We start from the raw sequence: 115,343 nt of genomic DNA, 5'->3' as shown, positions 1-115,343 counted from the left end.
TCCTCCACTCCCACCGTGCGCACCGGCACATCGTGGTCGGCGGTGCTCCACCGCGCAGGACGGAGGACGGCGATCCGCCCGAAAGGGGCCTTGCGGGTAACTGGTCCTCTTGCGCCGTAGGCGCAACTGGTAAAATGACGTGAATGTTAGGGATAACGGGTATGGTGGGCACATGAGCCGGAGCTGGCAGCACCCCCTTCCGGAGATGCCGTCCCCGCCGGCGGCGCGGGCCTGGCAGCGGCTGGTGCCGCCGGAGGGCTACGCCGTCCAGTGGCGCCGGCTGATCGACGCCGCCCTGGAGCTGGGCCTGGGTCCGGAGGAGCTCGCGGCCGGGGGCATGGACGACGTCGCCGCGGCGCGGGGCTGGAAGCCGGCCACCGTCACGCTCTACAGCAAGGTCGCCCGCTACGGGGGCGTGCCGCTGCCCGTACCGCCCACCCCGGAGCCCGATCCCCGCACGCTGGACCTGCGGCCGCTGACCGAGGTCCGCAGCGAGCAGCCCGAACACCTGCGCACCGTCGTCTGGTGCGCGATCGCGCTGCGCTGGCCGGCCCCGGTGGGTGCCTTCCGCGACCTGCGCCGCGAGCAGGTCCACCCGACGACCCGCCGGCTGCTGGTGCGCACCGACGACGGCGAGTGGTCGGTGCCCGGCGCCCTGTCCGCCTGGCACGCCTGGGAAGCCGTGCGCAACCGCTTCCCGGCGCTGGCCGAGAGCCCCTGGGTGCTGCCGGCGCTGCGGCGGGGCCCCGGATACACCTCACACGTGGGTGGCCGGCTGTCCAGCCAGGCGCTGCAGGTCACCTTCACCAAGCACGCCGTCCGCACCGCGCTGCACCTGCGCGCGACCAGCGCCGGCGCGCGGCGGGCCCGGGCCGAGGCGCTGGCCGCCGTCTACGAGACGCTGTCCTACGACTCCTACCGCCGCCTGGCCCTGGCCGCGGGCGCCGAGCCGGTGGCCGAGCGCGGCGCGGTCCGGGCCGAGCGCGCCGCCCGGGCCAACCGCGCCGCCGGCGCGCCGGCGGGCTGAGCCCCTCCCCTCCCCCACCGGCTCACAGCAGGCGCAGCTGCCCGGCGAGGTCACCCTCCCCCACCGCCGAGGCGCGGGTGCGCGGGCGCCGGGCCGGTGTCGCTCCCCCCTCGCGGACCGGCGGCAGGGCGCCGGCGGGGAACGCCGCCTCGTCGTCGCCGGGCACCCCGGAGGCCGCCGTCCCGCCGGCGCCCCGCACCTGCCCCGCGGAGGAGCCGTCCAGGCCGTGGCGGCGCAGCAGCGGCGTGACCCGCTCGGCCAGCCACGCCCGGTACTCGGCGGGCACGTGGGCGCCACCCCGGTACAGCTGGCGGTAGCGGCCCACGAGCGCGGGGTGCTCCCGGGCCAGCCACGCGGAGAACCACTCCCGCGCGCCGGGACGCAGGTGCAGCGGGACGACCGTCACCCCGGTCGCCCCCGCCGCAGCGACGGCGCCCAGGGCGGCGTCGAGGTCGCTGCGCCGGTCGGTGAGGCCGGGCAGGACCGGAGCGAGGAAGACGCCGCACGGCAGGCCGGCGTCGGTGACCGCGCGGACCAGGTCCAGCCGGGCCCGCGGCAAGGGTACGCCCGGCTCGAGGCTCGCGTGCAGCTGCTCGTCCCAGATGGCCAGGGAGACACCGAAGCCCACCGGGACGTCCCGGACCGCCGAGGCCAGCAGGGGGACGTCGCGGCGCGCCAGCGTGCCCTTGGTGAGGACGGAGAACGGCGTGCCGGAGTCGGCCAGCGCCCGGATCACCCCGGGCATGAGCCGGTAGCGACCTTCGGCGCGCTGGTAGGGGTCGGTGTTGGTGCCCAGCGCCACGTGCTCGCGCCGCCAGGAGGGCTTCGCCAGCTCGCGCCGCAGCACCTCGACGAGGTTGGTCTTGACCACGATCTGGGTGTCGAAGTCCCGCCCGGCGTCCAGGTCCAGCCACTCGTGCGTCGACCGGGCGTAGCAGTAAACGCACTGGTGGAGGCAGCCCCGGTAGGGGTTGATCGTGTAGCGGAAGGGCACCCGGGAGCCGTCGGGCACCGCGTTGAGCGCCGACCGGCACAGGACCTCGTGCAGCGTCGCACCCGGGAACTCGGGCACCTCGACGCTGCGCAGCAGTCCCCGTGTGCTGGGCATGCCGGGCAGCAGCGTCGCGTCCCCGTCGTCGAGGCGCTGGGCGTCCCATCGCATGCCTCATGCGAACACACGTTCGAGAGCCTGTCCAGGCGGCTCGTCGTTGCGTCACCGCCTTCCCGTCAAATGTAGTGATTAGTTGGGGATAACGGTCGAGGTGACGAGGGGCGCTGCTCGATGGCGGCGGGCGGGCTCAGAGCGGCGGCCGGTCCTCGTAGAAGGTGGAGAGGACGACGGTGGTGCGCGTGTTGACGTTCGCCGTCGCCCGGATCTCCCGCAGCAGCGCCTCGAGGGCCTCCGGGGAGGCCACCCGGACCTTGAGCAGGTAGCTCTCCACCCCCGCCACCGAGTGGCAGGCCTCGATCGCGGACAGGTGGGCCAGCTTGGCCGGGGCGTCGTCGGCCTCGGCGAGGTCGAGCGGGGTGATCGAGACGAACGCGGTCATCCCGAGCCCGAGCTGCCGCGCGTCGATGCCGGCCCGGTAGCCGGTGATCAGCCCGCGCTGCTCCAGGCGCCGCACCCGCTGGTGCACCGCCGACACCGACAGGCCGACCCGCTCGGCCAGCTCGGTGTAGCTGGCCCGCCCGTCGCGGGCGAGGGCCGCGAGCAGGGCCCGGTCGACGTCCGGGGCGGTCGGCGCCCCGGGCTCAGCCGGGGAGGACGACGAGCTCACGGGGACCCCGGTTCAGTGCGCGCACGCCCTCGTCGGTGCACACGACGATGTCCTCGATCCGCGCGCCGCACCGGCCGGCGAGGTAGATGCCCGGCTCCACCGAGAAGGCCATGCCGGCCTCGAGCGGCAGGTCGTTGCCCGCCACGATGTAGGGCGCCTCGTGGGTGTCCAGGCCGATGCCGTGGCCGGTGCGGTGGATGAAGTGCTCGCCCCAGCCGGCCGCGGTGATCCGGTCGCGGGCCACGGCATCGACCTGCTCGGCGGTCACCCCGGGCCGGACGGCGGCCACCGCGGCCTGCTGCGCGTCCTGCAGGACGGCGTACCACTCGGCCACCTCGGCGTCGGGCTCGCCGCCGACGACGTAACTGCGGGTGCAGTCGGAGCGGTAGCCGGTCGCGGTCTCCCCGCCGATGTCGACGACGACGAGGTCACCGGCCCGCACCACCCGGTCGGAGAGCTCGTGGTGCGGGCTGGCGCCGTTGGGCCCGGACCCGACGATGGTGAAGTCCACCCCGACGTGGCCCTCGGCCAGGATCGCCGCGGCGATGTCGGCACCCACCTCGGCCTCGCTGCGGCCCACCCGCAGCCACTCGCCCATCCGCGCGTGCACGCGGTCGATGGCCGCACCGGCCGCGGCGAGCTCCTCGACCTCGGCGCCGGTCTTCACCATCCGCAGCCGGTCGACGACCGGCGTCGCCAGCTCCAGCGCGGAGCCGGGCAGCGCCCGGTGCACGCCCAGGGCGTGCTCGGCCCAGGTGCGGGCGCCGACGGCCACCCGGGCCGGCGCGGTCCCGAGCCGGGCGGTGACCTCGCGGGCGACCACGGCGAAGGGGTCGTTGGTCTCGTCCCAGGCGTGCAGGTCCAGGTCGAGCGCGCCGGCGGGGCTCGCGGCGACCATCGGGGCCTCCAGCCGCGGGACGACCAGCAGCGGCTCGCCGCTGCGCGGGACGACGAGGGCGGTCAGCCGCTCCATCGCGTGCGCGTCGTAGCCGGTGAGGTAGCGCAGGTCCGACCCCGGGGTGAGCACGAGGACGTCGACGCCGAGCTCCGCGGCGACGGCGCGCGCGGCGTACACGCGGTCGATGGTGACGAGGGCCCCCGCGGTCGTTGCCACGCCCGGACACTAACCCCGGGCACCGACCCCGCCCGCCCGGGTTCGCCGGACCGTTACCGTCCCCGCCCGTGACGACGATGCTGCTCGACGCCGCGAGCCTCTACTTCCGGGCCTTCTACGGCGTCCCGACCAGCGTGACCTCCCCCGACGGGCGGCCGGTGAACGCCGTCCGCGGGTTCCTGGACATGACCGCCCGGCTGCTCACCGCGCACTCCCCCGACCGGCTGGTGGCCTGCTGGGACGACGACTGGCGCCCGGCTTTCCGCGTCGAGGCGCTGCCCTCCTACAAGGCACACCGGCTCTCCCCCGACGGCGGGGAGGAGACCCCCGACGAGCTGGCGCCGCAGGTGCCGGTCCTCGTCGACGTGCTGGCCGCGGCCGGCATCGCCCGGGTCGGGGCGCCAGGCTACGAGGCCGACGACGTCATCGGCACGCTGGCCACCCGGGCACGCGGCCCGGTCGACGTCGTCACCGGCGACCGCGACCTGTTCCAGCTCGTCGACGACGCCCGCGGGATCCGGGTGCTCTACACCAACCGGGGCATCGCCGACATCGAGGTGGTCGACGAGGCGGCGGTGAGCGCGAGGTACGGGATCCCGGGGCGGGCGTACGCCGACTTCGCCGTCCTGCGCGGCGACCCCAGCGACGGGCTGCCCGGCGTGGCCGGGATCGGCGCGAAGACCGCGGCGGCGCTGGTCGCCGAGTTCGGCGACCTGGCCGGCATCCGGGCGGCCGCGGCGCGCACCGTGGTGCCGAGGGCGCCGCTCACCGCCGCCGTCCTGAAGAAGCTGCACGCCGGCGGCGCGTACCTCGACGCCGCCCCGGTCGTGGTGGCCGTGGCGCGGGACGTCGACCTGCCCGCCGTGGAGGGGCAGCTCCCCCGCCGGCCGGCCGACCCCGCCGCGCTGGCGGCGCTCGCCGACGCGCACGGCCTGCGCTCCTCGCTCGGGCGGCTGGGCGCGGCCCTGGGGTGGCCGGCCGACGTCCTGGACCGGTGACGCCGGCCGGCCCGGGTCAGACGACCTGCCAGGTGTAGGCCGCCGAGTCCTCGTCGGTGATCGCGACCCGGATGGTCACGTCCTCGCCGTCCTCGGTGGTGCCCGAGCACGCGTAGGTGGCGCCGTCGCGCACGATCATCTCGTCGTCGCAGTCGACGTCGATGCCGACGCCGAAGGTCTCCTGGTACTGCTGGGCGATGTCCTCCTCGGCCCGGTCGCCGTCCAGGACGTCGCGGCCGAGGAGCAGCGCCAGGAGGATCCCGACGCCGATGAGGACCACGGCCGTCGCCGTGCCGATGAGGGGGCGGGTGCGCGACTTCTTCGGGGGCGGGCCGAAGCCGCCGGGCGGCCCGGAGCCGGGCTGGCCGTAGGGCCCGAACGGCTGGCCGGGCGCGCCGGGCGCGCCGGGCTGCCCGTAGGGGCCGGGCTGCCCGTAGGGGCCAGGTTGTCCGTACGGGCCGGGCTGCCCGTAGGGTCCCGGCTGCTGGTAGCCGCCCGGCGGCCCCCACGGACCCGGCTGGCCGTACTGCCCCGGCTGCCCACCCGGCTGCTCACCCGGCTGGCCGTACTGACCCGGTGGGCCGTACGGGCCGGGCTGCTGCCCGTACTGCTCCGGGTGCCCGTACTGCCCCGGCTGGCCACCCTGCGGTGGGTTGCTCATCGTCGCTCCTCTTCCTCCGACCCCGCGGGGGCCGTCCCACGACACCGCGCCACGGGCGCCAGGTGATCGTGCCCCACGGGGACGCTCGCCCCGTGCCTGCGCGCCCGTGCGTCAGCCGCTGACCGCGACGGCGACCACGCCGCGCCGGACCCGGCCCACCGCGGCCCGCGCCACCCCGGCCACCGACTCGTCGGCCACCTTCGCCAGCTGGTCGAGCACGTCGATGAGCTGGCGGGCCCACCGGACGAAGTCCCCACCGGAGAGCTCGGTGCCGGCCTGCTCGGCGCCGGCGAGCACCCGGTCGAGGCTCTGCCCGTCGGCCCAGCGGTAGGCCGCCCACGCGAAGCCCAGGTCCAGGTCGCGGGTGGCCGGCAATCCGCGGTCGAGCTCGACGTCCTGCAGCCGTGCCCGGATGCGGCGCATCTCGGCGATCGCCGCGGCGACCGCGCCCCCCGGCACCGCCGGCTGCCCCGGCAACTCGCGGCGCGCCTCGAACACCAGCGTGGAGACCGCGGCGGCGAGCTCGGCCGGCCCCAGCCCGCGCCAGGCACCGGCGCGCAGGCACTCGGCGATCAGCAGGTCGCCGTCGGACCAGATGCGGGCCAGCCGCCGGCCCTCGCCGGTCACCCGGGGGACGTCGTCGACGGGCACCGGCTCGTCGGTGTCGGCCGGCACCAGCGGCGCGGCCTCGGGCACCAGGTAGCCCAGCTCCTCGAGGACGTCGCAGGTGCGGTCGAACTGCCGGGTCAGGGAGCCGGTGCGCTCGGCCATCCTGCGGTGCGTGGCCTCGGCCTCGGCGACCGCGCGCAGGTACCGCTCCGCCGCGCGCACCCGGTCCTCCCGGTCGGGCAGCGCGTGCACCGGATGGTGGCGCAGCGCGCGCCGCAGGTCGGCCAGCACCGGGTCGTCGGCCGCCGCCGACCGCTGCTTGACCCGCCGCGCCCCGAGGTCGTTCTCCACCCGGGCGGCCCGCAGCGTGGAGGCCAGGTCGCGGCGGGCGTGCGGGCTGCGGTGGTTGAAGTTCTTGGGCACCCGGACGCGGGCGAGCGCGGCCACCGGCGTCGGGAAGTCCACGCTGCCCAGCCGGCCGGCCCACTTGTCCTCGGTGAGCACCAGCGGCCGCGGGTCGGCCAGGTCGGTGATCCCCGGGTCGAGGACCACCGCCAGCCCCTGCCGCCGTCCCGACGGCACCCGGATCACGTCGCCCGGGCGCAGCGCGGCCAGCGCGTCGGCGGCCTCGATCCGGCGCTTGGCCGCCGAGTCGCGGGAGAGCTCCCTCTCCCGGTCGGCGATCTCCCGGCGCAGCCGCGCGTACCCGGCGACGTCGCCGCCCTCGGAGGTCATCTCGGCGGCGGCCCGCTCGGCCTCGCGCTCGTGCCGCGCCGCCGACCGCGCCAGGCCGACCACCGAGCGGTCGGCCTGGAACTGGGCGAAGGAGGAGGCCAGCAGCTCGCGGGCGCGCGCCCGGCCGAAGCTGCCGACCAGGTTGACCGCCATGTTGTAGCTGGGCCGGAAACTCGACCGCAGCGGATAGGTGCGGGTGCTGGCCAGCCCGGCGACCACCGAGGGGTCCATGCCCGGCGCCCACACCACGACGGCGTGCCCCTCGACGTCGATCCCGCGGCGCCCGGCCCGCCCGGTGAGCTGGGTGTACTCCCCCGGCGTGACGTCGACGTGCGCCTCGCCGTTCCACTTGACCAGCCGCTCGAGGACGACGGTGCGGGCGGGCATGTTGATGCCCAGCGCCAGGGTCTCGGTGGCGAACACGGCCTTGACCAGGCCGCGCACGAAGCACTCCTCCACGGTCTCCTTGAACGCCGGCACCAGCCCGGCGTGGTGGGCGGCCAGCCCCGCCAACAGGCCCTCACGCCACTCCCAGAACCCCAGGACGTGCAGGTCCTCGTCGGGCAGCGAGCCGGTGCGCTCGTCGATGATCCGCGCGATCTCGGCCCGCTCGGCCTCGTCGGTCAGCCGCAGGCCCGACTGCAGGCACTGGGCGACGGCGGCGTCGCAGCCGTTGCGGCTGAAGATGAACGTGATCGCCGGGAGCAGCCCGGCGCGGTCGAGGCGCTCCACCACCTCGGTGCGCGACGGCGGCCGGTGGCGCGGCTTGTGCCAGTCGCGGTCGCGACGGGACCCGCCGTTGCCGCCGCCCCAGCTGTCCAGGCGCCGCTCGTGCTCCCGCACGTACCGCACGAGCTCGGGGTCGACGACGCTGGCACCACGGTCGCGGGTGGACTGTCCCCGCGGCGTCTCCCCCAGCTCGGCGGCGTGCGCGGCCGGCCGCAGGCTGAACAGGTCGAACACCCGGCCGCCGACCAGCATGTGCTGCCACAGCGGGATCGGCCGGACCTCGCTGACCACGACCCTGGTGTGGCCGCGGACGGTGACCAGCCAGTCGGCGAACTCCTCGGCGTTGCTGACCGTCGCCGACAGCGACACCAGCGTCACCGATGCCGGCAGGTGGATGATCACCTCCTCCCACACGGCGCCGCGGAAGCGGTCGGCGAGGTAGTGCACCTCGTCCATCACCACGTAGCCGAGGCCGTCGATGGCCGGCGACTCGGCGTAGAGCATGTTGCGCAGCACCTCGGTGGTCATCACCACCACCGGGGCGTCGCCGTTGACGGCGTTGTCGCCGGTGAGCAGGCCGACCCGGTCCTCGCCGTAGCGCGCGACCAGGTCGTTGTACTTCTGGTTGGACAGCGCCTTGATCGGCGTCGTGTAGAAGGCCTTGCGCCCCTCGGCCAGCGCCTTGTGCACCGCGAACTCGCCGACGACGGTCTTGCCGGCGCCGGTCGGCGCGCACACCAGCACGCCGGCGCCCTCGTCGAGCGCCTCGCACGCCTCCACCTGGAACGGGTCGAGGGAGAACCCGAGGTCGGCGGTGAAGTCGGCGAGGGTCGGGTGCGCACTGCGCCGCCGGGCAGCCGCGTACCGCTCGGCGGGGCTGGACATGCTCCCCACGTTAGGCGCTCCGCCGGGAGGTCGCCGGTCCCGAAGACGTTCGTCGCGTTTGTTGGGGATAACGGTCGAGGTGGTGGTCGGGTGTCGACCGTCCTCCCTCACGGCAGCGCGTCCTCCCGCACCGCCCACCGTGAGGGAGGACGCGCCACGATCAGGTCACCTGATCGTGGCCACACCCCGCCCGGTGCCCACCACGTGCAGGGCGCCGGGCACGGCCTCGGCCACGACCGGCAGCGCCGCGACCGGCTCCCCGTCGGCGTGGGTGGTCAGCCCGGCACCGGCGAGCCCGACCCGCGCGGCCCGGTGCACGGTGACGGCGGGGTGCCCGACGTGGCTGCCGTCGGCCAGCCGCGGCCGGGTGCGCACCAGCTCCTGGCGCGACACCGGCCCCACCACGGTGACGTCGAGCAGCCCGTCGGCGGGGTCGGCGGCCGGGCACACCCGCAGGCCCCCGCCGTAGCACGCGGTGTTGCCGACGGCGACCAGCGTGACCGGCAGCGTGCGGGCCGCGCCGTCGAGGACGAGCGTCACCTCCCGGGGCCGCAGCCGGGCCAGCTCGGCGAGGACCGCGACGTCGTAGCGGCGCCGACCGCGCGGCCAGCGCAGCCGGTCGGCCCGGTCGGTGACGGCGGAGTCGAAGCCGCAGCACAGCACGGTGGCCCACCACCGCCCGGCGGTGCGCCCGGCGTCGACCGCGCGGACGTCGCCGTCGCGCAGGTCCGCGGCCGCGGCCACCGCGGCGGTCACCGGCTCGGGCGGCACGCCGAGGGCCAGGGCGAGGTCGTTGCCCGTGCCGGCGGGCACGACCGCCAGCGGCGTCGCGGTCCCGGCGACGGCCTGCAGCGCCGCGTGCGCGACCCCGTCGCCCCCGACCGCCACGACGGCCGCAGCCCCTCCGGCCACGGCGGCGGCCGCGGCGCGCTCGGCCTCCGCCCGGCTGGCGGCCGGGAGCAGCCGCGGCGTCAGGCCGCCCCGGCGCAGCACGTCCAGGACGGCGCCGGAGACCGTCCGCGCGCGTCCCCGTCCGGCGGCGGGACCGACGAGGACGGCGACGTCGACACCGGCGCTCACCCGGCCCCCTCCCCTGCGCCCCGCGATCCGGGACCGGCGCATCGTCGCAGGGACCGGGCCGCGCGGGATGGGGAGGGCACGCGGTCCGGAGCACCGCGGCGCGGCGCCCGACGGAGCGGTCAGCCGCGGGAGGACGCGCCGGGACGCGGGTGCGGAGCAGCGCCGTCGCGGTGCAGCTCCTCGTAGGGGGTCGGGGCGGCGTCGACGGCGGAGGGCCGGGCGTCGAGCGGGGAGGCCTCGTCGTCGCCGACGTCGTGGAAGTGTTCGAGCGCGTCGCGCCGGGCGCGCCGCTTGTCCACCACCCGGGCGACCTGGATGGCCAGCTCGAAGAGCAGCACCATCGGCACGGCCATGGCCAGCATGGTGAAGGGGTCCTGCGTGGGGGTGACGAACGCGGCGAACACGATGGTCAGGAAGAAGATCCAGCGCCGACTGCGGGCCAGCGCCGCGTGGGACAAGACGCCGACGAGGTTGAGCGCGACGAGGACCAGCGGCAGTTCGAAGCTCAGCCCGAAGGCCACCAGCAGGCTGATGACGAAACCCAGGTAGTCCGGGGCGGTGAGCTGGAAGGCCACCTCGTCGCCGGCCAGGCCGAGCAGCAGCTCCAGGCCCTTGTAGAGGGTGACGTAGGCCAGGACCGCGCCGAGGGCGAACAGCGTGCTCGAGGCCGCGACGAAGGCGACCGTGTAGCGCTTCTCGTTGCGCTTGAGGCCTGGGGTGATGAACGCCCACAGCTGGTAGAGCCAGAACGGCGAGGACAGCACCGCGCCGGCGATCACACCGACCTTGAGCCGCAGCAGCAGGCCGCCGAAGACGTCGAGCACCACCAGCTGGCAGTCCTGCGAGCCCTGGAAGCGCAGCTGCGGCGGCACCGAGCAGTAGGGCTCGGTGAGGAACGCCAGCAGCCCGTGGTCGTACCAGAGGAAGCCGACGACGGTGCCCAGCGCCAGCGCCAGCAGCGCCTTGGCGATCCGGTTGCGCAGCTCGGTGAGGTGCGCGACGAGGGTCATCGTCGCCTCGGGGTCGCGCGGGGGCCGACGGCGCCGGCGTCCCCGGGTGCCGGACGCGCTCACGTTCCTGCGCCGCGGAGCGGTCAGCGGGGCTCGGCGGCGCCGGGCTGGGCGGCGCGCGCCCGCAGCTCGGCCGCGCGCGCCTCGGCGGCGGCCGCCTCGGCCTCGAGCTGGGCTCGGCGGTCGGCGTCGGAGGCCTCGAGCTGGGCCGGACGGCTGCGGTCGTCGTCCTTCATGCCCTTCATCTCGCCCTTGAAGATGCGCAGCGAGCGACCCAGGGAGCGCGAGGCGTCGGGCAGCTTCTTGTAGCCGAAGAGCAGCAGGATCGCGAGGATGATCAGGATGATCTCCGGCGCACCGAGGTTCATGCGTCCTCCAGGTCGAGGGAACGGGGGCGATGCTACGCCGCAGGGTGTTCGTCGCCGGGTCCCTCGGCGGACGCCGCGTCCCGCCGGTGGGTGCGCCGCCGGGTGCGCGAGCCGCCGGCGGTCAGCCGGCGTGCGCTCCCCGGCGCGCCGGCGTCCGCTCGTCGGCCGACTGCAGCGCGGCCGCCCGGGCAGCGGCTGCCTGCGCCTGCTCCAGCAGCGGCGCCACGTCCCGCTCGGCGGCCTGCAGCTCCCGGCCCAGCCGCCCGAACGCGCCGAGGACGCCGTGGGCCAGGGCGCCGAGGACGACCAGGGACAGCACGACGACGGCGATCCAGACCACGAGCAGCAGCACGCCCACGACCCTAGGCCCCGGGTGCCGGGCCGGCGCCGGGCGCGTACCGGTCCAGCGCGGCGCGGGCGTCGGCGGCGACGGCGGCGGCCAGCTCGGCCGGCGCCTCGACGGTGGCCGCGCCGCCGAGGGAGGCCACCAGGCGGCGGGCCCAGGCCAGGTCGGCGGTGCGCAGCGCGACGGCCAGCCCCCCGGGCGGGTCGCCGACCTCCCGGACGTCCTCGACCGGGTAGTACTCGGCCACCCAGCGCGCGGTGCGGGCCAGCCGCAGCCGCACCACCGGCGACCCGGGCTCGGGCTGGTAGAGGCCGGACTCCACGTCGCGCGGCGCGGCCTGCGGCGGCGGGGCGGCCGGCTCGTCGAGGACCCGGACGTCGTCGATGCGGTCGAGCCGGAACAGCCGGACGCCGCCGACCTCCCGGGACCAGGCCTCCAGGTACCAGCGGCCGTCGACGAGCAGCAGCCGCATCGGGTCGACGGTGCGCTCGGTGCGCTCGTCGCGGGTGGGCACGTAGTAGTGCAGGTGCAGCGCCCGCCTGCGCTCCAGCCCGTCGCGGACGACGGCGAGCGCCTGCTCGCGGGCGTCGACCGACAGCGCCACCGGGGTGACCCGCTCGGCGGCGTGCCCGGCGGCGGCCGACACCTTGGCCAGCGCCCGGCTGACCGCCTCCTGCTCGGCGAGACCGGGCAGGTCGAGCAGCGTGCGCAGCGCCACCACCAGGGCCACCGCCTCGTCGGTGGTCAGCCGCAGCGGGCGGACCATGCCGGCGGTGAAGGTGACCCGCACCCGGTCGCCCTCGAAGGCCAGGTCGATGAGGTCGCCGGGGCCGTAGCCGGGCAGGCCGCACATCCACAGCAGGTCCAGGTCGCGGCGCAGCTGCCGCTCGGGGACGCCGAAGTCGCGGGCGGCCTCGGCCAGCGGCACACCCTCCGGCCGGGCGGTGAGGTAGGGGACCAGGGAGAGCAGCCGGGTCATCCGCTCGTTGGTGGCCGGGCCGGTCACGCCCGCTCCCCCATCGCCGCGAGCCGGGTCAGCCGCTCGACGACGGCGGCGCGCACCGACTGCGGTGACTCGACGACGACGTCGGGTCCGTAGGCGGCCAGCTGGTCGGCCAGCCGCCAGGGCTCGGTGGTGCGCAGCTGCAGCCGGTCGTCCCCGTCGTCGGCGGCACCCAGCGGCGTGCCCCAGCGGCGCAGGCCCACCGCGGCGCCGGGACGGGCGCGGACCACCACCAGGTGCTCCTCCCCCCCGGCCTGCCGCGCGACCAGGGCGGCGAGGTCGACGTCCGGCGGCGGCTCGAAGGCACCCTCCGGGCCGGTGGCCCGCGGCACCCCGACCACCCGGGACAGGCGGAACACCCGCGGCGCCTGCCGGTCGAGGTCCTGGCCGACGAGGTACCAGCGGCCGTGCCAGGCGACGACGCCCCAGGGCTGCACGTGCCGGCGCGCGGGGGTGTCCTCGTCGGGCCGGCGGTAGTCGAACTGCAGCACCCGGCGGTCGCGGGCGGCGGCGTAGCAGGGCTCGAAGGCCGGCTCGCCGGAGTCCAGCCGCGGCTGCACGGGCAGCGCGCGGGTCGGGTCGACGTCGACCCCCGCGGCGCGCAGCTTGACCAGGGCGCTGTGCGCGGCCCCGGCCAGCTGGGCGGACTCCCACAGCCGCAGCGCCAGGCCGACGGCGGCGGCCTCCTCGCCGGTCAGCGTGATCTCGGGCAGCTCGTAGTCGGCCCGGGCGATGCGGTAGCCGTCCTCGGTGTCGAAGACGCTGGTGCGGCCGGTCTCCAGCGGGACGCCCATCTCCCGCAGCTCGGCCTTGTCCCGCTCGAACATCCGCTTGAACGCCTCGTCGGCGCGGGCGGTGCCGTCGTCGGGCTCGTAGCCGGGCACGATCGCCCGGATCCGGGCCGCGGTCACGTACTGCCGGGTGCCGAGCAGGGCGATGACCAGGTTGACCAGCCGCTCCGCCCGCTTCGCCGACACGCTCCCCAGAGTAGGGACCCCGCCGCCCCCCACGCCTCGCAGGCTCACGCCTCGCAGGCTCAGGCGGAGGGCCCCTGCAGCGGGGCCACGCCGGGCCGCGGGCGCCGGGGTCCCTACGCTCCCCCCGTGGGGGAGCAGACGAGCGTGCACCGGATCCGCTGGCGGCGCGGGCGGGTGACCGCCCTGGGACGCAGTTGGCGCGACGCCCAGGAGCTCACCGTCGCCGTCGACGGGGACGGCGAGGTGCGGTCGCTGGCCCACCCGTCGCTGGTCGGCGTCCCCGAGGTCGGTGACGAGGTGCTGCTCAACACCACCGCCTGGGCGCAGCGCCTGGGCACCGGCGGCTACGCGCTCGTCGTCGCCGTCCCCGACCGGCTGCCGCCGGACCCCACCGGCCCCGGCCACCTGGTCAAGGCCCGGTACACGCCGCTGCAGGTGAGCGTGCAGGGCGTCGACGAGCAGGACACCGAGCACCACGCCGCGATCGCCGAGGCCGAGGACCTCGGCGGCATGCCGGTGGTCGTCGCCGACCTGCACTCGGCGCTGCCGGCGGCGCTGATCGGCGTCTTCGCCACCGACCCCGACCTCAAGGTCGCCTACGTCATGACCGACGGCGGCGCGCTGGTGGCCGGGTTCTCCCGCACGCTGCACACGCTGGCGCCCTCGCTGACCGGGGTGGTGACCGTGGGGCAGGCCTTCGGCGGCGACCTGGAGGCGGTCACGCTGCACACCGGGCTGCTGGCGGCCAGGCACGTGCTCGGCGCCGACGTCACGGTCGTCACGCAGGGGCCGGGCAACCTGGGCACCGGGACGTCGTGGGGCTTCTCCGGGGTGGCCGCCGGGGAGGCGTGCAACGCCGTGTCGGTGCTCGGCGGGGAGCCGGTCGGGGCGCTGCGGATCTCCGACGCCGACCCGCGCCCCCGCCACCGCGGGGTCTCACACCACTCGCTGACCGCCTTCGGCCGGGTGGCGCTGGCCGGGGTGACCCTGGTGGCGCCGCGCGGACTGGGCTCCGAGCTCGGCCAGCAGGTCGAGGAGGACCTCGCCGGCCAGCCCGAGCGCAACGAGGTCGTGTGGGTCGACACCGACGGCCTCGACGAGGCGCTGCAGCTCTCGCCGGTGACGCTGTCGACCATGGGCCGCGGCTGGCCCGAGGAGCGCGCCTACTTCCTGGCCGCCGCGGCCGCCGGCCGCTACGCCGCCCTGCAGGTCCCGATCGACTGAGGGCACCCACTCGACCGGGGCCGGCGCGGTCTCACCCGCGGCGGCCCTCACCCCGCGGCGGCCCTCACATCGAGGCGATGAGCTTGTCCACCCGCTCGTCGACGCTCTTGAACGGGTCCTTGCACAGCACGGTCCGCTGGGCCTGGTCGTTGAGCTTGAGGTGCACCCAGTCGACGGTGAAGTCGCGCCGCTTCTCCTGGGCCTTGCGGATGAACTCCCCGCGCAGCTTGGCGCGGGTGGTCTGCGGCGGCACGTTCTTCGCCTCGAACACCCGCGGCTCGTGCGCCACCCGCTCGACCTGGCCGGCGCGCTCGAGCAGGTAGTACAGGCCCCGCCGGCGGCTGATGTCGTGGTAGGCGAGGTCCATCTGCGCCACCCGCGGGGAGGACAGCGTCAGGTCCCGCTTGCTGCGGTAGCGCTCGATCAGCGACAGCTTGGTGGCCCAGTCGATCTCGCGGTCGATCAGCGAGAGGTCCTCGGTGTCGACGGCCTTGAGCACCCGCCCCCACAGCTCGAGCATCTGCCGGTGCACCGGGCCGAAACCCTCCCGGTCGACGAACTCCGCGGCGCGGGAGTGGTACTCGGCCTGGATCTCCAGCGCCGACATCTCCTTGCCGTTGGCCAGGCGGACCCGGCGCCGGCCGGTGATGTCGTGGCTGATCTCGCGGATGGCGCGGATCGGGTTCTCCAGCGCCATGTCCCGGATCGGGACCCCGGCCTCGATCATCCGCAGCACCAGGTCGGTGATGGTGACCTTGAGCAGCGTCGTCGTCTCGTTCATGTTCGAGTCGCCGACGATGACGTGCAGCCGCCGGTAGCGCTCGGCGTCGGCGTGCGGCTCGTCGCGGGTGTTGATGATCGGCCGGGAGCGCGTGGTCGCCGAGGACACGCCCTCCCAGATGTGTTCGGCCCGCTGGCTCACGCAGTAGATCGCCCCGCGCGGGGTCTGCAGCACCTTGCCCGCGCCGACGATCAGCTGCCGGCTGACCAGGAACGGGATGAGGACGTCGGCCAGCCGGCTGAACTCCCCGTGCCGGCCGACGCAGTAGTTCTCGTGGCAGCCGTAGCTGTTGCCGGCCGAGTCGGTGTTGTTCTTGAACAGGTAGATGTCGCCGGTGACACCCTCCTCGGCCAGCCGCTGCTCGGCGTCGACCAGCAGGCCCTCGAGGATCCGCTCGCCGGCCTTGTCGTGGACGACGAGCTCGGTGAGGTCGTCGCACTCGGCGGTGGCGTACTCGGGGTGACTGCCGACGTCGAGGTAGAGGCGCGAGCCGTTGCGGAGGAACACGTTGGAGCTGCGCCCCCACGAGACCACGCGCCGGAACAGGTAGCGGGCGACCTCGTCCGGGGACAGCCGCCGCTGCCCGCGGAAGGTGCACGTGACGCCGTACTCGGTCTCGATCCCGAAGATCCGTCGGTCCACGGACCGACTCTAGGCGCCGGATGCGACTCCGGCCGGTTCCCGGCGCGGCCCGCCGCTCAGGACGCCGGAGCCCCGCCGTCCGTGCCGCCGTCCGTGCCGCCGTCCGTGCCGCCGTCCGTGCCGCCGTCCGTGCCGCCGCCGGCGCCGTCGGCCGGGCCGGGCTGGGGGCCGCTGCCCTCCCCCGAGCCGCCGGTGCCGCCGGCGGTGTCGGGGGCGGCCGGGTCACCCAGGCCGGCCGGGGTGCCCGGCTGGGGGGCGCTGGGGGCGTGCGCGTGCGTGGTGCCCTCGGCGACGACGTCGCCGGCCGACCGGTCGCCGAGCAGGCCGGCCAGGGCGGCGCCGACCACCCGGCGGAACGCCCGCTTGGGCCGGCGGCGGTCCAGGACGGCGACCTCGAGCTGGGCGGCCTGGAGCAGACCCCCGTCCCCGTTGCCCCCCGACATCGCCGGGCTGACCGCCGACAGGGCCCGGACGCCGACCATCAGCGCCTCGCCCAGCGGCAGCCCGGGGCGGAAGGCCTCCCGCAGGTGGTTGCTCACCGCGTCAGCCTGCCCGCCCATGACGACGAAGTCCGGCTCGTCGACGATCGACCCGTCGAAGGTGAGCCGGAACAGCTGGTCGCCCTCGGAGCTGTCGCCGACCTCGGCCACGCACAGCTCCACCTCGTAGGGCTTCATCTGCTGGGTGAAGATCTCGCCGAGGGTCTGCGCGTAGGCGTTGGCGATCACCCGGCCGGTGACGTCGCGCCGGTTGTAGGAGTACCCGCGGACGTCGGCCAGCCGGACGCCGGCCACCCGCAGGCTCTCGAACTCGCTGTAGCGGCCCACGGCGGCGAAGCCGATGCGGTCGTAGAGCTCGCCGACCTTGTGCAGCGTCGAGCTGGGGTTCTCGGCGATGAACAGCACGCCGTCGGCGTAGGTGAGGACGGCGACGCTGCGACCGCGGGAGATGCCCTTGCGGGCGTACTCCGAGCGGTCGCGCATCAGCTGCTCGGGCGAGGCGTAGTACGGCATGGTCATGGCGGTCAGCCCTGTCCCTCGGCGGCGGCCCGCTCGTCGATGACGGTCCGCGCGACGTCGGCGACCTCGTCGTCGGCCAGGCGGACGGCGCCCTCGGCGTCGACCCGGTAGACGATCGGGTAGAGGCGGCGCACCGGGTCGGGGCCGCCGGTGGCCGAGTCGTCGTCGGCGGCGTCGTAGAGCGCCTCGACCAGGGTGCGGGTGGCCGCGGCGCCGTCGAGCCCCTGGCGCCAGGTCTTCTTCAGCGAGTTCTTGGCGAACAGCGAGCCCGAGCCGACCGCGGCATAGCCGCGCTCCTCGTAGTTCCCGCCGGTGACGTCGTAGCTGAAGATCCGGCCCGGGATCGCGCCGGGGGCGGCGTCGAGGTCGTAGCCGGCGAACAGCGGGACGACGGCCAGGCCCTGCAGGGCGGCCCCGAGGTTGCCGCGGATCATCTGGGCCAGGCGGTTGGCCTTGCCGTCGAGACTGAGGGTGAGCCCCTCGATCTTCTCGTAGTGCTCGAGCTCGACCTGGTAGAGCTTCACCATCTCGATGGCGATGCCCGCGGCACCGGCGATGCCGATGACCGACCAGGAGTCGGCCGGGTAGACCTTCTCGATGTCGCGGGAGCTGATCAGGTTGCCCATCGTGGCGCGGCGGTCGCCGCCCATCAGCACGCCGCCGGCGTAGGTGACCGCCACGATCGTGGTGCCGTGCGGGGTGAGGTCACCGGCGGGGATCTGCGGCACCGGGCGCCGCCCGGGCAGCAGGTCCGGGGCCGCGGAGGCCAGGAAGTCGGTGAACGAGGAACCCACCCGGTCCAGGTAGGCGGGCGGGAAGCCGCTCCGACCGGTGTGCGACTGGGTCAACCCGTCCACCTCTCCGCCCCGCTGGGGGTGCTGATCGACGCGCCGTGGGGACCCCGCGGCACCTGCCGTCGACCCTACCGGCGCGCCCGACCGCCCACCCGGGGCGGCAGAGGACCCGGCTCCGGGCGCGGCCGGCCGGGATCACCGGGGAGGAGGCCGGTCCAGGGAGGCGGTCAGGGCCGCGACCCGGGCGCGCACCACGTCGCGGTGGGAGCACCCGGCGGCCCGGCCTCGGACGGCGAGCCCACCGGGGTCGCGGGACCGGCGCGGTGCCCGCGGGCACCGCCCACCGACTCCCGGCTCGTCCGCACCGGTCGGCCCGACGCGGTGGCGCTCCACGTACCGAGCGGCGGCGCGCAGCGTGGCAGGGTCGTCCTTGAACTGGCCGAGACCACCGTTGCACCTGAAGCAGAGGAGTGCGCGCACCTCCCCGCTGCGGTGGTCGTGGTCGACGTGCAGAGCCGGTGCCCGACGACAGATGGCACAGCGTCCACCCTGTTCCGCGAACATCGCGTCGACTTCCTCCGCGGTGATCCCGTACCGCCGCCTCAGGTGGTAAGTCCTCGATCCGCCGACCTTCTCCTTGGACGCCCTGCCGCGGGCGTTGTGACATGGTCTGCAGTAGGAGTTCAGGCCGCTGCTGGCAGCGGCGTTCCGTCCGAAAGACGACAGTGGGAGGACCGTCCCGCAGTCGGGGCACCGCTTGTGCCCTTCCGGTACGACGACGTCCCGCGAGTGGCGGCGTACCGGCGTCCCGACGCGCTCGTCACGGCTCCTGCGGTGGCGGCGCCGCGCGTGCTCACGGCAGTAGAAGGCGAGACCGTCGCGGGAGTTCCGGTTCCTCGTGAACTCCGCGACCGGTCTCTCCTCACCGCAGTCGCGACAGTACTTGCGATCCATTCTTGCGCCCCGAAGAATGAGGTGTTCTCAACGGTTTGGTCGCTCGGCGTTGGTCAGGATGAGTGCGGCGGCGACGACCGCACCGATCCGCTGCGGGCACAGCCGAATCCGGCGCAGTGCTTTCCACCGGTTCTTGAGCAGTGCGATGCCGCGCTCACCCTCGGCGCGCAGCCGGGTCAGCAGTCGGTTGCGGGTCGCGGTGCTGGGTGCCAGGTGGGCACCCTTGGCCGGCGTATGGATGCCGACGCCCGCGCCGTCATAGCCCTTGTCGGCCAGGGCGGGCAGGCCCAGCAGCGCGGCCGCGGCGTGCAGCGCACCGAGGAACCCGGTGGCCCGGGCGGCGGCGAGGTCGTGCATCGAGCCCGGCTCGACGGGGGAGACGGCCACCGGGAAACCGTCCGGGTCGCAGACGACCTGCACGTTGCCGCCGTGAGCGCGGTGCTTGCCGGAGTACCACAGGTCGTGACCGGACTCGGGGTTGGTGGTCCGGCAGCGGTCGGTGCGGATGAGCGTGCCGTCGAGGACGACGTGGCTCCAGCCGGCGGCACTTCCGGCCTCGAGCACTCGGTGCAGGTCGGGGGCTTGGTCGGCGAGCACGTCGATGCCCTCGTGCAGGTAGCGGTAGCCGGTGGCGACCGAGACGCCGGTGTCGCGGGCCAGGGTGGGCATGTCGGCGTCCTGGCGGAACCAGCGCAGCACCAAGATGGCCTGGTCGCGGGCGGAGGCGGCGCGGGCGCCTATGCCGGTGCCGCGGCGGCGGCGTTCGGCGATCAGCAGGTCGGTGAGCAGGACGGCGGTGGCCTCGGGCACGTCGAGCGTGGCAGAGTAAGTGATCACGTGGGGTCCGTGCGGATGAGGGTCGTTCTTGGTCGACGCCATCCTCTGCCGGACCCCACGCCCCTGTGCAGCGACGTCGTCGTCCAGCCACTGACCTGCTCATTCAGCGTTCAGCAAAGCTCTTCCGCGCAAATCGGTTGAGAAGACCTCAATGCGCAAGAAAGGCCTTCACTGGCCTCCTTTTTGCACGTACGAGCGAACGAATTCCTCGGCGTTCTCCTCGAGGACGTCGTCGATCTCGTCGAGAATGGCGTCGACGTCCTCGGACATCTCCTTGTGCCGCTCGGCGACCTCGGTGTCGACCGACGCCTCGACCTCCTCGGTCTCCTCCCGAGAGCGGGTCGTCCGCTGCTGTCCGCCGGTGTCCCTGGTGGCCATATGCCCTCCCCTGGTGCGCGCCGGGTGCGTGCTGCCGCCGAAACTACCCGCAGGGACCGACACCCGTCGGTCGCGCACACCGGGTCACCGTTGGTTCGTGGGCTGAGTTGGGGATAACGGCAACGCCCGGGTCAGCGCGTGCCACCCAGGCGGCCCAGCAGCGACGCCCTGATCGCCGGGCGCGAGCCGAAGACCAGCAGGAACAGCGCCTCCCGCGCCGTCCGCTCGGCGTCGCTGCCGGCGCGGACCGACCGGCTCCCCGTGGCCACCACCAGGGCGCCCGCGGCGCGGTGCGCCAGCGCGGCGGCCTGCGCCCGGGCGTCGGGCAGGTCCGCCGGCCCGGCGGCGTCGAGCCGGGCCCGGACGGCGGCCAGGTCCTCGTCCAGCGGTGAGGGCCCGACCAGCCGGGTGCAGCGCCGGACCAGGCCGAGCGCCAGCGACCCGTTGACCCGGAGGGTGGCCGCGTCCCCGGCCAGCAGCTCGGCCAGCAGGGCGCGGTGCACCAGGCGCGCGGCGGGGACGCGGTGCCCGGCCAGCCGCAGCTCGACCGTCGCGCTCGCCTGCACCGCGACCAGCTGCTGCCGCGCCACGCCGAGGGTCGGCCCCGCCACGGCGTCGACGAGCACGAACAGCACGTCCTCGCCGTCGCGGGCGGCCACCAGGACGACGTCGACCGCGCCCCAGCCGGTCACCCACGGGACGGCCCCGTCCAGGACGAGGTCGCCGGCGTCGGCCCGCACGGTGATCGCCGGCGGGCCCGGCCGCACGGCCGCCAGCAGCGCGATCCCGGCCCGCAACCGGCCGGCGCAGAGGTCGGGCAGCCGGTCGGACAGCGCCGGCGGACGGTGCGCGGCCAGCCGGGACACCACGCCCAGGTGCTGCAGCCAGACGAACGTCGTCGCCAGGTCACCGGCGGCCAGCTCCTCGACCACCGCGGCGACCGTCGCCACGTCGGCGGCCAGGCCCCCGGCCGAGCGCGGGCCGGTCAGCCCGTAGAGGCCGGCGTCGGCCAGCGCGTCGAGGTGCCCGCGCGGGAGCACGCCACCGGCGTCGACCCCGGCGGCCGCGGGCGCGAGCAGGTCGGCGGCCAGCCGCCCGGCGACGGCGACCGGCCCGGCCTCCTCCCGCGTCCCGCCGCCGGCGTGCGGGGGGTGCGGAGGAGGAGGTCCGGCCATCAACCGCCCGTGATCGTGTCGACCAGCTCCTGCGCCGACGACGTCGACTCGAACAGCAGGCCGACGTGCTCGCGCGTGCCGCGCAGCGGCTCCATCGTCGGGATGCGGACCAGGTTCTCCCGGCCGAGGTCGAAGACGACGGAGTCCCACGAGGCCGCCGCCACCTGCGCCGGGAACCGCCGCAGGCACTCGCCGCGGAAGAAGGCGCGGGTGTCGGCCGGCGGGGTGACGATCGCGCGGGCGACCTCGTCGTCGCCGAGCAGCCGCTGCATCGAGCCGCGCGCCACCAGCCGCTGGTAGAGGCCCTTCTCCGGCCGGACGTCGGAGTACTGCAGGTCGACCAGCTGCAGCCGCGAGTCGCCCCAGTCCAGCCCGTCCCGCGAGCGGTAGCCCTCCAGCAGCCGCAGCTTGGCCGGCCAGTCGAGCCGGTCGGCGCAGCGCATCGGGTCGACAGCGAGGTCGTCGAGCACCTCCGCCCAGCGGCGCAGCACGTCGGCGGTCTGCTCGTCGTCGGTGCCGGTGCGGTCGACGAAGCGCGCGGCCTGGTCGAGGTAGGCCCGCTGGACGTCGAGGGCGGTCATCCGCCGGCCGTCGCGCAGCCGCACCTGGGTGGTCAGCGACGGGTCGTGGCTGACCGCCTGCAGCGCCGCCACGGGCTCCTCGATCGACAGGTCCTCGGTCAGCGCCCGCGCCTCGATCATCGCCAGCACCAGCGACGTCGTCCCGACCTTGAGGTAGGTCGACAGCTCCGCGAGGTTGGCGTCGCCGATGATCACGTGCAGCCGGCGGTACTCGTCGGGGTTGGCGTGCGGCTCGTCGCGGGTGTTGATGATCGGCCGCTTGAGCGTCGTCTCCAGACCCACCTCGACCTCGAAGAAGTCGGCGCGCGAGGAGATCTGGAAGCCCTTGGTCCGGCCCTCGGGGCCGATGCCGACCCGGCCGGCGCCGGCGAAGACCTGCCGGCTCACGAAGAACGGGATCAGCCCGCGGATGATGTCGATGAACGGCGTGCGCCGGTCCATCAGGTAGTTTTCGTGCGCCCCGTAGCTGGCGCCCTTGCCGTCGGTGTTGTTCTTGTACAGCTGGATGGGCTGGGTGCCCGGGATCCGCGCGGCCCGCCGGGCGGCCTCGGCCATCACCCGCTCCCCCGCCTTGTCCCACAGGACGACGTCGCGCGGGTTGGTGACCTCCGGCGTCGAGTACTCCGGGTGGGCGTGGTCGACGTAGAGCCGGGCGCCGTTGGTGAGGATGACGTTGGCCATCCCCGAGTCCTCGTCGAGGTCGGTGTGGTCGAGGGCGTTGGCCGGGGAGAGGTCGAAGCCGCGGGCGTCGCGCAGCGGGGACTCCTCCTCGAAGTCCCACCGCGGCCGGCGCCGGGTCGGGGCGTCGGCCACCGCCCAGGCGTTCACCACCTGGCTGGAGAGGGTCGTGGGGTTGGCCGTGGGCTGCCCGGGCACCGAGATGCCGTACTCGACCTCGGTCCCCATCACCCGGCGCACGCTCATGTCCCGAGACTAGGCGTCACTGCGGCGGCGCCCGCGGCGGCGTGCACGGCCCCGCGGCCCCGCGCCGGCGGGCACGGGCGGCGCGCGACGGCGGCCCGGCCGTCCCGCGGGACGGCCGGGCCACGGCTCGGGGAGACGGCTCGGGGAGGAGGGCTACAGGTACTGGCCGGTGTTGGTGGCGGTGTCGATGGCGCGGCCGGAGTCGTTGCCCTTGCCGCTGATGAGCGTGCGGATGTAGACGATCCGCTCGCCCTTCTTGCCCGAGATCCGCGCCCAGTCGTCGGGGTTGGTGGTGTTGGGCAGGTCCTCGTTCTCCTTGAACTCGTCGACGCAGGCCTGCATGAGGTGGCCGACCCGCAGGCCGCTCGAGCCGGACTCGAGGCTCTCCTTGATCGCCATCTTCTTGGCCCGGTCGACGATGTTCTGCAGCATCGCGCCGGAGTTGAAGTCCTTGAAGTACAGGACCTCCTTGTCACCGTTGGCGTAGGTCACCTCGAGGAAGCGGTTCTCCTCGCTCTCGGTGTACATCCGCTCGACGGTGCGCTGGATCATCCCCTGGATGGTCGCCTCGGGGCTGCCGCCGTTCTCGGCGAGGTCGTCGGGCGAGATCGGCAGCGACGGCCGCAGGTACTTGCTGAAGATGTCCCGCGCGGCCTCGGCGTCGGGCCGCTCGATCTTGATCTTCACGTCCAGCCGGCCGGGCCGCAGGATCGCCGGGTCGATCATGTCCTCGCGGTTGGAGGCGCCGATGACGATGACGTTCTCCAGGCCCTCCACGCCGTCGATCTCGCTGAGCAGCTGCGGGACGATCGTGGACTCCACGTCGGAGGACACGCCCGACCCGCGGGTGCGGAAGATGGAGTCCATCTCGTCGAAGAACACGATGACCGGCGTGCCCTCGCTGGCCTTCTCCCGGGCCCGCTGGAACACCAGCCGGATGTGCCGCTCGGTCTCCCCGACGTACTTGTTGAGCAGCTCGGGGCCCTTGATGTTGAGGAAGTAGCTCTTGGCCTGCCCCTCCCCCTTCACCGCGGCGACCTTCTTGGCCAGCGAGTTGGCCACGGCCTTGGCGATGAGCGTCTTGCCGCACCCGGGCGGGCCGTAGAGCAGGATGCCCTTGGGCGGGCGCAGCTCGTACTCGCGGAACAGGTCGGCGTGCAGGAACGGCAGCTCCACGGCATCGCGGATCTGCTCGATCTGCCGGGAGAGCCCGCCGATGTCGGAGTAGTCGATGTCGGGGACCTCCTCGAGGACGAGCTCCTCGACCTCGCTCTTGGGGATCCGCTCGTAGACGTAGCCAGACCGCGACTCCAGCAGCAGCGAGTCACCCACCCGCAGCGGCTGGTCGGTGAGCGAGTCGGCCAGGTAGACCACACGCTCCTCGTCGGTGTGGCCGATGACCAGCGCGCGCCGGGTCACGCCGTCGATCGGCTCGAGCAGCTCCTTGAGCATGACGACGTCGCCCTGCTTCTCGTAGCCGAGCGCCTCGACGACGTTCATCGCCTCGTTGAGCATGACCTCCTGGCCGGGGCGCAGGTCCTGGCCCTCGACGGCCGGGGAGACCGACACCCGCAGCTTCCGGCCGCCGGTGAAGACGTCGACCGTGCCGTCGTCGTGGCGGCCCAGGAAGACGCCGTAGCCCGAGGGCGGCTGACCGAGCCGGTCGACCTCCTCCTTGAGGGTGACCAGCTGCTCGCGGGCGTCGCGCAGCGTGCCGGTCAGCTTGTCGTTGCGCTCGGAGAGGAAGGCCGCCCGGCCCTCCGCCTCGGCGATGCGCTCCTCCAGCACCCGCACCTGGCGGGGGCTGTCGGACACCTTGCGGCGCAGCAGACCGATCTCCTCCTCGAGGTAGGAGATCTGGGCGAGCAGCGCGGACACGTCTCGCTCACGCCGTGCTCGGAACTCGTCGGGACCATTACCAAGGCCGGGGCCCATCGCGCACCTCCGCACATCGGGGGGAGCCAGGAGGCAAATCTATACACGCCGACCGACAGCCCGCCCGGGGCTCGCGCAGACCGTGACGCGCTCGTCACGTCCCTCCGGGGCGCCGGCTCAGCCCTTGGCGGCGCGGCGCTGGCGGGCCGGTGCGACGACGCCCTCGGCCAGCCGGCGCGCGGTCACCAGGAAGGCGGTGTGGGCCACCATCCGGTGCTCGGGGCGCACCGCCAGGCCCACCGCGTGCCACGGCCGCACCAGCGACTCCCAGGCGTAGGGCTCGGTCCACACGCCCTGCGCGCGCAGCGCCTCGACGTAGGTCGACAGCTGGGTGACGGTAGCCACGTAACCGACCACGACGCCGCCGGGCCGCAGGGCGGCAGCGACCGTGGGCAGCACCGCCCACGGCTCGAGCATGTCGAGCACGACCCGGTCGACGACCTCCTCGGCGGGGTGGTCGGCGAGGTCGCCCAGGCGCAGGTCCCAGGTGCCGGGGACGGCGCCGCCGAAGAAGGCGGACACGTTGCCGCGGGCGACGTCGGCGAAGTCCTCGCGGCGCTCGTAGCTGGTGACCCGGCCGTGCTCGCCGACCGCGCGCAGCAGCGAGCAGGTCAGCGCACCGGACCCGGCGCCGGCCTCCAGGACGCGCATGCCGGGGCCGATGTCGCCGTTGCCGACGATCTGGGCGGCGTCCTTGGGGTAGATCACCTGCGCGCCGCGGGGCATGGAGAGGACGAAGTCGGCCAGCAGCGGCCGGAACGCCAGGTAACCGGTGTTGGCGGTGGAGTGCACCACGGAGCCCTCCGGCGCCCCGATGAGGTCGTCGTGGGCGATGGCGCCGCGGTGGGTGTGGAACTGCTTGCCCGGCGTGAGGACGACGGTGTGCAGCCGGCCCTTGGGGTCGGTGAGCTGCACCCGGTCGCCGGCCACGAAGGCCCCGGGCACCGTCGAAGGACCCTCCTGCCCCCCACCGCTCGCACGCTCGCGGCGGGCCCCTGCAGGAGGGCCGCACTCGGGGCGGGTGGCGTCGGTCGGCTCGGGCTGCGGGTCCACGGGCGGCCAGCCTAGGCGAGCGGCAGGACGGGTCCGTCCGGCGCGGGCGCTGCGGAACTGTCGGAGGAACGACCTAACCTCGGCTGCATGACGGCGATGGCGCAGCACTCGGCGCAGGGGGACGTCGCGCAGGACCCGGCGCGGGAGGAACGGGCGCAGGACCCGGCGCCGGCGGGCGTGGCGCAGGACCCGGCGCCGGCGGGCGTGGCGCACACCGACCCGGCCGCGCAGCGGGCGCCGCGCCGGCCGTCGCTGTCGCCGAGCCGGGCGGCGGACTTCAAGACCTGCCCGCTGCTGTACCGCTTCCGCACCATCGACCGGCTGCCGGAGAAGAAGAGCGCCGCGGCGGTGCGCGGCACGCTGGTGCACGCCGTCCTCGAGCGGCTCTACGACCTCCCGCCGGCCGAGCGCACCGTCGACGCCGCCCGCGGTCTGGTCGGGCCGGCGTGGGAGGAGCTGCGCGCCGACCCGGAGGTGGCGGCGCTGTTCACCGCCGGGGACGACGGCGCGCCCCCGCCGTCGCTGGAGGGGTGGCTGGCCTCGGCCGGGGAGCTGGTGGAGACCTACTTCTCCCTGGAGGACCCCACCCGCATCCAGCCCGAGGGCCGCGAGGAGCTGGTCGAGGTCACGCTGCCCGACGGGCTGCTGCTGCGCGGGTACGTCGACCGCCTCGACGTCGCCCGCAACGGCGCGCTGCGGGTGGTCGACTACAAGACCGGCTCGATGCCGCGCGAGGCGTTCGAGTCCAAGGCGCTGTTCCAGATGAAGTTCTACGCCCTGGTGCTGTGGCGCACCCGCGGCGTGGTGGCCAGCCAGCTCAAGCTCATCTACCTCGGCGACGCCGACGCGCTGACCTACGCCCCCGACGAGGGCGAGCTGGTGCGCTTCGAGCGGACGCTGCTGGCCATCTGGGCGGCGATCGAGCGGGCCGTGGTCACCGGCGACTTCCGCCCCAACCGCACCCGGCTGTGCGACTGGTGCGACCACCAGGCGCTGTGCCCGTCCTTCGGCGGCACGCCCCCGCCGTTCCCCGCCGAGGCCGCCGCCGCGGCCGGCTGGCCGACCCTGCCGGTGGTCGAGCGCGACTGAGCCGCGCGGGACCGTCCGGTCCCGGCGGGTGCCCCGGGGCACCGCGGCTCCCCGCGGTCCCCGGACGAGGCGCCCGGAGCCTGCTCAGGCCCGGGCGGCGGCCGGGGCGCGGGCGGCGAGGACGGCGGCGAGCCCGCCGAGGCCGAGCCCGGTCAGGGTGTTCCGCAGCACCAGGCCCGGCGCGGGCGACAGCGGCTGCAGCGAGGGCACGCCGAGCACCGCGGCGCCGGCGGCCAGGCCCGCGGTCACGCCGGCGGCGGAGTCCTCCACCACGACGCAGTCGGCCGGGTCGACACCGAGGGCCGCGGCGGCCTGCCGGTAGGGCGCCGGGTCGGGCTTGCGCGCGGGCACCTCGTCGCCGCAGACGGTCAGGTCGAACGGCGGCACGTCGGGGAAGTCCCGCTCGAGCTGGGCGAGGACCAGGTCGGCCAGCCGTCGGGGCGTCGTCGTCACCAGGGCGGTGGGCACCGCCGCCGCCCGCAGCTCGGCGAGCAGCTCGCGCGCGCCCGGCCGCCAGGGCACCCCGGCGGCCAGCAGCTCGGCGACGGTGTCCTCGACCCAGGCCGCGTCGTCCTGCCACGCGGACTGCCGGTCGAGGCCGAGGTCGGCGTAGAGCACGCCCAGCGCCGTGCGCATGCTGGTGCCCACGGTGGCCTCCCGGGCCGGCCGGCTCAGCTCGCCGCCCAGCCGCCGGGCGAGGGCGAACAGCGCCGTCCCCCAGTGCTGCTCGGTCTTCACGAGGGTGCCGTCCATGTCGAACAGCACCGCCCGCGGCGTCGCTGCCTGCGCTGCCCGGGTCTCCACCACCTCCACGGTAGGAGCGTGACCGAGCCCACCCCGGCTCCCGGTCACGAGACCTCCAGCAGCCGCAGGTCGCGCAGGTAGCCGCCGGTGCCGCCGCGCACCCGGGCCGCCGCCGGGCGCAGCGACGGCCACCGGCCGCAGCCCGAAGCGCACCGGCGCCGGCCATCCCGGGCGCCGCGGCAGGACGGGGCGCCGCACGGAGGAGCCCTCGACGCCCAGCACGAGGACGGCGGCCACGCCGGCCGCCAGCGCGACCGTGCCCAGCGCGGCGGGCAGCCCGGCGTGCTCGGCGAGGAACCCGATGACCGGCGGCCCGCCGAGCAGGCCGGTGTAGCCGACGGTGGTCGACAGCGCGACGCCGCTCGGACCGCCGAGCGCACCGGCCCGCGCGATGGCCAGCGGGAAGACGTTGGCCAGCCCCAGCCCGACGAGCACGAACCCGGCGAGGGCGACCGGCAGTGACGACGTCGTGACCGCGGTCAGCGCGCCGGCGGCGGCCACTGCGGCACCGCCGGCCAGCAGCCGCCGCTCCCCCAGGGCCAGCACCAGCGGGCCCCCGGCCAGCCGGGCCAGGGCCATCGCCGAGGAGAAGCCGGCGTACCCGGCGGCGGCGAGCAGCGGCGTCGCGTGCAGGTGCTCGCGCAGGTGCAGCGCGCCCCAGTCGGACAGGGCGCCCTCGCCGTAGGCCGTCGCCCCGGCGACGCCGCCGAGCACGACGAGGACGGCGGTGGGCCGGCGGCCGGCCGGCGGCCCGTCGCCGTCCGCCGCGCCGGTGGGGTCGAGGACGGCGTCGGCACCGCGCAGCACCGGCGCCGCCCACGCCATGACGGCCAGGCCGGTCAGGGCGACGGCGGCCAGGTGCACCGCGACGCCGGTCGCGGCCGAGGCGAGGCCGCCGAGCAGGGCGCCGAGCAGGCCGCCGGCGCTGAACGCCGCGTGCAGGAGCGGCAGCAGCGGCCGGCCGGCCCGGGCCTGCACCTGGACGCCAACGCTGTTGGCCGCGACGTTCACCGCCCCGGTGAGGCCGCCGAAGACCAGCAGCGCGACGCACAGGGCGGGCACGCCGGAGGCCAGGCCGGGCAGCACGGCGCAGGCGCTGACGCCGGTCCCGGCCAGCGCGGCGGTGCGACCGGTCCCCAGCCGGGTGCAGAGGCGGCCGGTGACCTGCATGCAGGCGAGCGCGCCGAGCGAGAGGCACAGCAGCGCCAGGCCCAGCGCGGCGGAGCCGGCGCCGGTGGCGGCGCTGACGTCGGGGACGCGGGCGGCCCAGCTGCCGAACACGAAGCCGTCGAGGCCGAAGAGCACCGCGACCGCGGTGAGCAGCCGCGCGGCCGACGACGGGGCGGGCGGGGATCCGGACCGGACGGAGGCGCGGGTGGGCAGGGCGAGGGGCATCGGAGGACCTCAGGGGGACAGCGCGCCGCCGCGGACGGCGGGCGGGGGGTCGGGGAGCACACGACCTCGGGCGCCGTCCTCCACGGTGCCAGCCGCAGGTCAGCGGCGTGTGTCGACACGGTTGCGGTCCCCGTGAGCGTGCCCACGCGCCCGCCCCAAACCGTGTCCTGCGTCCCTCCTGTCCCACCCGTCGCCCCGCCCGGACGCCGCGGCGCCCCGGCCGGCCACGAGGGCCGGCCAGGGCGCGGAGGGGTCCTCCGTCAGGGGACGAGGATCGCCCGGCCCCGGACCTTCCCGGCGTCGAGGTCGCGCAGCGCGTCCACGGCCCGGTCGAGCGGGTACTGCTGGGTGTGCAGGGTGACCTTGCCGGCCTGCGCGAGCACCATGAGCTCGGCCAGGTCGGTGTAGGTGCCGACGATGTTGCCGACGATGTTCTTCTCGCCGGCGACGAACTCCAGCGTCGGGATCCGCAGCTCGCCGCCGTAGCCGATGACGTAGTACGAGCCGGCGGGGCCGGTCATGTGCCAGCCGTCCATCTCCGCGCCCTGTTCGGCGACGAAGTCGAAGACGACGTTCGCCCCACCGCCGGTCAGGTCCTGCACCGCCTGCACGTGCTGGCCGTCGGCGACCACGGTCTCGTCCGCGCCGATCTGCCGGGCGAGCTCCAGAGCGTCGGGGTTGCGGTCGACGACGACGACCCGGGTGCCCGACAGCGCGGCCAGGCACTGCACGCCGATGTGGCCGAGACCGCCGGCGCCCAGCACGACCGCCGTCGTGCCGGGGTACAGCAGCGGCAGGGCCTTGCGCACGGCGTGGTAGGCGGTGATGCCGGCGTCGGCGAGGGCGGCGACGTCGGCGGGGTTGGTCGACGGGTCGAGCTTGACGCAGGCGCGGGCCGTGGTGCGCAGGTACTCGGCCATGCCGCCGTCGTCGTTCGACAACCCGGGGAAGAAGGCGTTCACGCACTGCATGTCCCGGCCGGCGCGACAGGGCGTGCACAGGCCGCAGCTGGGCTGGGGGTGCAGGATCACCGTGTCCCCGACGGCGACGTTGGTGACCCCCTCCCCCACCTGGTGCACCCACCCGGCGTTCTCGTGCCCGATCACGTAGGGCAGGTCCGGGTTCTGCAGGTCGGCCCACTGGCCCTCGAGGATGTGCAGGTCGGTCCGGCAGACCCCGGCGCCGCCGATCTTGACGATGACGTCGAGCGGACCCTGGACCTGCGGTTCGGGGATGTCGTCGATGGAGGGGTCGACGTGGTACTCGTGCACGCGGACGGCCTTCACGGCTGGGTTCCCTTCGAGACGGTGAGCGGGAGCAGGGGGCGGTCCTCGGGGCGGGGGGTCTGGTCGGCCTCCGACCCCGGGTAGCGGGTGGTGAGCAGACCCCGGCAGAAGTGCGCGTTGCCGTCGACGGAGATGCGCACCGAGCGGGCCCGGCGCAGCACCATGTCTGCCTGCGCGGGGTCGGGGCGGGTGCCGTCGTCGAGCACGAGCACCGGCGCCGCGTCGTCCACGGGGAGGCCGAGGGTCGCCCGGCGGCGCAGCAGCGCGCCGGTGGTGTGCTCCCCCGCCGGCAGGTCGCCGAGGGTGAGCGCCGCGACGTCCACCGTCGGGTCGCTGCGCAGCAGCGCGGTGAGGGCCCGCTCCATCGCCGCGGTGTGCGCCTTGCGCTGGAAGGTCGCCCGCAGCTCGTCGAGGGACTCCTCCGCCTCGTGCCCGAAGGTGCCCCGGTAGCCCAGCCCGGCGGCCATCCCGCGGTTGATCAGGTGGGAGTCGTGGTGGTCGTCGAGCTCGACCACCACCGACCCCACCCCCGGGACGGCGGACACCGCGTCGTGGGCGTCGGAGACCATCAGCCAGGCGAAGTTGGGCGCGCAGAAGGAGGTGGGCAGCCGCAGGTGCACCTCGACGGCAGCGCCCCTGTCGGCAGAGCCCGAGACCGACACCGACCGGACGAAGCCGACGTCGGTGATCGGCTCGTCCAGCTCGGGGTCGACGACGGTGCCCAGCGCGGCGCGCACCTCGGCCTCGGTCACGGTCAGGTCGGGGAGGACGGCGGTCATCGGCGTCCTCCTCAGACGCTCGCGAGGTCGGCGGCGGCCGGCTCGCGCGGGCCGGTGGCCGTCTCGTCGGCGTCGGGCAGGCGCAGGTGGGCGGGCACCTCGAGGTCGTAGAGCCGCGCGGCGTTGAGGCCGAGCACCTTCTTCTTCACCTCGGTGGTCAGCGGCGCGTACTCGGTCATGTCCTCGGGGATCTGGAAGTCCACGAAGCGCTCGACCAGCCACTTCGGGGTCCACAGCGCGTAGTCGCTGGAGAAGAGGATGCGGTCCTCGCCGAGCCAGTAGGTCAGCTCGCCCATGATCTGCGCGAAGTACCGCGGCCGGGTGTGGATGAACGGGATGGCGACCGCCAGGCCCGCGTACACGTTGGGCTCCTGGGTGGCGATCCAGCAGAAGTCCTCCAGCCGGGGCAGGCCGCAGTGCTCCACGACGAAGTTGAGGTCGGTGAAGTCGGTGGCCGCGTGGTCGACGTCGGCGACGTCGAAGGCGTCGCGGTCCAGCGGGCGGATCGTCGGGCCCTTGTGGATGTGGATGTTCTCGATGCCCAGCTCGCGGCAGAGCTCGAAGTAGCGGTAGGCCATCGGGTCGGTGAGCTTCCAGCCGCGCGACTCGCCGTGCCAGTCGGCGGTGTAGAGCTTCACGCCCTTGAGGTGCATGCGCTCGGCGGCGGCCCGCAGCGCGTCCAGGCCGTTCTCGCCGTCGCGCGGGTCCCAGTAGTGGTTGTAGGTCAGCTTGTCCGGGTGGGCCTGGGCGAGGGCGAACGCCTCCTCGGTCTGCCCGAAGCCGCGGTGGTAGAACTCGGCCAGCCGGGCCGGCTGGAAGATCGCGTGGTCGACGATCCCGTCGGCGAACACGTCGCGCATCAGCCGCTCGCCGCCCTGGTAGAGGTACTCCTCGTAGGACCACACCTCCGACTCCGGGCTGAGGTTGCGGTGGTAGTCGTAGAAGCAGTCGATGAACTGCTTGCCGTGGACGTTGCGCTGGTTGTCCGGCCGCGCGTCCCACAGGGCGATGTGGGAGTCCACGACGTAGTACTGCTCGCCGTCCTTGCTGTACATCCGGTGCCTCCGTCGGCTCGGTGTGGTCCAGGTCACCCGCTGGCCCACGACGCTAGGCAGCCCGCCGACCTGCGGACAGACCTCCGGTGTCTCACTTCGGAACACCGGACCGGCCGCGCGGGGGCGTACATTGCGTGGCCTGCGCTACAGCCCCGTCCTCCCCGTTCCGCGCCGGCCAGCCCGGCCGGCCTCCCGTTCCGGAGGGACCCGTGGACGACCTGCCGGCCTCCCGCGGTCCGCTCGCCGACCCCGCGCTGGCCGGCCGCGCCGCCGCACCGCGGCTGCGCGCGTCGTGGCAGCGCAGCCAGGGTTACGGCGTCCCGCCGGACGAGGTCATCCCGGTCTTCACCGGCTCGCCGGACACCGGCTCCCTGCTCTACGAGTGCGCGCACCGCGTGCTCTCCGACCTGCAGTCGACGATCGCCAACGAGCCGGTCAGCCTGATGGTCGCCGACTCCGAGGGGCTGGTGCTCGCCCGGCTCGGCGACGACCCCGGCATCCGGCGGTCGCTGGACCGGGTGCACCTCGCGCCGGGGTTCACCTACAGCGAGCGCAACGCCGGCACCAACGGGCTGGGGCTCTCGCTGGCCGACCGGGCGCCCTCGCTCGTGCGGGCCGGCGACCACTACTGCGCCGACCTGCGCGGCTACACCTGCGCCGCCGCGCCGGTGCTCGAGCCGGTCACCGGTGAGCTGGCCGGCAGCATCAACCTCACCACCTGGTCGGAGGCCTCCTCCGACCTGCTGCTGGGGCTGGCCCAGACGGCGGCGGCGGCCACCAGCGCGCTGATGCTCGTGCGCGCGGGCGGGCGCACGGTGCGACCGACGCCGCGCGGGGAGGTCTTCTCCGTCGTCCGGGGCTCGGTGGCTCCCGACGACGGCGACCCGTGCGTCTCGGCCGGCTGGCGGGGCGCGCTCGGTGCGGCGGCCCGGGCGGTCACCGCCGGGCGGGTGCTGGCGGTCGTGGGCGAGGCCGGGGCGGGCAAGGCGACGCTGGCCGCGCTGGCGCGGCGGCGGCTGGGCGGACGGCAGCGGCTGCTGCACGCCCGCGCGCCGGAGGGCGGCGAGCTGACCGCACCGGGGTCCGGCGAGGCCGCGGCCTGGCTGGAGCTGTGGACGCCGGAGCTGCGCGACCCCGACACCTGCGTCATCGTCTCCGGCCTCGCGCACCTGCCCGCCTGCGCCGCCGGCGACCTCGCCCCGGTCCTCGCCGCCGCCCGCCGCGCCGGCCGGCCGCAGCCCTTCGTGCTGGCCGCGCCGGAGTTCGCCGCGCTCCCCGACCCGCTGGCCCGGCTGGTCGAGGCCGTGGTGGAGGTCCCGCCGCTGCGCGCCCGCACCGACGACGTGCTGCCGCTGGCCCGCTGGGTCGCCCGCCAGGAGCGCCACCGCGAGGTCGACCTCACCCCGCGCGCCGCCCGGGCGCTGGAGGCCTGCGCGTGGCCGGGCAACGTCCGCCAGCTGCGCCGCGTCGTCCGGGACGCCGCCGCCCGGGCCGACGTGGTCGACGTCCACCACCTCGCGCCGGAGGTGCTCGACGGCAGCACCCGGCCGCTGTCGCGGCTCGAGCGGCTGGAGCGCGACGAGATCGCGCGGTGCCTGACCGAGCCGGGCACCACGATGACCCGCGTCGCCGAGGAGCTCGGCATCGGCCGGGCCACCCTCTACCGAAAGATCGCCCAGTACAGGATCACGGTGCCGCCCCGGACGTCGTGAGGCGGCAGGTGCCGTGTCGGGGAAGCCCGACAGCGGACCGGCCGGGCAGCAGGATGGGACCGTGACGCCCCCACCGCCAGGCTCCTCGGCATGAGCACCGACACCGCCGTCCTGCCGCCGACGACCTCCCCGGCACCCGCGCCGGCCCGGCCGCCCGACCGGTTGCGCGCCCTCGGCGTGGACACCGCCTACAACCTGGTCACCTTCCCCGTCGCGATCGTCGCCTTCGTCGTCGCCGTGACCGGCCTGTCCCTCGGCGCCGGCCTGCTGGTCGTCTGGGTGGGCCTGCCCGTCCTCGCCGTCACCCTGGTCGCCGCCCGGGGCCTGGCCGGCGCCGAGCGGGCCTGGTTGCCCGCCGTCCTCGGGACGCCGCTGCCCCGCCCGGCCTACCGGCGCGCCGACGGCGGCACCGTCGCCCGGGTGCTGACGCCGGTGCGCGACCCGCAGACCTGGCTCGACGCGCTGCACGCCGTGGTCCGCTTCGCGCTGTCGATCGTGGCGTTCACCGTGACCGTGACCTGGTGGTCGGTCGCCCTGGGCGGCCTGACCTACGGCCTGTGGGACTGGGCCCTGCCCGAGCCCGCCGGCAACCCGGACAACCAGGACCTGCTGGAGCTGGTCGGCCTGCAGACCTCGTCGCTGCGGCGGATCCTGCTCTACGCCGTCGTCGGGTTGCTGTTCGCGGTGACGCTGCCGTTCGTGGTCCGCGCCGTCGCCCTGCTGCAGGCCCAGCTCGGCCGGGTGCTGCTGACCTCCCGCGCGGCCACGCAGGCCGAGCTCGGCCGGCTCGCCGAGGGCCGGGACGCCGCCGTCGCCGCCGAGGCGGTCTCCCTGCGCCGGCTGGAGCGCGACATCCACGACGGCCCGCAGCAGCACCTGGTCCGCCTGGGCATGGACCTCTCCCGCGCGCAGCGCCAGCTCGACCGCGACCCCGCCGCCGCCCGCACGACGATCGGCGAGGCCGCCGGCCTGGCCCGCGAGGCGCTGGAGGAGCTGCGGGCGCTCTCCCGCGGCATCGCCCCGCCGGTGCTCGCCGACCGCGGCCTGGCCGCCGCGCTGGCCGCCGTCGCGGCGCGGTCGCCGGTGCCCGTGCAGCTGGCCGTCGACCTGCCGGACGAGCGGCTGGCGCCGGCGGTGGAGAACACCGCCTACTTCGTGGTCAGCGAGGCGCTGGCCAACGTGGCCAAGCACAGCGGCGCCACGGCCTGCCAGGTGGTGGTGGTCGCGGTGGGGCCGGCGCTGCGGGTCACCGTGGAGGACGACGGCCCCGGCGGCGCGGTGCTCGTGCCCGGGCACGGCCTGGCCGGGCTGGCCGACCGGCTGCGCGCCGTCGACGGCGTCCTCACCGTCGACAGCCCGCCCGGAGGGCCGACCCGGCTGGTCGCGGAGCTGCCGTGCGGGTCGTGATCGCCGACGACTCGGTGCTGCTGCGCGAGGGGCTGGTGCGCCTGGTCGAGGAGGAGGGCAGCGAGGTGGTCGCCGCCGTCGGCGACGGCCCCTCGCTGGTCCGGGCGGTGGCCGAGCACCGCCCGGACGTCGCCGTGGTCGACGTCCGGATGCCCCCGACGCACACCGACGAGGGCCTGCGCGCCGCGGTCGCGGCGCGCGCCGTCGTCCCCGGGACCGCGGTGCTGGTGCTGTCGCAGTACGTCGAGGTGGCCTACGCCGACGAGCTGCTCGCCGACGGCCGCGGCGGGGTCGGGTACCTGCTCAAGGACCGGGTGACCGACCTCGACGCCTTCCTCGCCGCGCTGACCGGGGTGGCCGCCGGCGGCACCGTGCTCGACCCGCAGGTGGTCGCGCAGCTGTTCGCCCGCCGCCGCGCCGACGACCCGGTGCGCCGGCTGACCCCGCGCGAGCGCGAGGTGCTGGAGCTGCTCGCCGAGGGGGCCTCCAACGCCGCGATCGCCCGCCGGCTGGTGGTCACCGGCGGCGCGGTGGAGAAGCACACCCAGCGGATCTTCGCCAAGCTCGGCCTGGCCCCCGACGAGGACCGCAACAGCCGCGTGCTGGCCACCCTCGCCTACCTGCGCTCCTGACCCTGCCGTCCCGGTGACGTGCTGCAACGGCCCTCCCTGCAGGGGCCGGCCGCGAGTGAAGCGGGTGGTGGGGGGCGAGGGGGTCCTTCAGTCGGCGTCCGTGCGGTAGCCGAGGTTGGGCGAGAGCCAGCGCTCGGCCTCGGCCAGCGTCCAGCCCTTGCGCCGGGCGTAGTCCTCGACCTGGTCGCGGCCCAGCCGGCCGAGCACGAAGTAGCGCGACTGCGGATGGGAGAAGTACAGCCCACTGACCGCCGCGCCCGGCCACATGGCCATGCTCTCGGTCAGCTGCAGCCCGGTGGCCGCCTCGGCGTCGAGCAGGTCCCAGATCGTCTGCTTCTCGGTGTGCTCGGGGCAGGCCGGGTAGCCCGGCGCCGGCCGGATGCCCTGGTACCGCTCGGCGATCAGCGCGTCGTTGTCCAGGTGCTCGTCGGCGGCGTAGCCCCACAGCTCCCGCCGCACGCGCTCGTGCAGCCGCTCGGCGAACGCCTCGGCCAGCCGGTCGGCCAGCGCCTCGAGCATGATCGCCGAGTAGTCGTCGTGCTCGGCCTTGAACGCGGCCACCCGCTCGGCCGCGCCCAGCCCGGCGGTGACGGCGAACGCGCCGACGTGGTCGCGCAGCCCGCTGGCCCGGGGCGCGACGAAGTCGGCCAGCGACTTGCGCGGGGAGCCGTCGCGGCCCTCGGTCTGCTGCCGCAGCTGGTGCAGCACCGCGCGCACCGCCGTCCGCGACTCGTCGGTGTAGACCTCGACGTCCTCGGTGCCGTCCACCCGGTTGGCCGGGAACAGCCCGACGACGCCGTTGGCGGTCAGCCACCGCTCCTCGACGACGCGGTCGAGCATCGCCTGGGCGTCGGCGAACAACCGGCGGGCGGCCTCGCCGGTGGTCGGGTTGTGCAGGATGTCGGGGAAGCGGCCGCGCATCTCCCAGGCGCTGAAGAACGGCTGCCAGTCGACGTACCGGCGCAGCTCCTCCAGCGGGTACTCCGGGAAGACCCGGGTGAACCGGGTGACCCCGCCGTGCCGGTGGTCGCAGCCCGGTCCGGTGCACACGTCGCGGCTCTGCTGCACCAGCATCCGCGGCCGCGGCGGGGTGTAGGACGACCAGTCCAGCCGCGGCGCGGCGGCGCGGGCGGCGGCCAGCGGCAGCAGCGCCCGACTGTCGGTGCGGGCCGCGTGCCGCTCGCGCAGCGCCTCGTACTCCGTCTCGACCGAGGCCAGCAGGCCCGGCCGCTGCTCGTCGGACAGCAGCGCCGCGACGACCGGCACCGACCGCGAGGCATCCTTCACCCAGATCACCGGGCCGTGGTAGCGCGGTGCCACCTTGACCGCGGTGTGCGCGCGCGACGTCGTCGCCCCGCCGACGAGCAGCGGGACGTCGAAGCCCTGCCGCTCCATCTCCGCGGCCAGGCCGACCATCTCGTCCAGCGACGGGGTGATCAGCCCCGACAGGCCGATGACGTCGGCGCCCTCGGCCTTGGCGGTGTCGAGGATCTTCTGCGCCGGCACCATGACGCCGAGGTCGACGACGTCGTAGTTGTTGCACTGCAGGACGACGCCGACGATGTTCTTGCCGATGTCGTGGACGTCGCCCTTCACGGTGGCCATGACGACCTTGCCGTTGCTGCGCTCGACGTCGCCGGGCTGCTTCTCCGCCTCGATGAACGGGATCAGCCAGGCGACCGCCTTCTTCATCACCCGCGCGGACTTCACCACCTGCGGCAGGAACATCTTCCCGGCGCCGAACAGGTCGCCGACGACGTTCATGCCGTCCATCAGCGGGCCCTCGATGACCTCGATCGGCCGGCCGCCGCGGGCGCTGATCTGCGCGCGCAGCTCCTCGGTGTCGGCCTCCACGAACTCGTCGATGCCCTTGACCAGCGCGTGGGTGATCCGCTCGCCCACCGGCAGCGCGCGCCACTCCTCGGTGGCCGCCTCCTCCGCCGCGCCGGAGGCGGCGTAGTCCCCGGCGACCTCCAGCAGCCGCTCGGTGGCGTCGGGGCGGCGGGCCAGGACGACGTCCTCGATGCGGTCCCGCAGCTCCCGCGGCACCTCCTCGTAGACCTCCAGCGCGCCGGCGTTGACGATGCCCATGTCCATGCCGGCGGCGACGGCGTGGAAGAGGAACACCGCGTGGATGGCCTCGCGGACGCGGTCGTTGCCGCGGAAGGAGAACGAGACGTTGGAGACGCCGCCGGAGACCAGCGCACCGGGCAGGTTCTGCTTGATCCAGCGGGTGGCCTCGATGAAGTCCAGCCCGTAGCGGGCGTGCTCCTCGATGCCGGTGGCCACCGCGAACACGTTGGGGTCGAAGATGACGTCCTCGGCCGGGAAGCCGACCCGGTCCACCAGGACGTCGTGGGCGCGCCGGCAGATCTGCTGCCGCCGCTCGAGACTGTCGGCCTGGCCCTGCTCGTCGAAGGCCATGACGACGACGGCGGCGCCGTAGCGGCGGCACAGCCGCGCCTGCTCGACGAACTCCTCCTCGCCGTTCTTCAGCGAGATGGAGTTGACGATCGACTTGCCCTGCAGCTGCTGCAGCCCGGCCTCGATGACCTCCCACTTGGAGGAGTCGACCATCACCGGCACCCGGCAGATGTCGGGCTCGGCGGCGATCAGCCGGGTGAAGCGGGTCATCGCCGCGACCCCGTCGATCATGCCCTCGTCCATGTTGACGTCGATGACCTGCGCGCCGGCCTCGACCTGCTGGCGGGCCACGGCCAGCGCGGTCGCGTAGTCGCCGTCGCGGATGAGCCGACGGAAGCGGGCCGAGCCGGTGATGTTGGTGCGCTCGCCGATGTTGACGAACAAGGAGTCGGCGTCGACGGTCAGCGGCTCCAGGCCCGAGAGCCGCAGCGCGGGCCGCCGGGCCGGCGGCGTGCGCGGGGCCGCGCCCGCGACGGCGGCGGCGATGGCGGCGACGTGCTCGGGCGTGGTGCCGCAGCAGCCGCCGACGAGGTTGACGAAGCCGTCCTCGGCGAAGCCCTGCAGGATGCCGGCGGTCTCGGCCGGCGCCTCGTCGTACTCGCCGAAGGCGTTGGGCAGCCCGGCGTTGGGGTAGCAGGAGACGAAGGTGTCGGCGACGCGGGCCAGCTCGGCGACGTAGGGCCGCATCTCCGCGGCACCCAGCGCGCAGTTGAGCCCCACGGCCAGCGGCCGGACGTGGCGCACCGAGTTCCAGAACGCCTCGGTGGTCTGCCCCGACAGCGTGCGGCCCGACGCGTCGGTGATGGTGCCGCTGACGATCACCGGCCAGCGGCGGCCGCGCTCGTCGAACAGCGTCTCCAGCGCGAAGACCGCGGCCTTGGCGTTGAGGGTGTCGAAGACCGTCTCGACCAGCAGCAGGTCGGCGCCGCCGTCGACCAGGCCGGTGGCCTGCTCCAGGTAGGCGGCGACCAGCTCGGCGAAGGTGACGTTGCGGGCGCCGGGGTCGTTCACGTCGGGCGAGATGGACGCCGTCCGGCTGGTCGGGCCGAGCGCTCCGGCGACCCAGCGCGGCTTCCCCGGCGTGCGCGCGGTCATCGCGTCGGCCTCACGGCGGGCCAGCCGCGCGGCCGCCACGTTGATCTCGTGCGCCAGCTCCGACATGCCGTAGTCGGCCAGCGAGATCGCCGTCGCGTTGAAGGTGTTGGTCTCGATCAGATCCGCGCCGGCCTCGAGGTACTCGCGGTGGATGCCCGCGACCAGCTCGGGCTGGGTGAGCACGAGCAGGTCGTTGTTGCCCTGGACGTCGCGGTGCCAGCCGGCGAAGCGCTCGCCGCGGTAGCCGGCCTCGCTGGGCCGGTCCCGCTGGATCGCCGTCCCCATCGCCCCGTCGAGCACCAGGATGCGCTGCTCGAGCAGGGCGGTCAGCTCCGCCGTGGCGTCGGGGCGGGGGGACGGGGCGTCGGTCACGGGCATCCTCGGGGTGGGTCGACGGCGGGCCGGGCCTGTCGCAGCAGCAGCGCGCGCGGCGCGGCGTGTGTTCCGCGGGCCATCCTCCCATCCCGCGCCACCCCGGCAGGACGGCGCGACCGACGTAGGCTCGCAGGGGTGATCGACCCGAAGTCCGCCTCCGAGGACCTGCCCCAGCTGAACCAGCCGGTGGTGGTGGTCGCGTTCGAGGGCTGGAACGACGCGGGGGACGCCGCCACCGGGGCGCTCGAGCACCTCGAGCTCATCTGGGACGCCACCCCCCTCGCCGCGCTCGACCCCGAGGACTACTACGACTTCCAGGTCAACCGGCCCACCGTCTCCCTCGTGGGCGGGGTGAGCCGGCGCGTGGAGTGGCCGACGACGCGCGTCTCGGTGGCCCGCCCGCCGGACAGCGACCGCGACGTCGTCCTCATCCGCGGCATCGAGCCCAACATGCGCTGGCGCGGCTTCTGCGAGGAGCTCGTCGAGCTGTGCCACGAGCTCGACGTGCAGACCGTCGTCGCCCTCGGCGCGCTGCTCGCCGACACGCCGCACACCCGGCCCACGCCGGTCACCGGGTCGGCCTACGACGACGAGTCCGCCCGCGCCTACGGCCTGGAGACCTCCACGTACGAGGGCCCCACCGGGATCCTCGGAGTCTTCCAGGACGCCTGCGTGCAGGCCGGGCTCCCGGCGGTGAGCTTCTGGGCCGCCGTCCCCCACTACGTCTCCCAGCCGCCCTCGCCGCGGGCGACCGTCGCGCTGCTGCAGCGCGTGGAGGAGGTGCTGGAGGTGGCCGTGCCGCTCGGCGCGCTCCCCCAGCAGGCCGACGAGTGGGTCAAGACCGTCGACGAGATGGCCCAGGAGGACGCCGAGGTCGTCGAGTACGTCCGCTCGCTGGAGGAGCGGGCCACCCAGAGCGACCTGTCCGAGGCCAACGGCGACCAGATCGCCCGCGAGTTCGAGCGCTACCTGCGCCGCCGGGGCTCCTCCCCCAACTGAGCCCTCCCCGGCCGTCGCGCCCGGACGGCGGCCGGGTGGTCCGCACATAGGTTGGGGATAACGGTCGAGGGGGCGGTCCGGCCCCGCTCCGGGAGCACTCCTCGTCCTCCGGGAGTGCTGCAGCGCCCCGGGAGGACGGACGGCACCCCAGGAGACAGCGCCCCGGGAGCGCCGGCGGGGGCTCAGGTGCGCAGCAGCGGGGCCATCCGGGCGGCGGCGTCGTCGGCGAAGAGCCGGTCGTGGGTGGCGAGGGCGAACCGGTCGGTCATGCCGGAGACGTGGTCGACCACCTGGGTCACCGGGTCGGCCGCGGTGTCGCGGTAGGTCGCCGGGATGAGCTCGGGGTGGGCGAGGTGGTGGTCGACCAGCCGGCGGATGACGTCGACGGCGAGCTGCTTCTGCCCCGCCGCGGTCTCCGAGGCGTACACCCGCTGGAACATGAACGCCCGCAGCTCGTGCATCGCCGCCAGCGGCCCGGCCGCCATGACCACCGCTCCCCCGTCGGCCAGCGACCCCGCGACGACGGCGTCGACCATCGCGCCGACCATCGCGCTGCCGGGCTCGCCGAACACCGCGCGGGCGCGGGCGGGCAGGTCGGGCACCCGCAGCACCCCGGCGCGGACGGCGTCGAGCGCGTCGTGCGAGAGGTAGGCGATCCGGTCGGCGTACCGGACGCACTCCCCCTCCCGCGTCGCCGGCGGCGGGGTGATCTTCCAGCTGTGCGCGCGGATGCCGTCGCGCACCTCCCAGGTGAGGTTGAGGCGCTCGAGCACCTCCACGATCCGCACGCCCTGGGCCGCGTGGTGCCACCCGCCGGGCACGTAGGGGTCGAAGGCGTCCTCGCCGATGTGCCCGAACGGCGAGTGGCCGACGTCGTGACCGAGCGCGATCGCCTCGGCGAGGGTCTCGTTGAGCCCCAGCGCCCGGGCCAGCGAGCGGGCCACCTGGGTCACCTGCAGCGTGTGCGTGAGCCGGGTGACGAAGTGGTCGCCGTCGGGGTTGAGGAAGACCTGCGTCTTGTGCTTGAGCCGGCGGAAGGCCTTGGCGTGCAGGATCCGGTCGCGGTCGCGCTCGAAGGCGGTGCGCAGCCGGTCCTCGGGCTCGTCGACGGCGCGGCCGCGGGTGGCCGCCGAGCGCGCCGCGGCCGGGGCGAGCCCGGACTCCTCCGCCTCGCGCACGCCGCGGTCGGTGAGCCGGAACCCCCCGGCCGCGTCACCACTCAGGGACCCGCCCGGCATCACCCCTCCTGCGGCGCAGCGCCGAACAGCTCGATGCCCAGCAGCGCGTCGACGGCGTCGGCCACCACCACCGGCGCGCCGTCGTCGACCTCGTCCTCGGGGCCGGCCGCCAGCGTCCGCGCGGCCCACGCGTCGACGACGGCGATGGCGCCGGGGCTGTCGAGGTCGGCGGCCAGCCGCTCGCGCATCCCGGCCAGCACCGGCGCCGCCGGGGCGCCGGCGTCGCGGGCGGCGGCCTGCCGCCAGGTGGCCAGCCGGGCCTCGGCGGCGGCCAGCAGGTCCGGCGTCCAGGCGCGGTCGGTGCGGTAGTGGCCCGACAGCAGCGCCAGCCGGATGGCCATCGGGTCGACGCCCTCGCCGCGCAGCTTGGAGACGAAGACCAGGTTGCCGCGGCTCTTGCTCATCTTCTCGCCGTCCAGGCCGATCATCGCCGCGTGCACGTAGGCCCGGGCGAAGGGCTTGGTGCCCGCCAGGGCCTCGGCGTGGACGGCGGAGAACTCGTGGTGGGGGAAGACCAGGTCGCTGCCGCCGCCCTGCACGTCGAAGCCCATGCCGATGGTGTCCAGCGCGATGGCGGCGCACTCGATGTGCCAGCCGGGGCGGCCCTCGACGCCGCGCGGCCCGGGCCAGGACGGCTCGCCCGCACGGCGGCCGCGCCACAGCAGCGGGTCGAGCCGGTTGCGCTTGCCCGGGCGGTCGGGGTCGCCGCCGCGCTCGGCCGACAGCGCCAGCATGGTGGCCTCGTCGTAGCCGGACTCCTCGCCGAAGCCCGGCGCCTGGGCGATGTCGTGGTAGACGTCGCCGGTGCCGTCGTCGAGGACGTAGGCCAGGCCCTCGTCGAGCAGCGTCTCGACGTGCCGCACGATGCGCGGGATGGTCGCCACCGCACCCACGTAGTCGTCGGGCGGCAGCACCCGCAGCGCCGTCATGTCCTCGCGGAACAGCGCCGTCTCGCGCATGCCGAGCACGACCCAGTCCTCGCCGTCGCGCTCGGCGCGCTCGAGCAGCGGGTCGTCGATGTCGGTGACGTTCTGCACGTAGTGCACGGCGTGCCCGGCGTCCCGCCACACCCGGCCGACCAGGTCGAAGGCCAGGTAGGTGGCGGCGTGGCCGAGGTGGGTGGCGTCGTAGGGCGTGATGCCGCACACGTACATCCGGGCCACCCGGTCCGGCGCGGTGGCCACGACCTCCCCCCGGGCGGTGTCGAAGAGCCGGAGGACGGCGCCGGCACCCGGCAGGGTCGGCAGGAGCGGGGCGGGCCAGGCGAGCACGGGCAGGAGCCTAGTTGCGCGGCCGGGACCGCCCCGCGGACGCCGCCCCAGGTGGGGACGGCACCCGCGGGGGCGGAGGGTTCCTCACTCCTGGTCGTCGTCGTCGACCCAGTCCAGGGTGCGGGTGACCGCCTTCTGCCACTTGCGGTAGAAGCGGTCGCGGGTGGCGTCGTCCATGGCCGGGGTCCAGCGCTTGTCCTCGGCCCACTGGCTGCTCAGCTCGTCCTCGTCGGCCCAGAACCCGACCGCGAGGCCGGCGGCGTAGGCCGCGCCGAGCGCCGTCGTCTCGGCGATCCTGGGCCGGACGACGTCGACGCCGAGGATGTCGGCCTGGAACTGCATGAGCAGCTCGTTGACCACCATGCCGCCGTCGACCCGGAGCTCGGTGAGGTCCACCCCGGAGTCGGCGTTCATCGCCTCGACCACCTCCCGGGTCTGGTAGGCGGTGGCCTCCAGCACCGCCCGGGCGATGTGCCCGCGGTTGACGTAGCGGGTGAGCCCGACCAGCGCGCCGCGGGCGTCGGAGCGCCAGTGCGGGGCGAACAGGCCGGAGAACGCCGGCACGAAGTAGGCGCCGCCGTTGTCCTCCACCGAGCGGGCGACGGCCTCGATCTCGCCGGCGCCGCCGATGAGGCGCAGGTTGTCGCGCACCCACTGCACCAGCGAGCCGGTGACGGCGATCGACCCCTCGAGCGCGTAGACCGGCTTGCGGTCGCCGATGCGGTAGCAGACCGTCGTCAGCAGGCCGTTCTTCGACGCCACCGCCTCCTCGCCGGTGTTGAGCAGCAGGAAGTTGCCGGTGCCGTAGGTGTTCTTGGCCATGCCGGGCGAGAAGCAGACCTGGCCGAAGGTCGCCGCCTGCTGGTCACCGAGCGAGCCGGCGATCTTCACGCCGGCCAGCGCGCCGGCCTTGCGGCCCTCGCCGTACACCTCGGAGTTCGACCGGATCTCCGGCAGCATCGACACCGGGATGCGCATGTCGGCGGCGATCGACTCGTCCCACGCCAGCGTGCGGTAGTCCATGAGCATCGTGCGGGAGGCGTTGCTGACGTCGGTGATGTGCTGCCCGCCGTCGGTGCCGCCGGTCATGTGCCACAGCAGCCAGCTGTCGATGGTGCCCATCAGCAGGTCACCGCGCTCGGCCCGCTCGCGGGCACCCTCGACGTTGTCCAGGACCCAGGTCACCTTGGGCCCGGCGAAGTAGGTGGCCAGCGGCAGGCCGACCTTGTCCTTGTAGCGGTCGGCCCCGCCGCCGAGCTCACCGAGCTCGGTGACGATGCGGTCGGTGCGGGTGTCCTGCCACACGATGGCGTTGTAGACCGGTTCGCCGGTGGTCCTGTCCCAGACGACCGTGGTCTCGCGCTGGTTGGTCAGCCCCACCGCGGCCAGGTCGGACCCGGTCAGGTCGGCGCGGGCCAGCGCCTGGCCGACGACCTCGCGAACGTTGGCCCAGATCTCGAGCGGGTCGTGCTCGACCCACCCGGCGCGCGGGAAGATCTGCTGGTGCTCCTTCTGGGCGACGGCGACGACCGCGCCGGCGTGGTCGAAGACCATGCAGCGGGTGCTCGTCGTGCCCTGGTCGATCGCGGCGATGTACTGGCTCACGGGGTCCTCCGGTGCGTCGTTGCAGGTGAGGGGTGCAGGTGAGAGGTGCAGGTGAGGGGTCCGGGCGAGAGGAGGCAGGGACGGGTCAGAAGACCTGGGAGAGGAAGCCGGCGACCACACCGCCGACGATCGGGCCGACCACCGGGACCCACGCGTACCCCCAGTCGCTGCCCTTCTTGCCGCGGATGGGCAGCACGGCGTGCGCGACGCGGGGCCCCAGGTCGCGGGCGGGGTTGATGGCGTAGCCGGTCGGCCCGCCGAGCGAGGCGCCGATGCCGATGACGAGCAGGGCGACGCCGAGCGGGCCGATCTCGGTCGGCGTGTTGCCGAACTTGAGGATGACGTAGACCAGCACGAAGGTGCCGATGACCTCGGTGACGACGTTCCACGGGTAGGCGCGGATCGCCGGTCCCGTGGAGAACGTCGCCAGGACCTCGCCCGGGTCCGGGTGGGCGGCGTAGTGCTCGTGGTAGGCCAGCCAGGCGACGACGGCGCCGAGGAAGGCGCCGACGAACTCGCCGGCGAGGTACACCAGCGTGCTGCCGAGCGTGATGTCGACGCCGGGGGCGTACTCGTCGGCGCCGGAGGCCCACAGGCCCAGGGTGACGGCCGGGTTGAGGTGGGCGCCGCTGCGGTAGCCGGCGAAGACGCCGATGAAGACCGCCAGGCCCCAGCCGAAGTTGATCAGGAGCCAGTCGGCGCCGCGGCCCTTGGACTCGGTGAGCAGGACGTTGGCGACGACGCCGACACCGCCCAGCAGCAGCAGTCCGGTGCCGAGCACCTCGGAGAAGAAGACGGAGACCAGTGACACGTCAAGACACCTCTCTGTGTCCAGTGGTGCTGGTGGGGGCCCCGCCCCGAGGGGGCGGGTCGTGCGGGGTCCCGGGGAGCACCTCCCTCCGGTGGGAACGGACGACGTGGTCAGGTCTGCGGCCGGGCCGCCGGTCGCGGCGGCCCGGCCGTGGTCCTCAGGAGGCGCTGGCGAAGGGGGTGATCTCCGGCGCCTGCAGCCGGGCGGCCTCGGCGGAGTCGTCGTCGGGCATGGCCTCGGCGGCCCGCTCGGCCTCCACCCGCGCCAGGTAGGTGGCGATCTCCCGCTCCACCTGGGCGTCGTCCCAGCCCAGCAGGCCGGCCATGAGCGCGGCGGCCGGGCGGGCCGACGCCGTCCCCCGGTCGGCCTGCTCGTAGGACAGCCGGGTGCGGCGGGTGAGGACGTCCTCCAGGTGCAGCGCCCCCTCGGCGGTGACGGCGTAGACGACCTCGGCGCGCAGGTAGTCCGGCGCCCCCTCTAGCGGCCGGCCGAGGTCGGGGTCGGCGTCGACCAGGGCGAGCACCTCGTCGACGAGGCTGCCGTAGCGGTCGAGCAGGTGCTCGACGCGGGTCTCGGTCCAGCCGTGCGCGGCGGCCAGGTGGCTCTTGCGGTTCCACCGCACCCGGTAGCCGTCGGCGCCGGCCAGCGGCAGCTCCTCGGTGAGCGAGGCGGGGACGGCGGCGTCGGGGTCCTCCCCCGGTGCCCGGTCGGTCAGCGCCATGTCCACGACGTCGCGGGCCATCACCCGGTAGGTCGTGTACTTGCCGCCGGCGATCACGGTCAACCCGGGCCGGACGGTGGCCACGGTGTGCTCGCGGGAGACCTTCGTCGTCGAGCCGCTGCCGTCGTCGACCGGCTGCAGCAGCGGGCGCAGGCCGGTGTAGACGCCGAGGACGTCCGCGCGCGTCAGCGGGCGGGTCAGGACGGCGTTGGCGTGCTCGAGCAGGTAGTCGACGTCGGCGGCCGAGGCGACCGGGTGGTCCTTGGCGAGGTCCCAGGGGGTGTCGGTCGTGCCGATCACCCAGTGGGTGGGCCACGGGATGATGAACAGCACGCTCTTCTCGGTGCGCAGGATGACGCCGTCCTCGCCGGCGATCACGTCGCGCGGCACGGCGATGTGCACGCCCTTCGACGCCCGCACGGTGAGGCCCTGGGCGCGGAAGAGCTCCTGGGTCTGGTCGGTCCACACGCCGGTGGCGCCGACGACGTGGCGGGCGCGGATGGTGAGCTCGCGGCCGGTCTCCAGGTCGACGGCGCGCACGCCGGCCACCCGGCCGCCCTCCTCGAGGTAGCCGGTGACCTGGGTGCGGCTGGCGGCCAGCGCGCCGTGGCCGACGGCGGTGCGCACGAGCACCTGCACGAGGCGGGCGTCGTCGACCTTGGCGTCCCAGTAGCGGATGGCGCCGATGGCGACGTCGTCGCGCAGCGACGGGGCCACCCGCCGCAGCGCCTTCTTCGACAGGTGCCGGTGCAGGGGGACGCCCCGGCCGCCCACGCGGCCCAGCAGCCCGCCGAGGGTGTCGTAGAGGGCGATGCCAGCGCCGGTGTAGACCCGCTCCCACACCCGGTGGCGCAGCGGGTAGAGGAAGGGCACCGGGTGCACCAGGTGCGGGGCGAGGCGGCCGACGAGCAGCCCGCGCTCGTGCAGGGCCTCGTGCACGAGGGCGAAGTCGAGCATCTCCAGGTACCGCAGGCCGCCGTGGACGAGCTTGCTGGCCCGGCTGGAGGTGCCCGAGGCCCAGTCGCGCTGCTCGAGCAGCCCGACGTCGAGACCCCGGCTGGCGGCGTCGAGGGCGGCGCCGGCGCCGGTGACCCCGCCGCCGATGACGAGGACGTCGAGGGTCTGGCCGGACATGCGGTCGAGCGCGTCGCTGCGGTTCTGCGGTGACAAGGCGGTGGGCACGGTGGCACTCCTGGGTGGTGCGCTGGGACCCGGCGCTGGTGCCGGCTCCCCGGAACAGGGGAAACCTCCCGCTGTCGTGCGTCCCGGGCAAGAGGGCTGCACGTCTGTGCACGCACGGACTACCGTCGGTCGCGGTCGGCAGCGCGCCGGCGGGGAGGACGGCGATGCCGGGGGACGACCGGGTCGAGCGGGTGGCCCGCCGGTATTGGCTGGACAGGGCCACGATGGACGAGATCGCCGTCGAGGAGCGTGTCTCCCGGTCGACGATCTCCCGCGCCCTCGACACGGCGCGGGCGACGGGGGTCGTCTCGGTGTCGGTGAACCCCGTGCACGGACGTGCAGCCGCCATGGCGCTGGAGCTGGGCCACCGGCACGGCGTCTCCGCGCGCGTGGTCGCCGTGCCCGACGACGCGCCCGACCTCACCCGGTTGCGCCTGGTCGCCGCCGAGACCGCCGCGGTGCTCGACGAGGTCATGGCACCGGGGTCCACCCTCGGGCTGGCCTGGGGCACCACCACCAGCGCCGTCGGCGAGCACCTGCGCGCCCGGCCGCTGCGCGACGCGCACGTCGTCCAGCTCAACGGGGCGATGAACACCCACAGCAGCGGCGTCGGGTACGGCAGCGACGTCCTGGGCCGGTTCGGCCGGGCGTGGGACGCGCAGGTGCACCACTTCCCGGTGCCGGCCTTCTTCGACCGGCCCGAGACGCGCCAGGCGATGTGGCGCGAGCGCAGCGTGCGCCGGGTGCTGGGCATCCAGCAGGCGGCCGACGTCGCCCTGTTCGGCATCGGCGCGGTGGCCGGCGCGGTGCGCTCCCGGGTGTACACCGAGGGCTACCTGACCGCCGGGGACCGCGCCGACCTCGCCGCCGCCCACGTCGTCGGGGACGTGTGCACGGTGTTCCTGCGCGCGGACGGCTCCTGGGACGGCATCCCGCTCAACGCCCGCACCAGCGGCCTGCTGCCGCCGGCGCTGCGCCGGGTCCCCCGGCGGGTGTGCGCCGTCGTCGGCAGCAACAAGGTGGTCGGGCTGGCCGCGGCGCTGGCCGGCGGGCTGGTCACCGACCTGGTGCTCGACGAGCGGACGGCGCAGGAGCTGCTGGCGCGCCGCCCGGTCCCGAGGCCCCCGGCGCTCTGGAGCCGCTGACCTGGAGCCGCTGACCCGTGCGGGGCTAGCGTCGGGCACCCCGTCCCGCGAGGAGGCGTCCGTGGAGCCGTCCGCGTACCTGCCGGAGCTGCGCCGGGCCGACGCCCGCTTCGCCGACGCCGCGGCCGAGGCCGTGCTGGCCACCGGGTGGGCCGCCCCGGTCCCCGGCTGCCCGGGGTGGACGCTGGCCGACCTGGTCTGGCACCTGGGTTCGGTGCAGCACTTCTGGGCGTGGGTGGTGCGCACCCGCGCGCCGGACCCCGGTGGGTACGACACGCCGCGCCGCCGTCCCGACGACGAGCTGCTGGGCTGGTCGGCCGGGCAGTCCGCGGAGCTGGAGACCGCGCTGGCCGCCGCCGACCCCGCCGAGCGGGTGTGGACGTGGGCGCCGCGGCACGACGTCGCCTTCGTGCTGCGGCGGCAGGTGCACGAGGCGGTCGTGCACACCGTCGACGTCGAGCAGGTCCTCGGCGACGTCCGGCCCGTCCCCGCCGACGTCGGTCTCGACGGGCTCGACGAGTGGCTGGAGGTGGTCGTGCCCGGGGTCTTCCCCGACGGCCCACCCGAGGGCGCGCACCCGGTGGTGCTGCACGCCATCGACGCCGGGGTCGAGCGCACGCTGTTCGCCGGCAGCCGGCCGTGGCCGGTCGCGACGGTGCGCGGGAACGCCGGCGACCTGCTGCTGGCCGTCTGGCGGCGGGTGCCGCTGGAGGTGCTCACCGTCGACGGCGACGGCCTGCAGGCGGCCGCGATGATCGACCGGGTGCGCCTCGACTGAGGCCGCCGTCCTCCTCCGCCTGCGGGCCCCCGGTCAGGGCCAGGTGACGGCGTACCGGTCGAACTCCTCGCCGGTCTGCACGCCGACCACGCAGAACACCAGGCCGGTCGGGTCGAGCATCTGCCAGAACGAGCCCATGTCGCGGTGGCGGGTGGCCCCGAGCGCCTCCAGCCGCGCCACCTCGGCGGGCACGTCGTCGGTCTCGACGTCGACGTGCCAGCGCGGCGGCGTCCCCGCTCCGGTGCGCTGCACCTCCAGGTGGACGCCGTCGGCGAAGGAGCCCAGCGAGACCCAGTCGGCGTCCGTGGCGTCCGGGACGGCGGGGCGCCCGGTCGCACCGGCCCAGAACGCGGTGCCGGCGGCGTGGACCTCCGGTGGCAGGTCGAGCAGGAGGATCGCCAGTCGGCTGCGGTGCGCCATGCGCGGGATGCTGCCCGCCCCACCGAGGGCGGGGCTAGAACGGCGGCCAGGGCAGCGCCGGCCAGTCGCCGCTGGGTTCGGGGTGCAGCTGGGTGCGCAGCATCTCGGCCACCCGCTGCTGGGTGCAGCGCACCTCGCGGCGGGTGAGGTGCTCGTGCAGCGCCTCGCCGAGGTCGCCGCGCAGGTCGTCGGCCAGCCGCTCCAGCACGGCCAGCGCCTCCAGCGGCAGCGGCTTGCCCGCCCAGCGCCACAGCAGCGTGCGCAGCTTCGGGTCGGTGGAGAAGCAGATGCCGTGGTCGACGCCGTACACGTGCCCCGACGACGTCGGGATGATGTGCCCGCCCTTGCGGTCGGCGTTGTTCACCACCGCGTCGAAGACGGCCATGCGGCGCAGGCCGGGGTGGTCGGAGCGCACGAACCGGTGCAGGTCGACGTCGGGGTCGCCGTCGATCCACAGCTGCACCATGCCGGGGCCGAACGGGCCCTCGCGCAGCACGGTGGGCGGCACGACCGACCAGCCGGTGGCCTCGCTGACCAGCGCCGCGGACACCTCGCGCCCGGCGAGCGTGCCGTCGGGGAAGTCCCACAGCGGGCGCTCGCCGGCCACCGGCTTGTAGACGCACTCGGCCTCGAGGGCGGCGGTGCGGATGGCGCCGACGAGGGTGACGTTGCTGGCGTCGAGCATGCGGCCCTCGAGGTCGATCTCGCCCTCGAGCAGCAGGGTCCGCATCTCGGCGTCGTCGGCGGGGGCGCGCAGCCCGGCCGCGGGGTGTTCGCTCATCGCCGGTCCGGTACCCGGTTCAGCGGCGGTAGCCGTTCTGCCGGGGGCACACGTGCCCGGTGGGGTCCAGCGGCAGCGAGCACAGCGGGCAGGACGGCCGGCCGGCGGCGACGACGCGGCGGGCGCGCGCCACGAAGGAGCGCGCGGCGCCGGGCGTGATGGTGACCCGCAGCGCGTCGGGGCCGTCCTCGGCGTCGGAGAGGATCGCGTCCTCGTCGACGGGCTCCTCGCCGGCGGCCACGGCCTCGACGACGACGGCCTGCGCCTCGCCGTCCCAGGCCAGGCCCATCGCGGCGACGCGGAACTCCTCGTCGACCGGCGCGGTGAGCGGCTCGAGGTCGTCGACCTCGGCCTGGGCGGGGACGACGGTGCCGGGCCGGGTGGCGATCTCGTCGAGCAGCTCGTCCATGCGCTCGGCGAGCACCTGCACCTGCGACTTCTCCAGCGCGACGCTGACCACGCGGCCCTCGGCGTCGGAGGCCTGCAGGTAGAAGGTCCGCTCCCCCGGCTGGCCGACCGTGCCGGCGACGAACCGGGACGGGCGGTCGAAGCGGTAGACCTGGCGGGACACGCGATCAGGTTACGCGGGGCCGCCGACACCGGCGCCGACCGTCAGGTCACGGCCGCGCCGGCCCCGCCGCCGACCACGGCGTCGGAGTCGGCCTTCCGGCGTCGCCGGCCCTTCCTCTTGGGCGGGACCAGCGCGGTGACGTCCCCGCCGGTGTCGTTGACGCGCAGCACGAACGGGCGGGTGTCGGTGTAGCTGACCACCGAGATCGACGCCGGGTCGACCACGATCCGCTGGAAGGCGTCCAGGTGCAGGCCCAGGGCGTCGGCGAGGACGGCCTTGATGACGTCGCCGTGGCTGCAGGCCAGCCACACCGCGTCGGGGCCCAGGCGGGCGTTCCACTCGCGGACGGCGGCCACCGCGCGGGACTGGGTCTGCGCGAGCCCCTCCCCCTCGGGCCCGGGGAACACCGCCGCGGAGGGGTGCTGCTGCACGACCTTCCACAGGGGGTCCTTGACCAGCTCCGTGAGCGGGCGGCCGGTCCAGTCGCCGTAGCGGGCCTCGCCGAGCCGCTCGTCGGTCTGCAGCTCCAGGTCGCGGCCGGCGAGGACGGCGCCGGCGGTCTGCCGGCAGCGGTCCAGGGGGCTGCTGACCACCGCGGCCAGCGGCACGGGCGCCAGCCGGGCCCCCACCGCCGCCACCTGCGCCTGCCCGGTCTCGTCGAGCTCGACCCCCGGCGTCCACCCGGCGAGCACGCCTCCCGCGTTGGCGGTCGTCCGGCCGTGCCGCAGCAGGATGACGGTGGTCACGCGGTGGAGCCTAGGGCGGCGTCCCCGACCGCGCCGTCCCTCGGCGGGGCGCGGGCGCCGCGCGTCCTCCCCCACCGCAGCGCGTCCTCCCCCACCGCAGCGCGTCCTCCCCCACCGCAGCGCGTCCTCCCCCACCGCAGCGCGTCCTCCCCCACCGCGCACCGTGCGGGAGGACACGCGACGATCAGGTTCCCTGATCGTCGCCGCCCCCTCAGGCGCGTTATGTGGGTTGCCCGCGGCAACTGATGGCTTGACATGAGGGCGCCTCTGCGGAACGTGGCGGTTGTCGAAGACCCCTCGTCCGCAGAGGCGCCTCTCATGCTGCCCACCGAGAACCTCCTCGTCCACGTCTACGTGCTCGTCGACGACGCCATCGCCGCCGCAGAAGTGACCATTCCGGTGCGGCCGGGTCCGGCGCCGGCCTGCAGCGACGCCGAACTGCTCACCATCGCGCTGGTGCGCCATCTGCTGGGCCGGCGCAGCGAAGCCGGGTTCCTCGCCGAGGTCGCCCGCGACTTCGCGCACCTGTTTCCCCGGCTGCCCCACCAGTCGGAGGCCAACCGGCGCATCCGCTGGCTGTGGGCGGCCTTCGAGCAGCTGCGCGCCGCGCTGGTGGCCCGGTGCCCGCTCGATGACTGCGCCCAGATCGACACCAGCGCGCTGCCGGTCAAGCACCCTTCCCGGGTCCGCGGCCCCGATGGCTGGGTCGGCCCGCACGAGCTGGTCGCCGGCTTCGGCCGCGACGGCGCGCACGGAGAGTGGTTCTACGGCTTCCGGCTGGCCGTCCGCACCGATCTGGGATCGCGGCTGGTGCGCGCCTGGAGCATCGTGCCCGCCGCGGTCAACGAACGCGACGTCGCGACCGATCTGCTCGCCGCCGGGCCAGCACCGCGTGACCTGCTGGTCGACAAGGGCTTCACCGGTCGGGCCTTCACCGCCGCCTGCGCCGCCCGCGGCACCGCCGTGCTCACCCCGCCCACCAAGGCCCAGCGCCCGAACATGCCCAGCGCCCTGCGCCAGGTGATCGCCCGCTGGCGCAACCACATCGAGGTCACCTTCGGCGAGCTCACCGACCGGATGGAGCTGGCCCGCCACGGCGCCCACACCTTCTGGGGCCTGCTGACCCGCACCGCCGCCACCATCGCCGCGCACACCCTGCTACGCGTTCATTCCACCGACCTCAGGCTGGCGTAACCCAACCCACATAACGCGCCTCAGGTGGGGGAGAGCACGCCGACGCCGACGAGGGCCAGCAGCGCCAGGCCGAGCACCACCCGGTAGACGACGAACGGCGTGAACGTGCCGCGGTCGAGGTAGCGCAGCAGCCAGGCGATGACCGACAGGCCCACGGCGAAGGCGATCACCGTGGCCAGCAGCGTCGGCCCCCAGCTGACCGTCTCGCCGGCCACCTCGCCGGTCAGCGACTCGTACACCTGGAACAGGCCCGAGGCGAGGACGGCGGGCACGGCCAGCAGGAAGGAGTACCGCGCCGCCGCGGCCCGGGTGTAGCCGAGGAAGAGCCCCATCGTGATCGTGCCGCCCGAGCGGGACACACCGGGCACCAGGGCCATCGCCTGGGCCAGGCCGAACAGCAGCCCGTCGCGCACCGTCAGGTGGCGCAGCTCCCGGCGCTTGCGGCCGACCCGGTCGGCCCAGTACAGGACCAGGGAGAAGGCGACCAGCGAGATGGCCACGATCCGCAGGTCGCGCAGCGTCGTCTCGATGTCGTCCTGGAAGAGCAGGCCGAGGACGCCGATCGGGATGCTGCCGACGATGATCAGCCAGCCGGTGCGGGCGTCGGGGTCGCTGCGGCGGGAGCGGTCGAACAGCGCCCGCACCCAGGCGGCGACGATCCGGCCGATGTCGCGCCGGAAGTAGAGCAGCACCGCGGCCTCGGTGCCGATCTGCGTGATCGCGGTGAACGCCGCGCCGGGGTCACCCCAGCCGGCGGCCTCGCCGACCACCCGCAGGTGGGCGCTGGAGGAGATCGGCAGGAACTCCGTCAGCCCCTGCACCAGCCCCAGGACGACCGCCTCGAACCAGCCCACCGCCGGTCAGTCCTGCGGTCGAGACGACGGGCGGGCGGAGGGACACAGGGGTGTCAGGAGCACGGGCGCACACCCTAGGACGGCGACCTGTGCACGGCCGGGCACGCCCCGGCGCGGCGTCGCCCACACCCGAGCCCACACCCGAGCCCACACCCGAGCCCACACCCGAGCCACACCCGCCGCGTCCCCCGGCCCGGGACGCCGTCCGGAGGTAGGTTGGCCGGTCGTGGAACAACGGGCGCTGGGACGCAGCGGCCTGGTCGTCTCCCGGCTGGCGCTGGGCACCATGACCTGGGGCCGCGACACCGACGAGGACGAGGCGGCGCTGCAGCTCACCTCGTTCGTCGACGCCGGCGGCACGCTCGTCGACACCGCCGACGTCTACTGCGACGGCGAGAGCGAGCGCACCCTGGGCCGGCTGCTGGCCGACGTCGTCCCCCGCTCGGAGCTGCTCGTGGCCACCAAGGCGGTGGGCCGCACCGGGCGCGGGCCGATGGGCCGCGGCGGCTCCCGCGGGCACCTGCTCGCGGCGCTGGACGCCTCGCTGGAGCGCCTCGGCGTCGACCACGTCGACCTGTGGCAGCTGCACGCCTGGGACGAGCACACCCCGGTCGAGGAGACCCTCGCCGCCTGCGACGCCGCCGTCGCCTCCGGCCGGGCCCGCTACGTCGGCGTCAGCAACTTCACCGGCTGGCAGACCGCGCAGGCCGCGACCTGGCAGCGCGCGTGGCCGGGGCGCACGCCGCTGGTGAGCACCCAGGTCGAGTACTCGCTGCTGCAGCGCGGCGTCGAGCGGGAGGTGGTGCCCGCGGCCGAGGCCCTGGGCCTGGGCGTCCTGGCCTGGTCGCCGCTGGGCCGCGGCCTGCTGACCGGCAAGTACCGCTCGGGCACCCCCGACGGGTCCCGCGGCGCGTCCCCGGAGTGGCAGGGCTTCCTCGACGACCTGCGCTCGGCGGTGTCCGAGCGCATCGTCGAGGCCGTGGTCACCGCCGCCGACGGCCTGGGGACCAGCCCGCTGGCCGTGGCGCTGGCCTGGGTGCGCGACCGCCCCGGCGTCGTCGCTCCCGTCGTCGGCGCCCGCACCGCCGAGCAGCTGCAGGCCTCCCTCGACGCCGACGCGGTGCGGCTGCCCGCGGCGATCCGGACGGCGCTGGAGGACGTCTCGGCGCCGCACTTCTCCTACCCCGACCAGAGATCCGCCCGATGAGCACCCCCTCGACCAGCACCGCGCCGTCCCCTCCCGCCGGCGACCCGGTCTTCGCCGCCTTCTGCGCCGCGGGCCTGTGGCCGGGGCTGGGCAAGCGCGCCGTCGCCGAGCTGCCGGCCGCCGGCATCACCTCCCCCGACGACGTGACGGCCGCGAAGCTGCTGAAGATGCCGCGGGTCGGCAAGCAGCGCGCCGAGCGGCTGTTCTCCTCCTTCCTGTCCGCCCAGCCGACGTACTCCGTCGTCGAGCTGCTGGTGCGCGCCGGGCTGGAGGCGCGGCTGGCGTCCTCGGCCGCCGACACCCTGGGCGACGACGCCGCCCGCCGGCTGCGCGACGACCCGTGGGCGCTGCTCGGCCTGCACAACGTGAGCCTCACCGACGCCGACCGGCTGGCCATCTCGCTGCTGCCCGGCGCCGACCGGCAGGACACCCGCCGCGGCCGCGCGATCGTCGCCACGACCCTGCGGACGGCGACCCGCGACGGGCACACCGTGCTCCCCGCCGACCTGGTGGTGGCCGCGCTGCACGCCGAGGGCGTCGCCGACCCGGCGGCCGCGATCGTCGCGGCGGTCGAGTCCGGCGAGGTGCTCGACCACGAGCCGCCCGAGCCGGAGGAGGACGAGGAGTCCGGGGAGGAGCCGCCCGGGCCCGATCCGGCGCTGCGGATGCTGTCGCTGGCCCGCTACGGCATGGCCGAGGAGGCCGTCGCCGAGGGCGTGGCGCGGCTGGCGGCCACCGCCGAGCGGATCGCCGACCCCGCCGCCGTCCGGTCGGTGGCCAAGGGCCTCGACGAGGCGCAGAAGGCCGCCGTTGCGCAGGTGCTCGGCGCCGGGGTCTCGCTGCTGACCGGCGGCCCGGGCACCGGCAAGAGCCGCACCGTGGCGGCCGTGGTGAAGCTGCTCATGGCCAAGGGCACCGAGGTGGCGCTGGCCGCGCCCACCGGGCGGGCGGCCAAGCGGCTGGAGGAGCTCACCGACCACCCGGCGACGACGGTGCACCGGCTGCTGGGCGCGCAGGGCTTCGGCGGCGGGTTCGCCCGCAACGAGGAGTGGCCGCTCGACGCCGACGTGGTGGTGGTCGACGAGGCCTCGATGCTCGACGTCGAGCTCACCGCGGCGCTGCTGGAGGCCTGCCCCGACGGCACCCACCTGCTGCTGGTCGGCGACCCCGCGCAGCTGCCCTCGATCGGCCCCGGCCACGTGCTCGGCGACCTCATCGACTCGCGGGCCGTCCCGGTGACGGAGCTGACCACGCTCTACCGGCAGGCCGAGGGCGGGGCGATCGCCCGGCTGGCCGGCGCCGTGCGCACCGGGCAGCTGCCGCCGGTGGACTCCCCCGACCGCGAGGTCGTCGTCGTGCCGGCGTCGGGCAGCGGCGAGGCGGCGCGGCGGGTGGTGCAGCTGGTCACCGACTCGATCCCGCGGGCCCTGGGCATCGAGCCGCGCAACGTGCAGGTGGTGACGCCGGTGCACCGCGGGCCGGCCGGCACCATCGAGCTGAACAAGGCGCTCAAGGACCGGCTCAACCCCGGCGACGGGACGGTGTTCGGCTTCGACGTCGGCGACCGGGTGGTGGCCACCGCCAACCACCTCGACCTCGAGCCGGTCGGCTTCGCCAACGGCGAGGTCGGCGTCGTCACCGGCACCGGGGAGGGGTCGCTGACGGTCGACTTCTCCTCCGGACCGGTGACCGTGACCGGCGACGCGCTGCCCGACCTGCGGCACGGCTGGGCGATCACGGTGCACCGCGCGCAGGGCTCGGAGTGGCCCGGCGTCGTCGTCGTGCTGCCGCCGGAGGCCGGCGGGATGCTCTCGCGGCCGCTGGTCTACACCGCGCTCACGCGGGCGCAGCAGCACCTGTCGATCGTGCACGCCTCGGGGAAGGCGCTGGCCCGCGCGGTGAAGGAGGTCGACGTCCGGCCCCGGCGCACCCGCCTCGCCGCGCTGCTGCAGGAGAACCTGGCACAGGCATAGCCGAAGGGCCCTCCTGTCCCCCGCCACTCGCAGGCTCGCGGCGGGCCCCTGCAGGAGGGCCGCCGCACGTCCTGGCCGCTAGCACGTGCGGATGGCTTCCTCTGCCTCGTCTCCGGCGGCGCGGAGGGCGCACAGCAGCCGGGACGTCGCCGCGTGCAGCTGGCCGGGGCAGGTCAGCGGCCGCGGGAAGCGCACCCGGACGTCGCGGTGCCCGCCCGGCCGCTCGATCCGGAACCGGTAGCCGAACCGGTCGACGCCGAGGGGCCGCACCGTCTCCCCGGGCCCGACGGCGACCCGGCCGCGCAGCGCGGCGAGCACGTCGGGGTGGTCGCGCTCGAGGTGGCGCAGCACCCGCTCCTCGACGGCGGCCAGCGGGTCGGGCCGGGCCGCGGCGAACCCGGCCGGGGACACCTCGGTGCACGCGCCGCCCTCGCGCAGCACCACCTCGGCGAGGTCCAGGCGCAGCAGCGCAGCCGCGCCGCCGACGTCGAGCAGGGCGCCCTCGGGCCGCACCTCGGCGAAGTCCAGCGCGGCGGCGGTGCGGTCGGCCGGCGCCACCGGGGTCAGCCAGCCCGAGAGCCACAGCGTGGCGCGCACCGGGTCGCGCAGCGGCACCGGCGCGCGGTCGCTCACCACCAGCAGCGCCGAGACGTCGGCCTGCCCGGCCAGCGCCGCGGCGACCTCGCCGTCGGAGGGCACCAGCACGAGCACGGAACCGGTCGCGGTGGTGGCGTGCGCGAGCGGCCGGGCCGGTTGGCGGCCGGGCAGGCACAGGGCGGCCGGGAGCCGGGTGGCGGTGGTCCGGGCGCGCTCGGCGGTGCCGGCCACGGACAGGGCCGGGGAACCGGGGCAGGTGGTCAAGGCTCCCCCTCGGGACGGTGACTTAGGCAAGCCTAACCACATCTGTCGCCGGGAGGAAGCACCGGGTCAGGCCGGGGGCCCGCTGTCCAGGTCGATCGCCCGCCGCAGCCGCCGGCACAGCGGCACGACCGCGCCCGCGCCCATGGCGCCGAGGACGACGCTCGTCCAGGGCACGTCCCCGGGCTCCCCGGTCGCGCGGCCGTGCCACCCCGACCCCGCGGCCCCGCGGGCTCAGACCTCCCGCTCGTCCTCGTCGAGGGGGACGTCGGCCTGCTGCTCGAGGACGTCGGCCTCGTTCGCGTCGCGGTCTCCGACCGGACCGGGGGTGCCGGCCGCACCGGGCGCGGCGGCCAGCTGCTGCTCCAGCGCGTCGGCCTCGGGGACGGCGTCGCCGATCGCGTCGGCGTCGCCGGCCACCACCGGCGCGGCGGGCTCGAGGAGCGCCTCCTGCTCGGCGCGGTCGGCGTCGTTCGCGGCACCGGGCTCGGTCACGTCGTCCTCCTGCTCGTCGTGCGGTCGGGGTCGCCGCCCATCCTGCCGTCCGGTTGTGGCGGTGGCAGCACCGGAACGCGCGAGGACCGGGGCGGCAGCGCGTGGATGACCCGGCCGCACCGGCCGTGGCACGATCGGTCGGGTGGACGGCGCCGACGACTACGAGTACGCGCCGCTGCGGATCCCGCCGGGCACGTCCCGGTCCGCAGCGGCCACCATGCTGAGCCTCCAGGTCGACGTCGGCGGGTGGGAGCTGGCCCGCCTCCAGCTGCACGCGGACGGCACCCGCAAGGCCGTCCTGCGGCGGCGGGCGCGGCTGTCCTACCTGCCGATGCCGGTCACCTGACGGACCCCGTCCTCCGGGCGGGATCGTTCACGGCACCAGCACGACCCTGCCGACGGTGCCCCGGTCGGCCGGCGCCGCGAGCGCCTGCGGCGCCTCATCGAGCGGCAGCACCTGCCCTACCAGCGGGTCGATCCCCCCGGCGGTGACCAGGGGCGTGTAGGGCAGCGGCGGGCGGGAGGCGGGCGGGCGGGCGGGCCACGATCAGGTTCCCTGATCATGGCGCGTCCTCCCTCACCGTGGGACGTGAGGGAGGACGCGCTGCGGTGCGGGAGGACGGCGTCAGCGCATCGACGGCGGGCGCAGCGCCTCCGGGACGACGGCGGTCTCGCCGGTCACCGTCTTCGCGCTCGGCACGCCCTTGAACCGGTAGGGCACCGTGCCCACACCGGGCTGGATGACGTAGGCGGCACCGGGCTCCCCGGCCTCCCAGGCCATGACCATCGCGTCGGCCACCTCGGCGGCGGGGATCACCGGGAACTGCGCGGCCTCGAACTCGTGCCGGATGCGGTCGATGATCGCGGTGTCGGCGAACCCCGGGCAGATCGCCGAGATGGTGGTGCCCTCGCGGGTGAGCCGCGGCGCCATCGCCCGGACGAAGGCGATCGCCCCGCCCTTGGCCACGCTGTAGCCGGGGTCGGTGGCCATCGGCGACAACCCGGCCAGCGACGCCGTCACCACGATCGCCCCGCCGCCGGCCCGCCGGATCGCCGGGCGCGCGGCCTGCACGCCGTAGACCACGCCGAACAGGTCGACGTCGACCACCCGCATGAACTCGTCGAGGTCGAGGGCGTCGTCGCTCTTGGCCGCCGAGATGCCGGCGTTGAGGTAGGCGGCGTCCAGGCGCCCGTGCTCGGCCTCGACCTGCGCGACGACGGCCTCGTTCGCGGCGCGGTCGGTGACGTCGAGGGCGGCGAAGTGCGCGCCGAGCTCCTCGGCCACCGACCGGTTGCGCTCGGAGTCGAGGTCGGCGACGACGACGGTGACGTCGCGCCCGCGCAGCCTCTCGGTGAGCGCCCGGCCGAAGCCGCCGGTCCCCCCGGTGATCAGCGCGACGGAACCGGGGCCGGGAGGTGTGGGAGAGGTCACCCCGGCATCACACCACGACGGTGTTCCGCATCCTCCGGCCCCACTCCCCCGCAGGGCGCGCTCAGACCGAGCGGAGGAAGCGGTCGAGCACCCGGACGCCGAAGCGCAGCGACTCCACCGGCACCCGCTCGTCGATGCCGTGGAACAACGAGGCGAAGTCCAGGTCGGCCGGCAGCCGCAGCGGGGAGAAGCCGAAGCAGCGCATGCCGAGGAGCTCGAAGCTCTTGGCGTCGGTGCCGCCGCTCATGGTGAACGGCACCGGGCGGGCGCCGTCGTCCTCCGCCTCGAGCGCGGCGACCATCTGGTCGACCAGCGGGCCGTCGAACGTCGTCTCCACGGCCTGGTCGTGCACCAGCCACTCGCGCTGCACGCCCTCGCCGATGAGCGCGGCGAGCTGGCGCTCGAACTCCTCCTCCTGGCCGTGCAGGAAGCGGCCGTCGACGGTGGCGCTCGCCGTGCCGGGGATGACGTTGGCCTTGTACCCGGCGTCGAGCATCGTGGGGTTGGCGGTGTTGCGCAGGGCCGCGCCGATCATGCGGCTGATGCTGCCGAGGCGGGCGAGCGCCTCCTCGGGGGAGTCGGGGTCGATCTCGATGCCGTAGGCGTCCTCGACGGCGGCGAGGAACTGCCGCATCGGCGGGGTGAGCACGGTGGGCAGCCGGGTGGAGCCGATGCGGGCGACGGCCTGGCAGAGGCGGGTGACGGCGTTGTCGTCGTGGACGAACGAGCCGTGCCCGGGTCGGCCGCCGGCGGTCAGCCGCATCCAGGCCAGGCCCTTCTCCGCCGTCTGCACCAGGTAGAGGCGCAGGTCGTCGCGGACGGTGATGCTGAACCCGCCCACCTCGCTGATGGCCTCGGTGCAGCCCTCGAACAGGTCGGGGTGCTCCTCGACGAGGAACCGGGCGCCGAGCCGGCCGCCGGCCTCCTCGTCGGCGACGAAGGCCAGGACGACGTCGCGCGGGGGCCGGACGCCGGTGCGGGCCCACTCGCGCACGAGCGCCAGGACCATCGCGTCCATGTCCTTCATGTCGACGGCGCCGCGGCCCCAGACGTAGCCGTCGCGCTCCTCGCCGGAGAACGGGTGGACGCTCCACTCGGCCGGGTCGGCGGGGACGACGTCGAGGTGGCCGTGCACCAGCAGCGCCGGGCGGCCCGGGTCGGCGCCGGGGATGCGGGCGACCAGGCTGGCCCTCCCCTGCTCCGACTCGTGGACGACGCTGCCGATGCCGACCTCGTCGAGCTTGCCGGCGACCCACTCGGCGGCGCGGCGCTCCCCGGCGCTGGTGGCGGTGTCGCCGGTGTTGGTGCTGTCGATCCGGATGAGGTCGGACAGCAGCTCGGCGACCTCGTCCTGGGCGCGCGGCGCGGGCGTCGTCTCGGACATGCCGCCGATGGTGCCACCGCACCCGCCGCTCACCCCGCCGGGTGAGCCCCACTGGACCCGGTTGACACCGCTGCCGATGCACAGGCCATGGAGATGCCGGCGGCGCTGCGAGCGCGGGACCCGGGGGCGGCGGCGCACTCGTCGACGCTGATCCTGTCGGTCTGCGCGGCCGTCGTCGCCGGCTTCGCCCTGGCCGTGCAGCACGGGGCGGGCGTCGCCGTCCTGGCCGCCCACGCGGTGGTGGTCGCCGTCCTGCTCGCCGGCGCCGCCGCGTGCCGGCTGGTGACGCCGGAGCGCTACGACCGGCTCGGCCTGGGGATGTCGACGGCGCTGGGCGGGGTCGTGGCGATCAGCGCGCTCAACCTGGTCACCCGCGACGCCTCGGCCGCCGCCCAGGCGTTCTTCGTCTTCCCGGTGCTCTGGGCGGGGTCGCACCTGCGGCCCACCGGCATCGCCGTGGCGACGTCGGTCGCCGTCGGCGGCGAGGCCGTCACCCTGTTCGTCCTCACCCCGCCGGCCGGGGCGCTCGTCGACCTCGGCACCTTCGGGGCGGTCCTGGCGGTGCTGGCGGTCATGCTGGTCCGCAGCGGCCGGGTGCAGGAGCGGCTGGTCGACGCGCTGCGCGAGCAGGCCCGCGTCGACGCGCTGACCGGGCTGGTCAACCGCCGGGTCTTCGACGAGGCGCTGACCGGGGGGCGCAGCCGGCGGACGGCGGCGGGCACCGCGCTGCTGCTGCTGGACGTCGACACCTTCAAGCAGATCAACGACGCGCACGGGCACCCCGTGGGCGACGCCGTCCTCGTGCACCTGGCCGGGATCCTGCGCGAGCAGGTGCGCAGCGCCGACGCGGTGCTCTCCCGGCTCGGCGGGGACGAGCTCGCCGTCCTGCTGCCGGACTGCCCGCCGTCGGTGGCCGCCGAGCGCGCCGGGCTCGTGCACGACGCCGTCCGTGCGACGCCGCTGCCGCTGCCCGACGGCACCCTGCTGGCGCTGTCGGTGAGCGTGGGGGTGGCGCACACCACCGACCAGGCGACCGACCTGCACGGCCTGTACTCGGCGGCCGACCAGGCGCTGTACGAGGCCAAGCGGGCCGGCCGGGGACGGGTGGCGCTCGCCTCACCTCCTGCGGCTCGCGCGGCCGTGGCCGTTCAGGGGCTGCGCGAACCGGCGCCGACGGTCGGGTAAGCTCTGCTCCGCACTCGTCCGGGTGGCGGAATGGCAGACGCGCTAGCTTGAGGTGCTAGTGCCCTTTATCGGGCGTGGGGGTTCAAGTCCCCCCTCGGACACCACGAAGTGGGAGCTCTCCCACCTCCCTCGATCAGGTGAGCTTCCGGCCGGCAACCTTGATCCGAACGCCGGCGGTCCGAGCAGCAGCACCGCTTCGGCCATGCCACGCCCCGCACCACCCGTGCCGCCGCTCGCCCGGCGCGGCGCCTCGTCCCCACGCGGTCAGCGCGCTGCCGCACGGCCGCGTGACGTCCCCGCCCTCCCGCCGGGAGCTTCCCAGCCGGACGACGTTCCCGGCTGGGCGTTCGGCGGCTCCGCGCCGTCCGCCGTCGTGCTCGACCAGCTCTGGCTCAACACCGACCTGCTCGGCGGGCGAGGCGGGAGTGCCGCGCCGACCGCTCAAGACCTCGCACCTCTGCACGTGCGCGCCGCGGAACCCGCAGCTGCCGACACCCGGGTCACCTTCACCCGCCTGGACGCAAAGGGCCGCCTGCCGATGCCGCTGTGCCCCGTCGTCGACGTACAGCTGGCCGCAGAGCGCGACGGAGGCGTCCTCGTCGTCTTCCTCCCCGGCGCCGACGGCAGCCCGCGGCCGGGCTACAACACCGCGCCGCTGCAGATGGACTCGCGGCGGCGGCTCCTGCTCGGTGGGCCGCTGCGGGCGCAGCTCGGCCTGGCCGCCAACGCCACCGTCGTCGCCCGGGCCGACGCCGCGCGCGGCGTGCTGGAGCTGATGGCCGCCAGCCGGCTCGAGGCGCGGCTCGACGAGCTGTTCGACGCCGAGCGCCGCGATGCCCAGTCCGCGAGCGCCACCACCGCCCGACCCGCGCTCACCGCCCTGCCGGGCGGCCGGCTGCACTCCTTTCCCGCTGCGTCCGACGACGGCCACCCCGTCCACCTCACCGCTGAGGAGTCCCGATGAGCACCGAGCACCCGCCCGTCCCGGAGGGCGAGGACCTGGCCGCTCGGCTCGCCGCGCTGCTCGACGAGGCCCGCGACCGCGGCGTCGACGTCAGCGCACTGGTCGGCGCCGCGCCGGGCATCACCCTGCGGGAGCAGCTGGAGCTGCGGCTGCCGACCCTGCGCCGCGACCACAAGGGGACCTACGGAACCTGGGCGCTGTACCTGCAGCGGCTCGCCGACGGCATGCCCGACACCTGTCCCTGCACCTGTCTTGCCTGCGCGTCCGGGCCGTGCCCGTGCGCCACCGGCGGGCATGCCGCAGCTTGCGTCCCGGACGCCGACATCGACTGCTCCAGCCGCATGCGCGCCCACGGCGGCGATGACGTCCGCCGCGTCACCCGCCACAACCTCACCGACGCCGCCTGGTGGGCCAGGCGGCACGCCATGCAGCGCACCACGGTCCGCAACGCCAAGCGGGAGGCCGACGGCCGGGTACAGCACGACCACGACGGCCGGGGCGCCCAGGAGGCGATGGTCCAGGCCTGCCGTTGGCTGTGGGAGGAGATGCGCCGCGACGGCGTCGTGGAGGCGAACGTGGCGCGTGACGTGCGGATGCCCACCCGCCAGGAGCGGGTCGCCCGCAGCCTCGACGTCCCCGACTTCGTCACCCTGCACAGCCTGGCGACGACCACGGGCGACGACCCGGCCCTCGACGGGCTCATCCTGCGGCACATGGTCATCCAGGCCACGCGCCGCGGCGGGGTGCTGTCCCTGCGCTGTCGAGGAGTCAACCGCGACGACTGCACCATCACGTACTGGGACGAGAAGCGGGACACCTACCGCACCCGGCCGTCGACTCCCGAGCACCTCGACGCTCTGGTGGCGCACGCCCTCGAGCGGGGCCCGCGGATGCCTGCTCCCCCGGATGCTCCCGAGGAGCTCCGCCGGACCGGTATCCCTGCCCTCTCCCCCAACGACCCCGTCTTCTACTACCGCCCCGAGGACACCTTCGACGCCGACGGGTACTTCGTCAGACGGCAGGCCCGGCCGCTGACCCGCAAGCGCTTCGAGACCCTCTTCGGCCGCATCCGGCGCCACCATCCCGGGTTCGACGCCCGCGGACTCCGGCCGCACGACATCCGGCACACCAGCGGACGGCTGTTCTACGAGGCCGGCGGGGAGGCCGCTGCCAAGCTCCAGTTGGCCCACGATGGCGGGTCGACCAGTGAGCACTACTACAAGGAGGGCATGGAGCGGCTCGCGCAGCTCAAGCGCGAGCTCTTCTCGCCACCGGCCGCCAGCAACGTCGACGACGCGACTGAATGACCGCCTCCTTGCGCAGCTCCGATTGCTTCCACTTGCCGCTGCGACGAGGGCGTCACGCGCCCGCGCGTGCCGACTGGCAGGGCTCGCAATCGCACGGCTATCCGTCGACATCGGCGCACTCGTCGCAGTAGACCCCCGGCGTCGCCGAGTGGAAGGCTGCCCAGTTCTCCACGAGCCCGCAGCCCTCGCAGACACCGAGGTCGCTGTCTTCGTGGGGCTCCCGCGCTCGAGGAGGCATCTCGGGCAGTCGCAGTCCCACCACACCCAGGACTTCCAGTCCTCGATGCAGAAGTCGCAGTAGATGCCGCGGCTGGAGCGGTGCGCGGCCCGTCCGCAGATGCGGCCGCAGTACTCGCAGGGATGGTCAACTGTCGTGGTCATGGGTGGACCGGTCCGGAGCTACCCCGCTGCTGCAAGCAGACCGACGCGTTCTCCGCCGATGGGCTGAGCCCACCACGCCCGGGTGCTCGGAGGCTCGGCCCAACCGCGTCCTGCCGAAGCGGCAGGCACACGCCTGAATGCCCTGCGACGCGACCTGGTGGCGCGGCCCTCGCGACTGCGGACGGTGCCCCTCATGAACGCACACAACGCAGACGACCTGCTGGCACTGAATCTGCTGCTGAGACTTCACGACTACTGGGAGAGCCCACGCCAGTGGGTCGTCTACCGGGAGCGTCAGGACCGTGTCCACGTGCTCGGGGCGAACGGTCTTTTCGTGCTCACGGTGCGCTACCGACCGCGGGAGACGCACGACGTGGTCCTCGAGCGCCGCAGCTATCCGTCCGGGTCCCCTACGTGGACGAGGTCGACCGGCCCCGACAGCGACCGCACGAGCACCCGGGCGGTGAAGGCGGCCGCTCTTCGATGGGTCGAGGACGCTCTGCGAAACGTGGAGCTCGTGCTGCTTGCCGACGCCGACATGACGCCGGCTGGCGTGAGCCTGCTCGCGGCCATGCGCAGAGACGCCTGGTCGCTGCGCGGAGAGGCTCTCCTCCGCGCAGCGACCGCTGCGAGGGCAGCGGTGACCGCCCTGTGACGCCGTGCAGAGCGACCGGCTACGCGGCGTCGCCCACCTGGCGGCGCGTCGTCGCACCGATGGGGACGAGCTCGTAGCCGTAGCCCCGGATGTTGACCAGTACCAGCGACAGTGGACGCAGCTTCTCGTTCAGCTGGCGGACGTGCTGACGACGGCACTCGGCGCTGACCTGGCGGCCGTCGGGCCAGCCGGCCTTGAGCAGTACCTCGTGGGATACGGGCCCGTCCGTGCCGACCAGCGGGACCATGAGCGCGTTCTTCACGCTACCGAACCGGGCGGGCCGACCGTGGAGGTGGACGACGCCCCCGGTCAGGGACAGCCCGCCGATGTGGGTGCGCGTCTTCGACACCGTCTGAGTCCGCCGGCCGGTGTGCAGAAGCTGGACGGTGTCCTCGGCGGAGGGCGCGCCGAGCGCGTCCAGCCGACGCGTCGCGACGCGGACCCGGTTCTTGACCACGCGCTGCCCCTGCCGGCGCTTCACCTGGCGGCGAGCGCTGCTGTCCTTGAGAGCCCGCAGAGCCTCACGCACCACGTCCACGGCGAGACCTGCCCGGTACTGCGGTCCGCCGGTGACCTGTCCCAGGCCCAGCAGCCGGATGGCCAGCGCTGCCTGGTCATGCTTGAGCGTCAGATAGGGATACATGGCCGCCAGAACCGTCAGCGCCCGCTCCTTGCCGACGATGAGCTGCCAGCGCGTCACGCCGTGCTCAGTGAGGTTTTCTCACCAGGATTCGCCGTCCGCGGACGGCCAGGGAAGGCATCACTGCAGGTCAGGCGCATGTGCCAGCGGAGGTGCCAAGTGCCACGTGGCGGGACCCGCGCCGAGCAGCCGTGATCGACGTCGCCAACGACTCGCCGCAGCCCTGACCAGCGGCGCCGACCGTCCCCTTCAAGCTGGTGCGGATTCCTGGTGAGAAAACCTCAGTGCGCTCCTTGAGCGTGCCTCCGGACCATGCCTTCAGCCGGGCCATCAGGGGCCAGGCGGTCGTCGACGCGTTCTGGGACCAGCCGACGATCCACTTCCAGTGCGAGTGGTCACGGGTGATCGTGATGTGGCCCTCCGCGTCGAAGAAGCCAGCGGCGAGAACGGGCATGACGCCAGCCAGGTGGACGTTCGACATCGGCGGCAGTCCCCATTCCGCGGGACAGTCGTAGAACGACGGGGCACCGAGCGCGTCGAGCTCGAGAGACGCCTCGGTGAACTGCCTAGGGCTCAGCACACGGCGCTTAGGACCATTCTTCCTCAGCATGTCGAGGGTCTTCATGCGGGTCGGCATCGCGCCCATCTTCTGCAGGGTGGCCAGCCGGACGACCAGCTCGATCTTCCGCGACTTGATGAGTGAGAACGGAGCGATGGCCAGCAGCGCACGCACCGCCGTCTCCCGTTCGGCGCGCCAGGTCTGCTGGTAGCGATTCCGGTTGACCCGGCTACGGCCGCCGAACTGCTGCTCCAGTCCCTGGGTGAGTTCCATTGCTGCCCGGCTCGTGTTGACCAGCAGGGACAGCGCGGGGTAGCCGCGGCGCTGACCGCGCCGATAGCCGCACCACATAGGACTGCCGTCACCGTCGAACAGTGCTGCGAGGTAAGCGCAGAACAGCGGCGGGTTCATGGGCATCTTCGCGTGAGTAGTCACGGAGCGAAGTGTGAAGACACCTTCGGACAGCCCCAGATCAATGATCTACGCCTGATTCCAGGCGCCTGGTTCATTGCTAGGCCGAGCCGACCGCATGCCCGCTACGACACATGTGCAGGGCGAACCTGAGTTGAGCGCCATGGAGAGATCGGCACACGGCGTGACGACCACCCCTCGTGAGTTCCGACCGAAGTGTCGGAGCGTCCATGCAACGACACTCCGGGCCGCCCAGTCCGTTGAGCGACACTCCTCGTCCGCCGAGCGACACTCCCGATAGGACGCCGTCCGCCGGCGGGCGCGGCCGTAGGGATGCTGGCGTTTCCGTCGACCGCGCCAGGGGATGAATGGGCCACCGGCGGGGCAGCACGCAATCCGTGCTCGGCGTCGCGCTGGGGCTGCTGGCCGTGGTGGTGATGTAGGCGCTGGTACTCGTGTGGTGGGGCGCGGGTGATGCGCCTTCCCGTCGCCGTAGGCACCGTTTCGGACGAGAGAGGACGCTGTGACCGGCAACGAGATGCCGCACACAACTCCAGGCACCTTCCCGTACGCGATGGAGATCGTTGACCTGCTGCTGCACCGCCGCGACATGCTCCACGAGGCCGCTCTGCGCGTAGTCCCCGACGTCGATGAGCGCACGCGGGTGCAGGGCATCAGTCCCGCCGGCGCCTACGCGCTCGCCGAGACAGAGATCCGCACAGCCTGGCCCGCGATGGCCGACGCGGTGCTCATCCTCGTGCAGCTCAGCAACGCCGGTCTGCTCAAGGAGCCACCGGACACGGTGCCCGGCTGAGCTCCACGACAGGGCGCCCTGACCCCAGCTGCCTGTGTCACCCGGCGAGGAGACGGCGAAGCTGGCACCCGCGGACCTGATCTCGCGGCGTGCGACGGGCCTCGGATGGCCTGCGGCTCGCCTCGGCGAAGATGGCCCCGTGCAGTACGACCTGAACACCCTGGGCCCGCAGCAGTTCGAGGACATGGTCCGCGCGCTCTGCCTGCACGCCTACGGCCCTGCGGTCACCGCCTACGGACGAGGTCCCGACGGCGGCCGCGAGGTGTCCTACAAGGGCGCCCTCCCGATGGGCCCCGAGGAGGTCTGGACCGGCTTGACCGTCGTCCAGGCGAAGTACCGCCTCGAACCGCGCACCCCGGCGGACAACCTCGCCTGGTTGCGCAACGAGATGTCGAAGGAGCTCAAGGCCTGGGCCGACCCACAGTCCGAGCGCCGCCAGAGGGGCCGGATCCCGGACAACCTCATCATCGCGACCAACGTGTCGCTCTCGTCGGCGGCCGGCGGTGGCATCGACACGGCCAACGCCGAGCTGGAAGCCCTCGCCCGGGACCACGGGGTCCCGCTCAAGTCCTGGCGCGTGTGGCCAGCGCAGCAGATCACCACCATGCTCACCACCTCGCGCGACGTCCGCCGCGCCTTCGGCGGGTTCCTCACCCCGGGGACGTCCTCGGCCAGATCGTCGAGCGCCTCGACCTCGACGACGAGGACCTCACCGCCGCCCTCACCGCCAACGTCGTCAGGGACATGCTCCAGGCGCGGTTCGTGGCGCTGGACGCCGTGGGCTCCGACGACGACGACCGGGTCAGCCTCGGCAACGTGGGCGTAGACCTCCCGGCCCTCACCCTCGTCACCACCGGCGGCGTCAACGAGGTCAAGACGGTCCCGACCCTGGACTGGCTGGTCCACCACGCGGACGCCGTGCACCAGTACCGGCCCGACCACGACGAGCCCCACGCGCTGCTCGTCGGCGGCCCGGGCCAGGGCAAGACCACGCTCACCGCGCTCCTCGCGCAGATCTACCGCGTCGCCCTGCTCAGCGGCTCAGCCGCGCTCAGCCCCGAGGCCGCCCGGCTGCACGCCGAGCTGTCCGAGCAGTTCCAGGCGGCCGGTCTGCCGACCCCGCGGAACCGCCGCTGGCCGATCCGGGTCGATCTGGCCGCCTTCGCGGAGTTCATCACCAGCACAGGTCACGCGTCACTGCTGCGCTATCTCGCTCAGCGGATCACCGTCGAGTCGCCGTATGAGATCGAGTCCCAGCAGCTGAACCGGTGGCTGGGCCGCTACCCGTGGCTGCTCGTCCTGGACGGGCTCGACGAGGTGGCGTCCCCAACCCTGCGCACGCAGGTCCTGAGCGCCATCTCCGGGTTCCTCGTCGACGCCAGCGGCGCCGGGGGCGCAGCCGACGTCGTCGTCGTCGCGACGACACGTCCCCAGGGGTACGCCGACGAGCTGGACGCCCGGGACTTCGCCCCCGTCACCCTGGAGCACCTCCCCACCGACCAGGCCCTGGCGTACGCCGGCCGCCTGTCGAAGTTCCGGCACCCGGACAACCCCGACCTGCGGGCGCACGTCCACGATCGCCTTGTCGAGGCCGCCGGGATCTCGATGACCGCCCGGATGATGCGGACGCCGCTCCAGGTGACCATCATGTGCCGGCTGCTGGAGCGCCGTCAGCGGGTTCCGCAGGAGCGGTACGCGCTGTTCGACGCGTACTTCGAGGCGATCTACAACCGGGAGATCAACAAGAAGGGGCACATCGCCACGCTGCTGGAGGACCGCCGTCGGGACGTCGAGTGGGTGCACGAACGTGTTGCCCTCACCTGCCAGGTGGACGCCGAGACCGCCGACGGCGTCAGCGCGGCCATCCCCCGCAGCCGGCTGCGCGAGCTCGCCCGCGGACGTCTCCTCGGTGAGGGACTCCCGGAGGACGACGCCGACACCATCGCCGGCCGGATCGCCGATGCCGCGCTGCACCGGCTGGTGCTGCTGGTCCCGCACGGCGCCGGGGACAGCGTCGGCTTCGAGATCCGCAGCCTGCAGGAGTTCCTCGCCGCCCGCGCCCTCACCGGCGCCGCGGACGCGGAGGTCGTCGACCGGCTGCAGCCGCTGGCGCCCTCCGCACACTGGCGCAACACCTGGTTGTTCGCCGCGGGCCAACTGTTCCGCACCCGCGAGTGGCTCCGGGACAGCGTCCTTGCCCTGCTACGGGAGGTGGACCTCAGCGACGACTTGATGCAGTTCGCGGCCGCCGGTGCCGAACTCGCCGCTGATCTGGTTCAGGACGGGCTCGCATCGAGGTCTCCCGACAAGAACAGGGCGCTCGCCCTTCACGCGCTCGAGGACCTGCAGAGGACTCCCGGGCTGGGCTGGCCGGTGCTCGCGGAGACGCTGCTCCTCGCCTCCGACGACGAGTTCACCCGGAACGCCGTCGTGCGCGCCACCTCGGCGGCGGTCGCGCAAGGTGGCGGCCCGCGGGCCGCCGCCCTGCTGCTCTGCGACTGGTGGCGGCGAAGGACCGGCCCGCTGCCGGCGGCGGCGCGCCAGTTGTGGCTCAAGCAGGACTCCCGCATCGTCGCCGGCCCCGGCTTCTTCCGGCTGGCGGCCGAGCGCCTGGACTACAGCACCCGGGAGACCTTCGACCGGAGCAGATCCGTCCGCGACTACCTGACCGACCTGCTGACCGAGGAGACCGAGCCGGCCCGCGCCTTCCTTGAGCTGCTGGGTGGCCGGATTGTCGCTGCCGAACCCCTCGACCCTGCGCACAACGACCCCACCGTCGACCCGCTGTCCGTGCCGCACGCCTGGGTCGTCCACCGCGGTCCCCGCCCCGAGGTCCAGGCGATCGACGACGCCTTGACTACCGAGGTGGCCCGCCATGCTCTGCGCCGGCTCCTCGATGCTGTTCCGCCGGCAGACTGGCACATCGTCAGCACGGTGCGCGCCGACATCCAGCACTGGCTCAGTCGACGGCCGGTGGGCCCCGACCTGCCGCGGTCGGTCTACGCCTAGCCCCGGACAGCGCGCTGATCCCCGGACTTTTCTCGTAGCGCGTTCTGCGTCCGGCATCCCGTCGGGTCAGGCCTACGCGGGAGGTCGGACGGGCCGCCGGTGAGGGCAGCGTTCACCAGTTGGAAGCGGATGAACTACGACGTGCAGGACGAGCGAAGGTCGGCGAGCAGCTCCGGGAGGAGCGCCTCCTCGTAGGCGGCCGCGGCGTGCGTCCGCATCGTCCGGGCAAGGGCCGGATCCCACGGAGAGCCGGGCACCTTCCGCGGGTCCAGGGCGACCCGGACGGCGGGCGGGCGCGGCAGGCTGGCCAAGTAGTCGGCGGTCCCCATCCGCCAGGGGGTGGCGCCCGGCACGGCGCCGAGCAGGGTTGCGACGTGGGTCAGCCCCGCGGGGTCGAAGTCGGCGCGGACCCGCACCGGCCAGCCTGCCGCGGCCAGGCGGGCGAGCGCGGCGACCTCGCCGGCGGAGGGGGTGCCCGAAGTGCAGATCAGGCGCACCGGTGTGCCGTCCGCGGCTACGAGGTCGGCGGCCGCCGCGGCGACCGACGGGTTCTCCGTCACGAACACCGCCCCTGGGCCGGCCGGGGCTGGCCACCGGCAGCCGGCGAGCTCGCGGGGCGGGATCGTGACGGCGACGTGCGGCGGCAGGGTCCACCCCACCGGATGGATGCCGATGGTGATGAGCCCGCCGGTGAGGTCGTCCCAGTCGACGCCGAGGCTGTCCCACGCGGCTCGGGCCCGTTGCCCGGCCGACGTCGCACCGGCGGCGGTGGTGAGGGCGAGCGTGAGCCCGGCCAGCGGTGCGCCGTCGTCCAGGGCGTGCGGGTCATGTGCGTGGTCGTTGGCGAGCCGTCGCCGGTCTGTGCGGGCGCCCGGGGTGGGCAGGTGGGTCACGACTGCGACCGCCGTGCGCAGGAGCTGCTCGGGGTGCGGCAGCGCGTTCAGCCGAGCGACCCAGCCGCTGCGGCGCAGGTGCGCCCACGCGGCGTCCCCGCTGAGCGTCGGGAGCCGCTCCGACGAGCGGGGGGCGGTGGCGAGGGCGGCGATCAGCGCCGCCTGAAGCGCCGCCTCCCGGTCGGCGCGTTCGGCCCGTGCACGGGCCTTCGCGGCCAGCGGTCGACGGGTCGCATGGGCGGCGACCGCCCCGGGCGTGAGGTTCGCTCCGCGGCCCCGCAGCCGTGCGGTGAGGGAGGAGAGGTCGACCTGCCGCGTCTGCCCGGCGGCGAGGGGACGGCCACCGAGCAGTCCGACAGCGGCGGCCCGATGCTCGGGTGCGGCGGGCGCGGTGATCCGTATCAACCCGGTGGTGAGGTCGGGGTCACCGCGGCGATCGGCGGTCGCAGCGACCTGTTCCCACAGCCAGGTGAGCGGTGTGTCGAGCAGCGCGGGGAGGTCGGCATCGCGGCAGGCGCCGCCACATAGCGCGCAGGTCATGCCGGTTCGGCGTCCGGGTCGCCGGGCAGCGGCAGCAGCCCGCGGACGAGCATCGGGAAGGCGACGACGAGCCCGTCCGGCGCGACCTCGAGGTCGTGGGCGTCGATGCCGTCCCACGCCGCCGGCGCCCCGTCCCACAGGTAGCTGGTGCACACCAGGTCCAGGTCGAGTTCGGCGATGAACCGTGCCAGGCCCTCCCGGCCGCGTTCGTCGACCTCGGCGGGGACCTCGTCGAGCGCAGCCAGCCGCAGCCCGGCCTCGCCGAACTTGTCGTACGCGGCGGCGACCGCGGCCAGCATCGGCGCGAGCACCACGAGGCGTCGTTCACCGCCGGACAGGCCGGTCTTCGGACCCCAGCGGCGCGGCTCGGCGCCCGGCCGGGTGACGAAGTAGGCGACGTCGACCCACAGCCGCACGTCGACGGCGGCGGCGAGCCGTTCAGTCATCGTCTCTCCTTCGGCGGCCGCGATCAGGGCCTGCAGCGCCTCACCGACCTGCTGCTTCTGCTCCGGGGTGCGATCGGCGTCCGCGATCCGGCAGGACAGCTCGTACACGGTCCGGCTCGCCGGCGGCAGGTCGTCCCGGAGGGTCACCTTGACCTGCACGCCGACCCCGGAGGAGGCGGACGCGGCCCGCATCTTGCGGTTGACGTCGTCGACCCAGTCCCGCTGCCGGGTCCAGGCGACGCCGATCGCGGACGGCAGCCGACCGATGACGAAGTCGTCAAGCGCGGTCTCCTCCGCGGCGGCGAGTTCGGCGGCGGCGCGGTCGGCGAGGCCCTTCGCGTGCCGCGCCGCCTGCACCGGGGTGTACGCGGTATCGGTGTGGGTGAGGACGAAGGTGTCCAGCCGGTCGTCGTCGCCCGGGTCGAGCGTCCACAGCCCGGCGAGGCTCGTGCGGGCGGTGTCGTACCGCTCCCGCAGCGTCTTGCGGGCCACCGTCGGTCGGGCTGCGAGGGCTGCGTCGGCTTGTTCGAGCAGCCCGTCCTCGTCGGCGAGCGGCGCTCCGCCGACGACGACGTCCTCGACGCCGGGCACAGCGAGCAGGCTGCGCAGCGCGGCCCGGGCCGTCGTCGCGGCAGGCCGCACCTCCTCCAGTCGGGACTCGGCCGCGGATAGGCGCTCCTCGGCCACGCCCTCGGCGCTGGCGGTCTCGAGCACCGTCGCGGCCGCGGCGGCGAGCCGGGGCCGCAGCTCTCGCTGCCGCCGTTGGGCCTCGGCGTGGCGGCGCACCGCCTGCTCCGCGGCCGACCCGGACACCTCGCGCAGCGTGCGCAGCGTCTGCTCGGTCCGGGCGGCGTCGTCCACCGCGGCCTGCGTGGTCGCACGCAGGCCAGGCAGGGCCGCCGCCGCGGTGGAATCGGCGGCGACGTCGTCGAGCAGCTCGACCAGACGGACCCGCAGCTTCCCCGCCACCGGGCCGGCGGCCGCCTGCAGCGCCTGGGCTGTCGCGGCGCCGCGGTCGCGCAGCACGGCCAGCTGCTCCGCGTCGGCGGGCAGTCCCCGGCCGCGGGTCCTGTCCACCCAGTCCGCCCGCACGCGCTGCGCGTCCTCAGCGGCCGCGGACGCCGCCTCGGCGGCCTCCTCGGCCGCGGTGGCCGCGGTTCGGGCCGTCTGCTCGGCCGAAGCACGGGCCGCCTCGCGGTGGCGAAGCGCCTCCCGGTCCGGGAACAACGCGGCCCGCCGCTGCGCGTCGCGTGCCTGCTCGCGCAGCCCCTGCGCCTGCTGCTCGAGTTCGGCCGCTGCCTGCTCCAGTCGCACGGCTTCCTGCTCCAGCCGCTCCGCTTCGGCGACCGCCGCGGCGAGCCGCTGCCGTGCCCCCACGTGCCGCGCCGGCGGCAGCATCGACCGGTCGTCGGCGCCGGGCACGCGCCCGTGCAGCACCCCGGCGCGGAACGTGCCGTCGCGACCGACGGCGAGCGTGGTGCCCTCCGCCGCCGCCGCGGTGTCGGCGAGCGCGATCCGTGCGAGAACGCCCGCCGCGGCCGGCGCCAGCGGATGCTCCGCGTCAACGGCGACGAGATCGGCGAGGCTGCGCTGCGCGACCAGGCCGTCGGGGCGCACCTCCCAAGCGTTGCTGAAGGCTCCGCTGGCGGTCAGCGTGGCACCGAGCGCGCCGGCCGCGGCGAGCGCCGCCTCGAGCAGCGCCCGCGCGGCCGGGTCGGTGAAGTCCGCGGACCAGTCGAGGGCCGCGGCGAAGGCGGCCGTGTCGTCGCCCGGACCGGCCCACGCCGGTCGCGGCAACGGCAGCAGCTTGCCGCCGCGCAGCTCGGCCGCGTTTGCGCGGTGCTGTGTGGCCTCGGCGCGGAGCTCGGCCGCGCGGCCCTCCTCGGTCTCGGCAGCGCGGCGGGCGGCGGCGGCCACGGTCGCCGCGGTCTGCTGGCTGGCGGCCCGCAGCTCGTCGGCGGTCGCGAGCACGAGACTCGGCTCCGCACCGGTGAGCTCGGCGAGATCCTCGACGCTCCACCCGGAGGGTGCCTCGTCGCCGTCCGGGCCGTCGCTGTCGGGGGACGCGGCGAGGTCGGGATGGTCGGTCGTCCAGTCCACCAGGCGCTCGACGAGGGTCGATGCGGCGGCGCGGGCGCCCTGGGCGGCCCGGTCCGCGGCGGCGCGTTCGCGGTCGGCCTGCTCGCCGGCGGTTGTGGCCAGCCGCCGGGCGCTCCGGGCGTGGTCGTCCGCGGTGACGACCTGCTGGTGGTCGGTGAGAGCAAGCGTCGCGTTCGCGGCACGAGTGCGGTGCGTCGTTGCCAGGGCGGTCCAGGCGGCCGCCGTCGCCGGCAGTGCGTCGGGGTCCGCGGTCACACGCAGCGCCGGTCCCGGGTTCGCGGTCGTGTCACCGACCGTCTCGATCGCGCGAGGGCGGTCGGTGACACTCAGCAGCGGGTCGACCGCTGCGTCGGGATCGGCGGCGGTCGCGGCGGCGATCTGCTCGTCCAGGTCCTCCCGCAGCGCGGCGGCGGCACGGCGCAGCGCCCCGCCCCGACTGCGCGCGGTGTCGGCCGCGTCGACCAGGCGCCGCAAATCGCTGGCCGCCTGGGCGCGCTGGGCGTCGGCCGCCTTCTGCAGGTCCTGCAGCCGGCCGGCGGCCTGGTACTCGTCGCTGCGCTCCAGCGCTTCGATGTCCGCCTCGAGGTCACGCAGTTCGTCCTGCAACTCCTGCCGGGCGGTGCCCGCGTCCTTCGCGGCCTTCCGCGCCGCTTCCAGCGCCTTGCCGGCCTTCCCGACGTCGCCGCGGGCGCGGGCTGCGATCTCGGCGGCGCCGCGTGCGTCCGCGACGGCGACCCGGGTCACGTCGATCACGTGTCCGGTCCATGCCGCGGCGAACTCGCCGAGGACCGCGGCGGCCTCGCTGTCCCGACGGAACGCTTCCCGGGTCGCGTCGGATTCGGCGAGGGCGTCCGCGGTGGCGCCGATGACGTCGTCAGAGACGCCGGGCAGGGACTCGCGCAGCGCGTCCGCGGCGGCGCGCGGCGACACCTCGCCTAGCAGCGAGGGGTTCCTCAGCTCGTGCAGCCGCGTGGCGAGCAGGCGCAGCTCGGCGGCGCTGGTGCCCCACACACGCCGCGCCAGGTGGTCGACGTAGGCGTCCTCGTCGTCGAACACCTGCCCTCCGGCGGCTTCGATGGCGGCGGTGAACTCCTCGGCCATCAGCTGCGTGCGGCCCGGGCCGCGCAGCGGCACGGAGGTACCCGGGACGCCGGGCACTGTGAACGGTACGACCCGCACCGGCGGCGACGCCCCCTCTGAGAACTGCAGCCGCACTCCGAAGGACCATTCGCCTTCCGAGCCGGGTCCGGCGAAGGTCAGCCACACGTACCCGTACCGCCGCCGGCCGGGGGCGGCTTCGCGCATCAGCTGTGACAGCGACGTCGGCCGCGCCTTGCCGGCGGCGAGCCGCTGGGCGTTCAAGTCCAGCAGGTACGGCCATAGGGCTTCCAGCGCCGTGGTCTTCCCGGTTCCGTTCGGACCGCGCAGCAGCAGCCGCCCGGACGCGGCCGGCAGCAGCAGGTCACCGTAGCGCCACACGTCGGACAGGCCGGCCCCGACCAGGCGCCACCGGCGCCCGAACCGGTCCGGATGCCCGGATTGCGGGGCGAGGTCGTCGCCGCTGAACAGACCGATCGCCGCGTCGATGCTCACGTCTGGTCGTCTTCCGTCTCGAAGGGCAGGCCCGCGTCTTCGGGCCCGAAGGGCAGGCCCTCGGTGGCCGGGGCGGCAGATGCCCGCGGGCGGGTCGGCGCCGCCGACGGCGCCGGAGGGGGCGGCGCCGGCCAGCGACCGGTCGCCGGGGAGAACCACCACGTTGCGTTGTCGACGCGCAGCAGCCCGAGCCCGGTCAGCAAGACGGCGACCTCGGCGGCCAGCCGGGCCGGATCGGCTGCCAGCTCCGCGGCCCAGCCGCCGCGGCCGGAGCCGTAGGTGGTGGAGAGGTCGGCGAGCCGGGCAGGCACCTCCTCCGCGGCCAGCCCGCGCCACCCCGGACCCGGGCCGCCGTAGATACGCTCGCCGGTGGCGGCCGCGTCGCACAGCAGCAGCGCCGCGTGCGGCACGGTGCCGGACACCGGGAACGGCAGCGGCCCCAGCTCGCGCGGATGCCGAAATGCCTCGGTCGGCAGCACGAAGGCGGCGCCCTCGGCGCGCCGTTCCAGGTGCAGCCCGAATGCGGCCGCGAGCGGGCCGCCGTCGTCGCCCCGCACCCGGCGGGACAGCCAGTCCGCTTCTACGTCGTCGAGGTCGATGACGTGCACGAGCGAGTCGTCGACGAGGCGGCGCCGCATCCGGCGTGCGGCGTCCCGCTCGGTCTCGACCTGCTCCAGCCACGCGACTGGGTCTGCGGCCGGGTCGAGGCTGCCGGTGTTCGCGATCACGTGCGCCAGCCGGGTGTGGTGCACCGCCAGCAGCACCGGGGCGTTCTCATCGGCGACGAACCCGTCGACGTCGCCGTCCATCCGCACGACGACGCCGCGCTCGTCGAGCATCCGCAGCGCGGCGACGATCGCGCGTCGCTCGGTGATGTCGCCGCGCACGGGCAGCTCGGCTTCGGCGGCTGCGGCCCGGGCCGCGGTGACCAGCTGCGCCAGCCCCACCCGTGGGGGCATCGACTCCGCCGCCGCGACGAGCAGGAAGAACCACGAGCAGGTCAGCGGTGCCGGGCCGGTGGTCGCCCAGGCATCCCGGCGGACCGGTGGGAACTTTCGCAGCCGGACCAGGCCCCGCTCGGCGACCAGCACCCAGCCGAGCCGGTCGAGCACGTCACGGATGGCCGGCAGGTTGCGCCGGACTGCGGCGATCGCCTCGTCATCGCGGCCGGCGACCAGCCACGGGCGGACGGCGAGCAGCCGCAGCGCGGCCGCCGTCTCCGCGTCCGCTTCCGGCGCCCAGGCGCGGCGGGCCCGGCGGGGCACCGGCAGGTCGCCGCCGGTCATGCCGCACCCCCGACGACGACGGCCCGAGCATCCGGGTCGGCGGTCGTCGCGACGGGCGCCACCGGCCGCGCGCCCGGCCGGTGGAACACCGCGACCCGGCCTGGCAGCCAGATCCGCCAGCTGGGCGCGCGCAGCAATCCCACGCCCTCGCCGGTGTGGAATAGCGTGCAGGCCAGCCCGTCGCGGGTCGCCGTCCGACGGTCGCCGCTTGCGCCAGCCCGCGCCGCGGCCATCAGCGATGCCAGGGCGACGTCCGCCGCGCGGAAGCTGAGCTGGTCGCCCGGCTCGGCGGCCAGCACCTCCGCGACCGCGGCGGCGTGTTCGGCGGCGCGCTGCGCCCGGGCGGCCGCGACCGCGGCCCGCGCCGCGGCGTCGTCGCGGGACGCCGGCGGCCGGCCCCGCGCACTGGTCCGGCCGGTGGCCCGCAGTAGCGCCGGCACGCTGACCGCCGGACCGCCCCGCCAGGAGGGGTTGCGTGGCAGGTCGGTGTCGTCCGCGTCGCCGTAGAGCTTCCGCCACGGATGGTCCCCGAGCGCGGCGAGCAACACGGCGGCGCCGATCGCCGGATCCGCCGAGGCCTTCGCCAGCTGCAGCGCGCGGGCGCGGCTGGTCGCCGTCCCCGTCGAGCTGTGCAGGCGGCGCAGGTTCGCGTGCATGCCCGGCAGCGCCCGCACGAGCCGGAGCGCGAAGCGGGCGGCCCGGCCGGTGTGCGGGTCGAACCACCCGGCCAGGCCGGCCCAGTCGGCGAGGCGGCCGCCGCGGGATGCGGTCAACGCGCCGCGTTCGATCAGCGCCCGGGCGTCCGACGCCTCGACCGCGATGGCGGCGAGCTCGGCGAACCGGGGTGAGAGCACGGCCAACGCCGCCGCCGCACGCGCCGATCCGGACTCCAGCTCGCCCGCGACCCGGGTCGCGTACTCGACCAGCAGCCGCTTCAGCTCCCCGGTGGCGTTGGCGTCAAGGTCGAAGCGGTCGGCGAGGCCGGCCAGGGTGTCCTCGGCGCCGACCAGGGCACCGTCAAGATCGTCGTGGCTGGTGAACAGCCGGCCGGTGTGCTCGGCGACCTCCGCGGCGGGCAGCGTCGCGTCGACGGCCAGCGCCTCAAGCGCGTCGACCACCCGGGCGAGGCTGGACAGCGGGATCTCCCGCATCGTGGGGGTCCCGGCGAGCACGGTCGCGTAGAACCGCTGCACCTGGCGACCGGCGGGGGTCGCCGTGTACCTCCAGTTGCGGGCCAGCAGGTCCGCGTGCCGAAGGATCCGGGAGGTGTCGGTGCGGGCCGACACGGCCGTCCACTCGCGCAGCTTGTCCAGCCGGGCCCAACGGTCCGCTCATCGAGCGGCGTTCCCGCGCCGCGCAGGGCCACGGTCACCTCGGCCGGTGTCAGGTCGGTGACCGATGACTCGAGCACCGCCATGATCGCGATGTAGTCGTCGGACTCGGGCGCGACCAGGTACGCCATCGTGCGGCGGGCGTCGGTCACCGCAACCGTGAACGCGCCGGCGGGCGCGTGCGGCTCGGTCATGCCCAGAGTTCTCCTTCTCGCGCGCTGGCCCCCGTCTGCAGGCCGAAGCCAGATGGTGCCGGGGACAGTACGGGCCGGAACCGACAGATCCCGGCGGTTTCGGCTGGTCACAGCCGCTCAGCCGGGGACTGCGGCCACTCTGGAGGAGGCTCCTCAGCCGCACCGGCTGTCCGTCGTCCCCATCGCCGTCCGCCGCCGGGCGACGACCGGTGGCCATCGAGGCGTGTGCAGCGCTGAGCCGGCGCTGCAGCTGGTTCAGCGTGGCGTCCTCGATCGAGCGCAAGAACGGAGTTGAGCGGAGCGTCCGCAGAGCGGACGCTGCGGGCGTGACCGAACCGCAGCCTGACCTGCAGGACGCCGCGGACCGCCTCGCCGGCCTGACGGCCGACGACTACGAGGCCCTCCTGGTCCGGAGTGCCCGCGAGTTCGCCGAAGGCGAGGGGCATCCCGAGCCGCTCACCGCGTACCGGTTCGACGGGCCGCCGGTGCCGGGACCGAGTCCGGCGCCGCCGCCCTCCTGATCGGCGCGGTCGCCTACTCGGGTTCCTCCGCCCGTCGGTTGCGGCGTTGGCGGGTCGCGGCGAGCGCGTCCTTGAGCGTCTCCGAGGTGAGCAGCAGATCCAGGGCGACCCACATCCGCGACGCAGGGTGCCCGCGCGTGTCCAGCTGGCCCCGAACGGGTGACCATGCGGCCACGGATGCTGGCGGGGTCCGTTGGCTGCCGGACGGGTGGAGGCCTCGGCGCGAACCAGGCGTCGACCACCGCTCACACTCCGGAGACTGACCGATGCCCACCTCTCACCCATCCCGGCGGCTCAAGGACCTCGACACCGACGAGGTGCACTACATCGCAGTCCGGGCGGTCCCCCGGCACCGTCAGGCCTTCACCCTTCTGTTCTGCGCGCCGCTGCTGATGCTTCTCCGCACCGAAGGCCGTCGTCACGAGGGTGACGAGCCGCTGCGCCCGGTCCACCTTCGCGTCCTGCTCTACCTCGTGGCCACCTGCGGCTACGAGAACCAGGTGCAGCGACACGTGAGCGACATCGCCGACGACCTGGGGCACGACCGCAGCACGGTCAGCCGGGCACTGCTGGCCCTGCGCGAGAGAGCCCTCGTGCGGACGGAAAGCGTCGCCGGCCGCCCCCTCACCATCCATCTGCACCCTGCGCTCTGCTTCCGTGGCAAGCCAGCGCAGCGGGCTGCCGCCCTCCGCGACCACTGGGACGACGCGCCGATGCCGGCGGCGTTGTCCGGCGACTGGCTCGCGTAGCGCGCACCTCCCCGGCATGACCGGATGCTGGCCACCCGGCGACTCGTCAGCACTGTCCTGGTCATGGAGATGAGCAAGTGGCAAGGCCCAACGGTCGGCGGAGCCCGACGAGTTCGCCATGTCACCGACGCCGAGGTTCTCGGCGCGGTGGCCGCCGCGCTGTCGCTCGCCGGCAGCGGGGACGACTGGGCCGTCCTGGAAGCCTGGGTCTCGGCTCTGACGGCGGTCAACCGAGCGGCGGTCGAGCTCGTGCCCGGCGACCTTCGTGAGTTGCTCTGAGCGAGTCGAGGCGGCTGCGGCGGGACACGGACGACGGCCACCGGCTCGCCGCTGATCAGGCGGCCGTCGGCGACGACGTCGGACGGTTCACCCCAGCTGCTCACGATCCGGCTAACCGTCGCCGTGCTTCACCGTGCCGGCCCGCCTAGGTCCAGGTGCCCCTACTCGTGCGGCACCTGCGCTGGGGAAGACCCGCGCACCACGATCTGCAACTCCAGCAGCGAAATCTGCTTCTCCAGCAGCTTCACGATCTCGTCGTGCTCATAGCCCTCGTCGTACGCACGTGAGAAAAGGGTCAGCGCTCGCTGCATCCCCTCAACCACGCCACCGTCGAACGTCCCACTCTCATCCACTCGCCCAGTCTGCGCACCCCGTCAGGGATCTCCCCGCATCCTGGCTACTGCGCGTCGCCGGAACGTCGGGCAACTCACAAGGCGGAGCGGGCGTCCCATCGCGCTCACCGGCCGGCGACCGCATTGCGGTTCGCTCGGGCGCATCCACGGTCGCGCGACATGACCGACCGCCGCAGGATGCAAGGGCCCAGCGCCAGCCACTCCGCACTCGACGCCTTCCACGCCGCAGTAGCTCGGCTGAACCTCTTGAGTTCGGAAGATTTCGCCGCATTGGCGCCGGAGACCCTCGCGCCGCTCGTCGCGACGATCCGCGCCACCTCCAGCAAGGAGACCACCTCGTAGAACTCGGCCCTGGCCTCGGCCATCGCCAAGTTCTCCAGCCAAGCGATTGCCTTGCTGGACCTCGCGCGCACGGTGCAGCCCGCTGTCCCGACGAAGGAGGAACGATGGCAGGTCTCGAGTCGCTGTACACGCCGCAGAAGGTGTACCGCCCGCTCGCGGACGCGCTGGACGTCGCGCGCGACGCCGAGGAGGCGCACTACGACCGGTTCAGCGTCCAGGACGGCGGCATCGCGAGCCAGGTCGCACGGCACTGTGCGCTATACCCCGACGACCCGGACGTCGCGGCCTACCGTGCGCTGCCGTCCTCGGCGTTCGACACCCCCTCCGCCGGAGCACCGCACGGCATCCGCTGGCTGAGCCTGGCCGACATCCATCACAACCTCACCGACAACACCCCCGTCGTCGCCTTCGTGGTGATCGGCAAGACGGTGTTCTTCCGCGTGGAGCTCTCGGCGGTGAAGCGCCAGATCGAGCGTCCCGACGGCGAGGACGAGAACGCCTACACCGCGCTGGTGCTGGCGGTGACCAACCACCTGCGCAAGCTGCGGGTGAGCCGGTGGGTCGACGACGTCACCCGCGCGGCGCGGGAGAATGTCAACTGGGGCCTGATCATGCGCCGGCACCACGAGCGCGGGATCCGGATGCGCCTGGGCGGAGTCCTCTACAACCTCGCCGTCAAGGGCGACAGAACCAGCCTGAAGCTGCTGGGCGCGGTCGGCTCCGAGGACGACCCCGAGCGCCGCAAGAAGTTGCTGGGCTCCCGACTGACGGCAATGCTGGCCGGTGGCGCGGTGCTCGCCGAGGACCAGATGCCCTACGGCTGGAACCTCGAGAAGGACAGCCGCGGCCGCCCCCGCCGGGTCAAGGGGCAGGGCCTTGTCCCCATCGCCGCAGCCACCGACGCCCCTGCGCTGGCCGAGGTCTACGGCCTGCACGCCGCCGGAGCCACCTACGAGACGATCTGCGGCAAGCTCGCCGAGCTCGAGAAGGACGGCAGGATCCGGCGGCGTGCCGGGCAGCGCTACGACCTGGACTTCGCCGCCGCCCTCGGCGACCGGAACCGGATGTATGACGCCGCGCTGACCGTCTTCCAGGGCCACTGGCCCGCCGGCGTGCCGCGACCCGCCGCCCCGTCTGAGGACAAGGTGCTGGCCTTCGAAGCCGGTGCCGACCCGGCGGAGCTGTTCACCCATGAGCAGCGGCTGGTGATCGCGCGCCCGGAGCTGCTGCGCACCGGAGTCCTCCTCCGCGCGGTGGTCAACGACATCCGCGAGCGCGGCCTCCAGCTGGCTGGGCTGACGCCGCACTACGCCGACGAGTACGACGAGACCGGCGTCTTCTACGTCGAAGCCCGCTGGCCGTGGCCCCTGGACCCCGAGATCGGCACTGAACTGGTCCGCTTCGGCATCCCCGACAAGACGCTGCGCTTGGCCGCAGGGCGGCTGCTGCGCTCTCTTCGGGCCCCGCGGCGGCGCACCGGCGGACAGGCGCACGTCAACCGCCCGGACCGCCGCGTCCTGCAGGGCTTCGGCACGTGGCTGCTGCCCGGTGACCGGGAGGCAACGCTCATCGCCCGGGCCAACAACGACGGCCGGGCCAACCTCATCCTGCTGATCCGCGCCGAGAAGGAAGGCCGGCCCAGGCCCGGCCAGAAGCACCGGCGCGGCTGGACCAAGCAGCTGGGCACCCCGGGGAGGTCGATCGCCGGCACGCTCAACCTCGACGCGCTGTGCGGAGACGTCGCCTACCGCATCACTGAGGCCGTCGCCGCGCAGATTGACCCCGCGATCCTCGCCCCGGTGCGCGCGGTGCTCCACGTCGACCTGGCCGAGCAGTCCCAGCGGATGCGCTCCGGGCTGTTGGCGCGGGCGACGGCGGCCGACGAGGCCGCGGAGAAGGCCGAGAAGGCGGGCCGCGGCGCCCGCACCAACGCCTCGCTCGCGGCCGAGGACGGCGAGGAAGACGAGGCGCGGGCGTACCGCAAGGACGCAGCTGACCACGGCGACCGGGCGCGCAGGTCGCGGCAGGAGGCCGCGAGACTCCGCGACCAGGCGGCCGCCCTCGATGAGCAGCTTCCCGGCGGCGAACGGAACGTGGAGGCGAACCTGTCCGCGATCGCCTATCTCGTTGCCGGGTTGCAGCGAGCGGCCGCAAACAACGGCGTCGGCCCGGCGCCCCTCGGTGCGCTGGCCGACAAGCTGCTCGGCGGCTGGACCGCGCAAGCCGAGGTGGACGACGCGGGTCGGTGGATCACATACGAGACGATCCTGCGCGTGCCGGCGCTGCCCGACGGTCACGTGGAGCTGGCTATCCGCGGCCGGGTGCGCGACGTGCGCCCTCGGGGGGACAGCACCGGCAACCGCCGCGCGGGCAAGTCCGGCGGTCGGGCGGCGACCGCCGAGAGTGTCTTCGCGAAGGGCCTGCCGGTCGACCGCCTGGCCACTGAGGACCTCAGCCGGAAGACGCTGTTCATGAAGCACCTCATGCCGTGGCTGAAGGAGCGCGGCGTGACCGCTCGCGGCGCCAAGTGCGCCCTCGTCGACCACCCGATCGCCGCGGTGCAGCAGGTCGTCTACGCCCAGCTGACGGGTGCTTCCCTCCCCCAGCTGACCGCCTACTCCACCGGCTGGAGGGCGCACGTGGAGGCGACCTACCTCGACCCGGATCTGCAGTGGCACAACGCGGCCTGCCCCGACGACACGACCCTTCCCCTGCAGCTGATCGCGACCCTCGGGCAGCCGGCCGCCTACATGCGGGGCGTGGGCCTGGACATCGCGGCCATTGCGCGCCACTGCGGGATTGCCCCCGACGCCGTCCGCGAGCTGGTCGTGCCCACCAAGCGGCAGGGCATCAGCTTCGACCGGCCGCAGTACCTGGCGTACGCAGACCAGCGCAAGTCGCGGGTCCGGATCATCGCCTGTCCGCATGGGTGCCGCCGCGGCCGGTGCGACGTCGTCGCGCTGCTCCCCGAGGTTGCCGCCAGCGGCTACGGCGTCCTCTGCCGCACCTGCTGGCGGGCACCGAACACCACCGACCCGAAGTGGGCCACGATCGTCTTCCCGCCCGCCTACGGCACACCGGTCACCCGCGTCTCGCCGAAGGGGTCCCTACGCACATCCACGCAAACCGTGCCGGCGCCGCCCCCCGTCCCCCTGGCCATCGCCGGCCACCGCGCTGAGGGCTGCCGGACGCAGCTGGCCGCATCACCTGCCGGATGAGCCGACCGGCGCGCACCCCTGCGACCCCATCGCCCACCAGCTGGCCGAAAGAGCCCGTGGCCCAACCTGTACACCAAGAACGGACGACCGCTTCAGGTGTCTGGATCCGACATCTACTCCCGTTCCGGCAAGCTGTGCTGCGGTCGTTCCCGAGGTCGTCGGCGATCTCGCTGACGTAGCGCTCCAGCCGGTTCTCGTAGCCCATGCTGGCTAGCAGGTACAACAGCACCCGCCAGTCGACCGCGCATCGACTCCTCCTGGTCGGCGTTTCGCCCCTCCGTACGGAGCAAGGCCAGCAGCGCGTCGCCGAAGCAGCGTGAACGGCTGGCGGTGACGCCCGACCCTCGGGGAGGCAACGTGGAGGACCTCCTCGGTCTTCACGCCCATCAGTGCGCGGGCAGTGTGCGCGGCAGACATCGGGTTCCTCTCGGCGGCGGACGACGCCGTGGGCTCGCGGCGCCTGCTCCACCTCTCCGGGGCTTGAACGGACCCGCACGGGTCTGTGGCCGAATACCCACACTCATCGGGTCAACTGACCACGCACAGCCCATACGATCCCCGCACTGACCTGCGCTTCCGTCGATCCGACTTCTCCGCTCTGTTCCGCACGGAGAGGGGCAACGCTCCGCGCCGCTCGCCGCCTCCGGCGGCAGAACTCAACGGTGGTGACGCCGGCCGGGGGCTCGGTACCTGCCTCGCCTGGCGAGCCGCCGTCGCCTGGGCGGCCCCGCCGGTTGCTGGTCAGCGTGCCGTCGAAGAGCAGGAATCCGGCCCTTGACCAACCACGAAGTCCGCACGCGCTGGCTGCTTCTTCTCACTCATCGGGGGGAGGTAGCCGCCAGCCTGCATGCACCCTCGCGCGGCGTGTGCACCGTCCCCGCTCGTCCAACCCCCGACCCGAGTGGAGAACCGATGAACCCGCACCAGATGGACCTCGGCCGGCTGGCCGCAGACACCGCGTGCCCACCCCCCGCCCAAGAGACCACCGCCCGCTCTCACGCAGACTCGGCGCCCCCTCGCATGAGTGCCTTGTCCGCTGCCCTCGAGCACGCCGTCGATTACGCCCGGCAGCACAAGGAAGCATGGGTCCAAGAGACCCACAGTGCCGTGCGCGGCGCCACCGACATGGCGCCACTCATCCATGGCTGGCGAGGCGGGGAGCGCGTTGCCCTCCTGGCACCCGCCCGGGTGAACCGCGACGACGCCCTCCACGCCGCGCGGCTGGCCGCCGTTGGCTTCGGCTGCGACATCGTGTCGTACACCACCGAGAGCTGGCAGACCTCTGTCGAGTGCAACCCGACGACCGCGAGCCCCTGGGGCCCCGGAGAGATGCAGCACGCGGTCGACGAGCACAACGCGCTGGAGGCCGGCTGGATAACCGAGACGCTGGTGACTCACGTCATCAACCGTGCTGGCGACGTGCTCGGTGCATTCCTCCCCTACCGAGTCACCCGGCGCGTGTCAGCCCTCGGCATCACGTCGTACGCCCTCGCGTGGCAAGAGCCGGCCTCGCCATCGGATGGCGAGTGGAGCGGCCTGGTCGTCGACAGTCTGGTCGGGTTCATGAAGGAGCCGACGACGGCCGCGGTGCTGGCCCGAGCTGGGGTGATGCCATCGGCTCAGGAGTTCGGCCTGTCCGACGAGGAGGCCCGGGCGCACATGGACTGCGCTCTCGTGAAGACCCTTCACCGCTCTGACTACGAAGGCTCGCTGATGCTGCTCGCGGACTCAGCAGTCCGTGCCTCGGTCATCGAGCACTCCCTCGGCCGCCGCAACACGATGCGGCGTCCGACCTGACGAGCAGACGGTTGTGGCTCGTCATCGAATGATGGCGTCGCTACGTCCACACGCATGAGTCTCGGCCGCCAGCTCCTTGACGGGCGACAGAGCTTGCGGACGTTCACAGACATCGGTGGCACGACCCGCCCCACACCGCCCCGGGCACAACCGGTTCACCTCCCCACGGGCACCCACGGCTGGCGGCCACCGATACCGGCCGGGTACCACCGCGCATGCGGCGGCCCTGGACGGTGGTGACGTCGGTGGCTCGCCTGCACAGCCCCGGGGCTCTACCGGTTCCCCCAGGGCTTCCACGGCAGGCGAGCCACTGACTGTCATCTAGCCCGAACTGCCGCTGACGTTCAGCTACCCAAGCAAGTGCCCGGGCCGTGGCTGGCGTCACGATCGCCTCGCGTCCCAGGCACCTTCACCCGTTCGAGGCAGTAGGTGGGTCGGACCCATGCCGCTGATCTCGGCCCCCGCACGGTCCTCGCTCGTCACATCCCAACCACGAGTGGAGGACAGATGGAACTGCGTGAGACCTACCCCAGCAGCCGGCCCGAGGTCACTGCGAGCTTGGCCATGCGAGACCGCGATGGCGGCATCGTCGCCATGGAGCACGTCCGGATACCGCGGGACTCAGTCGCCACCCTGGACATGTCCTCGAGCGGGTCGCGCCAGCTGACCCGGGCCAACGACATCCTGGTCGACCTACTCCAGGAGTATCAGCTGCAGCATCACTGCATCGTCGCCGCGTACGTGCTCCGCAACGCCCTCCGGAAGCTGGGCTACACGGCGAACGTCGTAGGTGTCGATGTAACCGCCCTGAACTCCGCCGCTTTCAAGCACCTGATGACCGGGGGCTCGGCGGTTGCCCTGCCCGCGCACGGGGCGGTGTTCCGCATTCGAGGCACCGATGAGGCCACCGAAGCCACGTGGGACGGGCACGCCGTTGTCCTGGCATCCCGCCGTAAAGGCCGCCGCATCGAACGCTGGGTCCTCGACCCCACTGCGAGTCAGTTCAGCGCGCCTGACAAGGGCCTCGCGGTCTCTCCGTTCGTCGCCCCGGCCCCGCCGAGCTTCCACTCCGGCCGCGCCCCGCTGGCGATAGCCACCGCGGAGGACAGCACTGTCGTGTTCGCCCGACGTCCCGACCTGAAAGGCCACCACCAGCTGAATGCCTTCGAGCGGGAGGTCATCCCAGAACTGACCCGCGAGCTGTGCGGCTGGCTCTCGGAGTGACCCCATGTAGCCGGTCCGGGGAACGTGCCGGCGTCGGAGTGGGCCCGTGTGAGGCACGTCATGCACAGGTGACTGCGCCGCGCGCGCCACACCGCACCGTCCAGGCGCCCGACACAACGAGCCCCTGGAGAACCGTTGACCCACACCGCCCTACCCGCGCCCGCCCTGGCCCAGTTCGCTCACTCTGCCTCCGCCCCGGCCACCGGCATTGAGCTCCGTCCGCACCAGCTTGCAGCCCTCGACGCCGCCACCGCCGCTCTCGCTCATCGCGACCGCGGGCAACTGCACATGGCGTGCGGTACCGGGAAGACCCTGACCGCACTTCGCCTGGCGGAGCGGCTGGACACCGAACTCGTGCTTGTCCTGCTACCCAGCCTGTCCCTGCTCGCGCAGACCCTGCGCGAGTGGCTGCAGCACGCGCTGGACCCAGTGGGCGCAATCGCGGTCTGCTCGGACGACACCGTCGCTGAGTCCGAGAGGCTGACCTTGGTCGCCGACCTCCCTGTGCCGGTCACCACCGACCCGGAGACCCTCCGCGCGCAGCTGACCGGCCATCGACTCGGCCGGACCGTGGTCTTCGCGACCTACCACTCGACTGCCGTGGTCTCCGCTGCTCAGGCTCTGGGCGCACCCTCGTTCGACCTGGCGCTCGCCGATGAGGCCCACCGCACCGCAGGACACGCGGCGCCGGCATTCCGACTCATCCTGGACGCCGACCGCATCCGCGCGACGAAGCGGGTCTTCATGACCGCCACCCCACGGCTTACGAGAGGGCGGTCCGCGACGTCGATGGACGACGAGACCCTCTACGGGCCAGTCATGTTCAACTTCGGCTTCGCTCAGGCCGTCGAGGCGGGCTTGCTCTGCGACTACCAGGTCGTGGTCGTCGGTGTCACCGACGAGTCCATCCGCGAACAGCTCGAGGAAGGCGCGGAGCTCATCGTCGGTGGGCAGGTGCTAACCGGACGAGAGGGCGCCGGAGCAGTTGCCGTAGTCAAGGCAATGGAGGACTACGGCGTCAGCCGGATGGTCACATTTCATGGGAACGTGGAGAAAGCCGAGCGCTTCGCGACCGCGCTCCCCCACGTCGCCTCGTCGCTGCTCACCCCGGAGCAGGCGTCGCAACTTTCCGCCGGGCATGTCAACGGCGAGATGCCGGCCGGCAAGCGAACCGCACTGCTGGACAGCCTGCGCACCCTTGCGCCGGGACATCGGCGCGTACTGACCAACGCCCGCTGCCTCACCGAGGGCGTCGACGTTCCCGCCATCGACGGCATCGCGTTCATCGACCCGCGCAGTTCCTACGTCGACATCGTCCAGGCCGTTGGTCGGGCGCTACGGACCGCACCCGGCAAGGCCGTCGGCACCATCCTGCTGCCCGTCTACCTGGCCGCCGACGAGGACCCGGAGGGCGTTCTGTCGTCATCGGCGTTCGACGACGTGTGCACCGTGCTGTACGCGCTGCGCGAGCACGACCCCGCGCTCGGGGCCGAGCTGGACGCCGCTCGCAGGCAGCTCGGAGGAGAGACCATGACGCCGCGCCTTCCCGGCAAGGTCATTCCTGACCTTACGAACCGTCTCGACGGGAACTTCCACAGGGCGTTGTGCACCCGCCTGGTGACGCAGACGACGAAACCCTTCTGGGAGCTACTGAGGTTTTCTCACCAGGAATCCGCACCAGCTTGAAGGGGACGGTCGGCGCCGCTGGTCAGGGCTGCGGCGAGTCGTTGGCGACGTCGATCACGGCTGCTCGGCGCGGGTCCCGCCACGTGGCACTTGGCACCTCCGCTGGCACATGCGCCTGACCTGCAGTGATGCCTTCCCTGGCCGTCCGCGGACGGCGAATCCTGGTGAGAAAACCTCACTGAGGTTTTCTCACCAGGAATCCGCACCAGCTTGAAGGGGACGGTCGGCGCCGCTGGTCAGGGCTGCGGCGAGTCGTTGGCGACGTCGATCACGGCTGCTCGGCGCAGGTCCCGCCACGTGGCACTTGGCACCTCCGCTGGCACATGCGCCTGACCTGCAGTGATGCCTTCCCTGGCCGTCCGCGGACGGCGAATCCTGGTGAGAAAACCTCACTGCAGCAGCTCGCCGACTACATCACCGCGCACGGCGACCTTCCCAGGCCGAGCACGGCGCCGGAGCTGCACAGGTTCGTGCGCGCTCAGCGCACTCGTCGTCGTCAGGGGTCCATGACCCCGGAGGAAGTCGCTGCCCTGGATGCCCTGCCTGGTTGGTGCTGGCAAGCACCGCGCATCACTGATGAGCTCAGGTCCCGAGCCAAGGACATGCACGAGGCCGGCCTGTCCTACACCGACATCGCGAAGCAGTTCGCTGCCGAGGGCGTCGAGAGCGCTTCCGGTGCCATCACGTGGACCAGTTCAGGAATCCGGACCATGCTCACCACCAACGAGCAACGCAAGGCTGTCTCAAGCAGCCGAGAGGAGCGCTGGGAACGCCGGTACGCCGAGCTCGAAGAATGGACGACCATCCTGGGGCCGCTGCAGCGGCGCAACACCGGAATGGACGAGGGACTCCAGCGCTGGATGAGCCACCAGAAGGCGTACTACCGCGCACGTGACCCTCGCATGACGCCCCAGCTCGCTGCTCGGCTGGAGGCGCTCCCCGGCTGGTTCTGGGAGCACGCGAAGCCCGCTGGGCGCAACAGTCGGGCGGCCTGACGGCTCCTGGCGGGGTGGTTGCCATCACCGCCCTGCCGGCGCCAGCCTGGCCGGCGCCGCTGGCCCGATCACAGTGCGTCGGTCAACCGGAGTGGAATGGTCAACGCGGCGGCTGCCGTGTCCCACAGCTGCGCGGCCGAGCCGGGCACGGCATCGAGCAGGGCGATCATCGCCACGAGGTGTTGCGAGTCGAGCTGGTCGCGGAGCTGATACAGCGCCAACACCTTGCCGGTCCGGCGAGCGGACTCACTGCGGTCGGAGCCGGGATTGCTCGCGGCAAGGATGAAGTCTGCACGTAGATCCAAGATCGGGGTCCTTCCGTACGGGAGCGCGCACCACGACGGTTCACCGTTGCGGTCATGGGCGGCTGAGGAAGACAGCGCCTGTCCCCCGTTCGTCGTCTTCTCGCACGCCGACTTCAGGCACCCCACCGCGCCGCAATCCGCGACCGGCGTAGCCGACTGTCGCACCCCACAGAGCGAGCAGGCGCTCCGCTGCCCTCGGCTCCCCCGCAAGGGGGAGGAAAGCGCCGACCTGCATGCCGTTGCCCGGACTCCCCGCACGGTCCCTCTCGGCAACGCGACAACCCCGACTGAAGGACTGACAGATGAAGTTGCACGAGATGGACCTCGAAACCCTGGCCGCGGTCAAGGCCGGCCTCACCCGCGACCACAAGGACGGCACGTTGCTCGTCGATGACGATGAGGAGACTTTCTTCTTCACCACCCGAATCGCTCCCGACCATTACCTGTACGTCGAGCTGCGCACCGACTTCGTCATCCGCATCAGCACCGGCGTCTTCCGCCGCCCCATCGAACACCTGCGCCGCATGATTCGTGTCGAGTACAAGGGCCTGCGCATCCACCGTGACGCGCTCGGCATCGCCGGCGAAGTCAGCGACCTCGTCGACGACCCGACTGATGAGGACGAGCGCGCCTACGAGGCCAGCCTCAACGAGGGCTGGGCCCAGGACCGCGCCATCGACGCTCAGTACGGTCCATTCGCGGACCTCTAATCCGTCGCTTCACCGGACGCGGGCGCACCGCAGTTCAGGGCGAACTGCGGTGCGCCGCAGCCGGCCGCAGCACATCGGTGGCTCGGCTCGCTCCGAACCGCCCCGAAGTCGGAGCAGAAGTGACCGGCATCAGGCGGTGTGGCGAGGCACTTTGTCGACCCATTCCGGGGTGAACTTTTCTGTACGGGGAAACGCGCCAGATTGCGGTGAGCAGGCCGCGCATCGAATGCAGAGGCAGCGGCCTTCTTCTTCGCGGCCGCCTTCAAAGCCTGCTTCCACCGCCAAACCTCGGCGAGTGTGTCGGGTCCGGTGACGTCGGCGACGGACCGCCGAGAACCCTCCTGGCCGTGGTCCCCGGCCGCTTCCCGCCAGCCGGTCGGCGTGACGCCGTACTGCTGCCCGAGCAAGGCCACGAAGATCTTCGACTTCTGCGCGCCGAACCCGGGCAGCTCACCGACCCGCTTCAGCAGCGTCGTGCCGTCGGGAACGTCGGTCCAGAGCCCATCGGCGCAACCGCCGCACCGGTCGACCAACAGCCGACACACCTCCTGCGTGCGGCTGGCCATCGAAGCCGGATACCGGTGGAGCGCCGGCGGCCCCTGGAAGATCTTTGCGAACTGCTCCGGGTCGGCGGCCGCGATGTCCGCAGCAGACAGCGCGTCGACGCCGAGCCGATCGGCCAGCAGACGCGGTGCCGCGAAGGCACCCTCCATTGCGAACTGCTGATCGAGCAGCATGCCAACCACTAGGGCGAGCGGGTCACGGCTGAGCAGTTCAGCGGCCGCGGGATCCTGGGCGATGCACAGCCTCACTGGCTGAGGGCGGTGGGTCGCCGTTGTTCGGCGGCTGGCCTGCCTGGCGATGCCGCGCCTGTTGCGTGCCACCCGGGCGGGGCGCGGATGGCGCTGATCATCCGCTCTCGGGAGGTCGCCGCCCAGCTCAGCGTCCTCGTGGCTGTCCGGCCAGTTCCGGCCTGACGACAGGCGGCTATCCGTCGTCCCGGGCCGGTCGTACCGCCGCGCTGGGCAGGATCGATGAGCACCGATGCGGCCGTTTCCTCGACCGTGGTTGCGCGACCGGCCGATGGACGAGCCGCGTTGTTTTAGGGACCGCGTCTCGTAAGGTCTTCACCCGTTCGTACGAGGCAGACGCGTCCGTGGCCCCGTTGGCGTGCTCGACCGGTGAGCTACCGGTCATCTCGGGCGCGGATCAGGCGGCGGAGCGGAGTACTGCGGTCATCCAATCCGGCGTGAACTCCGAGGTGCGCGCGTGCAGGGCGAGGTCGGCGGCGAGCAGTTGCGCGTTCGGCCACACCGTGAGGTCGGACGGCGGCTCGTCGAAGTCGTAGATCGCTTCGACATGGTTGTCTGCGGTGACGGTAAACTCGGCGACGAACCAGGTGCCCTCGCCGGGTTCGTGCATGGCGTGCCGCAGTGCGAGGATGGCGTCGTGCAGTTCCTCGCTGCACTCGACGGGGGCGACGGGACCGCCGACCGCTCCGGGGATGACGTACCGGCAGACGATTCCGGCCGTCGTGTGCAGCGCGTGCACGTTGACGACGACGTCGAGCTCGTCGGCGACATCCTCGCTGTCGCGTACGTCCTCCCACGCCAGCGCCATGACGCGCTCCTCGAGGATGCTCACCCGCAGGTCCAGCGGCTGGCCGGCGAGCGCGTTGCACAGCGCCTTCTCAAGGCCGCGGGCGAGCCAGGGCGAGGTCTCCGGGGTCAACGTCGTCCACTGCTGGTCGCGGTCGAGACGGCGGATGCCGACGAGCGCGGGGCCGTCGGCGGTCACAGCGACCATCAGCCACGCTTCGGAGCCGTCGATGTCGTCCGAAGGTGACCAGATGGTCTGCGTGGCGAGCGCGACGAACTCGGGGGTCGGGGTGAGGAACCCGTCAAGGGCGGCCAATGTGCCAGGCCCCAGGTCCGTGTAGGTGGCGGTGCGCAGCTCGGTGCTGTCGCTGGTTCCGGTGACGGCGACCAGCATGACGCCATCGGGCAGGTCGGCTACGAGGCGGCCCACGTGCGCGGCGAGCGACGCCGAAGTCGAGGTCTGGATGCTCATGTCGTGCACCATGCTGTCGTCGGCACGCCGCACATCCGCCTGAACCGCAGCCACCCGGCTGGGTGAGAGGGCCGTCGAAACCTTCGGCCTGAGTCCAGGCTCGTTCTGCGGCGAGCTGGTGCCCAGGAGCTGACCGGCGCCGGGCCCGACGGCCAGTCTGTCTGTGCAGTCCGACATCTCCCGGCTTTCAGCGCACGGCTCGCAATCGCAAGCCCAGCCGTCGAGGTGCGCGCAGTCGTCGCAGTACACACCCGGCGTCGCGGAGTGCAGCGCATCCCAATCGTTCACATGGCCGCAGGACTCACACACACCGTCCTCCGGGCCCAGCTCGAGTTCCGCGTACAGCATAGGCAGGGCTCGACACGCGTACGGTGCCCTGGTGAATGCGCCTGTCACGGTGCGCCAGCCGGGGTCAGAACCGCTCGGTCGACTGCTCTCGCAGGAGACGAACGTGGCGAATCTGCTCGCCTACCTCATCGAGCTAGATCCGTCGCCTTTGTTGCATGCCCTGGGGCTGCATGCCGACAACCCGGGGCTGATGCAAGAGTCTGCCGCCGGGAGGTCAGGACGCATCGACGCCTTCGTCACCGACGGCGGCCGCCCGATCGCGCTGATCGAGCCCAAGGTGGGCGCGAGCGAACACGGCGACCAGTTCACCCGCTACGAGGCTCTGGCCGTAGCGCGGGGCGGCCTGCCGTGTCATCTCGTGTCGTTGGATCCGGAGACGGCCGACGCTCCGATCGGATGGGGTCGTCACCTGCTTCCCGAGGTGTTGTCCGGATGGGGTGACAGTTCGTGCGAGGTCGCGCGCACTCTGGCACGAGAGATGGAGCGCGCGCTTCGCGACGTGCTCGCGCAAGCGGCTGGGCCACTGGGCGGGGCGGGCCGCACCGCTGTCGCCATAGCGTTCCGGCAGTTGGCGCATCGCGTTCGTGTTCTCACCGCCGCCGTCGGCCCGTCCGGTGGAGCGGGCACGACGTCTGGCGGGCAGCCGTCAGTGGTGTTCTACGTCGAGCATCCGCTGGCGGACTTGGCGGGCGAGAGGCTCTGTGTCGATCTGCGCAGTGAGGCGCAGGGCGCCAGCTGGTGGAGGCTGCGGTTGGGCGTCGAAGTTCGACCAAAGGTGGCCGACGGGGTGGCGCACACAGCCGCGGTGGCGGCCGCGCAGGTGCGCGCGCACGATCTCGCCACAGCTCTTCGTTAGACCCTTCCGACGTCCAGCTTCGTCGCGTTCCTGCGCGACATGGGCGAGTCTCAACTCGCCGACGCCTTGCTGATCCGCAAAGGCGACGGCCTCCGCGAGCCGCCTGACCAGGAGGCCGGCAGCGAGTGGCGGATAGCCGCCGAGGCTGGGCAACTTCAACGTCGGGGCCGCAAGCTGCAGGGGCATCCGTTGTTCTTTCACGACCAGGGACGCCGACTGTCGAGCATCAGCCATCTGGACTACAGGTCGCTGACCGCAGGCCAGCTGGCGAGGCTCGTGACATACGCGCTGGGGTACCTGCAGGAGGCCGCCGGCAAGCCGTAGGCAACCCGCGTCGGGCCCGCTGCCGAGACTTGCCGAGACGCCGAAGGACCTACGGCCAGGTCCGCGTGGCGGTCCAGACCCTGCGTTGGCGCGAGACCGCCGGGGGGTCAGGCAGCTGGCGACTCTGATTTCTCCGATGAGAGTGCTTCCAGGGCCGCGTGTGCGGTTTCGCGCTCCGCAGCCTTCCTGGTTGGCCCGCTGCCGCGGCCGCGAACGATGCCCGACAGAAAGACGGCGGCGCTGAAGGTCTTCGCGTGACCAGGGCCGTCCACATCGACTGCATAGGTGGGCACACCGAGCCCCTGTCTCGCCCCGACCTCCTGGAGCGCACTCTTCGGGTCAAGTCCAGGACCACGGCTGGCCACCTCGGTAAGCGACCGGTCGAACAGCCGGCGGACGACCTCCCAGGCGACGTCCCGGCCGCAGCCGATGTGCACTGAGACGGTTCCGAGTACGGCCTGTCACGGACCGGACTCGCGGTCAACGCGATGAAGATGCTCGGCTGCCTGCGTCAGCACGCCGCCGCCATCGGGGCGCCGCTGCCCGACGAACACTCCTTCACTCAGGAACTCAAGGGTGGACCGGCGTCCACCCGATCGGCAAGAGGCGCGACAGGCAGGCCACCCGGACCAGCAGCCCCATCGCCTACTGGGAGATCCCGTGGGACACCCTGCGGGATCTCGGCGGACCGGAGCACAGCGACTTTCCGGGAGGACCGACCGTTCTGATAGTTCGCCGGGCCGGGGCCGGCCCCTGCCATCAGGCGAAGGACCGGCCCCGCTCGCTCAGGCGGCGGTCTCCCCCGCTAGGGTTTCGGCCTGCTCCAGCACGAGTTGCGTGGCGACCGGCTCCTGGTCCGGCGGATAGCCATACCGCAGCAGGAGCCGCCGGATGGTCGCGCGCAGCTTCGCGCGCACCTGCTCTTTGACGCTCCAGTCGGTCTTGGCGTCCCGCCGGACAATCTCGACCAGGTCGTGAGCGATCCTCTTCAGGGTGTCGTCGCCGAGAACCGTGACGGCGGAGGCGTTGGTGCATACCGCGTCGTAGAAAGCCAGCTCGTCGGCGTTCAGTCCCAGCTTGGCCCCGCGGTCGGCCTCGCCCTTCAGATGCTGGGCGAGTGCCACCAACTCGGCGACGACTTGGGCCGCGTCCAGCGTGCGGTTCTGGTAGCGCAGGACCGTCTGCTCGAGCATCTCGGAGAACTGACGCCCGGTGACGACGTTCCGCCGACCGATCGCGCGGATCTCGCCCGCCAGCAGCCGCCGGAGCAGCTCGATCTGCAGGTTCGGCCGGTCAGACTTGCCGACCTTGTCGATGAAGTTCTCATCGATCAGAGACAGATCCGGCTTCTCCAAGCCCGCCTCGGCGTAGATGTCGATGACTCCGGTGCCCGTCATCGCCTCCGACACGATCTGCTTGATGGCCGTGTCCACGACCGCGCTCGGGTCGCTCCCCTCTCGGTCCTCCCCCTCGATCTTTGCGATCTGGGCGCGGACCGCCTCGAAGAACGCGACGTCGTCGCGCACGGCAAGGGCCTCCTTGGCCGGCACGCACATCGCGTAGAACTGCACCAGCCGCCGCGTGTGCGCCATGAACCGGCACTTCGCGCAGGGGTCGTCCTTAGTGCACGGCCGTGCCGCGGTGCCCGGGTGCTGCGCAAGGAGATGCTCGACCGTCGCGGTCAGGGCATGCAGGAACGCCTTCGGACCGCCCGCCGCTAGCCGGGCTCGCCAGTCGATGCCGTGCAGTATGGCCGTGACGACTTCATGCGTTTCCAACAGCGCGGGCAGGGCCTGTGCGCGGACGTCCTGGCCCAGTTCCTCGTTCTCCTGATCGCGCTTGGTGTAGTCCTTCAGCGCGCTCTTCAGGTCCTCGGCGATGCCCAGGTAGTCCACGACCAGGCCGGACGGCTTGTCCTTGAACGTCCGGTTGACCCGGGCGATGGCCTGCATGAGTGGCGCGCCCCGCATTGGCTTGTCCACGTACATGGTGTGCATCGCCGGGCTGTCGAAGCCGGTCAGCCACATGTCGCGGACGATCACGAGCTCGAGCTCGTCGGTCGGATCCTTCGCCCGGCTCTTCAGCGCCCGCAGCGCCTGCTTTGAACGGATGTGCGGCTGCAAATCCTCCTCATCAGACGCCGCCCCGGTGATGACGACCTTCACCTTGCCGGTCGCGTCATCGTCGGTGACCCACTCCGGCCGCTGGCGGCCGATCTCGGCGTACAACGCCGCCGCGATGCGCCGCGACATGGTGACGATCATCGCCTTACCGGCCAGGACCTCACGGCGCGCGTCCCAGTGGGCCAGGATATCGGTAGCCAACTCGGCGATCCGCTTGTCCGAGCCGACGAGCGCCTCCACCCGCGCCCACTTCGTCTTCAGCCGCTCCTTCGCCTCGTCCTCGGTGCCCGAGGTTGCCTCAGCGAACGCGTCATCGATCTCCCCGAGGGCCTCCCGCGGCACCTCGATCTTCGCCAGCCGCGGCTCGTACAGCACCTTCACGGTGGCGCCGTCCTTGACCGCCTGGGTGAGGTCGTAGGTGTCAATGACGTTGCCGAACACCGCGCGGGTCGACTTGTCGCCGGACTCGATCGGGGTGCCCGTGAAGCCGATGAAGCTGGCGTTCGGCAGACCGTCCCGCAGGTGCCGGGCGAACCCGTCGATGAAGTCGTAGTTGGAGCGGTGCGCCTCGTCGACCATCACGACGATGTTGCGGCGCTCCGACAGGGTCGGGAACGACGTGCCGGCGTCCTTCTCCGCCTTCGAGAGCCCGAACTTCTGGATGGTCGAGAAGATGATCCCGCCGGACTGGCGGTGTCCGAGGAGCTCCTTCAGGTGGTTTCGGTCCTCGGCCTGCACCGGCACCTCGGGCAGCGGCGCACCAGGCCGGGACGCGGCGAAGGTGTCGTCGAAGAGCTGATCGTCGAGGTCATTGCGGTCGGTCAACACCACCAGCGTCGGGTTCTCCATCGCCGAGTGGCGCATGACCTTGCCCGCATACCACTCCATCTCCAGGCTCTTGCCGGAGCCCTGCGTGTGCCATACGACCCCCGCTCGCCCATCCCCCGCGACGGCCGCAACGGTCGAGTTCACCGCCTTGATGACAGCCCAGTACTGGTGGTACTTCGCGGCCTTCTTCGCCACCTTGCCCTCGTCGTCGGCGAACACCACGAACGACCGCACCAGGTCCAGCAGGACCTCGGGGCGCAGCATCCCGGTGACCAGCACCTCGATCTGCGGGATCTCGGCCGACGCCACGGACTCGCCATCGATCGTCTTCCACGGCGCGAAGTGCTCCCAGGCAGCCGTCAACGTGCCTGCCCGGGCCACCACCCCGTCGGAGATAACGACGAGCTGGTTGAAGGTGAATGCGTCCGGGATCCGGTGCTGGTAGGTGCGCGTCTGGTTGAAGGCGCCACGCACCGTCGCGTACGGCTTGCCCGGACGCTTCAGCTCGACCAGCACCAGTGGGAGACCGTTGACGAACAGCAGGACGTCCGGACGGCGCTCGTCAACGCCGATGATCGTGAACTGGTTGACCGCCAGCAGGTCGTTGTTCTCGGGGTTCTCCCAGTCGACCAGCCGGCCGCGAACGGCACGCACCGTGCCGTCAGTCTCCTGGTACTCCACCGGGACGCCCTGGGTTAGGAGCTGGTAGCCGCGCCAGTTCTCGGCCAGCACCGACTGCGACTCCGGCCGCAGCACCGTCTTCACCGCCTCGTCGACGGCCTCGCCCGGCAGGGCAGGATTCAACCGGACGATGGCTTCGCGCAGCCGACCGGCCAGGACCACGTCGCGGTAGTCCGTGCGTTCGGCGGCCGGCTCGCCGGGTGCGATGTCCGGGCCGTACGCAGTCATCCAGCCGACGGTGGCGAGTTCGTCCATAACGAGCTTCTCAAGGTCGGTCTCGATCACGCTGCCACCTCACCCGGTGCGACTCGGCCTGACAGCAGCAGTGGTAGGAGCTCATCTCGCAGAGCCGAGTACTCCTGAGCCTCCACGGTGCCCTCCAAGCTCTGCTCCCACAGCGGTGCAATCAGTGCATCCAGCTCGCGCAACGCGTCCGAGTCCGGCAAGGGGACGGAGACGTCAAGGTGGGATCGCTGGATGTGTCCCATCGTCGTGGCCTTGTCCGCAGCCAGGCCGAGGAACCAAGGCATCTTCCGCTGGATCAGTGCGAACACGAGCCAGTCGGGTATCCCTGGCTTCGGGATCACCTTGAAGACGTGCTGGTTGACCAGTCCGGGCTCGTACAGCCATCGCCCTACGAGCAGGGATCCTGACCAGACGAACAGGATGTCTCCTCGATGGGCCGTGTTTGCGGGGCTCGCCTCTACTGAGCTGAAGACCGTGCCTGGGTTGGGGCCGCGCCGTACCTCTGGAGTTCGGATCACTGGTCGCCCAGTGCCGGTCGCGCCCTTCGTGAAGTTCTTCCCGTTGACGAAGTCCGCGAGTTCGGACAGCGGCACCAACGTATTGGTCCGGTCGAGTTCGCGGCTCATCAGCGCATTCATGGCGTCCGTAGCGGCAGTTGCAAGCACCCGATTGACTTCCACCAGCTCATCGAGGTCACGGAGGGCGTCGGCAATAGCGCGCTGCTCCGGCAAGGGAGGAAGCGCAATCGTCAGCGACTCCAGGTGGGACTTCGTCAGCGCACGTCGCGTTGCGCCGGCCGCGGAGAGTTGGTTCAGGCGCGCCTTCACCGACGACGACAGAAGGGTCGCGAGCAGAAAGCGTGAGTCCAACAGTTCTGGATCCGGCCGAAGGATGGCCACGTGCTGGCTGACACGTGCGGGTAGGGCGTTGCCGGGCACCAGGCAGGTCCGCGTGACGGACTCACCGGTGATGTTGATGAGAACGTCACCTTCCCGCACTGTGACACCGGCCAGCGCTTCGGCCGCCTCGTCGTTGATGCGCGCCAGCCCCTCGAACGAGAAGTGGTTGTCGTACACGTTCTGGGACCTAATGAAGGCAGAGCCGTTGTCCACGTAGACGGACTTGCCTCCGCGCGGGGTCGCGCCGCTACCGATCTTGCATGTCAAGTCCCGCAGAGCCACACGGGGCCATGCCTCACTCATCGCCGTTGACCGTGAGGCCATCCAGCATGGCCAGGACGCGGTTCTGCAGCTCGGCCCGCCGGGCGATAGCAGTTCGCACGTCACTGCGTATCCGCTCGAGCTTCTCCTCGAGGGGCTCACTGTCCTCATCGTCAGCCTCGGTGCCGACATAGCGACCCGGCGTGAGCTGGTAGTTGTTCTCGGGATCCCCGATCATGTCGTTCGAGACGGTGGCGCAGAAGCCAGCCACGTCCTCGTACGGCTTCAGATCGGGTTCGCCGCGCCAGGCATGGTAGGTGTCGGCGATGCGGGCGATGTCCGCATCCGAGAGCCTCCGGTGAACACGAGAGGTCATCTGGCCGAGCTGCCTGGCGTCGATGAACAGCACCTCGCCGCGGCGGTCGCGCTGCGGCCGCTCGGACTCGACTTTCCGGTCGGTCTTGTCCTTCGTCAGGAACCAGAGGCAGACCGGGATTCCGGTGGTGAAGAACAGCTGCGACGGCAGTGCCACGATGCACTCGACAAGGTCCTTATCGACGAGCTCCTTGCGGATCTCACCCTCACCGGACTGCTGCGAGGAGAGCGATCCGTTCGCCAGGACGGTGACCATCGTGCCGGTGGGCTTGAGGTGGTAGAGCATGTGCTGGATCCACGCGTAGTTTGCGTTGCCGACCGGAGGCGTCCCGTACTTCCAGCGCACGTCGTCGCGGAGTCGCTCGCCGCCCCATTCGGAGATGTTGAATGGTGGGTTTGCGAGCACATAATCGGCCCGCAGGTCGGGGTGCAGGTCGTTGTGGAAGCTGTCCCCCCACTGCGGGCCGAGGTTGGCGTCGATGCCGCGCAGGGCGAGGTTCATCTTCGCCAGCCGCCACGTGGTCGGGTTCTGCTCCTGCCCGAAGACGCTGATGTCGTTGCGGACACCGCCATGGGCGCGGACGAACCGGTCGGCCTGCACGAACAGGCCACCCGATCCCATTGCCGGGTCGTAGACCCGGCCGTGGAATGGCTCCAGCATCTCAACCATGAGCGTGACGACCGACCGCGGCGTGTAGAACTCGCCACCCAGCTTGCCCTCGGCGCTGGCGAAGGCCGAGACCATGTACTCGAACACCCGACCGAGGACGTCGAGGCTCTGGTGTTCGGCAGCCGCGAGGTCGTCACGGGAGAAGGTGTCGATGAGGCCGCCCAGGGTCTCAGGGGTGAGCTCCCTACGTGCGTAGCTCTTCGGCAGGACGCCTTTCAGACTGGGGTTCTCCCGCTCGATGGCGCGCATCGCCTCGTCGATCCGCTGCCCGATGTCCGTTTGCTTGCCGGCAGCGCGGAGGTTCTCCCAGCGGTGCCCCTCGGGCACCCAGAACACGCCTTCTGAGGTGTACTCGTCCCGGGACTCCAGAACCGCCTGCCGCGCGGCCTCGGTCGGCATGTAGTACTCCGACTTCCGATCCTGGACCGCAGCCTCGAGTTCGGCCCGGCGGGCACCGAAGACGTCGGAGACGTACTTGAGGAAGATCAATCCGAGGACGACGTGCTTGTACTCGGCGGCGTCCATGTTGGACCGCAGCCGGTTGGCCGCCTCCCACAGCGAGGCCTCCAGGCCCAGCTGCTGACTGTTCTTCGCCCGTGGCGGCATGCTTGTGCTCCTGACTCGATGTAGACCCGTGGTCACGCTAACGACTTCATCTGACGAACCGGCGCTGGAATCAGGCACTGGTCGTTCCGCCTTCCTCGGCCGCAACTCCGACATCGAGGACCCCGGCAGCCACTCCATCGACCAGCCGCCGCATCATCGCCTCCGCGCCCCCTGCAGCGTTCAAGGCCTTCTGGCGGAGGTCAGCGAGGACCTCGAGTCGCGCCACCAGCGCCCTTTGCGATGCCAGAGGCAACAGGGGAATCTCCAGATCCCGGACGGGCGCGCGTGGAATGGTGCTGCTGACGGAGTGCCGGGCGTTCCACTCGCTGGCCAGGCATGCGGCGAGGTACGTCGGGTCGATGCGGTCACCTCGTACGCGCAGCACCCACAGCGGAGCGGCGGCGACGGCGCCGCCGACCCGCACCTCGCCGGCACGGACGCGGGCGCCCTCCGGCATCACGACGACATCACCGGGCTCGGTGCGCACGGGATCACGGTCAAAGGCATCCGCACTCAGCCGAGGGCAGCCGTCCGGCGGCACCGTCACGCCATCGCGAACCAGGGAAGGCGTGATTACCGGGATGTCACCCTCAGCGGCATCGAGTTCGTCGCGCGGGACACGCACCCCGCGGAACAGCGCGACCAGCTCGTCCGCCGCCAACTGCCCCACGGACGCCCGCTGCACCCCATCTCCCGTGGGAGTCAGCCGGCCGAGGTCGACACCCTTGGTCTTCCGGAGGCTGGCCACCGCACCGTTGAGGCGCTTGGCCTCGTCCTTCATCTCGGTGATGAGCTGGTTCACGTCAGCGGACTCCAACGCCGTGGGAACCCATCGGGAGGGGACGAGGGTCGCGTCGATCCCGAGCAGATCAAGCCGGGTCGGGCTGATGGCCCAGTCGACGTCCACCGTCCCCGTCTGCCGCCACTGGCGGTACACATCCACGATCTCGCGTGCCCGAGCAGCGAAAGAGGCAACCTCCGCCGAGCTGGCATCTGCCAACAGGACGCGATCCCCTCCACCAGCCGCCTCACCGGGGCGGGCGAGGACCCATAGGGCGAGTGAGATGGCAGTCCGAGGGACCAGCCCTCGTGGCAGTTCGACGACCGCCTCGACAACGCCCGCCCGGATGAGCTCGTGCCGAAAGACGTTCGAGGTGACCGATGCGGCGATCGAACGTGACCCGGCGTTCATCCCCGACATCACCGCGCTGTGGTCCGACGGTTACCGCCCCACTTCGCGGCGGTTCATCAACCGGCTCCGGGAAGCCCGCGACGAGGAGCTGACCGATGAGGAAGCCGACGAGCTCGACGCCCGGATCAACCGGGTACATGACCTGCGTGACTTCCCGTTCCAGGTGGTCGAGCTCGGCGCCGCAGCGCTGGAGGACCAGGTTGCCGAGATCTTCGTCCGCATCAACTCCGAAGGCGTCAAGCTCAACCAGGCCGACTTCATCCTGACCTTGATGTCGGTGCACTGGGAGAAGGGTCGCCGGCAGCTGGAGGCGTTCAGCCGGGCTGCCGTCGACCCCTCCCTGCGGGGTCCGACGTCACGCAATCCCTACATCGACCCGAGCCCCGATCAGATGCTGCGGGTCGCGGTGGCGCTCGCTTTCGGCCGGGCCCGGCTGCAGCACGTCTACAACATCCTGCGCGGCAAGCAGCTGGACACCGGCGCCTTCAGCGAGGCCCGGCGCCAGGAGCAGTTCGGCCGCCTGGCCGAGGCGCAGGAAAAGGTTCTCGACCTGACCAACTGGTTCGAGTTCCTCAAGTGCCTCGGCGTTGCAGGCTTCCGCAGCCGCAGGATGATCACCTCGGACAACGCCCTGCTGTTCAGCTACGCCCTATGGCTGATCGGCCGCTTCAAGTTTGACCTTGACCTGCGATCGCTGCGGCCGGCGATCGCCCGCTGGTTCTTCATGGCGCACACCACCGGCCGCTACACCTCCTCTCCCGAGTCCCAGCTCGAGTCCGACCTCGGCCGCATCTCCGACCTGGAGGGCTCCGACGAAACCGCGTTCATCGCCGAACTGGACCGCATCGTCAACGCCAACTTCACCAACGACTACTGGGAGATCACCCTTCCCAACCGGCTGGACACCTCCTCGTCCCGCTCCCCGGCGCTGTTCGCCTATCTCGCGGCGCTGAACCTGCTCGACGCCGAGGTGCTCTTCAGCGACGTGCGCATCCGAGAGCTGCTCGACCCCGGCGTGAACGCGCCCCGGTCGATGGAACGGCACCACCTGTTCCCGAAGAACTACCTGGCCCGGCACAACCTCACCGGCACCCGGCAGGTCAACGCGATCGCGAACATGGCGTTCCTCGACTGGGCCGAGAACGGCGCGATCAGCGACTCCGGACCGGCCGAGTACTGGCCCGTGATGTCCGGTCGGCTGCCGGCCGAGCGGCTCAAGCGGCAGGCCGAGCTGCACGCTCTCCCGGTCGGCTGGGAGCAGCTGGACTACGCCACCTTCCTGGAGCGACGACGGCACCTCATCGCCCGCGTCGTGCGCAACGGGTTCGCCACCCTGCGGGCCGACGGCGGTCCGCAGACGGAGGCGACCGTCGAGGACATCATCGACGCCGGGGAGTCGCAGACCATCGAGTTCAAGTCGACCCTCCGCTGGAACCTCCACACCCAGCAGCCTGACCCCAAGCTCGAGCACGTCATCGTCAAGACCGTCTGTGGCTTCCTCAACGCCGAGGGCGGCACCCTGCTCATCGGGGTCGACGACGCCGGGAAGGTGCTCGGCCTGGCCGACGACTTCCGTACCCTGGGCAGCAAGCCGAACACCGACGGGTACGAACTGACCCTGCGGCAGGTCCTCGACAGCAACTTGTCCGCGCCGACCGCCGCCAACGTACGCATCCGGTTTCCGGTCGTCCGAGGCGAGCAGATCTGCCAGGTGGCGGTCGCCGCCGCTGGGCGCCCGGTCTTCGCGACCCCGGCGAAGGGCAGCGGCGCTGGCGGATCAGAGTTCTGGGTCCGCACCGGCAACGCCACCAAGCTGCTGCACGGCGAGGACATGGTCCGCTACCAAGAGGAGCACTGGGGGTAGGAAACCCGCTTGCGCCGGTTCCCGGCCCCAGCTTGGGCCGGGAACCGGTACTGACGACCTGCGGATTACCCATGTCCATCCGGACTCTTGGGGCACGCGGGCTGTTCCCTCGCGGTAGATGAAACTGCGCAGCGCGTCCTCGATCCCACCGGTCGGTGAACCGGCCCGAATCCGCAGTCCGTCTCCCACACCCCTACAAGTAGCGCACCTCGCGTGGATCCATCGTCGTGGTCATGAACAGCCACCGATCGATGTTGACGTCCTCGTAGCCATCGTCGTTGATTCGCCACGTCTGCACCTCGACGTACCAGTCCCACGTGGCCGGGCTGTGGATGCAAACCGGATCGTCCTCGTGCTCCCAGGCGTCGCGGTTCTCTTCGCAGTCAGCACAGGCGTCGTGCCAGTCGGTGCCGTGCTCGTCACAATCGATCGGGTGCCGGTTGGTCCAGTGGCCGTCCGTAGTGAGGTTCCCCGAGGGCGGCCACGACAGCTCGACGTAGTCCTCTGGATTGAGGAAACGTAGATAGAGGCCGAGGTACCGGCGTAGCGCGGTGACTTGGTGGGCCGTGTTCCACATCATGGTCGGCTCTACCGCGCGGTCCTCCGGACAATCGATCAGGCCCCAGGTGTTGCCATCCCGCGACCAGGCGTCAGTGTTGCCGCCGTTCGCTTCGTCGACCTCCGGTGGCCCGGGGTGCTCCTCGTCGGCGGAGAGAAACTCTGCCCAGAGGACCTTCGGCAAGCTGGCGCGCATTGAGCGGGTCACGCGCGCGTCCGGTTCGGCGAGCGTGGCCCACAGTCCGGTCGGCATGGTGTCGCCGATGTCGGTGATCGCTACGTTGATCCGGGCTCCCAGCTCCTCGGAGACGACCCGGTCGCGCAAGAGACGGTTCAGAAGCTGCCCCGTGGCGCCGCCTGCTTCGGCATACTCAGCGAGCTCGACCGCAGCGGGAAGATCGAGTCCGGTGCGGATGCCGTCGAGGACCGCGGCCGGGGGCAGAACCAGAAGCCGGGCAAGCAGCTCCGCGGCCCGGGATGCGTCGATGGAACCTGCCGTGGCGACGAGGTCCAAAGCCGGCGTGCCCCATCCCGCTCGCTGCAGCTCCCCGATGACGGGGATGTCGCCGACGGTGGGCCGGACGCCGAGCTCGTCCCACGCCTCGATGAGCCAGGGGGCGACACCGTGACGGGTGGCCACCGCCGCTGCGACCGGAAGATTAGCGAGCGGCACGGGAAGGTCACACCAACGCGCCGCCTGCTCGAACGGCAGCCCGGTCAGGCTCCAGGCCAGGGCCCAGTCCAGTGCCTCCGGGATCGTTTCAGTGGGCCGACGCGCCGCCTCGGCGGCGAGCAGCTGCTGGCAGCCTTGCGCGATCTCGCCGCTCATGCCCGCGGCTGACCACTGCACCTCCACACTGGTGACCCGAGCGCCGGAGGTCATGCCACGACCCCCGCTGGCGAGATCTCGGCCCGCTGCCTGACCAAGACGATGGCCAACTCCTGCTTGTCCGGCGGGTAGCGGTGCTTCGTGGGGGCCGCCGGAATGTGCCAGCACATTGACGCCCGCACCTCTTCCCTCTTGTCCCAGTCGACCGTCGCGTTGCGCCGGGACAATGGCGACGAGATCGTAAACGACGTTGCCTCCTAGCCATGTGAGGCCGTGGGACCGGCGGGTCCCCTTCGGTGTCGAGGGCACCGGCTCGTACGGCAGCGGGCAGGCCCGGTTCCTCCGCCGGCAGAGCCACCATGCGCAGGAGGTCGGCCGTCCTTCGCGTGCGGGCAGGCGGCTGACCGACAAGAGCGGCCTGCCCGACGCCGAGCACGCCCCTCCACAGGACGGCGTCACAGGGCCCGGCCACGACTTGTTGCGCATACGGGCTGACGGCGGTCACCACGTTCACCCCTGGAACGATCAACAGCTGTCCGCGAGTTGATCTAGCTTCTGACCGTGATCGCCACACATCTGGCCCCACGCTGGGCCTGTCGCATGTCCCCTTCGGTCGCCCTCGAAGAGCAAGCGATGCCAGGCCGTTTCCCCCTGTTTTCCCCTAACTCCAGGGGGAATGAGGCCCCAGTGGGCGCCTATGCGGCTACCAGGGCTCAACAGGAGACGGCGCTGACCAGCGCAAACGCCATGACTCCGGTCCGACGCGACCCGTTCACCGTGTACTACGACAGGTGAATCACCGCGGGCGGCACGCCAGCAACGATCTTGCTTGTCCGACGGGCACGCTACGTTCCGATCATGTCCACGAAGCCGCGCACACCGCGCCCCACTCCCCCAGCGGGAGACGCCGGTGGGACGGCTCCTACTTCCCGGTGCCCAAGTCCCCCTGTGGATCGGCTACGACGCGAGCTTGTGGGCGAAGGTGCCCGACGACGGGATGGCTAGCCCCCATCTGGGCCGAGCCCTGGAATCGCTGGGTGCGCGAGGCAGACCTCCCGGCGGTCACCGCCCGGCGCAACGACTCGACGCACTGGAAGTCACGCGCCCGTTCGGGACGACCCAGCCGACCGCTCATCGACCTAGACGGGATCGGGGACGCCGATCGGGTGCCTGGCTTCCATGCGCCCGCGGCGAGGATGGCGACGCGGATCGGCGCGAGCAGCTCGGCGCGCCGGTGGCAGCGGGCGTCACCCAGCTCCTACCACGGCGCGCCAGGGCCTAAGCGAGCTCCAGTTGCACGTTCACCCGTCCCGGGCGTTTCCGGTCCTCGGAGATGCTAGTGATGCGTACGGCGCAGGACTCGCCCCGGACAAACGAGCCCAGGGGTCGATCAACCTTGGACCGGTGCACAAGACCATTGAGCCCTGGCCGCAGCTCTACAAAGACGCCGAGTGCGTCAACGACGTTCGCCACGCGCCCCGGCACAGTAACGTCCTCTCGTAGGCCTGCGTCATCGAGTTGCTCCCACATCGTCGGAGCCCGCAGCTCCTTGAGCTCCAGCTGCACTTGGGGAACGCCATTTCGTTCGCTGACCCCACGGACTCGGCCGGAAACCCTGTCGCCCTCCCTGAGCGCGGAGCCGATCCGGAGGACGCCTGCAGGTCCGACGTCACCGCTGCCGACGGTGGCCTGGAGTCCGTCGGCCAATCGAAGCCATGCGCGCCCGAGGTCATCTCGGACCCTGTCGACCACAGCCTCCACGACAGCACCGCGTCGGTAAGTGGTCTCGGCCTCGGCGAGCGTGGGCGTCGGCGGGCGACCCGGCGTCGTCTCCGAGCGCAGCGTGAGCCGCACCTGGATGGCGCCCCGGTGTTCGCCTACATCGAGGACCCTTCCCTCCACCGAAAGCCCCCTGAACAACAATGCGCTGAGCGGTTGGCCTCCTGTGTCAACGTCGCGGGCCCCCAGGGAGGCCTCCGTACCATCGGAAAGTTTCAGCCACGCCCTGCCCATGTCATCTCTGACGCGGGTCACTGTCGCCGTTGCCATGCTGCCCCTGGGATAGAGCTCCAACGCCTCATCGACGGTGAGCTGCGGCGCTGGGGGCAGTTCTGGCATTAGGACGGCGGGACTGTGCACGAAGTTGGTGCTAGTCCCCGGCCGGTAGGCGTCCTGCCGGTCCGTGCGCACGTGCCGGCTGCGGGCCCAGAACAGCCACACGTCGCGCTGCCATTCCGGGGAGTCGTCGAGGGCCAACAGGCTTGGCATCGCCGCGCGAGGGACGGCCCCACGCGAGATCAGATACGTGGTGTAGCTGCCAACCTCCGCTGTCGTCTCGGCCGGCACGTCGGCGTCTTGATCGAACTCGTCCGTCGCATCCTCGTCGTCTTCTGACGAGACAAAGAGCGTGCGCTCCGCATCTACGAGAGCTCGGACATCGTGAAGTGATCGCCCATTCAGCGAGATCCGGGCGGATTCGCGGTTCAGTCTGACGTAGACCGGATCGCCGAGAGATGGCGCAATCTCGCCCTCATCGACGAAGAAGGAAGCGTCATGCCCTAGGCCGTTCCGATCGTCGCGGCTGAGAAGTTCCACCGGAATGTAGCCGCCCCCATTCGGCTGTCCAGTGACTACCGCAGGGTAGAACGGAAGTTCAATCGTTCGGCCGTCCCTCAGCGACACCTCGAAGCGCTTAGCGCTCTCCTCGCCGACAGCCATCAGGTGCTGGTGAAGAACCTCGAGGAACGACACCGTGTAGTGGTTGCGTTCCTGACGCGGGATCACCGTGACTGGGAGAACTCCTCGAAGCTGGCGCAGGCGACCCTGGTGCCGTCGACTCAGCGAGATGGCCAGTTGCCCGTGTTGCTCCTGCTTGTCAGGAGATGTGTGCGCCTCCCGCACCACGAACCGGCCTAGCCCGTCAGTCCGGTTCAGCACAAGAAGCTCGTCGCGGTGGTCGCGAAGTCGCGTACCCACAACCACTTCGATGTGCTGACCAGCATGCAAGTCCGGATGCTTACCCGGCCCCCAGACGTGGCCCTCGGGACGCCAGTCAGGGCGGACCAGAACAATCGGCGACCGATCAGGAGCGATCTCGTAGCCCACCACTTCATACCAGGCACCGTCGAGCGGCGGTTCCTCGCCACTCAGTCGCACCCGAGGGCGAGACACGTCAACGCCGGTTGTCGCGCGATTGCGCCAGGCCTCGAGGACGTCAGCAGCGGTGGCCAGATCCACCCGAGCGGGGTTGACACAATCCTGCGCTTGTCCGTTGACGCAGGATCTACATGCCCCGCAGGCAGCCTCCTCCGCCTCGACCTCACGGTGGTCTAGGACCGCGCGACGCTGCTGGGCTTCCGTGTCCTCGATCGGGGGGGTCGAGGTTGGCCAGTTGGTGTCCAACTCGGGGCTGGCATCTTCCACGGTCGCCGAATCGTTGGTCGCGCCCTCCGCATCAAGCCCAACATCAAGATCCACTGCTACGGCTCGATCGGCCGCGGTCGCCGCTGCGGCCATGACGGGTAGTTGAGCCGCCGGCAGGGTTGCATCGACGGACTCCACGACAAGCGGCGTGCTTCCATGCGCGAAGCGGAGCTGGACACGCTGTCCGGCGGGCCAAGCGTCAAGCGTCGCCCCCAGGACGTCTTTGGTTTCGTCCGCCCTGCCGAAGTCAGCACTTAGCGCCAAGAGCCGCATCGCGTCGAGGTTTCCTGTCGCCTCCGGGCCACCATCCCGGTGGGTCCGACTCTCCGGAAGCGCCCAAGGTTCGACGGCGACCAGGTTTCCGATGACGGGGGACCCGAATACTCGTCGTCGAGTAAGGGGAATCACGCGCCGCGGCGGCACAGGCAGTAGGGCCGAGTCGAGATGAGCCGGTTCGTCTTCGAGGTCTCCGACCGGCTTGTCAGGAAGATCAGCGTAGTAGCGACCGCTGCCGTCATGGTCCTGGTGCGCCAGACTCGCGAAGGCACGCGAGATGGCTCCGCGAGAACGGCGGAGCAGTGCTGGTTCAACGAAGCGCTTCACTTCCTCCTTCATGGCAGGTGAAAGTGCGGCGAGAATGTCCCTGCGTTGCTCGGCGGCCGCTCGCAGAAGTTCGTCGTTGATCCACCATCGCCGTGCCCAAGCCTGCCGAAGCTGTGAAGGTTCCCACGGGGCCATGGCGGGGTCGGCCCGCTCCCAGGTGGCGGTCACTTGGAGGGCGAGTTCCGCCTCGTCCTCGCAGGCACTTGCCAGCGCGCGGTGCCGCTCGTAGGCCTCCAGACGCCACTCGTCGGGCCAGGTAGGAAGATCGAGCAGAAGCTTGTTGGCGCCCGCGAGTTGCGTCCCGTTGAGCAGCGCCAGAATGGTGGCGACCTCGGGCACACACGCGAGCCGGTCGGCATACAAGATCGCGATAGCAGCGGCCGTCGAGCCCAAGGCTTGAAACCGAGTGAGCTCCTTGCCGAATGAGGTTGGATCGCCGTCACTGTCCAGCGCACCCCCTCCGCGAAGCGCCTCATTGGCCCGGACGAGCTCTTGCAGGAAGACCTCGCGAGCGTCCTTGGCCGTCTGGTCCAGCAGTACGGGGGGCTCGGGTTGGAAGGCGGCCGGCCAGGGGAAGTTGACGACGTCATCGACGCCGCCGAGCTTGGCCGTCATTACGAGTTGCTCGAGGTTGTCGCGGGTGGAGCCGGGCGCCGTGTCCTCGGCAAGCTCGAGCAGCTGATCTTTGGTGTAAAGCGGGAAGACCCAGCCCGGTGCCTTACGCCCGACGCGACCCCAGCGCTGCTTGATTCCGGCCTGACTGTGAGCCTTGGTCTTGATGCCGCCCTGAGCGATGCCCGGATCCCATTCGGACTGAGCGATCAGGCCGCTGTCAACAACAAAGCGGACGCCCTCGACAGTCAATGATGTCTCGGCAAGGTTAGTACTAACGACGATCTTGCGCTTGTCACCCTTGCGTCGTGCGGCGAGGGCGTTCTCCTTGTCTTCGGTGGGGAGGCTGGAGAGGAGGGCGTAGACGTCGCTGCCGCCGACGCCCGCACGGATGATGTCGCAGGCTTCCTCGATGCCCTTGCCGGTGGGCAGGAACCCGAGGATGTCTCCGAAGATGCCTGCCCGGTCCAGACCCTTTGCCAGCTTGACGACGTAGTTGCCCAGAACCTTGGGCATGTCGTCCTTCCAGCGTTTGACCGGGATCGGAGCGTGGAAGCGCAGCGGCAGCAGCTTGCGGGTCGTGTCGTGCAGGTCCTCCTCGTACCCGGTCTCTAAGGGATCGCGGACCTCACTGTCCTTGAGCGGCGGCGCCGTTCGGGGCCAGGCACTGCTTACGAGCCGGCCCTCGTCGAGTGTGGCGCCCAGCGCTAGCTCCGGTGCCATTCTCGACCACTTTTCCGCAAAGTCGCTGCCGGCTCCCTCGGGCGGCACATCGAGCTCCGGAAACAGTGGCCAGCCGTAGCCGATGCTCTTCACGGCGGGGACGACGATCTTGCCGGCGACCCGCGGTCCGCCGAAGAACTGCTGGTAGAAGTCCGCGTCGAACGTCGCGGACGTGATGATCACGCGCAGGTGCGGGTACCGGGGTAGTTCCCTCTTGAGGTACCCCATGATGAAGTCAATGTTGGTGCTTCGCTCGTGCGCCTCGTCCACGATGACGGTGCCAATCTGGCTGAGCCGTCCCTCTCGGAGCCAGTTGATCATGGTGCCATCGGTCACATAGACGAGTTGACATGCGGGGTCATGGTTGCGGTTGCCGCTCACCTGGAAACCAACGGGATAGCCAGGCCCCACACCGCCCGCGCCGGACATTACCTTGCCGACGAACTCTGCAACCCCGACCGTGGCCTGCACGCGCGGTTCGGTCACAACGATGGGGCCGAGATGGGTAAGGCGAAAGGCTCCTTCGGGAGGATCGAGGAGCCGATACGGCATGTAGGTCGACTTCCCGGTGCCGGTTCCCGCCTTGACAACAAGGACGCGGCGTTCCGGATCGGCGAGACTCTCCAGCATCGCCCCGACATGACTTTCATCCATGCCGAATCCGAAGGTCCCGAGATCCACCGGGGTGGCCTCGGCGATCCTGTGCGCCTCGGGCAGCGGCCCGAGCCCGCCCAAGGGCCCGGTGGGATTGCTCCGGTCTGACACCTCTCCGATCGTGGCGAGATCGATGTAGGCGACAGCGACGCCGGCTATGTGCTGCTTGTGCTTCTGCCGGTGCTCGCGACACCGGTCGCTGCGTGATCCTCCGCGCTGGAGTTGCCCGTCAGCCCAGGACTCCGGGTAGGTGAAGAACTGCGATCCCTCCTCGCGCAGGCCCGCCACCACTTCACGCCGGCAGTCCTTGCACTCCGCGAGGCGCATGTTCGGCCGGGAGAAGCCCCGTGCCGCAGCTCCGGTCATGCCCGCTCCCCCATAGACCAAGCCTTCCCAGCTTCGAAGCGTGCTTCTGGGCGCACGATGGCGTCTTGCTCTGCGGGGCCCGCCGCGTAGTACATCGGGATCACGGTGACTGTGCCGGGGTACTCCAACAGGTGCACCACGAGTGCCCGATAAAAGCCAACGACTGCCGTGTCCAAGCCGGTCTGGTAAATGTGCAACAGCGCCGTACTGCGACCAAAGTCGGTGAGCTGCCGAAGCTGCTGGCGACTGGTTTCGTAGACGAAGTCATCGGTCTGCGCAGCCGGCCGCGGTCGGGATACCTCGGCGTTGCGCAGCCAAGCACCGTCGACGATCGGGTCCATCTCCGTGTGCCTGATGGAGAGCAGAGTCAGATGAAGTTCGCGGTCAGCCCGGTGGGGAGCCGGTTGCCCCAGCGGCAGGCAGCGAAGAGGGAAGGCATGACTGGCCTGCGAACCGTCTCGGTAGACGATGGGCGCGTCGAGTCGCGCCGTCGGTGTCCCCTCGACGAACTCATGAAGGACCTCGGCGAGAACGCGGTTGTGCACTCCAGATGGGTTGACTGCCAGCCTCGTCTCAGTTGCTTGCTCCGCGCAGGCGGCGAGCAGCTGTGCGCGGAACCTCTCCTCAACAGCCCTTCGCCCGACGGCACCCTCCGGCGCCTCCCAGGGCAGTTCCGGCTCCGGAGCGGCCACAGGCTCAATCGCTTCCGGTAGCTCGCTCGGCGAGAAGGGCAACCGGAGCAGCACTGCGACGTTTCCCGCGTTGATCCACTCGCGGGCTGCCTCTGCGGCCTGCCCCGTCAACCGGTCGACGAGCGCCGGCCCGACCGGGTCCCTGAGCGATGCCACTCCGAATGCCAATCCGACGTCTGGCGCCGCCGAAACCGCGAGAGGCATGCTCGGGCCGCCAGCGGCCATGCGCGCAGCCGCAGCAGCCTCCAGCTGCACTGATAGGGACTCATAACGCACGACGTCCGTGCGATCCCCCGGGTCAGCCTTGAGAGATCTCTCGGCTGCCGAAGCGATGTCCAAGACCAACTGCCCTACTCGCTCGTCGCGTGGCAGCGCAACCACGACAACTCGCTCCGCGCTCATCCGCGTGAGATCCGCGAGGCGAGCAGCTTGCTCTCCACGGCCTGGTCGATGTCAGCCCGACGGTCCGGGCAGCGGAGCAAGGGCAGGTACGACCAAGCGGCGGAGACTGGCACGTCGAGCGGAAGCATCAGTGCTGCCGGGGCTCCCCCAGCGCGCAGCCGTAGAAGCTCGGTCACCGTTTCCTCCGTGACTACCGAGCGAGGCAGGATCGTGATCTCCGTGGGGTGATCCAATCCGCCGGCAGCCTGCCACGGGACGCCGTCAGATAAGTCGGCCCCGCTGAAGGCCACTGCGGAACCCCGCTCCAGGACCTGCCACTCCACGCCGGCGGAGGCGTCCTCGATGACTCGCACCCCGTCAGCGCCACCAGCGCTGTCCAGGCCGTTGAGTCGCCTGTAGTACATGCCCGTCATGACTGCGGCGCGACAGACCTCCATCTCGGACTGGCGGGCGCCCCGCTCCCTCCAGTCAGCACCGCCCTCGAGGATGGAGGCAGCCCTCGGAGTGGAGGCAAGCATGAAGTCGAGCTCTACCTCGCGCCAGATCTGGGACAGCAACGTGAAGCAGAGCCGCTCCGGCGTGACACCTCGCATTTCCACCGCTGTCTGAACACGCTCGCGGAGGTCAAAGGGCATCGGCGTCACAGCTAGAAACAGTTCTCGCGCCTCCCGGGGGCTGATCGAGCCACGGTCGTCAACGCCGAGACCCACTCCCACCGTGCGTCCGTATCGCCGAAGGCTGGCCGGTACCCGGCCTTCTGGGTGACCCCTGTACCGGACCTGCGTCCCGTTCACGACCACGCGAGCCGGCCTGTCGAAGCGGATCTCCATCGTCCCGCCATTCTGGAACGCGTCACACAGCATGAGTGCAGCGAGGGCGCGGTTGGCCTCATGCGTGGCGACATGTGGTACCTCGCATGTCTGCCAAGCAGGGACGCACAGGCCATCAAAGCTGGACTCCTGCGCGATCGCGGCCAGTCCGACGATGACGTTCTGGCAGGCGATGCGAACGGGCCGTACGACAAAGTCGCGCGGCCGCTTTTCGTGAGCGATGTACGCGTCGCGGTACGCGGGACCGATTTCGTCCAGAATCCGCGTCAGACCGGCCTCCCTTGCACTCAACTCCTGACTCACAGAGGCGAGATAGAAGTCGGCGTCGACGTCGAGCAGCGCCGCCTGTCGTCGTTCGTCCTTGATAGGGACCGTGAACCAACGAACGACTGGGCCGGGCAGCCCATCGGATGGTTTGTTAGCGGGCTTGCAAACGATACAGGCGATCGAGCGATCATCCACAACGTCGATAGGCACATAGTTCGG

At 72.8% G+C, this 115,343-nt stretch carries 95 protein-coding genes and 1 tRNA gene (2 of these 96 cut by a window edge); 35 read left to right on the top strand and 61 right to left on the bottom strand.

Annotated features, from left to right (window positions below):
- Positions 1-23: the beginning of a carboxylate-amine ligase gene (locus ACU616_RS22285; RefSeq protein WP_446760595.1), read on the bottom strand. It extends 1,126 nt beyond the left edge of the window; the window shows 23 of its 1,149 coding nt (coding positions 1-23); its start codon is at positions 21-23; the stop codon falls past the left edge of the window.
- A 149-nt stretch (positions 24-172) separates the two neighbouring features.
- On the opposite strand from ACU616_RS22285, the gene ACU616_RS22280 reads away from it, so the two are divergent.
- Positions 173-1,027, top strand: coding sequence for a hypothetical protein (locus ACU616_RS22280; protein WP_446760594.1), 855 nt, complete (start codon positions 173-175; stop codon positions 1,025-1,027).
- A gap of 22 nt (positions 1,028-1,049) precedes the next feature.
- Here the strand turns inward: ACU616_RS22280 and ACU616_RS22275 are convergent, their stop codons facing one another.
- The 3 genes from ACU616_RS22275 to ACU616_RS22265 form a co-directional block, all read right to left on the bottom strand.
- Positions 1,050-2,189 (bottom strand): Rv2578c family radical SAM protein, encoded by a 1,140-nt coding sequence (locus ACU616_RS22275; protein WP_446760593.1) that lies wholly within the window; start codon positions 2,187-2,189, stop codon positions 1,050-1,052.
- 136 nt (positions 2,190-2,325) lie between these two features.
- Positions 2,326-2,805: an Lrp/AsnC family transcriptional regulator gene (locus ACU616_RS22270; protein ID WP_446760592.1), complete on the bottom strand. Its 480-nt coding sequence runs from the start codon at positions 2,803-2,805 to the stop codon at positions 2,326-2,328.
- Positions 2,780-3,919, bottom strand: coding sequence for a M24 family metallopeptidase (locus ACU616_RS22265; RefSeq protein ID WP_446760591.1), 1,140 nt, complete (start codon positions 3,917-3,919; stop codon positions 2,780-2,782). The genes ACU616_RS22270 and ACU616_RS22265 overlap by 26 nt, the downstream gene beginning before the upstream one ends.
- 77 nt (positions 3,920-3,996) lie before the next feature.
- On the opposite strand from ACU616_RS22265, the gene ACU616_RS22260 reads away from it, so the two are divergent.
- Complete coding sequence (locus ACU616_RS22260) at positions 3,997-4,917, top strand: 5'-3' exonuclease (protein WP_446761515.1); 921 nt, start codon at positions 3,997-3,999, stop codon at positions 4,915-4,917.
- Between the two features lie 16 nt (positions 4,918-4,933).
- Here the strand turns inward: ACU616_RS22260 and ACU616_RS22255 are convergent, their stop codons facing one another.
- From ACU616_RS22255 to ACU616_RS22220, 8 genes are all read right to left on the bottom strand, one after another.
- Positions 4,934-5,578 (bottom strand): DUF4333 domain-containing protein, encoded by a 645-nt coding sequence (locus ACU616_RS22255; protein ID WP_446760590.1) that lies wholly within the window; start codon positions 5,576-5,578, stop codon positions 4,934-4,936.
- Positions 5,579-5,689: 111 nt separating this feature from the next.
- Positions 5,690-8,536, bottom strand: a complete 2,847-nt coding sequence (locus ACU616_RS22250; RefSeq protein ID WP_446760589.1) for a DEAD/DEAH box helicase — start codon at positions 8,534-8,536, stop codon at positions 5,690-5,692.
- 165 nt (positions 8,537-8,701) lie between these two features.
- Positions 8,702-9,616 carry a diacylglycerol kinase family protein gene (locus tag ACU616_RS22245; protein WP_446760588.1) on the bottom strand — a complete coding sequence of 305 codons (915 nt, stop codon included), beginning with the start codon at positions 9,614-9,616 and terminating at the stop codon, positions 8,702-8,704.
- A gap of 119 nt (positions 9,617-9,735) precedes the next feature.
- Complete coding sequence (gene tatC, locus ACU616_RS22240) at positions 9,736-10,689, bottom strand: twin-arginine translocase subunit TatC (protein WP_446760587.1); 954 nt, start codon at positions 10,687-10,689, stop codon at positions 9,736-9,738.
- 20 nt (positions 10,690-10,709) lie between these two features.
- The gene (gene tatA, locus ACU616_RS22235; RefSeq protein WP_446760586.1) at positions 10,710-10,994 is read right to left on the bottom strand and encodes a Sec-independent protein translocase subunit TatA; all 285 of its coding nucleotides are present in this window, start codon (positions 10,992-10,994) and stop codon (positions 10,710-10,712) included.
- 121 nt (positions 10,995-11,115) lie between these two features.
- Positions 11,116-11,346 (bottom strand): hypothetical protein, encoded by a 231-nt coding sequence (locus ACU616_RS22230; protein WP_446760585.1) that lies wholly within the window; start codon positions 11,344-11,346, stop codon positions 11,116-11,118.
- A 10-nt stretch (positions 11,347-11,356) separates the two neighbouring features.
- A complete protein-coding gene (locus ACU616_RS22225; RefSeq protein ID WP_446760584.1) occupies positions 11,357-12,346 on the bottom strand; it encodes a helix-turn-helix transcriptional regulator in 990 nt (329 codons plus the stop codon).
- Positions 12,343-13,320: a helix-turn-helix transcriptional regulator gene (locus ACU616_RS22220; protein WP_446760583.1), complete on the bottom strand. Its 978-nt coding sequence runs from the start codon at positions 13,318-13,320 to the stop codon at positions 12,343-12,345. The genes ACU616_RS22225 and ACU616_RS22220 overlap by 4 nt, the downstream gene beginning before the upstream one ends.
- A 126-nt stretch (positions 13,321-13,446) precedes the next feature.
- On the opposite strand from ACU616_RS22220, the gene ACU616_RS22215 reads away from it, so the two are divergent.
- Complete coding sequence (locus ACU616_RS22215; protein ID WP_446760582.1) at positions 13,447-14,544, top strand: DUF3866 family protein; 1,098 nt, start codon at positions 13,447-13,449, stop codon at positions 14,542-14,544.
- Positions 14,545-14,608: 64 nt separating this feature from the next.
- Here the strand turns inward: ACU616_RS22215 and pafA are convergent, their stop codons facing one another.
- From pafA to ACU616_RS22165, 10 genes are all read right to left on the bottom strand, one after another.
- Positions 14,609-15,967: a Pup--protein ligase gene (gene pafA / locus ACU616_RS22210; RefSeq protein WP_446760581.1), complete on the bottom strand. Its 1,359-nt coding sequence runs from the start codon at positions 15,965-15,967 to the stop codon at positions 14,609-14,611.
- Positions 15,968-16,023: 56 nt separating this feature from the next.
- Entirely contained in the window at positions 16,024-16,986 is a 963-nt protein-coding gene (gene prcA, locus ACU616_RS22205; protein ID WP_446760580.1) for a proteasome subunit alpha, read from the bottom strand.
- A gap of 5 nt (positions 16,987-16,991) precedes the next feature.
- Complete coding sequence (gene prcB / locus ACU616_RS22200; RefSeq protein ID WP_446760579.1) at positions 16,992-17,834, bottom strand: proteasome subunit beta; 843 nt, start codon at positions 17,832-17,834, stop codon at positions 16,992-16,994.
- 141 nt (positions 17,835-17,975) lie between these two features.
- Positions 17,976-18,734, bottom strand: coding sequence for an endonuclease VII domain-containing protein (locus ACU616_RS22195; RefSeq protein ID WP_446760578.1), 759 nt, complete (start codon positions 18,732-18,734; stop codon positions 17,976-17,978).
- Positions 18,735-18,761: 27 nt separating this feature from the next.
- On the bottom strand, positions 18,762-19,571 hold the full coding sequence (locus tag ACU616_RS22190; RefSeq protein WP_446758835.1) for an IS5 family transposase: 810 nt from the start codon (positions 19,569-19,571) through the stop codon (positions 18,762-18,764).
- A 168-nt stretch (positions 19,572-19,739) separates the two neighbouring features.
- Entirely contained in the window at positions 19,740-19,949 is a 210-nt protein-coding gene (locus ACU616_RS22185; protein ID WP_446760577.1) for a ubiquitin-like protein Pup, read from the bottom strand.
- 131 nt (positions 19,950-20,080) lie between these two features.
- Positions 20,081-21,124 (bottom strand): acyl-CoA dehydrogenase family protein, encoded by a 1,044-nt coding sequence (locus ACU616_RS22180; protein WP_446760576.1) that lies wholly within the window; start codon positions 21,122-21,124, stop codon positions 20,081-20,083.
- On the bottom strand, positions 21,124-22,629 hold the full coding sequence (gene dop, locus ACU616_RS22175; protein WP_446760575.1) for a depupylase/deamidase Dop: 1,506 nt from the start codon (positions 22,627-22,629) through the stop codon (positions 21,124-21,126). Before dop ends, ACU616_RS22180 begins: the two co-directional genes overlap by 1 nt.
- A 153-nt stretch (positions 22,630-22,782) precedes the next feature.
- The gene (gene arc / locus ACU616_RS22170) at positions 22,783-24,507 is read right to left on the bottom strand and encodes a proteasome ATPase (protein ID WP_446760574.1); all 1,725 of its coding nucleotides are present in this window, start codon (positions 24,505-24,507) and stop codon (positions 22,783-22,785) included.
- Between the two features lie 174 nt (positions 24,508-24,681).
- Complete coding sequence (locus ACU616_RS22165; protein WP_446760573.1) at positions 24,682-25,509, bottom strand: tRNA (adenine-N1)-methyltransferase; 828 nt, start codon at positions 25,507-25,509, stop codon at positions 24,682-24,684.
- A 195-nt stretch (positions 25,510-25,704) separates the two neighbouring features.
- On the opposite strand from ACU616_RS22165, the gene ACU616_RS22160 reads away from it, so the two are divergent.
- Entirely contained in the window at positions 25,705-26,706 is a 1,002-nt protein-coding gene (locus ACU616_RS22160; RefSeq protein WP_446760572.1) for a RecB family exonuclease, read from the top strand.
- Positions 26,707-26,790: 84 nt separating this feature from the next.
- Here the strand turns inward: ACU616_RS22160 and ACU616_RS22155 are convergent, their stop codons facing one another.
- The 4 genes from ACU616_RS22155 to ACU616_RS22140 all read right to left on the bottom strand — a co-directional run bounded on the left by ACU616_RS22155 (position 26,791) and on the right by ACU616_RS22140 (position 32,025).
- On the bottom strand, positions 26,791-28,905 hold the full coding sequence (locus tag ACU616_RS22155) for an HAD-IA family hydrolase (RefSeq protein ID WP_446760571.1): 2,115 nt from the start codon (positions 28,903-28,905) through the stop codon (positions 26,791-26,793).
- A 260-nt stretch (positions 28,906-29,165) separates the two neighbouring features.
- A complete protein-coding gene (locus ACU616_RS22150) occupies positions 29,166-30,191 on the bottom strand; it encodes an NAD(P)-dependent alcohol dehydrogenase (protein ID WP_446760570.1) in 1,026 nt (341 codons plus the stop codon).
- The gene (locus tag ACU616_RS22145; RefSeq protein WP_446760569.1) at positions 30,188-30,970 is read right to left on the bottom strand and encodes a metal-sulfur cluster assembly factor; all 783 of its coding nucleotides are present in this window, start codon (positions 30,968-30,970) and stop codon (positions 30,188-30,190) included. Before ACU616_RS22145 ends, ACU616_RS22150 begins: the two co-directional genes overlap by 4 nt.
- Positions 30,971-30,981: 11 nt before the next feature.
- A complete protein-coding gene (locus tag ACU616_RS22140; protein WP_446760568.1) occupies positions 30,982-32,025 on the bottom strand; it encodes an amidohydrolase family protein in 1,044 nt (347 codons plus the stop codon).
- A 209-nt stretch (positions 32,026-32,234) separates the two neighbouring features.
- Here ACU616_RS22140 and ACU616_RS22135 point away from each other — a divergent pair, with 209 nt between their 5' ends.
- The 3 genes from ACU616_RS22135 to ACU616_RS22125 all read left to right on the top strand — a co-directional run bounded on the left by ACU616_RS22135 (position 32,235) and on the right by ACU616_RS22125 (position 35,776).
- Entirely contained in the window at positions 32,235-33,737 is a 1,503-nt protein-coding gene (locus ACU616_RS22135; RefSeq protein ID WP_446760567.1) for a helix-turn-helix domain-containing protein, read from the top strand.
- Between the two features lie 90 nt (positions 33,738-33,827).
- Complete coding sequence (locus tag ACU616_RS22130; RefSeq protein ID WP_446760566.1) at positions 33,828-35,144, top strand: sensor histidine kinase; 1,317 nt, start codon at positions 33,828-33,830, stop codon at positions 35,142-35,144.
- Positions 35,132-35,776: a response regulator gene (locus ACU616_RS22125; RefSeq protein ID WP_446760565.1), complete on the top strand. Its 645-nt coding sequence runs from the start codon at positions 35,132-35,134 to the stop codon at positions 35,774-35,776. The genes ACU616_RS22130 and ACU616_RS22125 overlap by 13 nt, the downstream gene beginning before the upstream one ends.
- Positions 35,777-35,863: 87 nt before the next feature.
- Here ACU616_RS22125 and metH read toward each other — a convergent pair whose 3' ends face one another.
- A complete protein-coding gene (gene metH / locus ACU616_RS22120) occupies positions 35,864-39,667 on the bottom strand; it encodes a methionine synthase (RefSeq protein WP_446760564.1) in 3,804 nt (1,267 codons plus the stop codon).
- A 138-nt stretch (positions 39,668-39,805) separates the two neighbouring features.
- On the opposite strand from metH, the gene ACU616_RS22115 reads away from it, so the two are divergent.
- Positions 39,806-40,669: a PAC2 family protein gene (locus ACU616_RS22115; protein WP_446760563.1), complete on the top strand. Its 864-nt coding sequence runs from the start codon at positions 39,806-39,808 to the stop codon at positions 40,667-40,669.
- A 182-nt stretch (positions 40,670-40,851) separates the two neighbouring features.
- Here ACU616_RS22115 and ACU616_RS22110 read toward each other — a convergent pair whose 3' ends face one another.
- From ACU616_RS22110 to ACU616_RS22090, 5 genes are all read right to left on the bottom strand, one after another.
- Positions 40,852-41,907, bottom strand: coding sequence for an HD domain-containing protein (locus ACU616_RS22110; RefSeq protein ID WP_446760562.1), 1,056 nt, complete (start codon positions 41,905-41,907; stop codon positions 40,852-40,854).
- The gene (mshC, locus tag ACU616_RS22105) at positions 41,907-43,178 is read right to left on the bottom strand and encodes a cysteine--1-D-myo-inosityl 2-amino-2-deoxy-alpha-D-glucopyranoside ligase (RefSeq protein WP_446760561.1); all 1,272 of its coding nucleotides are present in this window, start codon (positions 43,176-43,178) and stop codon (positions 41,907-41,909) included. The genes ACU616_RS22110 and mshC overlap by 1 nt, the downstream gene beginning before the upstream one ends.
- An 84-nt stretch (positions 43,179-43,262) precedes the next feature.
- The gene (glpK, locus tag ACU616_RS22100) at positions 43,263-44,783 is read right to left on the bottom strand and encodes a glycerol kinase GlpK (protein ID WP_446760560.1); all 1,521 of its coding nucleotides are present in this window, start codon (positions 44,781-44,783) and stop codon (positions 43,263-43,265) included.
- 85 nt (positions 44,784-44,868) lie between these two features.
- Entirely contained in the window at positions 44,869-45,594 is a 726-nt protein-coding gene (locus ACU616_RS22095; RefSeq protein ID WP_446760559.1) for an MIP/aquaporin family protein, read from the bottom strand.
- Between the two features lie 157 nt (positions 45,595-45,751).
- Positions 45,752-47,497, bottom strand: a complete 1,746-nt coding sequence (locus ACU616_RS22090) for a glycerol-3-phosphate dehydrogenase/oxidase (RefSeq protein WP_446760558.1) — start codon at positions 47,495-47,497, stop codon at positions 45,752-45,754.
- 164 nt (positions 47,498-47,661) lie between these two features.
- Here ACU616_RS22090 and ACU616_RS22085 point away from each other — a divergent pair, with 164 nt between their 5' ends.
- Positions 47,662-48,642, top strand: a complete 981-nt coding sequence (locus ACU616_RS22085) for a sugar-binding transcriptional regulator (protein WP_446760557.1) — start codon at positions 47,662-47,664, stop codon at positions 48,640-48,642.
- Between the two features lie 61 nt (positions 48,643-48,703).
- Positions 48,704-49,420: a maleylpyruvate isomerase family mycothiol-dependent enzyme gene (locus ACU616_RS22080; protein WP_446760556.1), complete on the top strand. Its 717-nt coding sequence runs from the start codon at positions 48,704-48,706 to the stop codon at positions 49,418-49,420.
- 33 nt (positions 49,421-49,453) lie between these two features.
- On the opposite strand, the gene ACU616_RS22075 is transcribed toward ACU616_RS22080, so the two are convergent.
- Genes ACU616_RS22075 through ACU616_RS22060 form a run of 4 tightly spaced genes read right to left on the bottom strand, consistent with a single transcriptional unit; the run spans position 49,454 to position 51,938 of the window.
- Entirely contained in the window at positions 49,454-49,840 is a 387-nt protein-coding gene (locus ACU616_RS22075) for a VOC family protein (RefSeq protein WP_446760555.1), read from the bottom strand.
- 34 nt (positions 49,841-49,874) lie between these two features.
- Positions 49,875-50,621, bottom strand: a complete 747-nt coding sequence (locus ACU616_RS22070; protein WP_446760554.1) for an SCO1664 family protein — start codon at positions 50,619-50,621, stop codon at positions 49,875-49,877.
- A 19-nt stretch (positions 50,622-50,640) separates the two neighbouring features.
- Positions 50,641-51,192: a DUF3090 family protein gene (locus ACU616_RS22065; protein WP_446760553.1), complete on the bottom strand. Its 552-nt coding sequence runs from the start codon at positions 51,190-51,192 to the stop codon at positions 50,641-50,643.
- Between the two features lie 41 nt (positions 51,193-51,233).
- Entirely contained in the window at positions 51,234-51,938 is a 705-nt protein-coding gene (locus ACU616_RS22060; RefSeq protein ID WP_446760552.1) for a histidine phosphatase family protein, read from the bottom strand.
- Between the two features lie 318 nt (positions 51,939-52,256).
- Here ACU616_RS22060 and ACU616_RS22055 point away from each other — a divergent pair, with 318 nt between their 5' ends.
- Positions 52,257-53,132 (top strand): transposase, encoded by an 876-nt coding sequence (locus ACU616_RS22055; protein ID WP_446757353.1) that lies wholly within the window; start codon positions 52,257-52,259, stop codon positions 53,130-53,132.
- A gap of 20 nt (positions 53,133-53,152) precedes the next feature.
- On the opposite strand, the gene ACU616_RS22050 is transcribed toward ACU616_RS22055, so the two are convergent.
- Complete coding sequence (locus ACU616_RS22050) at positions 53,153-53,986, bottom strand: undecaprenyl-diphosphate phosphatase (RefSeq protein WP_446760551.1); 834 nt, start codon at positions 53,984-53,986, stop codon at positions 53,153-53,155.
- A gap of 226 nt (positions 53,987-54,212) precedes the next feature.
- Between ACU616_RS22050 and ACU616_RS22045 the strand changes: the two genes are divergently transcribed.
- Positions 54,213-55,193 carry an aldo/keto reductase gene (locus ACU616_RS22045; RefSeq protein WP_446760550.1) on the top strand — a complete coding sequence of 327 codons (981 nt, stop codon included), beginning with the start codon at positions 54,213-54,215 and terminating at the stop codon, positions 55,191-55,193.
- The gene (locus ACU616_RS22040; RefSeq protein ID WP_446760549.1) at positions 55,190-57,166 is read left to right on the top strand and encodes an ATP-dependent DNA helicase; all 1,977 of its coding nucleotides are present in this window, start codon (positions 55,190-55,192) and stop codon (positions 57,164-57,166) included. Before ACU616_RS22045 ends, ACU616_RS22040 begins: the two co-directional genes overlap by 4 nt.
- Before the next feature lie 78 nt (positions 57,167-57,244).
- On the opposite strand, the gene ACU616_RS22035 is transcribed toward ACU616_RS22040, so the two are convergent.
- Positions 57,245-58,027, bottom strand: a complete 783-nt coding sequence (locus tag ACU616_RS22035) for a DUF2470 domain-containing protein (RefSeq protein WP_446760548.1) — start codon at positions 58,025-58,027, stop codon at positions 57,245-57,247.
- 231 nt (positions 58,028-58,258) lie between these two features.
- Positions 58,259-58,519, bottom strand: a complete 261-nt coding sequence (locus ACU616_RS22030) for a hypothetical protein (protein WP_446760547.1) — start codon at positions 58,517-58,519, stop codon at positions 58,259-58,261.
- A gap of 142 nt (positions 58,520-58,661) precedes the next feature.
- Here ACU616_RS22030 and ACU616_RS22025 point away from each other — a divergent pair, with 142 nt between their 5' ends.
- A complete protein-coding gene (locus ACU616_RS22025) occupies positions 58,662-58,865 on the top strand; it encodes a DUF5703 family protein (protein WP_091367716.1) in 204 nt (67 codons plus the stop codon).
- 279 nt (positions 58,866-59,144) lie between these two features.
- Here the strand turns inward: ACU616_RS22025 and ACU616_RS22020 are convergent, their stop codons facing one another.
- Positions 59,145-59,951: an SDR family oxidoreductase gene (locus tag ACU616_RS22020; RefSeq protein WP_446760546.1), complete on the bottom strand. Its 807-nt coding sequence runs from the start codon at positions 59,949-59,951 to the stop codon at positions 59,145-59,147.
- A gap of 61 nt (positions 59,952-60,012) precedes the next feature.
- Positions 60,013-61,335 (bottom strand): M20/M25/M40 family metallo-hydrolase, encoded by a 1,323-nt coding sequence (locus ACU616_RS22015; RefSeq protein ID WP_446760545.1) that lies wholly within the window; start codon positions 61,333-61,335, stop codon positions 60,013-60,015.
- A gap of 87 nt (positions 61,336-61,422) precedes the next feature.
- Between ACU616_RS22015 and ACU616_RS22010 the strand changes: the two genes are divergently transcribed.
- From ACU616_RS22010 to ACU616_RS21990, 5 genes are all read left to right on the top strand, one after another.
- Positions 61,423-62,520 carry a GGDEF domain-containing protein gene (locus ACU616_RS22010; protein ID WP_446760544.1) on the top strand — a complete coding sequence of 366 codons (1,098 nt, stop codon included), beginning with the start codon at positions 61,423-61,425 and terminating at the stop codon, positions 62,518-62,520.
- A 16-nt stretch (positions 62,521-62,536) separates the two neighbouring features.
- A tRNA-Leu gene (locus ACU616_RS22005) sits at positions 62,537-62,624 on the top strand.
- A gap of 269 nt (positions 62,625-62,893) precedes the next feature.
- Positions 62,894-63,484 (top strand): hypothetical protein, encoded by a 591-nt coding sequence (locus tag ACU616_RS22000; protein WP_446760543.1) that lies wholly within the window; start codon positions 62,894-62,896, stop codon positions 63,482-63,484.
- A complete protein-coding gene (locus tag ACU616_RS21995; RefSeq protein ID WP_446760542.1) occupies positions 63,481-64,791 on the top strand; it encodes a tyrosine-type recombinase/integrase in 1,311 nt (436 codons plus the stop codon). Before ACU616_RS22000 ends, ACU616_RS21995 begins: the two co-directional genes overlap by 4 nt.
- Before the next feature lie 574 nt (positions 64,792-65,365).
- Positions 65,366-65,827, top strand: coding sequence for a hypothetical protein (locus tag ACU616_RS21990; protein ID WP_446760541.1), 462 nt, complete (start codon positions 65,366-65,368; stop codon positions 65,825-65,827).
- A gap of 19 nt (positions 65,828-65,846) precedes the next feature.
- Here the strand turns inward: ACU616_RS21990 and ACU616_RS21985 are convergent, their stop codons facing one another.
- Together ACU616_RS21985 and ACU616_RS21980 are read right to left on the bottom strand one after the other, a co-directional pair.
- Entirely contained in the window at positions 65,847-66,527 is a 681-nt protein-coding gene (locus ACU616_RS21985) for a hypothetical protein (RefSeq protein ID WP_446760540.1), read from the bottom strand.
- A gap of 70 nt (positions 66,528-66,597) precedes the next feature.
- Positions 66,598-67,437, bottom strand: coding sequence for a hypothetical protein (locus ACU616_RS21980; protein WP_446760539.1), 840 nt, complete (start codon positions 67,435-67,437; stop codon positions 66,598-66,600).
- A 523-nt stretch (positions 67,438-67,960) separates the two neighbouring features.
- Here ACU616_RS21980 and ACU616_RS21975 point away from each other — a divergent pair.
- The 3 genes from ACU616_RS21975 to ACU616_RS21965 all read left to right on the top strand — a co-directional run bounded on the left by ACU616_RS21975 (position 67,961) and on the right by ACU616_RS21965 (position 71,260).
- Positions 67,961-68,251, top strand: a complete 291-nt coding sequence (locus ACU616_RS21975; protein ID WP_446760538.1) for a hypothetical protein — start codon at positions 67,961-67,963, stop codon at positions 68,249-68,251.
- A gap of 139 nt (positions 68,252-68,390) precedes the next feature.
- Positions 68,391-69,077 (top strand): hypothetical protein, encoded by a 687-nt coding sequence (locus ACU616_RS21970; protein WP_446760537.1) that lies wholly within the window; start codon positions 68,391-68,393, stop codon positions 69,075-69,077.
- Entirely contained in the window at positions 68,996-71,260 is a 2,265-nt protein-coding gene (locus ACU616_RS21965; protein WP_446760536.1) for an NACHT domain-containing protein, read from the top strand. Before ACU616_RS21970 ends, ACU616_RS21965 begins: the two co-directional genes overlap by 82 nt.
- 134 nt (positions 71,261-71,394) lie before the next feature.
- Here ACU616_RS21965 and ACU616_RS21960 read toward each other — a convergent pair whose 3' ends face one another.
- Genes ACU616_RS21960 through ACU616_RS21945 form a run of 4 tightly spaced genes read right to left on the bottom strand, consistent with a single transcriptional unit; the run spans position 71,395 to position 79,431 of the window.
- On the bottom strand, positions 71,395-72,693 hold the full coding sequence (locus ACU616_RS21960) for a DUF2399 domain-containing protein (RefSeq protein WP_446760535.1): 1,299 nt from the start codon (positions 72,691-72,693) through the stop codon (positions 71,395-71,397).
- Complete coding sequence (locus ACU616_RS21955; protein ID WP_446760534.1) at positions 72,690-76,832, bottom strand: SbcC/MukB-like Walker B domain-containing protein; 4,143 nt, start codon at positions 76,830-76,832, stop codon at positions 72,690-72,692. The genes ACU616_RS21960 and ACU616_RS21955 overlap by 4 nt, the downstream gene beginning before the upstream one ends.
- Positions 76,829-78,118, bottom strand: coding sequence for a DUF2398 family protein (locus ACU616_RS21950; RefSeq protein ID WP_446760533.1), 1,290 nt, complete (start codon positions 78,116-78,118; stop codon positions 76,829-76,831). Before ACU616_RS21950 ends, ACU616_RS21955 begins: the two co-directional genes overlap by 4 nt.
- The gene (locus ACU616_RS21945; protein WP_446761514.1) at positions 78,115-79,431 is read right to left on the bottom strand and encodes a DUF2397 family protein; all 1,317 of its coding nucleotides are present in this window, start codon (positions 79,429-79,431) and stop codon (positions 78,115-78,117) included. The genes ACU616_RS21950 and ACU616_RS21945 overlap by 4 nt, the downstream gene beginning before the upstream one ends.
- 538 nt (positions 79,432-79,969) lie before the next feature.
- Here ACU616_RS21945 and ACU616_RS21940 point away from each other — a divergent pair.
- From ACU616_RS21940 to ACU616_RS21930, 3 genes are all read left to right on the top strand, one after another.
- On the top strand, positions 79,970-80,164 hold the full coding sequence (locus ACU616_RS21940; RefSeq protein WP_446760532.1) for a hypothetical protein: 195 nt from the start codon (positions 79,970-79,972) through the stop codon (positions 80,162-80,164).
- A gap of 266 nt (positions 80,165-80,430) precedes the next feature.
- A complete protein-coding gene (locus ACU616_RS21935) occupies positions 80,431-80,913 on the top strand; it encodes a hypothetical protein (RefSeq protein ID WP_446760531.1) in 483 nt (160 codons plus the stop codon).
- A gap of 63 nt (positions 80,914-80,976) precedes the next feature.
- Positions 80,977-81,192, top strand: coding sequence for a hypothetical protein (locus ACU616_RS21930; protein WP_446760530.1), 216 nt, complete (start codon positions 80,977-80,979; stop codon positions 81,190-81,192).
- Positions 81,193-81,353: 161 nt separating this feature from the next.
- On the opposite strand, the gene ACU616_RS21925 is transcribed toward ACU616_RS21930, so the two are convergent.
- On the bottom strand, positions 81,354-81,545 hold the full coding sequence (locus tag ACU616_RS21925; RefSeq protein WP_446760529.1) for a hypothetical protein: 192 nt from the start codon (positions 81,543-81,545) through the stop codon (positions 81,354-81,356).
- A gap of 159 nt (positions 81,546-81,704) precedes the next feature.
- Between ACU616_RS21925 and ACU616_RS21920 the strand changes: the two genes are divergently transcribed.
- From ACU616_RS21920 to ACU616_RS21895, 6 genes are all read left to right on the top strand, one after another.
- Positions 81,705-81,887, top strand: coding sequence for a hypothetical protein (locus ACU616_RS21920; protein WP_446760528.1), 183 nt, complete (start codon positions 81,705-81,707; stop codon positions 81,885-81,887).
- A gap of 104 nt (positions 81,888-81,991) precedes the next feature.
- Positions 81,992-85,105: a hypothetical protein gene (locus ACU616_RS21915; RefSeq protein WP_446760527.1), complete on the top strand. Its 3,114-nt coding sequence runs from the start codon at positions 81,992-81,994 to the stop codon at positions 85,103-85,105.
- 1,029 nt (positions 85,106-86,134) lie between these two features.
- Positions 86,135-86,902, top strand: coding sequence for a hypothetical protein (locus tag ACU616_RS21910; RefSeq protein ID WP_446760526.1), 768 nt, complete (start codon positions 86,135-86,137; stop codon positions 86,900-86,902).
- A 507-nt stretch (positions 86,903-87,409) separates the two neighbouring features.
- Positions 87,410-88,126 (top strand): hypothetical protein, encoded by a 717-nt coding sequence (locus ACU616_RS21905; protein ID WP_446760525.1) that lies wholly within the window; start codon positions 87,410-87,412, stop codon positions 88,124-88,126.
- 135 nt (positions 88,127-88,261) lie between these two features.
- Positions 88,262-89,812: a DEAD/DEAH box helicase family protein gene (locus tag ACU616_RS21900; RefSeq protein WP_446760524.1), complete on the top strand. Its 1,551-nt coding sequence runs from the start codon at positions 88,262-88,264 to the stop codon at positions 89,810-89,812.
- A gap of 323 nt (positions 89,813-90,135) precedes the next feature.
- Positions 90,136-90,807, top strand: coding sequence for a helicase associated domain-containing protein (locus tag ACU616_RS21895; RefSeq protein WP_446760523.1), 672 nt, complete (start codon positions 90,136-90,138; stop codon positions 90,805-90,807).
- 68 nt (positions 90,808-90,875) lie between these two features.
- Here ACU616_RS21895 and ACU616_RS21890 read toward each other — a convergent pair whose 3' ends face one another.
- Positions 90,876-91,112 (bottom strand): hypothetical protein, encoded by a 237-nt coding sequence (locus tag ACU616_RS21890; RefSeq protein WP_446760522.1) that lies wholly within the window; start codon positions 91,110-91,112, stop codon positions 90,876-90,878.
- Between the two features lie 302 nt (positions 91,113-91,414).
- Here ACU616_RS21890 and ACU616_RS21885 point away from each other — a divergent pair, with 302 nt between their 5' ends.
- Positions 91,415-91,822, top strand: coding sequence for a hypothetical protein (locus ACU616_RS21885; protein WP_446760521.1), 408 nt, complete (start codon positions 91,415-91,417; stop codon positions 91,820-91,822).
- Here ACU616_RS21885 and ACU616_RS21880 read toward each other — a convergent pair.
- Both ACU616_RS21880 and ACU616_RS21875 read right to left on the bottom strand, forming a co-directional pair.
- Positions 91,819-92,634, bottom strand: coding sequence for an HhH-GPD-type base excision DNA repair protein (locus ACU616_RS21880; protein ID WP_446760520.1), 816 nt, complete (start codon positions 92,632-92,634; stop codon positions 91,819-91,821). The genes ACU616_RS21885 and ACU616_RS21880 overlap by 4 nt on opposite strands.
- Positions 92,635-93,031: 397 nt before the next feature.
- A complete protein-coding gene (locus ACU616_RS21875; RefSeq protein WP_446760519.1) occupies positions 93,032-94,240 on the bottom strand; it encodes a hypothetical protein in 1,209 nt (402 codons plus the stop codon).
- Between the two features lie 103 nt (positions 94,241-94,343).
- Between ACU616_RS21875 and ACU616_RS21870 the strand changes: the two genes are divergently transcribed.
- Positions 94,344-95,096, top strand: coding sequence for a hypothetical protein (locus ACU616_RS21870; protein ID WP_446760518.1), 753 nt, complete (start codon positions 94,344-94,346; stop codon positions 95,094-95,096).
- Between the two features lie 39 nt (positions 95,097-95,135).
- Positions 95,136-95,420, top strand: a complete 285-nt coding sequence (locus ACU616_RS21865) for a hypothetical protein (protein WP_446760517.1) — start codon at positions 95,136-95,138, stop codon at positions 95,418-95,420.
- 107 nt (positions 95,421-95,527) lie between these two features.
- Here ACU616_RS21865 and ACU616_RS21860 read toward each other — a convergent pair whose 3' ends face one another.
- The 5 genes from ACU616_RS21860 to ACU616_RS21840 all read right to left on the bottom strand — a co-directional run bounded on the left by ACU616_RS21860 (position 95,528) and on the right by ACU616_RS21840 (position 103,016).
- Positions 95,528-95,785, bottom strand: a complete 258-nt coding sequence (locus ACU616_RS21860) for a putative dsRNA-binding protein (protein WP_446761513.1) — start codon at positions 95,783-95,785, stop codon at positions 95,528-95,530.
- A gap of 420 nt (positions 95,786-96,205) precedes the next feature.
- The gene (locus tag ACU616_RS21855; protein ID WP_446760516.1) at positions 96,206-99,337 is read right to left on the bottom strand and encodes a type I restriction endonuclease subunit R; all 3,132 of its coding nucleotides are present in this window, start codon (positions 99,335-99,337) and stop codon (positions 96,206-96,208) included.
- Positions 99,334-100,500 carry a restriction endonuclease subunit S gene (locus ACU616_RS21850; protein ID WP_446760515.1) on the bottom strand — a complete coding sequence of 389 codons (1,167 nt, stop codon included), beginning with the start codon at positions 100,498-100,500 and terminating at the stop codon, positions 99,334-99,336. Before ACU616_RS21850 ends, ACU616_RS21855 begins: the two co-directional genes overlap by 4 nt.
- On the bottom strand, positions 100,493-102,109 hold the full coding sequence (locus ACU616_RS21845) for a class I SAM-dependent DNA methyltransferase (RefSeq protein ID WP_446760514.1): 1,617 nt from the start codon (positions 102,107-102,109) through the stop codon (positions 100,493-100,495). Before ACU616_RS21845 ends, ACU616_RS21850 begins: the two co-directional genes overlap by 8 nt.
- Positions 102,110-102,179: 70 nt before the next feature.
- Positions 102,180-103,016, bottom strand: a complete 837-nt coding sequence (locus tag ACU616_RS21840) for a hypothetical protein (RefSeq protein WP_446760513.1) — start codon at positions 103,014-103,016, stop codon at positions 102,180-102,182.
- A gap of 220 nt (positions 103,017-103,236) precedes the next feature.
- On the opposite strand from ACU616_RS21840, the gene ACU616_RS21835 reads away from it, so the two are divergent.
- On the top strand, positions 103,237-105,165 hold the full coding sequence (locus tag ACU616_RS21835) for an RNA-binding domain-containing protein (protein WP_446760512.1): 1,929 nt from the start codon (positions 103,237-103,239) through the stop codon (positions 105,163-105,165).
- 193 nt (positions 105,166-105,358) lie between these two features.
- Here ACU616_RS21835 and ACU616_RS21830 read toward each other — a convergent pair whose 3' ends face one another.
- The 5 genes from ACU616_RS21830 to ACU616_RS21810 all read right to left on the bottom strand — a co-directional run.
- Positions 105,359-106,552, bottom strand: coding sequence for a hypothetical protein (locus ACU616_RS21830; protein ID WP_446760511.1), 1,194 nt, complete (start codon positions 106,550-106,552; stop codon positions 105,359-105,361).
- A gap of 50 nt (positions 106,553-106,602) precedes the next feature.
- Positions 106,603-106,779, bottom strand: a complete 177-nt coding sequence (locus ACU616_RS21825) for a type I restriction enzyme endonuclease domain-containing protein (protein WP_446760510.1) — start codon at positions 106,777-106,779, stop codon at positions 106,603-106,605.
- Between the two features lie 1,051 nt (positions 106,780-107,830).
- Positions 107,831-112,933, bottom strand: a complete 5,103-nt coding sequence (locus tag ACU616_RS21820; RefSeq protein ID WP_446760509.1) for a helicase-related protein — start codon at positions 112,931-112,933, stop codon at positions 107,831-107,833.
- The gene (locus ACU616_RS21815) at positions 112,930-114,027 is read right to left on the bottom strand and encodes a hypothetical protein (RefSeq protein WP_446760508.1); all 1,098 of its coding nucleotides are present in this window, start codon (positions 114,025-114,027) and stop codon (positions 112,930-112,932) included. The genes ACU616_RS21820 and ACU616_RS21815 overlap by 4 nt, the downstream gene beginning before the upstream one ends.
- Positions 114,024-115,343, bottom strand: partial view of a hypothetical protein gene (locus tag ACU616_RS21810; RefSeq protein WP_446760507.1) — the 3' portion only. 159 nt of this gene lie beyond the right edge of the window; the window shows 1,320 of its 1,479 coding nt (coding positions 160-1,479); the start codon falls outside the window, past its right edge; the stop codon is at positions 114,024-114,026. Before ACU616_RS21810 ends, ACU616_RS21815 begins: the two co-directional genes overlap by 4 nt.

Source organism: Geodermatophilus sp. URMC 62 (genome assembly GCF_052931475.1).
The sequence above is the reverse complement of the archived record's forward strand: the minus strand, read 5'-3'. Positions and strand labels throughout refer to the sequence as shown.

Excerpts from the sequence above, each read along its gene's own strand:
- ACU616_RS21995 (WP_446760542.1), top strand. The coding sequence starts at position 63,481 with ATGAGCACCGAGCACCCGCCCGTCCCGGAGGGCGAGGACCTGGCCGCT.
- ACU616_RS21815 (WP_446760508.1), bottom strand. The coding sequence starts at position 114,027 with ATGAGCGCGGAGCGAGTTGTCGTGGTTGCGCTGCCACGCGACGAGCGA.
- ACU616_RS22250 (WP_446760589.1), bottom strand. The coding sequence starts at position 8,536 with ATGTCCAGCCCCGCCGAGCGGTACGCGGCTGCCCGGCGGCGCAGTGCG.
- ACU616_RS21980 (WP_446760539.1), bottom strand. The coding sequence starts at position 67,437 with ATGAACCCGCCGCTGTTCTGCGCTTACCTCGCAGCACTGTTCGACGGT.
- ACU616_RS21905 (WP_446760525.1), top strand. The coding sequence starts at position 87,410 with ATGGAACTGCGTGAGACCTACCCCAGCAGCCGGCCCGAGGTCACTGCG.
- ACU616_RS21830 (WP_446760511.1), bottom strand. The coding sequence starts at position 106,552 with ATGAGCGGCGAGATCGCGCAAGGCTGCCAGCAGCTGCTCGCCGCCGAG.
- ACU616_RS22185 (WP_446760577.1), bottom strand. The coding sequence starts at position 19,949 with ATGGCCACCAGGGACACCGGCGGACAGCAGCGGACGACCCGCTCTCGG.
- ACU616_RS22260 (WP_446761515.1), top strand. The coding sequence starts at position 3,997 with ATGCTGCTCGACGCCGCGAGCCTCTACTTCCGGGCCTTCTACGGCGTC.
- ACU616_RS22180 (WP_446760576.1), bottom strand. The coding sequence starts at position 21,124 with ATGGCCGGACCTCCTCCTCCGCACCCCCCGCACGCCGGCGGCGGGACG.
- ACU616_RS22010 (WP_446760544.1), top strand. The coding sequence starts at position 61,423 with ATGGAGATGCCGGCGGCGCTGCGAGCGCGGGACCCGGGGGCGGCGGCG.
- ACU616_RS22085 (WP_446760557.1), top strand. The coding sequence starts at position 47,662 with ATGCCGGGGGACGACCGGGTCGAGCGGGTGGCCCGCCGGTATTGGCTG.
- prcA (WP_446760580.1), bottom strand. The coding sequence starts at position 16,986 with ATGACCATGCCGTACTACGCCTCGCCCGAGCAGCTGATGCGCGACCGC.
- ACU616_RS21920 (WP_446760528.1), top strand. The coding sequence starts at position 81,705 with ATGACCGACCGCCGCAGGATGCAAGGGCCCAGCGCCAGCCACTCCGCA.
- ACU616_RS21935 (WP_446760531.1), top strand. The coding sequence starts at position 80,431 with ATGCCCACCTCTCACCCATCCCGGCGGCTCAAGGACCTCGACACCGAC.
- ACU616_RS21930 (WP_446760530.1), top strand. The coding sequence starts at position 80,977 with ATGGAGATGAGCAAGTGGCAAGGCCCAACGGTCGGCGGAGCCCGACGA.
- ACU616_RS22275 (WP_446760593.1), bottom strand. The coding sequence starts at position 2,189 with ATGCGATGGGACGCCCAGCGCCTCGACGACGGGGACGCGACGCTGCTG.
- ACU616_RS21950 (WP_446760533.1), bottom strand. The coding sequence starts at position 78,118 with ATGACCGGCGGCGACCTGCCGGTGCCCCGCCGGGCCCGCCGCGCCTGG.
- ACU616_RS21875 (WP_446760519.1), bottom strand. The coding sequence starts at position 94,240 with ATGCTGTACGCGGAACTCGAGCTGGGCCCGGAGGACGGTGTGTGTGAG.
- ACU616_RS22070 (WP_446760554.1), bottom strand. The coding sequence starts at position 50,621 with ATGAGCGAACACCCCGCGGCCGGGCTGCGCGCCCCCGCCGACGACGCC.
- ACU616_RS21845 (WP_446760514.1), bottom strand. The coding sequence starts at position 102,109 with ATGCCGCCACGGGCGAAGAACAGTCAGCAGCTGGGCCTGGAGGCCTCG.
- ACU616_RS21960 (WP_446760535.1), bottom strand. The coding sequence starts at position 72,693 with ATGACCTGCGCGCTATGTGGCGGCGCCTGCCGCGATGCCGACCTCCCC.
- ACU616_RS22255 (WP_446760590.1), bottom strand. The coding sequence starts at position 5,578 with ATGAGCAACCCACCGCAGGGTGGCCAGCCGGGGCAGTACGGGCACCCG.
- ACU616_RS22130 (WP_446760566.1), top strand. The coding sequence starts at position 33,828 with ATGAGCACCGACACCGCCGTCCTGCCGCCGACGACCTCCCCGGCACCC.
- ACU616_RS22075 (WP_446760555.1), bottom strand. The coding sequence starts at position 49,840 with ATGGCGCACCGCAGCCGACTGGCGATCCTCCTGCTCGACCTGCCACCG.
- tatA (WP_446760586.1), bottom strand. The coding sequence starts at position 10,994 with ATGAACCTCGGTGCGCCGGAGATCATCCTGATCATCCTCGCGATCCTG.
- ACU616_RS22160 (WP_446760572.1), top strand. The coding sequence starts at position 25,705 with ATGACGGCGATGGCGCAGCACTCGGCGCAGGGGGACGTCGCGCAGGAC.
- ACU616_RS21965 (WP_446760536.1), top strand. The coding sequence starts at position 68,996 with ATGCTCCAGGCGCGGTTCGTGGCGCTGGACGCCGTGGGCTCCGACGAC.
- ACU616_RS21820 (WP_446760509.1), bottom strand. The coding sequence starts at position 112,933 with ATGACCGGAGCTGCGGCACGGGGCTTCTCCCGGCCGAACATGCGCCTC.
- ACU616_RS21835 (WP_446760512.1), top strand. The coding sequence starts at position 103,237 with ATGAGCTCGTGCCGAAAGACGTTCGAGGTGACCGATGCGGCGATCGAA.
- ACU616_RS21850 (WP_446760515.1), bottom strand. The coding sequence starts at position 100,500 with ATGAGTGAGGCATGGCCCCGTGTGGCTCTGCGGGACTTGACATGCAAG.
- ACU616_RS22140 (WP_446760568.1), bottom strand. The coding sequence starts at position 32,025 with ATGTACAGCAAGGACGGCGAGCAGTACTACGTCGTGGACTCCCACATC.
- dop (WP_446760575.1), bottom strand. The coding sequence starts at position 22,629 with ATGAGCGTGCGCCGGGTGATGGGGACCGAGGTCGAGTACGGCATCTCG.
- ACU616_RS21895 (WP_446760523.1), top strand. The coding sequence starts at position 90,136 with ATGCGCCTGACCTGCAGTGATGCCTTCCCTGGCCGTCCGCGGACGGCG.
- ACU616_RS22040 (WP_446760549.1), top strand. The coding sequence starts at position 55,190 with ATGAGCACCCCCTCGACCAGCACCGCGCCGTCCCCTCCCGCCGGCGAC.
- ACU616_RS22015 (WP_446760545.1), bottom strand. The coding sequence starts at position 61,335 with ATGTCCGAGACGACGCCCGCGCCGCGCGCCCAGGACGAGGTCGCCGAG.
- ACU616_RS21865 (WP_446760517.1), top strand. The coding sequence starts at position 95,136 with ATGGGCGAGTCTCAACTCGCCGACGCCTTGCTGATCCGCAAAGGCGAC.
- ACU616_RS22195 (WP_446760578.1), bottom strand. The coding sequence starts at position 18,734 with ATGGATCGCAAGTACTGTCGCGACTGCGGTGAGGAGAGACCGGTCGCG.
- ACU616_RS22155 (WP_446760571.1), bottom strand. The coding sequence starts at position 28,905 with ATGCCCCTCGCCCTGCCCACCCGCGCCTCCGTCCGGTCCGGATCCCCG.
- ACU616_RS21885 (WP_446760521.1), top strand. The coding sequence starts at position 91,415 with ATGAAGTTGCACGAGATGGACCTCGAAACCCTGGCCGCGGTCAAGGCC.
- ACU616_RS22145 (WP_446760569.1), bottom strand. The coding sequence starts at position 30,970 with ATGACCGCCGTCCTCCCCGACCTGACCGTGACCGAGGCCGAGGTGCGC.
- ACU616_RS22280 (WP_446760594.1), top strand. The coding sequence starts at position 173 with ATGAGCCGGAGCTGGCAGCACCCCCTTCCGGAGATGCCGTCCCCGCCG.
- ACU616_RS22055 (WP_446757353.1), top strand. The coding sequence starts at position 52,257 with ATGCTGCCCACCGAGAACCTCCTCGTCCACGTCTACGTGCTCGTCGAC.
- ACU616_RS21915 (WP_446760527.1), top strand. The coding sequence starts at position 81,992 with ATGGCAGGTCTCGAGTCGCTGTACACGCCGCAGAAGGTGTACCGCCCG.
- ACU616_RS22110 (WP_446760562.1), bottom strand. The coding sequence starts at position 41,907 with ATGCCGGGCGGGTCCCTGAGTGGTGACGCGGCCGGGGGGTTCCGGCTC.
- ACU616_RS21990 (WP_446760541.1), top strand. The coding sequence starts at position 65,366 with ATGAACGCACACAACGCAGACGACCTGCTGGCACTGAATCTGCTGCTG.